The sequence below is a fragment of the Thermomonospora echinospora genome, from assembly GCF_900108175.1.
In the GTDB taxonomy this organism is placed as follows: Bacteria; Actinomycetota; Actinomycetes; order Streptosporangiales; family Streptosporangiaceae; genus Thermomonospora; species Thermomonospora echinospora.
The window spans coordinates 1-114273 of the sequence record NZ_FNVO01000016.1 but is presented as its reverse complement, the minus strand read 5'-3'; the positions used below and the strand labels follow the sequence as shown (position 1 = coordinate 114273).

Below are 114273 nucleotides of genomic sequence, written 5' to 3'. Positions count from 1 at the left end.
GGGCGCGGTCGTCGGTTACGACGGGATCGACGGTGTCGCGGGCGCGTGGTACGGCAAGGGCCCGGGCCTGGACCGCTGCGGAGACGCGCTCAAGCACGCGAACGCGATGGGCGCGGGCCCGAACGGCGGGGCCGTCATGTTCTGCGGCGACGACCCGGCGGCCAAGTCGTCCACGCTGGCCTGCGACAGCCAGTACACCTTCGAGGACGCGTGCGTGCCCGTGCTGGTCCCCGGCGACCAGCAGGACGTGCTCGATCTCGGTGTGCACGCGTTCCGGATGTCGCGGTACGCGGGGACCTGGGTCGGGATGAAGGTCGTCACGGCGGTCGCCGACGGCATCGGCACCGTCGACCTCGATCCCGGCAGGCACGCTCCGGCCGACCCCGAGGACGTCGTCATCGACGGCAGGCCGTGGCGCCACCGGCCGCTGGCGGCGATCGGCCCGCACGCCGTGCCCGGCCAGGAGGCGCTGGTGACCGAGCACCGGCTGCGCGCCGCCCGCGCCTACGCGCGGCACAACGGGCTCGACCGCGTGGCGGGCGCCGCGCCCGGGGCACGGCTCGGCGTGGTCTGCGCGGGCAAGACCTACTTCGACCTGCTCCAGGCGTTCACCGACCTCGGGACGTCCCCGGAGCGGGCCGGTGTGCGGATCCTCCGGCTCGGCATGACCTATCCGCTGGTCGAGGAGACGGTCCTGGAGTTCGCCGCGTCCGTCGCCGAGCTCGTCGTCATCGAGGAGAAGCGCCCGTTCGTCGAGACGCAGCTGCGGAGCCTCCTGCACGAGGCCGCGAGCCCGGTCCCGGTGCGCGGCAAGCGCGACCGGTCCGGCCGGGCCCTGGTGTCCTCGGTGGGCGAGCTGGACTCGTCCGCGGTGGCCGCGGTGCTCACCCGTCTGCTGCCCGAGCCGGCCCGCCCCGCCCGGACCTCGCGGCGGTCCCGGCTGCCGCTGCTTCCCGTGGCGTCGCGGGCCCCGGGCTACTGCAGCGGCTGCCCGCACAACCGCTCCACCGTCGTCCCCGACGGCGCACTGGTCGGCGGGGGCGTCGGCTGCCACGGGATCATGTACTTCGAGGCGCGGCACCAGGGCGTGCGGAGCCTGCCGCCGACGCCGATGGGCGCCGAAGGCGTCCCCTGGCTCGGCCTGGCGCCGTTCGTCGCCGAGCCGCACGTCATCCAGAACCTCGGCGACGGCACGCTCAGCCACTCCGGAACGCTGGCGATCCGGGCGAGCGTCGCGGCGGGCGCCGATATCACCTTCAAGATCCTCTACAACGCGGCCGTGGCCATGACGGGCGGCCAGGACGTCACCGGGCTGCTGGACGTCCCGGCAATGACACGGGCGCTGGAGGCCGAGGGCGTTAAGAAGATCGTCGTGTGCGCCGAGGACCCCCGGCGCTACGGCCGCCGCGCGCGGTGGGCCGGGGGAGTGGAGGTGCTGGGCCGCGACCGCCTGGCGGAGGTGCAGCAGCGGCTCCGCGGCGTGCCCGGCGTCACGGTCGTCATCTACGACCAGCGGTGCGCGGCCGAGGCTCGCCGGCTGCGCAGGCGCGGCCTGCTGCCCGAGCCGCCGCGGCGGGTCGTCATCAACGAGGCCGTGTGCGAGGGATGCGGGGACTGCGGCGTCAAGAGCAACTGCCTGTCGGTGCTGCCGGTCGAGACGGAGTTCGGCGGCAAGCGGCAGATCCACGACCCGTCGTGCAACCGCGACTACACCTGCCTGGAGGGCGACTGCCCATCGTTCGTGACCGTGACGCCGAAGCGTCGCGGCCGGCGCAGGGCACGGGCCCGGGCCCAGACGCGGCCGGTGCCGCCGGCGGGCTCGCCGCCGGATCCGGTGCCGTCCCGGCTCGACGGCCGATACGGCGTCTACTTCACGGGCATCGGCGGCACCGGTGTCGTCACCGCCAACCGGATCATCGCCGCGGCCGCCGAGGCCGCGGGTCTCGTGGTCGGCGGCGTGGACCAGACGGGGCTGTCGCAGAAGGCCGGGGCGGTCGTGTCGCATCTGCGCCTGGCCGCCGACCGCGGCGCGCTGGGCGCGGCGACCGTCGGCACCGGCGGAGCCGACCTGTACCTGTCCGGCGACATCCTGCAGGCCGCCGCTGCGGATCATCTGGCGAAGGTCCGGCCCGGCCGCACGATCGCCGTCGTCGACGACCGCCTTACGCCCACCGCGGCCATGCTGCAGAGCGACCTCCCGCCCCCCGACGTTGCGAGCCTCCGCAAGGAGATCACCGAGCGCGTGGGCCGAGAGCGCGTCGTCTTCATCGACTCCCGGCGCATCGCCGAGGCCGTCTTCGCCGACCACCTGCTGGCGAACGTGGTGCTGCTCGGCGCGGCGTTCCAGCTCGGCGGACTGCCCGTTCCGCTCGCCGCGATCGACCAGGCGATGCGGGACGGGAGGGCAGCCGAGGCGGGCGTCGAGGCGTTCGCCTGGGGCCGCTGGGCGGCGCACGATCCGGCGGCCGTCGAGGCGGCCCTCGACGCGGCTGACGCCGGCGGGTCTGCGACCGGCTTCGACCCGTCCTCTGAAGCGCTGGCCACGGCCGCCGCGCTGGTCGGCGACCGTGGACTGCCCGCCGAACTGCGTGAGCTCGTCGGGCGGCGGGCCGCGCAGGCCGTCGACTACCAGGACACGGCACGCGCCCGCCGGTTCCTCGACCTCGTGGAACACGCGGCGGCCCGCGACGGCGCCGACCGCGGATGGGAGCTCACCCGGGCGGTGGCCGAGGCCTGGTTCAAGCTCCTGACCTACAAGGACGAGTACGAGGTGGCTCGCCTGCACCTCAGGGTCGACTACGACCGGGTGGCGCGCGACCTCGGGATCGACGGGCCGTACAAGGTGACGTTCCATCTTCACCCGCCCACCCTGCGCCGGCTCGGGCTGAGGCGGAAGCTGCCGCTGGCCCGGCCGTACGAGCTGGCGTTCCACGTGCTCCGCCGCATGAGACGCCTGCGGGGCACGCCCCTGGACCCGTTCGGCTGGGACCGCGACCGCCGCACCGAACGGGCCCTCATCGCAGAGTACGAGCGGCTGGTCCGCGACGTCCTCACCCGCGACCTGCCGTACGACGACCTCGTGCGCGTGGCCTCCTCCCCGATGTCGATCAAGGGCTACGGCCCGGTCAAGGAGGCGGCCGTGTCGGCCTGGCGGGAGCGGGTCGCCGAGCTTATGGGACCGCGCGCGTGATCCGGCGGATCCGCTTCGCCACCCGGCGGGACGACGTCCCACCCGGAGCCTTCGCGGACGCCTGGCCGGGCGCGGTCGCCGCCGCCGCCCAGGCGCCCCCCGGTGTCCGGCCGGTCCGGCTGGCGGCGTGCACGACCCTGCCCGAGTTCACCAGCCCCGAACCGAGGCACGACGGGATCGGCATCGAGTGGTTCACCAGCGCGGGGCATCTGCGGCGGTTCCTGACCTGGCTCGGCACCTCCGAGGGCCGGGCGGTGCCGGACTCCTTCGGCCGGGTCGCCGCGCCGGGCACGAGCCCGGTGGTCGTCGGGACGGAGGCGGTGCTGCGCGGTGCCGAGTGGCTCGACGCGCGGTGGCGGGACGGGGGAGTGAAGCTCAAGCACATGGCCATCGCGGTGCGGGCTGCGGGCCTGACCCCGGCCGAGTTCTCCGAACGGTGGCGCGGCCACGCGGGCCGGGTCCGTCGTTCGGGGGGCGGGGAGGCGGTCCCGATCCCTGCCGAGGCCCGCGGTCTGGCCTACGTGCAGAGCCACCCGTGTCCCCGGACGGCCGGAGAGTGGGCCTACGACGCGCTGAACGAGGTCTACTTCGAAGATCCGGGGGGCCTGCGGACGCGCGTCGAGTGGTTCCGTGAGAATGTCCGGGATGGGGCCGATGGAGACCTCTTCGGCCGGTCGTGGTTCCTCGCCGCCCGCGAACAGGTCGTCCCGGTCCCGTAACCACAACCAGGAGGTGGTCGATGCCGAAGGGCGTCATGGTCATCCAGACCAGCCCGTCCGACCCGTCGCGGGAGGACGAGTTCAACGAGTGGTACAGCAACACCCACCTGCCCGAGGTCTGCGAGGTGCCGGGCATCGTCGCAGCGCGCCGTTACCGGGTCCTCGACGACACCGACCCGGCACGGCACTCCTACCTGGCGATCTACGAACTCGAAGCCGACGACCTCACCGCCACCCTCAAGGAACTGCGCGCCCGCACCGCCTCCGGCCAGATCGGGCTGAGTGACACCCTGCGGCTCGACCCGCCGCCGTCGATCGCGATCTACGAGCTCCTCGAGTAGCCCGTCAGGCTCACAGCCCCGGAGGCAGCCCGATGCTCCGGGGCTCCAGGAAGCTGCGCAGCCCCTCGGGCCCGAGCTCGCGGCCCAGGCCGGACTCCTTGAACCCGCCGAACGGGACGTGCGGGAACGGCGGGTGGACGCCGTTGATCGCGACGCTCCCGGTGCGCAGCCGCCGGGCGACCCGCAGCCCCCGCGCCGGGTCGCCCGCCCACACTCCGCCGGCCAGGCCGTACGGCGAGTCGTTGGCGATGCGGACGGCGTCGTCCTCGCCGTCGTAGGGGATGAGGCACAGCACCGGCCCGAAGATCTCCTCCCGGGCCACGCGCATGGAGTTGTCCACATCGGCGAGGATCGTCGGCTCGACATACCAGCCCCTGGGCAGGTGCGCGGGACGGCCGCCGCCGGCCGCGACCCGGGCGCCCGCATCCCTGGCCAGGGCGATGTAGCCCTCGACCCGCTCGCGCTGGCGCTCGGCGACGAGCGGCCCCACCACGGTCGCCGGGTCGTGGGGGTCGCCCACCGGCACGGCGGCCGCCGCCGCGGCGGCGGCCTCCACCGCCTCGGCGTACCGAAAGCGGGGCAGCAGGACCCTGGTGTGGGCGCCGCACACCTGCCCCGACAGGTGCATGGCCCCGCCGACGATCGCCGGGACGACCGCGGCCACGTCGGCGTCGTCGAGGACGACGGCCGCCGACTTGCCGCCGAGCTCCAGGGACACCCGCGTGATCCGCTCGCCGCACAGGCTCATGATCCGCTTGCCGGCCGCCGTGGACCCGGTGAACGCGACCTTGTCGGTGCCGGGGTGCCTCACCAGGTGCTCGCCGACCTGGCGGCCGCCCGGGACCAGGTTGACCACGCCGTGCGGGACGCCCGCCTCGGCCAGGGCCTCGGCGAGGACGTATCCGCTGAGCGGAGCCTCCGGCGGCGGCTTGACCACCACGCTGCAGCCGGCGGCCAGCGCCGGGGCGGTCTTCCAGGCGGCCAGCGTGACCGGGGCGTTCCACGGGACGATCACCGCCGCCACCCCGACCGGCTCCTCGGTCACCAGGCCCGCGCGGTCACCGGCGGCCACCTCGCGCTCGAACGCGTACCCGCGGGCGAGCCCGGCGTAGTAGTCGAACAGCGGGGCGACCATCCCGGTTTGGGACCGGGGCGCCTGGCTGATCGCGCAGCCCATCTCGTCGACGGTGACCGCCGCGATCTCGGCCTCGCGCCCGCGCAGCACGGTGGCGGCCCGGGCGAGGACGTCGGCGCGCTCGGCCGGCGTCATGCGCGGCCAGGGTCCCTCGTCGAACGCCGTGCGCGCCGCGGTGACCGCACGGTCGACGTCGGCCGCGGTGGCGACCGGCACCTCGCCGACGACCTCCTCGGTGGAGGGCGAGACGACATCGAGCAGGTCGCCGCCCGCCGGTGCCGTCCAGGCGCCCCCGATGAAGAACTCCCGCCGGTGCATCAGCCGGTCGTCCACGTCGCCTCCCGCGCTCGGAGATCGGAACCTGGCAGTGTGAGTGAACACCCGCTATCCTAAGCCAAAAGTAGGTGAGTGCTCACTTGTTATCGGAGAGTCCATGGACCTGCTGCTGCGCGGGGCTTCGCTGATCGACGGCACGGGCGGCCCAGCCCGCCCGGCCGACGTCGCCGTCACGGGCGACCGCATCACCGCGGTGCGCGCCCCCGGCGACCTCGCGCCCCGGCCGGGCGCCGAGGTCGCCGACCTGGACGGCCTGACGCTGGCCCCCGGCTTCATCGACGTCCACACCCACTACGACGCGCAGATCCTGTGGGACTCCGACCTCACCCCGTCGAGCTGGCACGGCGTGACCAGCGTCGTGATGGGCAACTGCGGGTTCGGCGTCGCGCCCACGCGCCCGGAGCACCGCGAGACCGTCATCCGCACGCTGGAGAACGTCGAGGGCATGTCGATGGAGGCGCTGGAGGCCGGCATCGACTGGTGCTTTGAGACCTTTCCCGAGTACCTGGCCGCCCTCGACCGCAGACCCAAGCGCCTCAACGTCGGCGCCTTCCTCGGACACACCCCGCTGCGGCTGTTCGTGACCGGAGGCGAGGAACGCCCGGCCACCGCGGATGAGATCGAGGCCATGCGGGGCGTCGTGCGCGAGGCCGTGGAGGCCGGCGCCATTGGGTTCTCCACCTCGCGGCAGCCCGCCCACCAGGGGGCGTTCGGGCGCCCGGTGCCGAGCCGGTTCGCCGAGGTCGAAGAGGTGTACGCGATCGCCGAGGTGCTCGGCGGGCTCGGCCGGGGCGTCATGCAGGTGTCGATCGGCCCGGGGCTGTTCGTGGACCAGTTCTCCGACCTCGCCGTCCGCTACGGCGTTCCCGTCACCTGGACCGCGTTGATGGCGCGCGCGGACCGGCCCGGCGCCGCGCAGCGCACGGTCGAGCGCGGCGCGGCACTCCCCGGCGAGGTCTACCCGCAGATCGCCTGCCGGCCGATCGTCATGCAGATCGGCCTGGCCGACCCCGTCCCGCTCGCCGAGATCGACGAGTGGAAGGAGGCGCTGGCCCTGCCGCGCGCCGACCGGGCCGGCCTCTACCGGGACGAGACGTGGCGGGAACGGGCGCGTGCGACGACGCTCAAGGCCTGGAGCCACCGCTGGCCGAAGACCAGCGTCGAGGAGACCGGCGTCCACCACGATGCGGTCGGGATCCCCTTGGACCGGCTGGCCGCCGAGCGCGGCACGACGCCCTTCGACCTGATGCTCGACCTGGCGTTGCGCGACGACATGGCCACCCGCTTCCGGATCGTCCTGGACAACGACGGCGACGAGGAGGTCGGCCGGCTACTGGCCGACAAGCGCACCCTGCTCGGCCTGTCCGACGCCGGGGCGCACGCCACCCAGCTGTGCGACGCCTGCTACTCGACCCACCTGCTCGGGCACTGGGTGCGCGAGCGGCATGCGATCACGCTGGAGGACGCCGTTTGGCGGCTGACCGGCCATCCTCACCAGGCGTTCCGCATCAGGGACCGCGGCCTGGTCAAGGAGGGCTTTTACGCCGACCTCGTCGCCTTCGACCCCGCGACCGTCGGCACCACCCCCGTCGAACGGGTCCACGACCAGCCCGGCGGCGCCGACCGTCTCGTCGTGCGCAGCACCGGCATCGCCCACATGTGGGTCAACGGCGTGGCCACCCGCGTCGACGGCGCGGAGGTCCCCGGCGCCGCCCCCGGACGGCTCCTGCGCGGTTGAGCCGGTCCGCTCCCGGCACCACCCCGGCCCCGGCCCTGCGGCCGGGAGTCTCCATCCGGTCCACACGCCATGAGGTCGTTGCACCAGGACCGGGCCCCCTGCTCAAGAGGGAAAGTGATGGACGCAGTAGAGCCGGCAGTTCCGATCACCGACGAATGGATCGAGCGGCATTTCGACCATCTCTCGCCGGAGCTGGCCCGTGAGTTCCACCCGACGCTGGCCCGTGCCCGTTCGCGCTGCCCCGTCGCCCACAGTGACCGGTACGGCGGGTTCTGGGTCGCCACCAGGTACGAGGACGTGCTGCGCGTCGCGCAGGACTGGAGGACGTTCAGCTCCGAGCTGGGCATCACGGTGCCGGCGGGCGGACCGACGATGAAGATCATCCCGGTCACCGTCGACCCGCCGCTGCAACGGATCTACAAGCGGCTGATCAACGCCCACTTCACCCCGGCGAGGATCGGCCCGTGGGAGGAGCCCACCCGCGCGCTGGTGAACCGCCTCATCGACGGCTTCGTCGAACGGGGCGAGTGCGACTTCATGCGGGACTTCGCCCGGCCGTTCCCGGGCCTGGCGTTCTTCGACCTGGCCCTGCACGCGCCCGCCGACGACCTGGAAGAGGTCAACCACTACGCCACAATGGCCTCGCTGCCGCAGGTGGCGGAGTCGCGGGACTGCCTGATGAAGCTCGCCGCGTGGATCGGCGGGTTCGTCGAGCGACGGCGGGCGGAGGGGCCGCGCGGCGACGTGGTGGACGCGGTCCTCGACGCCGAGATCGAGGGGCGGCCCATTACCCGCGAGGAGGTCATCGGGACCGTCCAACTGCTGGTGCTCGGCGGCCTGGAGACCACTGCCGGCGTGCTGGGCGCGGCGATGCTGCGCTTCTGCGCGAACCCGGAGATCCCCGCACTGCTCAGGGCCCGGCCGGAGCTGATCCCGGACGCCGTCGAGGAACTGCTGCGGCTCGACGGCTCGTTCGTCTGCATCGGCCGGACCGCCCGGCACGACACCGAGCTCGGCGGCCACCGGATCAAGAAGGGCGAGCAGGTCATCATCTACTGGGCGTCGGCCAACCGCGACGGAGCCGAGTTCCCCGATCCCGACACCTTCGACCTCGACCGTCCCACGAACCGCCATGTCGCCTTCGGCGCGGGGCCCCACCGTTGCGTCGGCTCCAACCTCGCCCGGATGAACCTGCGCATCGCCCTCGACGAGATCGTGCACCGGCTCGATGACATCCGGCTCCGGCCGGGTGCCGACATCGACTTCCACTCCACCTTCAACCGAGCTCCGCTCTCCGTGCCGATCACGTTCACCGCCGGTGCGCGCTTGTAGGAGGGAGCCCGGCGGGAGGGTGTCCGGCCGGCGGTGGGGCTGAACTGCCGCAGAGCCGGACGCGCCCAACGCCCCGGTAGTGACCTCGCTGACGCAAAGGCGGCTGGCGCACCTGCCGCCCGGTACCCGGCCGCCTCCCTCGGTGGCGGTCTATGACCAGCCGCTGCGGCGCCGGCGGGCGAACTGGTCGAGGCCTCCGACGACAAGCAACTGAGCAAGACCATCGCCCGCTACGGCCGCGTCGACCTGCTCTGCATCAACGAACTCGGCTACATGGAACTGGACCGCCACGGCGCCGAGCTGCTGTTCCAGGTCCTGACCGAACGTGAGGAGAAGGCCAGCGCCGCCATCGCCTCCAATGAGTCCTTCGGCTGGACCGAGACGTTCATCGACCCGCGGCTCTGCGCCGCCATCGTTGACCGGCTCACCTTTGGCGGCGCCATCATCGAGACCGGCATCGACTCCTACCGCCTCGCCCAAAGCCGTGCACGCGCCGAGCAGCACACCACCGCCTGATCCTGCACCCTCGCCGGCTATTCGGCGGTCAGTTCCATGAGCTGATCGGCGGCGGTGGTGTTGCCCTTCTCAGCCAAGCGTCGCAGCTCCTCCAGACGGCCGTGTTCGGTGGCCAGTTCGATCAGTTGGTCGGCCGCGGTGGTGTTGCCCTGGTCGGCCAGGTACCGCAGCTGCTCCAGGTCGCCGTGTTCGGCGGCGAGTTCGATCAGCTCGTCGACCGCGTCCTGGTCACCGTTGTCGGCGCGTTCCCGCAGAGCGGACAGATCACAGTCGGTCATAGTGGACAACCTCCAATGCGTCGGCTCCCTGGGCCAGGCCGCCCGGGGATCTGAGGTGTTCCGCAGGACGCCTGTCCGCTACCCGTCAGCAGAGGGCAGCCTCCCCGAGGCTCGAAGCTCATCGCGATGGGCATGCCACTCCTCCAGCAGCGCGGGCAGTCGCTCGCTGAGGAACTCGGCCAGCGCGACCATCTCCTCCAGTGGAGCGCGACGTTCCGGCGGAGCATCGGCGAGCAACGCCAGCCCCTCCCGAAACAGCACCGCATGCTCCTGGTGAACGGCGGAGTCGAAGTTCTGCGGCTGCTGGCTGGCCGGATCCAAGCTCACCCGGTCCACCCGCTCACCGGCCGGCCGCGTCCGCCGCGCCATCCGATAGCTCTCCAGCAGCTTGACCGCACCGGTGATGGCGCTGCGGCTGGCCAGCAGCGCCTCGGCCAGCTCATCGATCGTCTGCTGCGGCGGATCGCAGACGAACAGGAACCCCAGAAGACGTCCGGCCATCGGCGGGAAGCCGTACTGGCGTGCATAGAACCGGCCGACATGGTCGGCGAAGAGCAACTGGGCATCACGCGACACGTAGCCAAAGATAGCAGGCATAGCTGAGATAACACAAATATGTGTCATCTCAGGTTGGCGAACGTATTCCTGGGCAGCGTCGGGCGCTTCCAGAACTCACCTACATTCCAGGCCCCGTTGATCACCAAGTGTTGCCAGGACTGACCGACAAACGTTGCCGCTTCTCACCAACGAAGCCACGCGGATGCTCCCCGAGACGCCGATGTCCTGCGGATGCTCCCCGAGACGGCGATGTCCTGCGGATGCGTCCCGAGACGGCGATGTCCTGCGGATGCGTCCCGAGACGCCGCTGCCCTCCCGCCTGGGGAGACAGGCGGGAGGGCAGCAGTGTGTCCGGGGAGCCGGTCAGGCGCGGACCGGGGGCTCCAGGTTGTAGAGCTTGGTCGCGGTGTGCTGGAGCACCTTGCCGATCGTCTCCTCGGGCAGGCCGCCCAGGGACAGCTCCATGACCTCGCGCGGGCTGGGGGACTCCGAGGCGGGGCCGGGGGACAGGCTGGTGGCGTGCGGGAAGTCGGTCTCGAACATGAGGTTGTCGGCGAGCTGGTCGATCACCGAGCGCACTGACTGCCGCTCGAACCAGAACATGCCGTAGATCTGCCGGCGCATGTACTCGCTCGGCAGCAGGCGGTCGGGGTACTCCTTGTGGGCGCCGACGTTGAGCCACTGCCAGTCCATGGTCTCGCCGAAGAACGGCAGCCAGCCGGCGCCGTTCTCGACCGAGACGAACTTCAGGTCCGGGTACCGGTGGCAGACGCCGCTGAGCACGACCTCGGCGATGTTCTGGGCGTTGCCCAGCAGGACCAGCGAGCTCTCCCGGGTGAAGTCGATCTTCTTGGACTGGTCGACGGCCCCCTTGAGGTCCTCGTCGGTGGCCAGGAAGCCCACGTGGAAGTTCATGCTGAGGCCCATCTCCTGGGCCTGGCCCAGCAGCGGCTCCCAGTGGTCGTCGATCAGGCGGGGGAGCCCGACCTTGTCGTAGCGGGCCGCGAACAGCACGCCCTTGTGGCCCATCTCGTGGCACCGCCTCATCTCGGCGACCGACTCGTCGATGTCCCAGAACGGCAGCATCGTCATCGCGACGAGCCGCCGCGGGTCGGCCGAGCAGAACTCGGTGATCCAGTCGTTGTAGGCCCGCACGCACTCGGTCGCCAGCTCGCGCGGCATCTGGTTGAGGAACCGGTGGCTGTGGAAGCCGACGATGTTGGGATACAGGACCTGGTAGTAGACCCCCACCTGGTCCAGGTAGGTCAGGCGCTCCTTGGGGTCGACGGCGGCCGGTAGCGCCTCCGACAGCCGCCTGGGATGTGAGGGCGGGAACTCCGGCCAGCCCGCCTGGGCGAAGGCCCCCACGCCGTACAGCTTGCGGTCGCCGATGTACCAGACGTCCTCCTGCCGTCGTTCGTGGAACCTGACGTGCGGCACGAGGTCGCCCCACTTCGACGTCGAGACGCGCGAGGTCCACAGGTCGGCCGGTTCGATGATGTGGGAGTCGACGTCGGCGACCGCGTACCGCTCGCAGAGGGCGGTCCCGGCCGTGTCCTGGTCAGCCATGCACGTGACTCCTTCGGCGTCCGCTACTAGAAAGTGTGCGCTCACTTACTCTAGGCTCGGTACCCGTCCGGCGCAACGGCCCGCTCGCCCTACTCGCCGGGGTCAGGGACGGCGCGCAGGTGCGGGGCCATCATCAGCGGCGTCACGCTGAGCACGCCGGACTCCACCGGCAGGGTGACGCCCGTGATCCACCGGGCCTCGTCGCCGGCCAGGAACGCCGCCGCCCAGCCGACGTCCCAGCCGTCGCCGGGGGTCCCGAGCAGGCCGGCCTCGCTGCGCAGGGTGTTCATGAACTCGGCGCGCGGCCCGGGCTGCGAGACCGACACGACCATCGGCGTGGTGATGTGCCCCGGCGCCACCGCGTTGACCCGGATGCCCTGCCGGCCGTGCGAGTACGCCATGTCGACGGTCATGGCGATCAGACCGCCCTTCGCCGCCGAGTAGGCGACCGTGCCGTCGCCGCGCAGGGCCGAGATCGACGCGATGTTGACGATCGAGCCGGCCCCCTTGGCGGCCATCACCGGCACCGTGTACTTGGCGGCCAGGAACGCGGTGCGCAGGTTGATGGCGAAGGCCCGGTCCCAGTCCTCCTCGGTGGTGTCCACGACGGTCCCCAGCGAGGCCCGGCCGATGTTGTTGATCAGGATGTCGACCGTCCCGAACGCCTCGACGGCCGCGCCGACCATCGCCTCGCAGTCGGCCGCGCGGGTGACGTCGGCCGCGAAGACCTCGGCCGTGCCGCCCTCGGCCTCGATCATCGCGCGCGTCTGCGCGGCGCGCTCGGGATGGAGGTCGACGAGCAGGACGCGCGCGCCCTCCCGGGCCAGCACGACCGCGGTCGCCTTCCCCGTCCCGATCCCCGGGCCGGGCGTCGAGCCCGCCCCCGTCACGATCGCCACCTTGCCCTCGACCCGGCCGGCCCGTTCCACCATGCGGCGTCCCTCTCTCCTCGCGTACGTTCCGGTGCCTCAGTTCCAGCGCGTCAGCAGTGCCGCGCCCGCTTCGAGGCCCCCGACGTTGGTCACCGCGGCGACCTCGGCGCCCCGGACCTGCCGGGCGCCGGCCTCGCCGCGGAGCTGGCGCACCGCCTCGGCGGTGTGGCCGAAGGCGGCGTGCAGACGGCCGCCGGACAGCTGGCCGCCCCAGGTGTTGAGCGGCAGCTCGCCGTCGAGGGCGATACGCTCGCCGCCCTCGACGAACGCGCCGGCCTCGCCGGTCCCGCAGAAGCCCATGGCCTCCAGCCACCAGACGGCCTCGATCGTGAAGCCGTCGTAGAGCTGGGCGACGTCGACGTCGCCGGGGCGCAGGCCGGTGCGCGCCCACATCGCCCGCGCGGCGCCGTGGCCGACCCGGCCCATGTCCTCCCACTGCTCCCAGGACGGGCGGCCCTCGACGACCCCGGCCATCGCCTCGATCCGGACCGGGGCCCGCAGCGCGGGCGCGGTCCCGGCGGCCGAGACCACGATCGCGGTGGCGCCGTCGGCGGGGACGTCGCAGTCGTACAGGCACATCGGCGTCGAGATCATCCGCGCCGCTAGGTAGTCGTCGACGGTCAGCGCCGACCGGTAGACCGCGTCCGGGTTGAGCGCGGCGTGCGCCCGCTGCGTCACCGGTATCCACGCCAGCTGCTCGCGGGTGACCCCGTACTCGTGCATGTACCGGGCGGCGTAGGGGGCCACCTGGCAGACGGGCGACAACATGCCGATGGGCAGCAGCCAGGCGAGCGGGCCCTCCGCGACCGGCTTGCCCGCGCCGTACGCCGGGCGGCCGCCGGCGGCGCGGGCGGCGCTGCCCTCCTTCACGGTCCGCCAGACGACGACGTGCCGGGCCTGCCCGGTGGCCACCGCCATGGCCGGGCCGTAGAACGGCAGGGCCATCCCCTCGATGATCCCCTGCCGCCAGGTCGTGGTGATCCGCAGTGCATCCTGCACCTCGTAGAGGTTGCCGTTGGCGTAGCCGGGCAGGTTGGCGGCGCCGCCGCCGGGGAACATGGCCAGGCCGTCGATGTCGTCGAGGGTCAGGCCCGCGTCCTCGACGGCGGCGAGGACGGCGTCGAGGGTGAGCTGGAGGCCGGACCGCTCGACCCGGCGGCCGATCGCGGACTGGCCGACGCCGGAGATGACGGCCCGGCGTTCGAGCAGGTCGGTCCCCAAGGGTTCCTCCGGTCGGTCAGGGCGCGGCGACGAAGCTGGGGATGGCGAAGCCCCCGGGACCGGGCTCGAACCCGATGTCCACGGTCATGCCGATGGCCGCCTCCTCGGGAGGGCAGCCCCGCAGCCGGCCGGCCACCCGCACGCCCGGGTGGCCGGGGAACTCGACGAGCACGATGGCGTACGGCACCTGGAGGCCGGGGAGCCAGCGCTGGTGGTTCACGGTCAGGCTGTAGACGGTGCCGCGGCCGGTGATCTCGGCGTGGACCATCGTCCGGCCCCGGCAGGAACGGCAGATCCCGCGCGGCGGGAACGACTCGGCGCCACAGGACGCGCACTGCTCCACGACCAGGCGGCCCTCCCGCGCCGCCGCCCAGAACGGTCCGGTCTCCTCGGTGACGGCGGGAGGAATCCCTGGCGTCGCGTCCATCCGCACCTCGTAACTAAGAGAGTGTTCGCTTACTATACCTGCGGAGCACTCCGGAGACCCGAGCGAAGGAGACGCAGTGCCAGGCGATCGCATCATCTTCGGGGCGGCGGCGATCCCCGAGCCGGACCGGGACTGGCTGGCCGCGGTGGAGCGGCTGCCCGTGGAGTCGATCTGGCAGGGCGGCCACGTGCTGCCGCCGGGCCCGACCGGCGAGGCGATCACCCGGCTCGCCCTGATGACCGCCTGGACCGAGCGGGTGCGGGTGGGCGCGGCTGTCCTGCTGCTCCCGCTCTACCCCCCGGTCGTCGTGGCCAAGCAGCTGGCCGACCTGGACTCCCGTTCGGGTGGCCGCCTCACCGTGGGCGTGGGTGTGGGCGGCGAGTTCCGCCACGAGTTCGACGCGGTCGGCGTCCCGCTCGCCGAGCGAGGTCCCCGCACCGACGAGGCGATGTGGATCCTGCGCACCCTCTGGGGCGGCGGCCCGGCCAGCCACCACGGCGCGTTCTTCAGCTTCGAGGACGTGGAGCTGCGCCCGGTGTGCCCGCCGGCGGAGCCCGGCCCCCGGATGCGCCCCGGCGGCCCCCCGCTGGTCGTGTCCGGGCGCAGGGAGCGCGCCATGCGCCGCGCCGCCCACCTCGGCGACGGCTGGCTGCCCTACCTGGTGTCGCCGGAGGCCTACGCCCGATCGGTCCGCACCATCGAGGAGGAGGCGGGGGCCGCGGGCCGGGACCTGGCCGGCTTCGAATGGATGATGTACCTGTACTGCTCCATCCGCCGGGACGGCGATCGCGCCCGCGACGACGTCGCCCGCTTCCTCGGCTCGGCCTACGGCGACAAGCCGCGCGACATGCTGGACCGCATCGCCCCGGCGGGCACCCCCGACCAGGTGGCGGCACGGCTGCAGGCCTACGTCGACGCAGGCGTCCGCCATTTCGTCATCTCGCCCGCGGCGCACGACGACACCCTGGAGGTCGTCCGGCTCGCCGCCGAAGAGGTCCTGCCGCGCCTGTCCGTCCCGGCTTCGGTGGGGTGAGCCGTGAACGCCTCCCTGCCCGATCCGCCGTGCGGCGGCCTGTCCGTGGTGGAGGTCGCGGCCGGGACCAGCGAGCTCGGCCTCGGCCTGGCCGGGGGCGTGCCGGGCATGCTGCTCGGCGACCTCGGGGCCGACGTCGTACGGGTGGTGGGCGCGCGGCCGGTGCCGCTGGACGCGGACGTGCCGTGGGGCCGGGCCTGGCACCGGGACAAGCGGATCGTCGCGACCGACGACCGGGACGAGATCTGCGAGCTGCTGCGCGGGGCGGACGTCGCTCTGGTCTACGGGCCGGAGGAGCTCGTGGAGCGGCGCGGGCTGGGCCACCGCGAGCTGGCGGAGACCAATCCGGGGCTGGTTTACGCGCGGTGCCGGCCCAGCCGGACGGCCAAGGGGACCATCGCCGACTACGGGCTGCTCGTGGAGGCCGCGGCGGGGTTCTGCACCCAGCTCGCGGGCCACCGGCCCGGCCCGATTTTCGTGGATGTCCGGGCGCCCGGCGTCGGCACCGCGTCGCTGCTCACCGTCTCCGTGCTCGGGCTGCTGCGCCGCCGCGCGCTGACCGGAGCGGGCGGGTGGGCCGAGACCTGCCTGTACGACGGGATGCTCGCCACGCTCGGCTGCATGATCGGCCGGTCCGAACGGGCCGCCCCCGAGATCGAGGGCTACTGGGAGAAGGGCTCGACGTTCCCCAACTTCCTGTACCGCTGCGCCGATGGCGAGCTGATCCAGGTGTGGTTCGGCGGCAAGGGCATGTACGCCTCGCTGATCGAGGTCCTCGGCGATGAGCCGAGCGACGAGGGCTACTACACCGACCAGATGACCGGGCGGCTCGGTGTCCGCGCCAAGCGGTGGGTGTCGCTGTTCGCCAGGCGGCCGCGCGACGCGTGGATCCGCGAGCTGCGCGCGGCGGAGGTGGCGTGCGAGCCGGTCCTCGGCCCCGGCGAGGCCCTCGCCGACCCGCACCTCACCGAGATCGGCCTGGCCGTCCCGCGCACCGACGCCGGTCACCGCGACGTCGTCCTCGGCTCGCCCATCTCGGTGACCCCGCTCCCCGGCGCGCCGCCGCCCGGGAGGTCGTCGGGGAAGCCGGCCGGACGCGGGCCGGGGCTGCTGTCGGGGGTGAAGGTCGCCGACTTCTCGGCGTTCGTGGCCGGGCCGCTCGCCGCGGAGGTCCTCGCGGACCTGGGGGCGGACGTCGTCAAGGTGGAGCCGCCCGAGGGGGAGGCGATGCGGGCCGCCGCGTACGCCGTGGCGGCGTGTCAGCGGGGCAAGCGCAGCCTCGCCCTCGACATCGGCGCGCCGGAGGCGCGGCGGGCCGTCGAGCGGCTGCTCGGGTGGGCCGACGTCGTGGTGCACAACTTCCGCGTCGGGGTGGCCGAGCGGCTGGGCATCGGGCCCGCCGCGGTCGCCGAGCTGAACCCGGGCGCGGTGTACTGCCATGCCAGCGCCTTCGGGCCCGCCGGCCGCCGCGCGCGCCTGCCTGGCAACGACGCCCTGATGCAGGCGGTCACCGGTGTCGAGCGGGCGATCGGCGGCGTGGGCAACGACCCGATCGCGGCCACCTGGATCCCGGTCGACATGGCCGGCGGCTGGATCGCCGCCGCCGGGATCCTGGCCGGGCTGTACGCCCGGGCCGCGGGCGGCCAGGGCCGGCACGTGGTGACGAGCCTGCTCGGCGCCGGGATGCTGACGCACGGCGGAGTCTTCGAGCGCGACGGCGAGCTGGTCCGCGGCCCCGAGCTGGACGCCCGGCAGACCGGCTACGGGCCCGGATACCGCATCTACGAGGGCGGCGACGGCGCCTGGTTCGCGCTGGTCGTCCCGGACCGCGAAGCGTGGCTGCGGTTGGCCGCCGAGGTCCCCTCGCTGCCGCGGACGTACGCGCCGTTGCGCGGGGGAGCGGCCGGCCCCGCGGCCCGCGAGGCGGAGCGCGTCCTGGAGGCGGCCTTCGCCGCCGCGCCCGCCGCCGCGTGGGTGCGGCGGCTGCACGCCGCCGGGCTGCTCGCCGAGCTCATCGAGCCGCTGGATCGGGACGGCTTCCGCCGCGCCATCCTGGACGACCCGGTGAACCGTCGGACCGGCCGCGTCGTGACGTACCGGACCGCGGACTGGGGCCGCTTCGAGCAGATCGGCCCGCTGCTGCGGTGCGGGCCCGCCGCCGAGGGCGGCCCGCGGCTGATGATCCCGCGTGTCGGCGAGCACACCGTGGAGGTCCTGGCCGAGCTGGGCCTCGACGCCGAGGAGATCGACGCGCTGCTGGCCGCCAAGGTCGCACGCCGGCTGGACGAGGAGGAGGCATGAGCGCCGAGGACACCGCGGCGCCGGACGCCGCCGCGCTGGTGCGCGAGATGGGCCGCCGCTTCCTGGCGGGCGACGTCGACGGCGCGTTCGCGCTGCTGCATCCGGACTTCCGCATCCAGCAGCCCGCGTCGCTGCCGCACGGCGGCTGGCACCACGGCCGCGCCGGCATGGCCCGGATGGGTGAGGCGTTCGCCCGCCACTGGGACCGCACGATCGACGAGCCCCGCGTGCTGGCCTGCGGCGAGCGGGCTGTCCAGATCACCACCCAGACCTGGACGGCCAAGGCCACCGGCCGCTCCGCGACGGTCGAGGTCGTCGAGCTGTTCTCCGCGGCCGGCGGCCTCATCGGCGAGATCCGCGTCTTCCAGCAGGACACCCACGCCCTGCTGGCCACCCTGCCGTGACCTCCACCCGCCTTGACATGGGGAGAGACACGGTGCGAGCCTGATAACAGAGCGTTCACTTACTTATGGGGCGCCGTGAGCCGTCCGGAGGATGTGCGGGGATGGAGTACCAGCTGATCGATGCCGACGGGCACTACTACGAGCCCGACGACTGCTTCACCCGGCACATCGAGCCGCGGTTCCGAGACCAGACGGTACGGGTCGAGCGGGGCGCCGACGGGCTCGGACGGATCTTCCTGCGGGACCGGCGGACGTTCATGAGCGTGATGCCGGGGGACTACGCCTCGGCGCCGGGCGCGCTGGAGGGGCTGTTCGCGGGCGGGGTCGCCGACGGGTTCACCCACCGGGAGGTGATCAACGCCAGGGACCACCCGGCGTTCACCGAGCGCGACGCCCGCCTGGCGCTGATGGACGAGCAGGGCCTGCAGGCCACCATCATGCTCCCCACCCTGGGCGTCGCGGTCGAGAACGACATGCGCGACGACGCCGAGCTGACGTACGCCAGCTTGCGGGCGTTCAACCGCTGGCTGGAGGAGGACTGGGGATACGGGGCCGACGGCCGGATCTTCGCCGTTCCCATGCTCTCGCTGCTGGACGTCGGCCCCGCTATGGCGGAGCTGCACCGGGTGCTCGACGCCGGTGCGCGGCTGGTCCACCTGTGCCCGGGGCCGACCGGGGGGCGCTCGCCCGCCCACCCGATGTTCGACCCGTTCTGGGACACCGTGTCCGAGGCCGGGATCCCGGTCGTGTTCCATGTGTCCAACAGCGGATACCAGCACTTCTACGGGACGCGGTGGTCGGAGGACCCCGGCAACCCCTCGCACCGGCAGTCTCCGTTGCAGTGGGCGCTGTGCAACACCGAGCGGCCGCTCGTCGACACGCTCACCGCGCTCACGCTGCACAACCTCTTCGGCCGGCATCCTAAGGTGCGGATCCTGTCGATCGAGAACGGGTCCAGCTGGATCGGACACCTGTTCAAGACCGTCGACAAGGCCGCGGCGCTGGGCCGGCGCGGCCCCATGCTCGGCGGGCCCCTCCCGCCCCGCCCCAGCGAGGCGCTCGCCGAGCACCTGTGGGTCTGCCCGTTCCCCGAGGACGACGTGCATGAGCTCATCGAGGCCATCGGCCCGGGCCACGTGCTGTTCGGCTCGGACTACCCGCACCCCGAGGGGCTGCGCGAGCCGCGCGACTACATCCCCCGGCTGGCCGGCTGTGATGCGGCGGTCACGCGCAAGGTGCTGCGCGGGAACACCGCCGGGCTGCTCGGGCTGCCCGACCACGCCCCGGCGATGGGGTGAGGCGGCCGTGCGCGTGGCCATCGCCTACGAGGCGGGGCGGCCTCCCGTCGTGGAGGACCTCCCCGTGCCGGACATCGGCCCCCGGGACGTCCTGGTGCGGATCGCCGCGAGCGGCATCTGCCACACCGACCTCAACGTACTCGAAGGCAGGTCGGCGCTCCCGCTCCCGATCGCGCTCGGCCACGAGGGCTGTGGGACCGTCGAGGAGGTCGGCCCACAGGTGCGCCGGGTCAGGCCGGGAGACCGCGTGCTCGCGTCGGTCGTGCCCGCCTGCGGAACGTGCTGGCAGTGCGTCAACGGGATGTCCCAGCAGTGCGAGCTCAACCCGCTGGTGAAGGCCGCTGTCCGGTTCGAGCTCGCCGACGGCCGGCGGGCCGCCGCGGTCTGCGGCTGCGGCACGTTCGCCGAGGCCATGGTGGTGCACGAGGCGTCGGTCGTCCCGGTGCGGACCGATCTGGCCGACGAGCAGCTCGCCCTGCTCGGCTGCGGCGTCACCACGGGGCTGGGCGCCGCGCTCAACACCGCCGCCGTCACCCCGGGCTCCAGCGTCGCGGTCGTCGGCTGCGGCGGCGTGGGGCAGTCGGTGGTCCAGGGCGCCCGCATCGCCGGCGCCGCAATGATCATCGCCGTCGATCCGATGCCGGGACGGCGGGAGGCCGGCCGGCGGGCGGGCGCCACGCACACCGTCGACCCGGCGGCGGGCGACCCGGTGGTGCAGGTCAGGGAGCTGACCGGCGGCCGCGGGGCCGACTACGCCTTCGAGGCGGTGGGCCGCCCCGAGCTCATGGTCGCCGCGTTCGACATGGCGCGCGCTCACGGCACGGTGACCCTCGTCGGCATGCCCCCGCCCGGCTCGGCCCTGACGCTGCCCGCCATGCAGGCGGTCTTCTCGGGCAAGCGCCTGGCCGGCTCGGTGCTCGGCGGCGCGCAGATCCTGCGCGACTTCCCGAGGTTCATCCGCCTCGCCGAGTCCGGCCGGCTCGACCTCGGCTCGATGGTCTCCCGGCGCATCAAGCTCGACGAGGTCGCCCACGGACTCGACCTCGTGGCCCGCGCCGAGGGCGTCCGCACCGTCATCGTCTGAGGGACGCCGGCGAGAGGTCCGCGTGCCCGATCCCGGCCCGCCCGCAGCGCTACGGTCGCTCCGGCGGCCGGGTGAGCGTGGTGACGGGGTCCCGGGTCTCGGCGGGACGCTCGCCCGGGGCCGTCCCGATGTCCGGATGTCCTCAGTGGCCCCGGCGGACGCTCTCGGAGGGGCGGGACCGGGTCCTGGCCGGCGTCGAGTGACCGACGGACGCCTCGGCGAGGGCGGTGGCGGCCGTCCCCCGGCCGAGTGAGGCCACACCCAGGAGCAGGTGCTTACAGCTGACCGGGCCCTCGTCCTCGGCCGCCAGCTCGTAGGCGGTGGCCAGGGCCTTGCGGGTGTACGGGGTCCAGGCGATGCGCTTGGCCGCCTGGGAGGCGCCCATGGTCAGGGAACCCTGGATCCGCTGCCGCAGCGAGTCGGCGGAGACGCCGAGGGAGGCCAGGAGACGTACCGCGCTGTTGTTCTCGGCGAGCAGCCCGCACAGCACGTGCTCGGTGCCGATGAAGTTGTTGCGGTGCTGCACGGCCGTCTCCTTCATATGGGCCACCGCCGTGCAGATCTCCTCGGCGAACTCCCCGGGCTCGTACGTCCGGTGGGGCGCCAGGTAGCGCTGCTGGGCGGCCTGGCGGGTGACGCCCAGCGCCGTCCCGATCTGGGTCCACGAGTGGCCGTGGAGACGGCAGTGCTCGACATAGCTCTCGACGAGGTCATCGGCCAGCCCGCGCAGCTGCTCGGCCGTCGCGGCCGCGGCCTTGAGACGGGCGATGCGGTCGGGCTGCTCCTGCCCCGCCTCCTGCTGCCCCGCCTCCTGGCACGCATGATCACAGGCGCGCTCGATCCCGGCGATGAGCGCATCAAGATCAGGGAGAACCATGAGGTAAGTCTCGTTCGCCAAAACCGGAATGTCAATATCCACTTGCCATCCAGAATGTCAATGCCGCCTTGCCTCTTGAAATGTCAATATGACCTTGGCATTTGGGGTGTCAATGACCCCTTGGCAATTTATCGGCGGATCTCACCGGGGATCGGCGGACGCCCATTGCGCTCGGCCGAAGCGAACGTTACCTTACCCGCAAGTTCTCGTCACGGCGGGAAATTCCCGCTTAACGACGAAGCCGCCGGGAGTCGTATGTCGCCGCACGGGGCGCGCTATAAGAGCGCCACATCAATCAGCCTCGCCGAGGGCTGGAGTCTGGAACGGCTCACCCCGCCGAGCCGGCTGTTCGGTGCCAATGGCCTGCGCACCGGTCCGGACGGCCGCGTTTATGTGGCGCAGGTGGCCGGCAGCCAGATCAGCGCGCTGGACGTGGACACCGGCGAGCTGGAGACCGTCAGCGCGCAGGGCGCCGACATCGTCGCGCCCGACGACGTGGCCTTCGACGCCCGGGGCGACCTCTACGCCACCGAGTACTACGACGGGCGGGTGAGCGTGCGCGACCCCGGCGGCCGCACGCGGGTGCTGCGCGACGATGTGCCGGGCGCCAACGGCATCACCTTCCACCAGGGCCGGCTGTTCATCGACGAGTGCCGGATCGGGGGCCGCCTGCTGGAACTCGACCTGAACGGCGGCGCGCCCCGGGTGCTGCTGGAGAACCTGCCGATGCCCAACGCCATGGAGGCCGGGCCGGACGGCAAGCTGTACTACCCGCTGCTGGGCACCAACGACATCTGGCGGATCGACCCCGACGGCGGCGAGCCCGAGCGGGTGGCCGGGGACCTCGGCGTCCCGGACGCGGTGAAGTTCGACGCCGCGGGCCACATCATCTCCACCCAGGTGGGCACCGGCGAGGTCCTGCGGATCGACCCCCGCAACGGCGAGCGCACCGTGCTGGCCACCATCGCCCCCGGCCTGGACAACCTGACGTTCGTGGGGGACCGCCTGTTCGTCTCCGGCTTCACCGGGCAGATCACCGAGATCCTCGGCGGCGGCCAGACCCGGGCGGTGCTGCCGGGCGGCCTGACCTGGCCGCTGGACCTCACCGTGGGCGGCGACGGCACCCTGTACGTCTCCGACGGCACGTACTTCTACGCCCTGGCGCCCGGCGGCCGGCTGCGGACGTTGGGGATGCTCTTCAGCCCCGGCTGGCCGGGCTACATCCGGGGGGTGACCGCCGCCGGCGAGGGCGAGTTCATCGTCACCACCTCCAACGGCCAGATCGCGCGGTGGCGGCCCGCGAGCGGTGAACACGACGTCCTGGCCGGCGAGACCGCGCCGTTCGACCAGCTCTACGGAGTGGCGGTCGCGCCCGGCGGCGCAGTGGTGGCCGCCGAGTTCGGCGCCGGCCGCGTGGTGTCCGTGCGCAACGGCGAGGTGACGACCCTGGCCGCCGGGCTGGACCGGCCGATGGGCGTGGCGTTCAGCGCGGACGGCACCTGCCTGGTCTCCGAGTCCGGCGCCGGACGCGTCGTCTCGGTCACCGGCTCGGGCGTCGACACCGTGGTGGACGGCCTGCGGACGCCGCAGGGCATCCTGGTCCGCGGCGGGCGGCTGCTGATCGTGGACGCCGGCGCCAAGGCGCTGGTCGACGTCGGCTTGGGCGGCGGGGAGCGGACCACGATCGCCCGCGACCTGCCGGTGGGCCCCCCGCTCGGGGTGGAGCCCAAGCCTCTCAAGGGCCTGCCGCCGTTCTCCGGGCCGCAGGGCCTGTTCGCCGGGATCGCCGCCGGACCGGACGGCACGCTCTACGTCTCCGCCGACGCCGACGGCAGCGTCATCGCGCTCCGCAGGGAAAGGTGAGCCAGGTCATGAGCCAGGACTTCCTCGGGCTGGACGGCCGCGTCGTCATCGTCTCCGGCGCGGGCGGCGGCGGCATCGGCACCGCGGTGACGCGCATGGCCGCCCGTGCCGGGGCGACCGTGATCGCGGTGAGCCGCTCCCAGGACAACCTCGACGAGCACGTCCGGCCGCTGGCGGCGGAGGGCCTGCCGGTGGTGCCGGTCGCGGCCGACGCCGCCACCGACGACGGCATCGCCACCGTCATGAAGCAGGTCGGGCGGACCGACGGCGACCTGCACGGGCTCGTCAACGTCGCCGGCGGCGCCGCCCCCGCGACCTGGATGCCCTCGACCCGGGTGACCCGGAAGGACTGGCGCGCGCTGTTCGCCCAGAACCTGGAGACGATGTTCTTCATGAGCCAGGCGGTCGCCGCACAGCTGCGGTCGCAGGCCCGCCCGGGGTCGATCGTCTCGATCTCCTCGATCAGCGGCATGAACACGGCGCCGTTCCACATCGCCTACGGCACGGCCAAGGCGGCGCTGGTGGCGGCGACCCGCACCATGGCGGTCGAGCTGGCCCTGGACGGCATCCGGGTGAACGCCGTCGCGCCCGGCGTCACCGTGACCCCGGCCTCGGGCACCTACGTCGAGGAGGACTTCGAACGCGACTGCCGCGCCATCGCCATGGGGCGGCGCGGCCGCCCCGAGGAACAGGCCGGAGCGATTCTCTTCCTGTTGTCGGACCTGTCCACCTACATCACGGGACAGACCATTCTGGTGGACGGCGGACTCAACCTCAAATGGAGCCATCTGGCCGCCGACAACACCACTCTCTTCCTCAAGGACGAGTCGTTTCGCGCCGCCATCACGCGCTGGTGAACGCGCCTGTACCGACCATTTCCCGACGCGGGCTGGAGAATGTCATGAGCGAAACCGTCGAGAACGTCCGGGCAACGGCGGCGGCCGAAGCGCTGTCGGAACCGCTCACGATCCCCGTGGCGGCGTACCTCTCCGAGGAGTACGCCCGGGCGGAGCGGGACAAGCTGTGGAGAAAGGTGTGGCAGCAGGTCGGCCGGGTGGAGGAGATCCCCGCGGTCGGCGACTTCCTCACCTACGAGATCCTCGACGACTCGCTCCTCATCGTGCGCACCGCACCGGACCGGATCCGCGCGTACTACAACGTCTGCTCGCACCGGGGCCGCCGGCTCGTCGACACCCCGTCCGGCGCGCGGGACGCCCGCGGCCGTGGCAGGCGGTTCGTCTGCGGTTTCCACGGGTGGCAGTACGACCTGGAAGGCCACTGCACCCACGTGCCCGAGCGTGCGGACTGGCAGGGCTGCCTGACCGACGAGAGGACCGGGCTGAAGCAGGTCCAGGTCGACACCTGGGGCGGCTGGATCTTCATCAACATGGACCCGGAGTGTGAGCCGCTGCGGGACTACCTGGAGCCCGCGGCCACCCTGCTCGCCCCCTTCCAACTCGAGAGGTTCCGCTACCGCTGGCGCCGCTGGCTGGTCTTCGACTGCAACTGGAAGGTCGCCCTGGAGGCGTTCAACGAGACCTACCACGTGCCCTACACCCACCCGGAGTTCATCCCCTTCGGCAGTTTCCTCGGGTGGTCCAGGGTCCAGGGCAGGCACAGCAACATCGGTTTCGAGGCGCCCAAGGGCCTGGAGGAGAACCAGGGCAAGCTGCGGATCGGCGGCGGTGTCGACGCCCGCGTGTCGACGGCCGAGATGCAGAACTTCATCTGGGAGAACGCCAACACCAACACCACCGAGACGCTGGTGGAGGTCGCCAACCGGCTGGTCACCGAGCTGCCGGAGGGCACGCCCCCGGACCAGGTGGCGAAGTACTGGCTGGAGACCGCCCGGCGCGAGGACGCCGAGCGCGGCGTGATCTGGCCGACCGTCGCTCCGGAGGCCGTCGCCGAGAGCGGCACCGCCTGGCAGATCTTCCCCAACTTCCAGATCGGTCACGGGCAGAACAACATGCTGTGCTACAGCGCTCGGCCCTACGGCTACGACCCGGACAAGTGCGTCTTCGAGGTCGCCGTCTACCAGCTCTACCCGCCCGGCGAGGAGCCGGAGACCGAGTGGGTGCACACCCCGCAGGACGACCCGGACTGGCGCACCGTCCTACCGCAGGACTTCTCCAACATGGCGGCGGTCCAGCAGGGCATGAAGACGCGGGGCTTTTCGGGCCCGAAGCCCAATCCCTACCGCGAGCGCGCCACCGTGAACCTGCACCACAACCTGGCCAAGTACATGGGCACCGGCGAGCCGCGCAAGCTCACCTGAGTCCCGTTCGTCTGGAGGAGGCCTCCAGACCTCCAGAGACGGGCCGGGTGATCCCCTCTCCGCAGCGTTCCGCCGCTGCCACCCGGCCCGCGAAAAGCGGGTCAGGTGACAGCAGAACTCCACTGCGGTCACCTGACCCGCGGCCCGCCCGCCCCGCCGGAGAACCACGAACCACCCGAGCGACCGCCCCGAGCCGAGGACCCGCATGCAGAAATGCGAACCGACACAGACGCCTGAGATCGACCACGCGGCCCTCAAGGCGAAGTATCTGGCCGAGCGCGACAAGCGCCTCCGCCCCGAGGGGCAGAGCCAGTACCTGGTGACCGAAGGCGAGTTCGAGGACTACTACGACGTCGATCCGTACACGCCCTTCGTGCCCCGGGCACCGATCTCGGAGGACATCGAGGTGGCCGTCCTCGGTGGCGGTTTCGCGGGTCTCATCGCCGCGGCCCGGATCAGGCAGGCCGGCGTCACCGACTGCCGGATCATCGAGCTGGGCGGTGACTTCGGCGGCGTCTGGTACTGGAACCGCTACCCCGGCATCCAGGTCGACACCGACAGCTACTGCTACCTCCCGCTGCTCGAAGAAGTCGACTACATGCCGACGGAGAAGTACGCCTCCGGTCAGGAGTGCTACGAGCACGCCCAGCGCATCGGCAGGCATTTCGGTCTCTACGAGAACGCGATCTTCAGCACCAAGATCGAGTCACTGGCATGGGACGAGGAGATCCAGCGCTGGCGGATCGGCACCAACCGGGACGACGACCTCCGTGCCCGCTTCGTCGTCATGTGCCAGGGACCGTTCAACCGGCCGAAGCTCCCCGGCATCCCCGGCATCACGGAGTTCCGGGGACACATGTTCCACTCGGCGCGCTGGGACTACGAGTACACCGGCGGCGACATGAGCGGCGGGATGGACGAGCTCGCCGACAAGCGGGTCGCGATCATCGGCACGGGCGCGACCGGTATCGGGGTGATCCCGCACCTGGCCCGCTCCGCCCGGCACCTGTACGTCTTCCAGCGGACCCCGTCGTACATCGACGAGCGCGGCAACGAGCCGACCGATCCCGAATGGGTGAAGACGCTGAAGCCGGGCTGGCAGAAGGAGCGGCAGCGCAACTTCCACACGGCGGCGTTCGAGGCCTTCGCCCCGGGCCAGCCCGACCTCGTGTGCGACGGCTGGACCGAGGTCAGTCGCAACCTGGCCGCCCACCTGGACGCCACCGACGGCTGGGCCGCGCTGACCGACCCGCAGAAGTTCGCAGAACTCCGGGAGACCCAGGACTACCGGGCGATGCAGCGGCTGCGCGACCGCATCGACGCCGTCATCGAGGACAAGGCGACGGCCGAGGCGTTGAAGCCCTACTACCGCTTCCTGTGCAAGCGTCCGGGCTTCAGCGACGACTATCTGCCGACCTTCAACCGCCCGAACGTCACCCTCGTCGACGTGTCGGACACCAAGGGCGTCGAACGCATCACCGAGAAGGGCCTCATCGCCCACGGCGTGGAACACGAGGTCGACTGCATCATCTTCGCCAGCGGCTTCGAGATCACCACCGATCTGGACCGCCGCCTGGGCATCCAGCCGTTCTCCGGCCGCGACGGCCTGTCGCTGTACGACCACTGGGCCGAGGGCTACCGCACCCTGCACGGCATCACCAGCCACGGTTTCCCCAACCTGCTGTGGACGGGGTTCCTCCAGGGGGGCGTGACCGCGAGCACGACGGCGATGTTCGAGCAGCAGGCCTTCCACATCGCCTACATCATCCAGGAGGCCCTGGCACGCGGCGCCTCGACCGTGGAGCCCACCGCGCAGGCCCAGGACCAGTGGGTCAGGACCGTCAAGGAGACCGCGGTCGACAACAGCAACTTCGAACGGGAATGCACGCCCGGCTACTACAACAACGAGGGCGAGAAGAAGCGCCGGTCGCACCTGGGTGAGCCCTACTGGCCCGGCTTCTACGCCTTGGAAGACCTTCTGCAGGCGTGGCGCGACACCGGCGAGCTGGAGGGCCTCGTCCTGGGCAAGTGACGAGCCCCCCCCGCCCCGTGACGAACGTCGTGAGAGGACCATCCCATGCCTGAACTCAGATTCGACGACCGTGTGGCCGTGATCACCGGCGCCGGTCGCGGGCTGGGGCGCGCCTACGCCCTGCTGCTCGCCTCGCGGGGGGCCAAGGTCGTTGTCAACGACCCGGGCGTCAGCCTGCGCGGGGACGGCGTCGACACCGGCCCCGCGGAAGAGGTGGTCAAGGAGGTCGCGGCGGCCGGGGGCGAGGCCATCGCCTGCACCGGGTCCGTGGCGACGGCCGAGGGCGGCCGGGCGGTCATCGAGTCGGCGCTCGACCACTACGGCCGGATCGACGTCCTGGTGCACAACGCCGGAATCCACCGTCCGGCGGCGTTGGCGGAGATGACCTACGAGGACTTCGACGCCGTCCTCGACGTGCACCTGCGGGGCGCCTTCCACGTCGTCCGGCCCGCGTTCCCCTCGATGTGCGAGGCGGGGTACGGCCGCATCGTGCTGACCTCGTCGATCGGCGGCCTGTACGGCAACCACAAGGTCGCCAACTACGCCGCGGCCAAGGCGGGCGTGCTCGGGCTGTCCAACGTGGTCGCCCTTGAGGGGGCCGAGCACGGCGTGAAGTGCAATGTCATCGTTCCCGCCGCCGTGACGAGAATGGCCGAGGGGATCGACACCTCGGCCTACCCGCCCATGGGCCCGGACCTGGCCGCCCCGGCCGTGGGCTGGCTCGCGCACGAGTCCTGCTCCATCACCGGCGAGATGCTGGTGTCGATCGCCGGTCGGGTGGCGCGGGCCTTCATCGCCGAGACCCCGGGCGTGTACCGGCCGTCCTGGTCGATCGAGCAGGTCGGCGAGGAGATCGCCGCCATCCGCGACACCGGCGACCCCTGGGTCCTGCCGGTCGTCCCCTCGGCCCACGTCGACCACATCCGCAACAGCTTCGCGATGGCGGCCCAGGGCGGCCGGGACTAGAACGGGAGTGGAACACCACTATGGCGATCAAGGTCTATGAGCGCATCCTGCAGCTCTTCGAGGCCGAGGGCATCGATACGATCTTCGGTATCCCCGATCCGAACTTCGTGCACCTGTTCCATCTCGCCGAGGAACGCGGCTGGAACGTGGTGGCCCCGCACCACGAGGCGTCCGCCGGCTTCATGGCGGAGGCGGTGTCGCGGATGACCGGCAGACCCGCGGTGTGCATCGGCACGCTGGGCCCGGGTCTGGCCAACCTGGCCCCCGCCATGATGTGCGCCAAGGTGGAGAACTCGCCGGTCGTCTTCCTGGGCGGGCAGCGCGCGCGCATCACCGAGCAGCGGGTCCGCCGCGGCCGCATCCAGTTCGTCAGGCAGTCCCCCCTGCTCGAACCCTCGGTCAAGTACGCCGCCAGCATCGAGTACGCCGATCAGACCGACGAGATCCTCCGCGAGGGCCTGCGCAAGGCCATGACGGGAACCCCGGGTCCGGTCTACATCGAGTACCCGTCGCACGTGATCCTGGAAGAGCTCGACGTGCCGCCGGCGGCGCCGCCCTCGGCCTATCGGCTGGTCGGCCAGACGGCCGGCGCGGACAGGATCGCCGAGGCGGCGCGGTTGATCCGCGCGGCCGAGCGGCCGATCCTGCTGGTCGGCCACGGCGTGCACACGTCCCGGGCGGGGGAGCCGGTCAGGGCGCTCGCCGACCTGATGGCCTGCCCCGTCATCCAGACGTCGGGCGGCACCTCCTACATCAAGGGACTGGAGGACCGCACCTTCCCCTACGGCTTCTCGCCGTCGGCGATCGACGCGGTGGTGCGGTCCGACCTGTGCCTGGCCATCGGCACCGAACTCGGCGAGCCGGTCCACTACGGACGGGGACGGCACTGGGTCGCGAACGAGGAGAACCGCACGTGGATCCTCATCGAGCAGGACCCCGAGGCGATCGGCGTGAACCGGCCGATCGACGTGCCGCTGGTGGGCGACCTGCGGGCCATCGTCCCGCAGCTCGTCGAGGCCCTCGGGGACTCGCCGCGCACCCCGTCCCCGGAACTCGACGGCTGGATCAGGCAGGACGCCGACCGGCTGGCGGAACTGGCGGAGACGGCCCCCGCCGGCATGTCGCCCGTGCATCCCGCACGCCTGATCGTCGAGGCGACCAAGGTCTTTCCGGCGGACGGCATCATGGTGCGCGACGGCGGCGCCACCACCATCTTCGGCTGGACCTACTCGCAGGCCAAGCCGCATGACGTGCTCTGGAACCAGAACTTCGGCCATCTGGGCACGGGGCTTCCCTACGCCGTCGGAGCCTCGGTGGCCGAAGGCCGGAAGCGACCCCTGATGCTGATCACCGGGGACTCGTCGTTCCAGTTCCACATCGCGGAGTTGGAGACGGCCGCGCGCCTGAACCTGCCCCTGGTCTGCGTCGTGGCCGTCGACTACGCCTGGGGCCTGGAGGTGGGCGTCTACAAGCGCACCTTCGGCCAGGGGTCGCGGGAGACCGGGACGCGCTGGAGCACGAACACCCGCCTGGACAAGGTCGCCGAGGGCTTCGGCTGCCACGGCGAGTACGTCGAACGCGACGAGGACATCGCGCCCGCCATCAAGCGCGCCTACGCCAGCGGCAGGGTGGGGGTCGTTCACGTGGCGGTCGACCCGAAGGCCAATTCGGAGGAGATGCCGAGCTACGACGAGTTCCGGACATGGTACGCGGAAGGAACGCAGTGACCTGCCGGCCGACCCGCTCCGCCGGACCATTCGCGGCACATCGAAAAGAAGGATGGACGAGTCATGCGTGAATACCTGAAGTTCTACATCGGCGGCCAGTGGGTCGACCCGGCGGAGCAGCGGACCTTCGACGTCGTGAACCCGGCGACCGAGGAGGTGTGCGGCACGGTGGCCGTCGGCTCGGCCGCCGATGTGGACCGGGCGGTCGCGGCCGCCCGCGAGGCATTCGCCACCTGGTCGGTGACCGGCCGGGAGGACCGGCTCGAGGTGCTGCGGAACATCCTCGGGGAGTACCAGAAGCGCGCCGGCGACCTCGCCGCGGCGCTGACCGAGGAGATGGGCGCGCCGGCCGCGCTCGCGGGCGGCTTCCAGGTGGGGCTCGGGGCCGGACATCTGACCACGGCGATCGAGGTGCTGGAGAACTTCGCCTTCGAGGAGCGGCGCGGCGCCACGCTGGTCGTCAAGGAGCCGATCGGCGTCTGCGGGCTGATCACCCCATGGAACTGGCCGATGAGCCTGATCGCCGTGAAGGTCTTCCCCGCCCTGGCGACCGGCTGCACCATGGTGCTCAAGCCGTCGGAGAGGTCGCCCTTCACCGGGCAGATCTTCGCCGAGATCCTGGCCGCCGCGGGTGTTCCCGCCGGTGTGTTCAACCTCCTCCAGGGCGACGGCCCGAGCGTGGGCGTGCCGCTGTCCCGCCACCCCGGCGTCGACATGATCTCCTTCACCGGCTCGACCCGCGCCGGCATCGAGATCGCCAGGAACGCCGCGCCCAGTGTCAAGCGGGTGACCCAGGAACTGGGCGGCAAGAGCCCGAACATCATCCTCGACGACGAGACCTTCGCCGAGAACGTCCGCGGCGGTGTCGGTGAGATGATGGGCAACTCCGGCCAGACCTGTAGCGCGCCCTCGCGGATGCTGGTGCCCAGCGCCCGCATGGAGGAGGCCATCGCCATCGCCGAGGAGGCCGCCGCCCAGGTCACCGTGGGCGACCCCACCGGTGACGTGGTGATGGGCCCGGTGGTGTCGGAGTCCCAGTTCGAGAAGGTCCAGGCGCTGATCCAAAAGGGCATCGACGAGGGCGCCACCCTGGTGGCCGGCGGCCCCGGGCGCCCGGAGGGACTGGAGAGGGGCTACTACGTCAAGCCCACCGTTTTCGCCAACGTCACCAACGACATGACCATCGCCCGCGAGGAGATCTTCGGGCCGGTCGTCACGATCCTCGGCTACCGCGACATCGACCACGCCGTCGAGATCGCCAACGACACCGAGTACGGCCTGGCCGGCTATGTGGCGGGCGCCGACCTCGAACAGGCCCGCGCCGTCGCCCGCCGGATCCGGGCGGGATGGGTCGTGATCAACGGCGGGTTCGACTTCAACTGCCCGTTCGGCGGCTACAAGAAGAGCGGCAACGGACGGGAGTGGGGCGAGTTCGGCTTTGACGACTACCTGGAGGTCAAGGGCATCCCCGGCTACGCGCCCGACGAGGCCGCCTCGTGAGGCGATCGGTCCCACCGGCGACAGGGGAGCCGAAACGGACACGGGGTCCGGTGGAAGGAGGGGGCGGCCGATGGCCGTGATCGCCATGAGGAGACTCGGCGAGACCGTCGGGGCGGAGGTCCTGGACGTCGACGCCGACCGCCTGCTGAACGACGACGGCCTGCCGGCGGCGTGCATGCGGGGGCTTGAGGAGCACGGCGTGCTGCTGTTTCGCGGGCTGCGCATCGACGACCACGCGCAGGTGGCGTTCTGCCGGAAGCTGGGCGAGCTGGCCAGGTTCCCCAACTATCCGATCCCGGAGGTCATGGAGATCAGCTTCGACCCGGACAACCCGAACGCGGAGTACTTCGCCAGCAACGACCACTGGCACATCGACGGCGCCCTGGACGAGGTCCCGGCGAAGGCGTCGGCGATGAGCGCGCACGTGGTCGCCGACGAGGGCGGTGAGACCGAGTTCGCCAGCACCTACGCGGCCTATGACGCCCTCTCCGGAGAGGAGAGGGCACGCTATGCCGAGCTTCGGGTGGTCCACACGTTCGAGGCGATCCAACGCCGGACCTACCAGGATCCGGCGCCGGAGCAGCTGGCGGAGTGGGCGTCGCGGGCGGTGCGGGAGCATCCGCTGGTGTGGGAGCACCGGTCGGGACGGCGTTCCCTGGTGTTCGGGGCGACCGCGTCGCACATCGTCGGGATGGACGTCGAGGAGGGGCGGGCGCTGCTGACGGACCTCGAACGGCGGGCCACCACGCCGGATCGGGTGTTCCGGCACACCTGGTCGGTGGGCGACATGGTGATCTGGGACAACCGGGGCCTGGTCCACCGGGCGTGCCCCTTCGACCGGCGGCAGCCGCGCCGGATGCACCGCACCACTCTCGTCGGGGACGAGCCGATCCGATGAGCGTCCGCACGGCCGTCGTCACCGGCGGCGCCTCGGGCATCGGCGCCGCCATCGGACGGAGCCTGGCGGCCGACGGCGCCCTGGTGGCGATCTTCGACCTCGACGGCGACGCGGCCGGGGCCATGGCCGCCTCGATCGAGGAGACCGGCGGCAAGGCCGTCGGCCTGCCCGTCGACGTGACCGACCGCGCGGCCGTCGACGCCGGGGTCGAGGAGGTGCGGGCCCGGCTGGGCCGGCCGACGATCCTGGTGAACAGCGCCGGGCTGAGCGTCGACGGCCCGTTCCTCGACATCACCGCCGAGACCTGGAGCCGCGCGCTGGCCGTCAACCTCACGGGCACGTTCGACTGCTGCCAGGCGGTGCTCCCGGGCATGGTCGAGGAGGGCTGGGGCCGCATCGTCACCATCTCCTCGTCGAGCGTCCACAGCGGCGCGTCCGGAATGGCCGCCTACGTGGCGGCGAAGTCGGGCGTGGTCGGTCTCACCAAGGTGCTGGCGCTGGAGTTCGGCCGGCACGGGATCACGGTCAACACGATTCCGCCCGGCTTCATCGACACGCCCATGCTGCGCCGCACCGTGCAGCGGGGCTTCGTCGACGTCGGGCAGCAGACGGCGCGGACCCCGGTCGGCCGGATCGGCCGGCCCGAGGACGTCGCCGCCGCCTGCGCGTTCCTGGTCAGCGAGGAGGCCGGCTATGTCACCGGGCAGGTCATCGGCGTCAACGGCGGGCGCAACACCTGACGGGGCGGTGGCCGTTCAGCGTCCCTTCCACCGGGGGGGACGCTTTTCGGCGAACGCCCGGGGTCCTTCCTGGGCGTCCTCGCTGTGGTAGCAGCGTTCGGAGGCGTGCCTGGCGGCCTGCAGCGCCGCCGAACGCCCCATCTCGGTGGAGAGCATCACCGTTTCCCTGGCGGCCCGCACCGAGAGGGGAGCGCCGTCGAGGATCTCCCCGGCCAGTTCGAGCGCGGTCTCCAGCAGCTCGCCGGGGTCGGCGAGACGGTTGACGAGGCCGATCTCGTAGGCCCGCCGGGCGGTGATCGGCCTGCCGGTGAGCAGGATCTCCATCATGATCCGCTGCGGGATCATGTGGATCAGCGGCGCGGCCCACGGCGAGCTCCTGCCCACCTTCACCTCGGTCACCGCGAACGTCGCGCCGGTGCTGGCCACGCACAGGTCACAGGCCTGGGCGAGCATCCAGCCGCCGGCGAACGCGACTCCGTTGACCGCCGCGATGGTGGGCTTGGACAGCTCGACGGTGTCGTAGGGGAGGGGGAACATGTCGCGGGGCGGCACCCGCATGCCGGTCTCCACCATCTCCTTGAGGTCGCCGCCGGCGCAGAACGCCTTCTCGCCCGCGCCCGTGAGGACGGCGACGCGCAACGCCGGGTCCCGCTCGAAGCGGTCCCAGGCGGCGTACAGGCCTTCGCGCACCTCCCTGGTCAGGCAGTTGCGGGTCTCCGGCCGGTTCAGGGTGATGACGGCGATGCCGTCGTCGCGGGCGGCGAACAGCACGGCGTCGCTCACTAGAAGCCCCTCCGCTGGATGGTGTGGGCCGCCCGCTCCAGGTCCTCCCGGAAGCCGGGATGGGCGACGGCGATCAGCCGGCGGGCGCGCTCGGCCAGGGTCCGGCCCCGCAACTCGGCCGCGCCGAACTCGGTGACGATCACGTCCACGTCGCTGCGCGCGGTGGTGACCGGCCCGGACAGGGCGGCGGTGATCCGGCTGACCGTGCCGCCCTTGGCGGTGGCGGGCAGGGCGATGACGGCGTGCCCGCCCGGCGAGCGCGCGCCGGCCCGGACGAAGTCCACCTGGCCGCCGGTGCCGCCGAGGTAGGCCGGGCCGCTCTGCTCGGCGTTCACCTGGCCGGTCAGGTCGACCTCCAGCGCCGAGTTGATGGTCACCAGCCCGTCCAGTTGCGCGAGCACGGCCGCGTCGTGGGTGTAGGACGTGGCGCACATGCGGATCCGCGGGTTGCGGTGGGCGAACTCGTACAGGCGCCGGGTGCCGATCAGGGCGCCGTTGATCGACACCCCCCGGTCGATGCGCTTGCGGGCGTTGGTGACGGCGCCCGCCTCGATCAGGTCGACCAGGCCGTCGCCCAGCATTCCGGAGTGCACGCCGAGGTCCCGGCGGTCCCGCAGCAGACGCAGCAGGGCGTCGGGAACGGCGCCGACCCCGGTCTGCAGGACCGCGCCGTCCTCGATGTAGGCGGCGGCGTGCCGGGCGATGGCCTCGTCGGTCTCGGTGATCCGCGCCGGCGGCACCTGCACTGGCGGGCGGGAGACGGGCACGGCGTAGTCGATCCGGGCCGCGGGCAGCAGTTCGCCGTGGGTGTAGGGGACCTGCTCGTTGACCTCGGCGATGACGACGCGGGCCCTGGCGACGGCGGCCTGCACGTAGTCGCTGATCAGGCCGAGGCTGTGGTCACCGTTCGCGTCGGCCGGGCTGACCTGGACGAGGGCGACGTCGCATCCGATGATCCCGGCCTCGATCATCGGGCCGACCTGGCTGACGTGGCAGGGGATCACGCTGAGCCGGTGCGCCCTGGTCAGCGAGCGCAACGCCCCGATCGCCCCCATGCTGGACAGCGCGCAGGCGTCCGTCGCCGCCGGGGTGAACAGCCCGGAGAAGCTCGTGGCGATGAAGGCCGACAGCCCGCCGATGGTGCCACCCTGCTCGATCAGCGCCTCGACCAGCGTGGTCGGCTCGCCGCACGCCTGGCCGATGACGATGCGGTCGCCGGGGCGCAGGAACCGGCCGAGGTCCACCTCGCCGGCCGTGGCGACGACCGTCATGGGCGCCGCCCCGACGCCAGCAGCGCCTGCGCGCGGGCGAGGTGGGGGCGGTCGAGCATGACGCCCTTGTGGCCGATGGCGCCGGCGCCGGGATGGGCGGCGAACAGGTCGACGATCTTCTGGGCCGCGGCCAGTTCCTCCTCGGTGGGCGTGAAGGCGGCGTTGATCACCTCGACCTGGTCGGGATGGATGGCCAGCATCCCCCGGTAGCCGTCGCGGCGCACCTTCTCGGCCCGCCGGCGCAGCCCCTCCAGATCGCGGAAGTCGCCGTGGATGGTCTCGACGGCCGCCACGCCGGCGGCGGCGGCGCCCAGCAGGCACAGGCTCCGGGCCAGCTCGTAGGTGAATCCGTAGCTCCCGTCGGGCCCGCGGTTCTCGCCGGCGCCCACGGCGTCGGCGAGGTCCTCCGCGCCCCAGCTCATCGCGACCATCCGCGGTGCCCCCTGGTACGAGCCGGTGGTGAACATGCCCTCGGCCGTCTCGGTCACCAGGACGATGACCTGCGTCGTCCCCCGCTCGATGCCCGCCGCGACCTCCAACGCGGACAGGTAGTGGCCGAGCACGTCCACGTCCTGGCGGCCGCGCGACTTGGGCAGCATGATCCCCCCGGGCCGGGCCGGGATCACCGCCGCCAGGTCGGCCAGGGCATGGGGGCCGTCCAGCGGGTTGATCCGCACCCACAGGCGGCCCCGGTCGGCCGGTGGCCGGGACGCCAGGAAGGCCGCGACCATCTTCCGGGCCCTGGGCTTCTCGTCGGGGGCCACCGCGTCCTCCAGGTCGAGGAGGACGATGTCGGCCGTTCCGTTGGCGGCCTTGCTCATCTTCCGTTCGCTGTCGCCGGGGGCGAACAGCCAGGAACGCGCGCCGGGGACTGCTCCGGTGCCGGTCATCGCTTCTGTGGCCTCTCGGTTCGGTGTCGTTGCGGCGTCAGTAGGACTTGGGCAGATCGAGCACCTTCTCGGCCAGGAAGTTCAGGATCATGTGGGGGCTCACCGGCGCGGTGCGCGGGATGAGGACCTCCCGTAGGTAGCGTTCGACGTGGTACTCCTGGGCATAGCCCATGCCGCCCAGGGTCAGCATCGCGGTGTGGCAGGCCTCGAATCCGGCCTCGGCGGCCAGGTACTTGCCGGCGTTCGCCTCGACCCCGCAGTCCAGGCCCTGGTCGAACATCGTGGCCGCCTTCATGACCATCAGGTTGGCGGCCTCCAGTTGGGCCCAGCACTTGGCCAGCGGGTGCTGGAGGCCCTGGTTCATGCCGATGGGCCGGCCGAAGACGACGCGCTCCCTGGCGTAGCGGGCGGCGCGCCTGATCGCCGCGCGTCCGAGCCCGACGGCCTCGGCGCCGAGCAGGATGCGCTCGGGATTGAGACCATGCAGGATGATCTTGAAGCCCTCGCCCTCGGCCCCGATCCGGTCCTGTTCGGGGATCCACAGGTCGGAGATGAACAGGATGTTGGAGTCGACCGCGTGCCGGCCCATCTTGGCGATCCTGCGGACCTCGATCCGGGAACGGTCGAGGTCGGTGAAGAACAGCGACAGCCCCTCGGTCCTGCGCTCGACCTCCTCCAGGGGCGTGGTGCGGGCGAGCAGCATCATCTTGTCCGCCACCTGGGCAACGGAGATCCAGATCTTCTCCCCGTTGACCAGGTAGCCGCCGTCGCGCCGTTCCGCCCGGGTCCTGAGCCTGGTCGTGTCCAGGCCGGCGTCGGGCTCGGTCACCGCGAAGCAGAGGAGGTGCTCGCCGTCGAGCACCGACGGGATCATGCGCCGCCGCTGCTCCTCGGTGCCGAACAGCACCACTGGCTGCATGCTGAACACCGGGCCGTGGATGCTGGAGGCGGCCGTCATCCCGCCGCCCGACTCGGCGACGGCCTGCATCATGATCGCTGCTTCGGTGATGCCCAGGCCCGCGCCGCCGACCGCCTCGGGCATGGCGACGCCGAGCCAGCCGGAGTCGGCCATCGTCTTGTGGAAGTCGTGCGGGAAGACGCCTTCGCGGTCGCGCTCGAGCCAGTACTCGTCGGAGAACCGGGAGCAGTGGTCGAGGACCGCGTCGCGGATGCTCTGCTGGTCTTCGGTGAGGGAGAAATCCACGGTCTCAGTCCTTAGGGGGCGTGTGCTGCCGGAGGAACCTCGGGCCGGTCAGGGTCGGCCATGCCGGGCCTGGACTGGGCGCCGCCGGCGGGGCCGTCAGGCGACGTCATCCGGCTGCGCGTCGCCCGGACGAGCGTCGTGCGCTCCTGCGACCCCGCCGATCTCGTCCATCACTTCCCGGGTATGGGCGCCGAGCCTGGGGGCCGGGCCGGCGACACGACCGGGGGTCCGGGAGAACCAGGCCGGCGGGCCGGGAAACCGCACCGGGCCGTTGGGGGTGTCCACCGTCTCGAAGAACCCCGCCTCGTTCAGATGCGGATTGTCGAACAGCTCGTCGAGCGTGCGGACCGGCGCGGCGGGAATGTCCAAAGATCGGAGCAGATCGAGCCAGTCCCGCGTCGTGCGCTCCAGGAAGGTCTCTCCCAGCAGGGCGTAGACGGTGTCGATCTGGCGCGCCCGCTGCTGGAGGGTGGCGAAGCGCTCGCCGGCCCACGCCGGCCGCACGGCGCCGACGAACGCCGACCACTGCTTGTCGTTGTACACCAGCGCGGAGATGTGACCGTCCTTGGTGCGGTAGGGCCTCCGGTTGGGCGTCACCGCGCGGGGGTAGGCGGCGGGGCCCAGGGGAGGGCTGAACATCGCGCCGTTGGCATGTTCGACCAGCATGAACGCCGCCATGGTCTCGAACATGCCGACCTCGACCTCCTGGCCCTCGCCGGTCCGCTCGCGGTGGAACAGCGCCATCATGGTGGCGTACAGGGCCGTCAGCCCGGCCACCTTGTCCGCCAGGATGGTGCCGACGTAGCTCGCCTCACCGGTCAGCCGTTCCTGTACGGACGGCAGGCCGCATTCCGCCTGGATGGTGTCGTCGTAGGCGGTGAGGTCGGCGTCCGGGCCGCGGCGGCCGTAGCCGTAGCAGTTGGTGTAGACGATCGACGGATTGACGGCGGCCACCTCTGGGTAGCCGAACCCGAGTCCGGCGATCGCCTTGGCGCGCATCGAGTGGATGAACACGTCGCTACGCCCGATGAGCGCACGCAGCCTGTCCTTGGCCTCGTCGCGGCGCAGGTCGAGCAGCACGCTGCGCTTGCCGCGGTTCACGTTGACGAAGACGCCGCCCATGCCCGGCTCCGGGCCGACCGAGATGTGGCGGGTGTTGTCGCCGGCGGGAGGCTCGACCTTGATCACGTCCGCTCCCATGTCGGCCATGATCTGGGTGCAGTAGGGGCCCATCACCATCGCCGTCAGATCGACGACGCGCACTCCGGACAGGGGACCCGTGTGCTTCATGCGCCTGGCACCACCATCTCCTGCTGAGCCTTCCCGCCGTCTCCTTCGTCCCGGTACGAGCCGTACCCGGGGGCGCGGACGGCCTCCAGGAGACGGCATCAGTGAGACTAAAGGATGAATCCTTGTAAGGATAGTGATATCAAGATGGCGTGAGCGACACCGACGCCGGGGGCGTACCGCAGCGCACGAGCCGAGGATTCCGGGACACGACCCTCCCCGGCGCGATCGCCGGGGTGCTGGACGCCGCGCTCGCGGCGCGCCCGCACGCCACGGCGGTCGAGACCGCCTCCGGTGCCTGGTCGTACGCCGAGCTCGACGACCGGGCCCGGCGGGCGGCCGGTGCGCTGTGGTCGCTCGGCGTGCGCCCCGGCGACCGCGTCGCGGCCTGCCTGCCCAACGACCTGGACATCGTCGCGGCCTTCCACGGCGCGCAGCGGATCGGAGCCGTCTGGGCGGGGATCGGCGAGGCGCTCACGGCGGTCGAGCAGCAGGAGCTGCACGACCTCTGTGAACCGGCGGTGGTGCTGGCCGGGCCGCGCTGCCGGCTGGACTCGCCGGGCCGCGTCGACCCCGATCGGTGGGCGGAGCTCACGGCCCGCGGCGAGGCGGCCCCCCGGGTCGAGCCGGCCCTCGACGCCCCAGCCGGGATCGCGTTCACCAGCGGGACGTCGGGGCGCCCCAAGGCGGTCGTGCACAGCCAGCGCAACCTGCTCCTGCCGGGCGCGGTCCTCGTCGCCACCCGGGGATGGGGACCCGGGCTGCGCAAGGGCGACAGCTTCCCGCTGACGATCCTCAACCTCATGGTCCTGTCCACCCTGCTCACCGCGCAGGCCGGCGGGTGCTCCGTCGTGATGGACCGGCGCGACGTCGACGGGGTCGCCGACTGGATCTCCGCGCGGCGCGTCACGGTGTGGAACGGTGCTCCCGCGCAGCTCTACGACCTCGCCGGACGCTCGGACCTCGACCTGGGCTCACTTCAGGAGGTGTGGAGCGGGGGCGGCGACACCCCGGACGCGCTGCGGCGGGCGTTCGCCGAGGCGCACCGGCTGGTTCCCCGGGCCACGTACGGCCTGACCGAGGCGCCGACCGTCGTGTCGATCGACCCGCCGGGGCAGGAGTGGCGCCCGGGCATGAGCGGGCGGCTGCTGCCGCACTACGACGTCGCGGCCTACGACGACGAGGGCCGCCGGCTGCCGGCCGGTGAGCTGGGCGAGCTGCGGCTGGGCGGGGCCGCCGCCGGACCGTGGGCGGGTGCGTGGACGCCGATGCTGGGGTTCTGGGAACGGGGCGGAGTCCGTCCGCCGGAGCCCGGCCCGGTCCCCACCGGTGACGTGGGCACCGTCGACGGCGACGGGTGGGTGACGGTGCTGGACCGCAAGAAGCTGGTCATCGTCCGCGGCGGGGCGAACGTCTACCCGCTCCAGGTGGAACGGGTCATCGAGGCGCACCCGGACGTCGCCGCGGCCGCCGTGTGCGGGGTGCCCGACGACCGTCTCGGGCAACGGGTGGCCGCCGTGGTCCAGAGCGCCGGCCCCCCGCTCGACTTCCGGGCGCTCGCCGAGTTCTGCCGGCGGGAGCTGTCGCCGTACAAGGTTCCGGAGATCTGGTCCCAGGTCGACGCCCTGCCGAGGAACGCCATGGGCAAGGTGCAGCGCACCCGGCTGAGCGGGCTCGTCGGCCCGTTCCCGGGTCCCGGAACGGCCTGAGGAACGGACCCCCATCACTGTTAGCCTTGCAATCATGGAACTTGCTGGGGGCGAGCACACCAAGATCGGGCAGCTGCGCATGGCGGAGCTGGTCGCCTCCGCGCTGCGTGAGCGGATCCTCGCCGGCGGCATCGTCGACGGCTCGACGCTCCCCAAGCAGGACCAGCTCGTCGAGGAGTTCGGGGTCAGCTACCCCTCGGTGCGGGAGGCGCTGCGGATCCTGGAGACCGAGGGCTTCATCACCGTGCGGCGCGGCAACCGCGGCGGCGCCACGGTGCACGCTCCCGACATCGGCACCGCCGGCTACGCCCTCGGCCTGACGCTGCAGGCGATGCAGGTCAAAGTCCCCGACCTCGGCGCGGCCCTGGCCACCCTGGAGCCGCTGTGCGCGGCGCACTGCGCGCAGCGTACGGACCGCGGGCGCGCCGTGGTGCCGCCGCTGCGGGAGCTGCTCGCCGAGGGCGACGACTGCCTCGACGACGGCGCGGCGTTCACCCGCGCCTCGCGCAAGTTCCACGACACCCTCGTCGGGTTCGAGCCCAACGCCACGCTGCGCGTCGTCGTCATGAGCCTCACCTCGCTGTGGTCGGTCCAGGAGGAGACCTGGGCGGACGTCCAGATGTCGCGCGGCGCCTACCCCTCGCGCTCCGACTGCGCCGCCGCCCAGCGGGCGCACGAACGTCTCGTGACGAGCATCGAGCAGGGCGACGCCGACGAGGCCGCGCGGATCGCGCAGGAGCATCTCACGGCGGCCCAGCGCTGGGTGTGCCGCACGCTCAAGGACAGGGTGATCGACGCCGCCTCCAGCCGGAGCCGGATGCGGTTCCGCCGCGGCTGAGGGGCCTTCGCGTCCGGTCCGTGCGCCTGACGACCCTCATGCTCTTCATGACATGCTGGCGGAAGTCATCAATCATTGTAAGTTTAACGAGATAAGAACGGGATGCGCGCAGGCCGGTCCGTGGCCACGTTCTGCGGCGGAAGAGAGACCCGCGTGGCACTGGACCGCGATGCCGCCGCACGGATGTTCGACCTCGACGGCCGGGTGGCGATCGTGACCGGCGCCTCGTCGGGTCTGGGGGCCTCGGTGGCCCGTGCCCTGGCCTCGGCCGGCGCCCGGGTGGCCGTCGTGGCCCGCCGCCGGGACCGGCTGACCGAGCTCGCCGGGCGGATCGGCGGCCTCGCCGTCGCCTGCGACCTGTCCGACCTCGACCGGGTCGGTGCCCTCGTGCCGGCGGTGGCCGAGGGCCTGGAGCCGCCGGAGATCCTCGTCAACGCCGCGGGGAACATGTTCACGACCGAGCGCGCCGAGAGCGAGCCGCTCGACGCCGTCCGCCGGACCATGGACCTCAACCTGCTGGCCCCGTTCCTGCTCGCCCAGGCCGTCTTCCCCCACATGCGCGCCGTCGGCCGGGGCGCGATCGTCAACGTCTCGTCCATCAGCGGCCGGGTCGGCATCCCCGGGATCCCGCAGGCGTCCTACGCGGCGAGCAAGGCGGGGCTGTCCGGGCTGACCGCTGAACTCGCGGTGCAGTGGGCGCGGCACTCGATCCGGGTGAACACGGTGGCCCCCGGCTTCTTCCGCAGCGAGATCACCAGTCCGCTCTACGAGAGCGAGCGCGCTTTGGAGTACCTGCGCCGCAACACCCCGCTGCCGACGGAGGGGACCGCGGACGACATTGTCGGCGCCGTCCTGTGGCTCGTCGGCGACGCCGGGCGTTACGTCACCGGGCAGACGGTCGTCGTGGACGGCGGCTGGACCGCCCGCTGACGCGGCGGCTCCCGGACCCGCGTGGAGTCCGGGGCCCACCCTTACCCGGTCTTAGCATTGTAATACTTACAATGATTGTCTAGCGTCGCCTCATGGACTTCACGATGGGCGCGGCCGCCACGAAGCTCCGCGACGAGCTGCGCCGGCTGGTGGCCGAGCACGTCCCGCCCGACTACCTCGGGGCCTTCACCGACGATCCGGCGGATCTGGAGACCGCGCAGAAGTTCTGCCGGCTGCTCGCCGAGCGCGGCCTGCTCTGCCTGGCCTGGCCGCGGGAGTACGGCGGACGGGACGCCTCGCCGTGGGAGCAGACCGTCGTCCGCGAGGAGATGTGGGCGCACCACGAGCCGCGCGGCGCGCAGTACATGGGCGTCAACTGGGTCGGGCCGACCATCATGCGGCACGGCACCGACGGGCAGCGGCGGCGGCACCTGCCGCCGATCGCGCGCGGCGAGGTGATCTGGTGCCAGGGCTTCAGCGAGCCCGACGCCGGCTCGGACCTGGCGTCGCTGCGCACGGTGGCCCGGCGGGACGGCGACGGCTGGCTGATCTCGGGCCAGAAGGTCTGGACGTCCTACGCCACCATGGCGCAGTGGTGCTTCCTGCTGGCCCGCACCTCCCGGCGCGAGCGCAGGCAGCAGGGGCTGACGATCTTCCTCGTGCCGATGGACGCCCCCGGCGTCGAGGTCCGGCCGATCGACTGCCTGATGGGCCCGCACCACCTCAACGAGGTGTTCTTCGACGACGTGCGGGTCACCGAGGCCGACGTGCTCGGCACGGTCGACGAGGGCTGGAAGGTCGTACAGGAGGTGCTGTCGTTCGAGCGGGTGGGCATCGCCCGCTACGCGCGCTGCGAGCGCCTGCTGCAGGCCGCGCCGCGGGTGCTGGGCGACGGCTGGGAGGACCTGCCCGCCGAGTTGCGGGTCCGGTGGGCGCGGATGCTGACGCACTGCCGGCGCGCCCGGCTGCTCGCCTACCGCGTGATCGCGCTGCAGAGCCGGGGTCAGGTGCGGCCGAACGACGCCGCGGCCTACCGGATCGCGGTGACCAGGCTCGACCAGGACAGCGCGGAGGTGCTCATGGACATCGCGGCGCTGGCGCCGCAGGACGATGCGCAGACCCGCTGGTTCCGCCTGGAGGTGGAGGACCACTGGCGGTACTCGCACGCCTCGACGGTCGCCTCCGGGAGCATCGACGTCCAGCGGATCCTGCTGGCCCGGGCACTGCTGGCGGCATCGTGAACATCGAGCTGAGCGAAGCGGCCGCCGAGTACGGGCGGCAGGCGCTGCGGGCGCTGCGGGCGGCCGGCGGAGACCGGCTCGTCCAGCTCGCCGAACGGGAGCCCGGGCGCCGGGAGGACCTGGTGGCGCCGGTCCTGCGCGAGCTGGGCGCATGGGACCTCGACCCGCGCGGCGACGCCGACGACCTGGAGGCCGCGGCGGCCCTGTGCCGCAGCGCAGGCTACTGGGCGGTCGCCTATCCGGTGGCCGAACGCCTCGCCCGTCCCGCCGACCTGGACGTCGACGGGCTCGTGGTCGTCGCCGACTCCGCCCCCAAGGGCGCGGTGGCGGGGCTCGGCCTCCGCTGGGTGGCGGTGACGCTGGACGGCCGGCGCGGCGACGCGGTCGCCAGGACGCCGAACGTCCCGCCGCGCACCTCGGCGTTCGTCACCGATCTCGACGTCCGGCCGCTCGACGAGGCCGGTGCGGGGGACGTGGCGCTGGGCCTGGTCCTGCCGTGCTGGACGCTGCTGGGGATGCTCGACCGCGCGATCGAGCTCACCCGCTCCCACGTGCTCGCCCGGCACCAGTTCGGCGGTCCGCTGGCCGAGCGGCAGGGCGTCCAGTTCCAGTTGACCGACGCCGAGGTGGAGCGCAGCGGTGCCGAGGCGCTCGCCAAGTACGCGCTGTGGAGCGTTCAGGCCGGGCTCGCCGAGGCACTCGACGACGCGCTCGCGCTCCGGCTGGCGGCGCTGGAGGCGGCCGAGACGGTGTTCCGCACCGCGCACCTGCTGCACGGCGCCATCGGCTTCTGCGACGAGACGACCCTGTCGTGGGTGTCGCGGTACAGCCAGCCGGTGCGGCGGCTGCCGCTGGGCCTGTCGGCGACCCGGGACCGGCTGACCCGGCAGATCGGGCGGCGCGGCCTGACCGGCCTGTTCCCGGGGGCGACGTCGTGAGGTACGACGACCTTCCCGGTGAGCTGTCCGTCGAGAGTGACGGCCCGGTCCGCACCGTCGTCATCAACCGGCCGGCGGAGCTGAACGCCGTTGACCGCCCGCTGCACTGGGCGCTCGCCAACGTCTGGCAGCGCCTGGCCCGGGACACCGAGGCCAGGGCGGTGATCCTCACCGGCGCGGGCCGCGCGTTCAGCGCGGGCGGCGACCTGGGCTGGATCACCTCGTTCCTGGACGACCCGGTCGCCCGCGACGAGAGCCTCCGCGAGGGCGCGCAGATCATCGAGGAGATGCTCCGCTTCCCCCTGCCGGTGGTCGCCGCCGTCAACGGCCCGGCGGTCGGCCTCGGCTGCAGCGTCGCGCTGCTGTGCGACGTCGTCCTGATCTCCGAGACCGCGTACCTGGCCGACCCGCACGTCGCCGTCGGCCTGGTGGCCGGTGACGGCGGCGCCGCGTTCTGGCCGCTGCTCACCCCGATCCTCCGCTCCCGCGAGTACCTGTACACCGGCGACCGCATCCCCGCGGCCAAGGCCGTCGAGCTGGGGCTCGCCACCCGCACCACCGCTCCCGGGGACCTGCTGCCCGAGGCCCGCCGCCTCGCCGCCCGGTTCGCCGCACAGCCGGTCGAGGCGCTCCGCGCCACCAAACGGGTCGTCAACATGCACCTGTCCCAGGCGCTGGCCGGCCCACTGCAGGCCGGCTTCGCCGCCGAGGCCGCCACCATGCGCTCACCCGAGCACCGCGCCCGGCTGCTCGCCCTCAAGGCGAAGGCGGGATCATGACGCGCGCCGATCTGGACCCGTTCCGCGCGCACGTCCGTCACCGGTGCCGGATGCGCGTTCGCCAGGATCGGCGTCGTGTACTGACCGGCTTCGGGCGGGTGGCCGGACATCGCGTCCGGCTGCTCGTTCTGCCGGGGAGGGCGGGGACATGACGCGCGCCGATCTGGACGAGTTCCGGGAACGGGTGCGCGACTGGTGCCGGGCGCACGTTCCGAAGGACTGGCGGCGGGAGCAGACGGGGGTCTCGGACGAGGAGTTCGTGAGCTTCCAGCAGGAGTGGTTCCAGGAGCTGCGGCGGGCGGGGTTCGCCGTGCCGCACTGGCCGGCGGAGTGGGGCGGCGGGATGCCGGTCGCCGAGCAGGTCGTGCTCTACCAGGAGCTGGCCGCCCACGACGCGCCCCGGCTGGTGCTGGCCTTCGTCGCGATCCACCACGCGGCCTCCACGCTGCTGGCGGCGGGCACCGACGCGCAGCGCCGCAGGCACCTGCCGGCGATCCTCGACGGCGAGATCTGGGTGCAGGGATTCTCCGAGCCCGGCGCCGGATCGGACCTGGCCGCGCTCAGCACGTCCGCACGCCGGGAGGGCGACGCCTACGTCGTCAACGGCCAGAAACTGTGGGCCAGCGGCGCCGCGCACGCCGACTGGTGCCTGCTGCTGGCCCGCACCGACCCCAGCGCGCCGAAGCGGCGCGGCATCTCCTACTTCCTGATGGACATGCGCACGCCCGGCATCGACGTGCGTGCGGTCCGGCAGGCGACGGGCGAGTCGCACTTCTGCGAGATCTTCCTGGACGACGTCGTCATCCCCGCCGAGCACCTGGTCGGGCCGGAGAACGAGGGCTGGCGGGTGGCGCAGCGGACGCTGGGCGCCGAACGCGGCATGACCATGCTGGAGCTGGCCGAGCGGCTGGGCAACGGCGGGTTCCGATGGCTGGTGGAGCTGTGCGCGCGGCCCGGGCCGGGCGGGGCGCGTCCGCTCGACGATCCGCTGGTGGCGGACCGGCTCGCGGCGCTGGAGACCGAGCTCACCGGGCTGCGCGCGCTATGCGCGCGGCTCGTCGCCGACGAGGACCCGGGCCCGGCGGACGCCTCGATCGTGAAGCTGTACTACAGCGAGCTGCTGCAGCGGATGACGGACTTCGGCGCCGAGGTCGCGGGGCTGGCCGCCCACACCGCGCTGCGCAAGCCCCTGTCGAGCGGGTGGGAGTCAGGGGCCTGGGTCCTGGACTTCATCGGCTCGTGGGAGTGGACAATCCCGGGCGGGACCAGCGAGATTCAGCGCTCCATCATCGGCGAGCGCGGCCTCGGCCTGCCCCGCGAACCGAGGGGAAGCTGATGCCCGCCGAGAGCCCCGGTCTGTCCGAGCTCCACGACGAGCTGCGCGCGGTGGCCCGCGACCTGCTCGGGAAGGCCGATGCCGAGGCCGCGGCCGACTGGCGGTCGATCGCCGGGGCCGGATGGCCGGGCCTTGAGGTGCCGGGCGCCTTCGACGGCGCGGACGCCACGTTCGCCGAGGTCGCCGTCATCCTCCAAGAGATGGGCCGTGCGGCGGCGCGTGGCCCCTACGCGGCCGTGGCGGTCCTCGGGGTGGGGGTGCTCAACCTGCTGGAGTCCGGCCCGGACCGGGACCGGCTGCTCCGCGACACCGCCGCGGGCGACGCCGTCCCTGTCGCTGTGCTGGAGGGCGAGGCTATGGGGGAGACGTCGTTCCGCATCGCGCGGACCGCGCGCGGACCACTGCTGCACGGCACGGCCGACTTCGTGCTGGACGCGCCCGCCGCCGACCGGCTCCTCGTGCCGGCCCTCGATCCGGACGGGACGCCCGTCATCGTCGGCGTCGATCCGCGGGCGGCCGGGCTGAGCGTCGAGCGGCGGCCGGTCCTCGACGCCACCCGCGGCTTCGGCCGTGTCGCCGTCACCGACGTCAGCGTGCCCCCGGAGTCGGTGTGGCGGTTCCGCGGCGACCCGCAGGAGGCCGTGCGGCGCCTGCGCGACCGGGCCGCCGTCGCCATGGCCTGCGACAGCCTCGGGCTGAGCAAGGCCATGCTGGAGGCCACCGTGGCCTACGCCGGGGTACGGGAGCAGTTCGGACGCAAGATCGGTTCCTTCCAGGCCGTCAAGCACGCGTGCGCCGACATGCTCGTCCAGGTGTCGGTGGCCCGGGAACTCGTCGCGGCGGCCGTGCGGGGCCAGGCCGGCGACGAGCCGGGGGCCGCCGTCGCGGCGTCGATGGCCAAGTCCTACGCCTGCGCGGCCGCGGTCGAGGTCGCGGGCAAGGCGATGCAGCTCCACGGAGGCATGGGCTACACGTGGGAGAGCGGCGTCCACGTCTACCTCAAGCGCGCCGCGCTCAACCGTTCGCTGTTCGGCTCGCCGGCGCTGCACCGCAGGCGGCTGGCTGAACGGTATTCGCCCCTGGCGCGGGAACGGCTCGATGCCTATGGTGGTAGTGAGCGTTCGCTTTCTTAGCCCCGGCTCGCCCGGCCGGAGCGGTTGGGAGTCCCCCATGTCGTTCACCTGGTTCATCTCGGTCGATGACCACCTCATCGAGCCGTCCCGGCTGTGGCAGGAACGGCTGCCCGCGCGATGGCGGGACACCGGACCCCGGATCGTGCGGGACGGCGACTCGGAGTTCTGGGTTTACGAGGACCGGCAGATCGTCACCACCGGCCTCAACGCGGTGGCGGGCAAGCGGCGCGAGGAGTTCTCACCCGAGCCGATCACCTACGACGAGATGCGGCCCGGCTGCTACGACCCCGCCGCCCGGGTGGCCGACATGAACCAGGGCCGGGTGCTGGCATCGATGCTCTTCCCGTCCTTCCCCCGCTACTGCGGCCAGGTCTTCCACGAGGCCAGGGACAAGGAGCTCGCGCTGCTGTGCGTGCGCGCCTGGAACGACTTCATCCTCGAGGAGTTCGCGCAGGCCCACCCGGGCCGGTTCATCCCGATGATGATCATTCCGCTGTGGGACCCGGTGGCCGCGGCCGCGGAGATCGAGCGGACCGCCGCCCGCGGCGCCAAGTCGATCGCCTTCTCCGAGAATCCGGCCAAGCTCGGGCTGCCGTCGATCCACACCGGGCACTGGGACCCGGTCTGGCGGGCCTGCGACGAGACCGGCCTGGTCGTATCGATGCACGTGGGCTCCTCCTCCAACCTGCTGCGCACCTCCGACGACATGCCGACGCTGGCGTTCATGGCCTACTCGGCGGCGGTCAACCAGGCCGGCACGCTGCTGGACTGGCTGTTCAGCGGCAACTTCGCCAGGTTCGCCAACCTGAAGATCGCCCTGTCGGAGGGCTCGATCGGCTGGATCCCCTACTTCCTGGAGCGGGCCGAGCAAGTCGTCGACAAGCAGAAGTACTGGGCCTCCCGCTTCGACATCGACATGAACGCCGCGCACGACCGCGGCGAGGTCAAGAGCGCGGCCCGCTTCGATCTGGACACCGACATCCGCCGGCTGTTCAGGGACCACGTCTACGGGACCTTTATCGAGGACCACGCTGGCCTACGGCTGCTGGACGTCATCGGCGAGGACAACGTGATGCTCGAGTGCGACTACCCCCACTCGGACTCCACCTGGCCCGACACGATCGAGATGGCCGGCAAGTGGCTGGGGCACCTGCCCGAGGACGTGCAGCACAAGATCACCATGGGCAACGCGGCACGGGTCTACGACTTCACGCCGGCCGATCCGGCCACCATCGAGGTCTCCTGACCCTGGGATCTCCCGGCCCGCCTTCTTGCCTTCGGAAGGCGGGCCGGGACCTCCTTCGCGTCAGCGCACCGTGATGGCGCGCTCGGGACAGTTGTCCGCGGCCCGGCGCGCCGCCTCCCGGTGCTCGGCCGGGACCTCGCCGACCAGGACCGTGCCGTGGCCCTCCTCATCGAGGCCGAACACCTCCGGGGCGATCTCCCAGCAGCGCGCGTGGCCCTGGCAGCGGTCCGGATCAACGGTTGCCTTCATCGGTCGTCCTCCTTGTCGGGGGCGGGTCGAGGCGACTCAGAACGTGGCCGACAGGGCCCACGGGCCCTCCGGGAAGGGCCGGCCGAGCAACTCCATGCTGTAGGCGATCCGGCCGGTGACGGTGCCGGGATCGGCGCCGCACAGCAGGAGCGCCGCGTCGGCCATGGCGCCGTCGTCCTCCACCGGGGCGTTGTCGGGAGTGTGCGGTGAGACCACGGCCACGCCGGGGGTCATCACCAGACCGGACGTGCCGAGCGCGTTGACGCTCACGCCGGTGCCGTGGACCTCGGCGGCCAGGCCGGTCGTGAGGCGGTCGAGCGCCGCCTTGCACATCCCGTACGGCACGCAGCCGTCGGCCGCCCAGTCCGGGTACGGCGGCCCCAGGGGATGGCGGGCCTGCTTGGAGGTGATGTTGACGATCCAGCCGCGCCCGCGCTCGATCATGCCGGGGACCGCGAGCTGGCAGAGCCGGAACGGCGTGTGCACCATCATCTGGAACATCAGCGCGTAGCGGCGGGGGCGGACCTCGAGCGCGGGCCCGTAGAAGTTGACGCCCGCGTTGTTCACCAGGGTGTCCACCGGGCCGAGCGCCTCCTCGGCCCGCGCCACCAGGGTCTCGACCTCCTCCGGTGAGGTGAGGTCGGCGGGGAGCGCCGCGACGACGCCACCCCTGGCCCTGATGCGGCCGGCGACCTCTTGCAAAGACCCCGGCAGCGCGGACGTTCCCGGTGCGACCGTCCGCGCCACCAGGGCCACCGCCGCGCCCTCGGCCGCCAGGCGTTCGGCGATGCGCTGCCCGATGCCGCGGCTCGCGCCGGTGACGAGCGCCACGCGGCCGTTCATCGATCCCAAGACCACTCCCGGGGTGAGTCGGAGGCCGGGCGACCGCCCAGCAAAGTAAGTGCCTACTCCCTTATCTTCCCAGTGCGTGGACGTTATTGTAAGTGAGCAATCGCTCTTTTGCCTCGATCCTGCCGAAGGGACCCCGGCCATGCACGACATCGTGATCCGCAACGGCGAGGTGGCCGACGGGACGGGCGCGGCCCCGCGGCGGGCCGACGTCGCCGTCGACGGCGACCGGATCGCCGCGGTCGGTGCGGTCACCGGCCGGGGCCGGCGCGAGATCGACGCCACGGGACGGCTGGTGACCCCGGGGTTCATCGACGTCCACACCCATCTCGACGCCCAGCTGTTCTGGGACCCGGCGGCCACGCCCTCCTGCCACCATGGCGTCACCACGGTCGTGATGGGCAACTGCGGCGTCACCTTCGCCCCGGTCCGCCCCGGGCAGGAGGGGTACCTCGCGGCGATGATGGAGTCGGTCGAGGACATCCCCGCCGACACGATCATGGCCGGCCTCGACTGGGGCTGGGAGACCTACGGCGACTATCTCAAGTCCCTGGGCCGCCGGGAGCTCGGCGTGAACGCGGGCGGGCTGATCGGCCACTGCGCGCTGCGCCACTACGTGATGGGGGAGCGGAGCCTGGCGGAGGACCCCGCCACGGACGAGGACGTCGCGGCCATGGCCGCCCTCGTGGGCGAGGCCGTCGACGCCGGCGCGCTGGGCTTCTCGACGTCCCGCACGTTTCTGCACACTGTGCCCGACGGACGTCCGGTGCCCGGCACCCACGCCCGGCCGGCCGAGCTGGACGCCATCGCCGGCGCCCTGGCCGCCCGGGGCCGCGGGACCTTCCAGGTGGTGCCGCGCATCGGCGAGCGCGACGGCGCCGAGCGCCGCAACTCCGTCGCCGAGATGGCCTGGATGGAGGAGGTGAGCCGTGCCTCCGGCCGTCCGCTGGCCTTCTCCATCATGCAGAGCGACCGCCGTCCCGGCCTGTGGTCGTGGGTCATGGAGCAGACCGCCGCGGCCCGCGCACGCGGCGCCGACCTGCGCCCGATGACGGCGGTGCGGGGCAGCGCCATCGTCTACGGCCTGGTCGGCCGGACGCCTTATGACACCCTGCCCGGCTGGGCCGAGCTGGTGGGACGGCCGTTGGCCGAGCGGCTGGCGGCCCTGTCGGACGAGGCGACGCGCGCCCGGCTGATCGAGGAGGCCGAGCGGCCGTCCACCCTGTCGGGGCCGCTGGCCCCCAAGGACCCCGCCAAGATCTACCTCATGCCGCCCGGCTCCGCCGACTACGACGTGTCGGCCGGCAATAGCCTGGCCGCCGAGGCGGCCCGGCGTGGCGTCGGACCGGCCGAGGCCTTCATTGGGTACTGCCTGCAGACCGGGGGGCTCGGGCTGCTCTACTACCCGGTCCTCAACCAGGACCTCGGCGCCGTAGCCCAAATGATCACGAACCCGGACGTCGTGATCGGCGTGGCCGACGCCGGCGCGCACGTGGCCCTGACGATGGACGCCGGCAACTCCACCTACTTCCTGCGGCACTGGGTCCGCGACCAGGGCCTGCTGGACGTCGGCCGCGCCATCAGGAAGCTCACCCTGGAGGCCGCCGACCTGTGGGGGATCCCCGGCCGCGGCGTCCTGGCCCCGGGCGCGTTCGCCGACGTCAACATCCTCGACCTGGACGGCCTCCACCTGCACACGCCCGAGATGGTGGCGGACTTCCCCCTGGGCGCGCAGCGCTTTACCCAGCGCGCCCGGGGCTACGACTACACCATCGTCAACGGCCGGATCCTCGTCGAGCACGACGAGCTGACCGAGGCCCGGCCGGGCCGCGTGGTCACCCCCGTCTGAGACGGCTCACCCGCCGAACGGCGGCAGGGCCTCCTCGGCCCAGTCCTGGAGGATCGGGGCGAGCAGCGGCCAGCGCACGAACAGGCCGGGAGCCTGCCCACAGGTGCGGGCCGCCTGCCGCTCGGGCCACTCGGCGTCCCCCCACGGTGGCTCGACGAGCTGGGCGTTCGGGAGCGTTCGCGCGATCCGCTCCGACGTCTCGCGCCGGTGGTGGATGTCGCGCGTGCCGCTGCGGAACACCAGGGCCGGGACGTCGAGCGCGCGGGCGGCCGCGTTCGGCAGGCCGGGGACCAGTTCGGCGTCCGAGGGGGAGTAGGCCGCCAGCCAGCGTTCCATCGTCGCGATGAACTCCCGCGGATCCTGGTCGAGGAGGCGCTGCTCGTTGGCGGGGTTGCGGGCGAGGACCTCGGCCCATTCGGGCAGTGCGGCGACCTCGGCCATGCCGCCGTCCCAGGCCGCCCGGATCGAGCCGCCGCAGTAGTGCAGGCCGACGGACATCAGGCCGAAGACGCCGCCGCTGATCCACCACAGGGCGAGCCCGGCCGCGACGTCGCGGTGGCGGGCCGCGGTCAGCAGCGACACCCGGGAGCCCCCCGACCCGCCCGCGAGCACGGCCGGGGCCATGCCAAGCCGCCGCAGCAGTCCCGCCAGGACGTCCGCCTGCATCGCCGACTCCGAGGTCCCCGCGAAGCACACGTCGGACTCGCCGGTGTTGGGTCGGTCCCAGATCAGCACCCGGTTGCCGCGTTCTGCCAGCGCCTCGGCGAACTCCCGCAGGCCCGGGGCGTGCCTGCCGTCCCGGCCGCCGGGGGTGAGCACCCAGGGCCGACCCCGGCCGATCACGTCATAGCCGACCCGCAGGCCGTGCACGCTTGCCGTCGCCATGCCCCGAAGTTACTATCCCTAATGATGTTAGGGAATGCTCACTTACTAGGAGAGGCGGCGGCATGAGCCGGCAGGCGGTGATCGTCTCGGGGGCGCGGACGGCGGTCGGGACGGCGTTCCGGGGTTCGCTGGTCGACGTCGACGCGCTGGAGCTCGGCACGAAGGCGGTCGCCGAGGCGGTGCGGCGCTCGGGCATCCCGCCAGAGCTCTTCGACGACGTGGTGATGGGCGAGTCCCTCTACGGCGGTGGCGCCATCGGCCGCTACGCGGCGATCGAGGCGGGGCTGGTCAACGCCCCCGGCATCGCGCACAACCGGCACTGCGCCTCGGGGCTGTCCACCCTGCAGACCGCCGCGGCGTCGGTCATCGCCGGCATGGACCGCGTCGTCGTCGCCGGCGGCGTGCAGTCCAGCTCGACGATGCCCAGGACCGGCCGGCGCATCCCCGGCACCGACGACTGGGAGGAGGACTGGCTCGCGCCCAGCCACCGCGAGACGCCCGACGCCCCCATCCGCGACATGACCGTCACGGTCGGCTGGAACACCGCGGCCAAGGCCGGTCTCACCAGGGCGGAGATGGACGCCTGGGCGTACCGTTCGCACCGGCGGGCCGTCGCCGGGATCGACGACGGCAGCTTCGCGGAGGAGATCTTCCCGATCGAGGTGACCCGCCGCGACGGCACGGCCTGCACGTTCGCCGTCGACGAGCATCCCAAGCGGAACTCCACCCTGGACAAGCTCGCCTCGCTCAAGCCGCTGCATCCCGAGATCGAGGGTTTCAGCATCACTGCCGGCAACTCCGCCGGGGTGAACGACGGGGCCGCCGCGGTCGTCGTCACCGACCGGTCCTTCGCCGAGGAGGCCGGGCTGCGGCCGCTGGCCGTCGTCCGGTCGTGGGCCTCGGTCGGCGTGCCGCCCGCCGACACCGGTCTGGCGCCGCAGCGGGCCGTCCCGAAGGCGCTCGACCGCGCCGGGCTGTCGGTCGCGGACATCTCCCTGTGGGAGATCAACGAGGCGTTCGCCTCGGTGAGCGTCGCCGCGACCCGGGCGCTCGGGCTCGACGAGGACCGGGTGAACGTCCTGGGCAGCGGCTGCAGCCTGGGCCATCCGGTCGCGATGACCGGCACCCGGATGGTACTCACCCTCATCCACGAACTGCGCCGCCGCGGCGGAGGCTTCGCGGTGGCCGCGATGTGCGCGGGCGGCGGCATGGGCACGGCCGTGGTCCTGGAGGTGCCCGCCCCCTGACCTCGCCACCAGAGCGGCGTACGGCGTCAGCGGACGCCGAGGACCGTGGGCAGGCGCGGCTGCGGCCGCCTGCGTCACTGCCGGCGGCGGGCGGCCTCCAGAGGTGGGAAGAAGCCCTTCACGGTGCCCTCGCTGATCAGGGTCACCGCGCGGTGGCGGTCGAACCCCTTGCCGTGGTGGCTCTCCAGTGCGAGGACGAGCGCGATGCCCATCACCGCGCGGGCCGAGATGTCCGGCGATTCGAACGGGTAGCCGTAGCGGTCCTCGACCTCGCGCCAGGCCTCGGCCAGCCGGTCCATGGCGACCGTGAAGTCCTCCTGGTAGAAGCGGCGGGCCACCTGGGGGTCCCCGAACAGCACCAGGCCCAGCAGCGGGAGGATCTCCTCCAGCGTCGAGATGAGCTGCCGGTACAGGCCGGTCATCGTGCGCAGCTGGCGTTCGGGGGTGAGCGGCTGCTCCCGGTCGACGGCCGCGGTCGCGGCGACGAGATCGTCCACGGCCTGCTTGAGTGGCTCCACGACGGCCTCGTAGAACAGCTGGTCCTTGCTCTCGAAGTGCCGGTAGATCACGCCTTCGCTGATGCCGCTGTGCTCGGCGATCACTTTGATCGTCGTGCCGTTCATGTCGCCGGTCTCAGTGAACGCGCGCCGCGCGGCGGCCAGGATCGAGCTCTTGCGCGCCTCGGCGGTGAGCCGCCGGCGCGGCCGCGGCGCCTCCTCGGCGGGCCGCGCGGACGAAGCGGCCGGCTTGGTCATGAGCGTCTCCCGGCGACCGGACCCCGGCAGGAGCTAAGTGGGCACATACTTTCATACTAGACGGTGGGGAACCCCTCCCACGCCATGTCATCGCGGGTGTCTCCAGGGGGCGAGGACGGCCGCCACCGCACCGGGATCGGTCTTGGCGGCGGGCTCGCCGATGAGGCGGGCGCCCCGTTGGAGGCCGTTGGAGGTTGGAGCAGGAGCCCGGCGTGGGCCGCCGTCCTCCGCAGCGTACCGCCGGTGCGGTGATCGCGTCCGGCGCGAAGCCGGACGTGCTGCCGGGGGAGGGGAACGGAGTGGCGCGTCCACGCCATGGTGGGCGGACTGGCCCGGACGATCCCGCGGCCGCCCGGACGGTCGGCCGCTAACCGGCGATCTTCGCCCGCGCCGTGCGGGCGGCGACGAACTCGGCGAGCCGCTGATCGCCGCAGGCCCGCTCGAAGTCGTGGCGGCTCTTCTTGCCGTCATCGCCTGCGATGCTCATGGAGTCTCCACCGGGATCGCCCCCTCCGGGCAGGACCTGACGGCGTTCATCACGTTGGACTCCTGCCGGCGGGCATGGCGTTGATGTGGGCGCCCTCCTCGGCGATCCTGGCCGTGGCCGTGGCCGTGGCCGTGGCCGTGGCCGTGGCCGTGGCCGTGGCCCTGACCGCGTGCCGCGCCGGTGAGGACGGCGACCTTTCCCGCGACGCGCCTCATCGGGGGCGGCTCCCTCCCGGCGGGGGTGGGGCCGGCCTTCGGAAAGAACGCTCTTGATGAGCGACCGCTCACTTATTTAGTGTGGTTCCTGCCCCCGGGCGAGGAGGGCGGATGGAAGCACGGGACAGGCGGGCCGCGTCCGGCCTCGCCGGGCTGAGGTGCGGTGGCCCGGCCGAGCCGGGCCTCTGCACGGGTCCGCGCCTTCGTGACCGGCCGGCCGGGCCGATCGGCCGGTGCTCAGCCCAGGGGCGGCCACGGCGCCCGGACGGCCGCCGACGGCGCCCAGGACCCGATGAAGGCCGCCGCGGCCGGAACGATTCTTGCGCGCAGCTCGGCGGCGTCCTGCCGGATGTGCAGGTTGACGTTCATGCCGGAGTGGGCGGCCCGGGCCGCGAAGGCCAGCGAGTCGTCGAGCAGCGGATCGGTGCCCGCGGTCTGCACCTGCACCGGAGGAAGCCCGTGCAGGTTGCCCAGGAGCGGGCTCAGCAGCGGGTCGGTCCGTGGAGCGCCGCACGCGTACTCCGCGACGCGCCGCCGCAGCTCCGCTACGTCGAAGGCCGGGTTGGCGGCCGCGTTGAACAACAGGCTCTGCGCCTCCAGACGCAGGTCGAGCAGCGCCGAGACCAGGACCGCGCACTCGGGGAGCCGGGCCCCCTCGTCGCGCAACTGGAGCAGCAGCGCCGTGGCGAGCCCGGCGCCCGCCAGCGTGCCCACCACGATGACCGGACCCGCCGCGCGGCAGTGCTCGTAGGCGGCCCGGACATCCGCCAACGCAACGGGGAAGCGGGGCCGGTAACGGGCGCAGACCACCTCGGCCCCGGTCCTGACCGCGAGATGGCCGGCGAGGTCGAGCCCCGGTTCCGGCTCACCGGACAGGTGCCGGTCCCCGTGCAGGTGGAGGAGGACGATCCCCGACCCCTCCGGCGGCCGGACGGTCAGCCCCACCGCGTGCGCGTCCACGTGCAACTCACTCGCCACAGCGCACTCCCCACATCTGAAAGTGTGATTCTCGATAGAGGAGAATAGCATATTCGCAGTCTGATGTGCCCCTCCGGTAAAGGAGTTCCCCATGCCGCCGCGTGAGCCGTCGTCGGTCTTTCCGCCGTGGAAAAGGCGATCGAGAAACTCGGCCGGGTCGCGCAGAACGGCGCGCACGTGATTTCGGTGATCCCGGAGCCGGTGCCCGGATTCCGGGTTCGGTGTTTCCTCGTCCCGCCGGTCGCCGCATGAGGTGGGACACCATCCCCGAGATGGTGCTCTCCGCCGCCGATCGTTTCGGCGACGCCGAGGCGATCGTGGACGGGCCCGTCCGGCTCGGCTTCGCCGAACTGGCGGCCCGCGTCCGGAGCGCGGCCGGCGCGTTCGCGGCCGCGGGGGTCGGCAGAGGGGACCGGGTGGCGCTGTGCGCCCCGAACTCCGTCGAGTGGATCGTCGCGGCCTTCGGGCTGCTGACCGCCGGCGGAGTCCTGGTCCCGGTCGGCACCCGCTTGCGGGCGGAGGAGATCGCCGACGTCGTCGTGCGCAGCCGCACGAAGATGATGCTCGTCCGGCAGGGGTTCCTCGGCAGGCGGTACGGCGCGCCGTCCGGCGTCCCGGTGATCGACCTGACGGAGGGCTTCCTGGACGGCGGCGCGCCGTTCGAACGCACGGTGCGCGGTACGGACGTGGCCGACATCGTCTTCACGTCCGGGACGACCGGGCGGCCCAAGGGCGTGATGATGAACCACACTCAGACGCTGCGCAAGTACTCCGGCTGGGGCGACCTGGCCGGACTGCGGGAGGGCGACCGCTATCTGGTCGTCAGCCCGTTCTCCCACACGTTCGGCTATAAGGCCGGCTGCATTGCGGCACTGCTCAAGGGCGCCACGATCATCCCGGTGCCGGTCTTCGACACCGGCCGCGTCCTCGAAATGGTGGAACGCGAGCGGGTGACGATGCTGCCCGGACCACCCACCGTCTACCACGCGCTGCTGTCCGCCCCGGGCGACCGGTTCACCCGGGGCGGGCACGACGTGTCGTCGCTGCGGACGGCCGCCACCGGGGCCGCCGACATCCCCGTCGAGCTGATCCGCCGGATCGCGAGCGAGTTGCCGTTCGCCTCGGTGATGACGGCCTACGGGCTCACCGAGGCGGGGACCGTCACCTGCTCCCGCCCCGGCGACTCGTTCGAGGACATCGCCACGACGGTCGGCACCCCGTGCGAGGGCATGCAGGTGCGCATCGCCGACGACGGGGAGGTCCTGGTCCGTGGTTACTCGGTCATGCAGGGCTATCTGGACGACCCGGAGGCGACGGCCCAGGCGATCGACGCCGACGGCTGGCTGCACACCGGTGACCTCGGGTCGATGGACGAGCGGGGGCGCCTGCGGATCGTCGGCCGTAAGAAGGACATGTTCATCGTGGGCGGCTTCAACGCCTATCCGGCCGAGATCGAGGGCTTCCTGATGGAGCACCCGGCCGTCGTCCAGGCCGCCGTGATCGGCGTCCCGGACGAGCGGCTCGGTGAGGTGGGCAAGGCGTTCGTGGTGCGGCAGGGGCCGGTGTCGGTGGAGGAGCTGATCGCCTGGAGCCGTACGCGGATGGCCGGCTACAAGGTGCCCCGCCATGTGGAGTTCCTGGAGGAGCTGCCGCTTAACGCCACCGGAAAGGTGATGAAGGACCGCCTGCGTGGGGACTGGCCGCCGGCCTCCACCGAGTGAGGCCATCGCTCTCACCACGGACACCCAGGGGGTGGTGCGATCGCCGATGGCTTCTCCGAGGTCCAGTGCCCGAACGCGTGCTTGGGCCTTCGCAGAGCCGAGGAGCCCACCCGCTTCAAGACCGCCGCCGTCCGGCACTCGGACTGTTATGTGAGTGCTCACGAACTTGTGTTGATTCTTGCCGGTGGACCAGCTAGTTTCGCCTTCATCGAAGGAAGTGAGTGAGTACTCGCAAAGTTCTCTTCGGCGCGAAAGCCCTTCCCGCCCACCTCTGACCCAGCCGCCGAGGCTGCGACCCACCACCGGCCGATCGGGGACTGCACTGAGGAGGAACCCGCCCGTGAAACCCCAGAGAACTCTCGCCGCCCTGGTGGCGGTCGCCCTGCTGGCCACCGCGTGCGGCCGCGGTGGCTCCGGCGGTGAGGAGGAGGCACCGGCCGCGTCGGCCGCGGCCGCCGACTTCGGCGACCTCAAGGGCGTGTGCGGACCCGGCAAGCCGGCCGGTTCGCCCGCGCAGGGCGTCACCGCCACCGAGATCAACGTCGGCGTCTTCACCGACCAGGGCTTCGACAAGCGTCCCGACTACACCACCGCCGCGAAGGTGTTCACGTCCTGGTGCAACGAGGCGGGCGGCGTCAACGGCCGCAGGGTGGTCGCCAACACCCGCGACTCCAGGCTGATGGAGGTCCGCCAGCGGATGCTCGAATCCTGCCGGGAGGACTTCTTCATCGTCGGCGGCGCCTCCGCGCTCGACGGCATGGGCGTCAGGGACCGGCTGAACTGCCTGCTGCCGGAGTTCCCCGCCACCACGACCCAGGCCGAGAACAACGGCTCCGACCTGCAGATCTCACAGTGGGGCGGCTCGTCCTACAGCCGCTACACCGGCTACTTCACCTGGCTGCTCAAGGAGGCCTACCCCGGCTCGGCGAAGGCCGTCGGCAGCCTCGTGGGCGACTCCCCGGTGACCAAGGTCCTCGCCGAGCAGGTCAAGGAGACCCTCGAAGGGGTCGGCGGGAGGTTCGCCTACAGCGACCTCTACCCGGTCTCCGGCCTGGCGGACTGGACGCCGTACGCCCAGGCGATCAAGAGCAGGAACGTCAGGGGCCTGGTGTTCTACGGCAACCTCACCGAGCTGGCCAAGCTGGAACTGGCCCTGACGAACATCGGCTACCGGCTCGACTGGATCGACGCCAACGCCTACTCCTACGGCCCGGCGTTCCTCAAGCTCGCCGGCAGGGCGATCGGCTTCCAGAACAACCTGGCCGACCTCGGCGGGATCCACCCGCTGGAGAACGCCGCCGCCAACCCCGCGACCCGCCGGCTCATCGACCTGTTCGAGAAGTACGCGCCCGGAGCTCAGGTGACGCTGGGGACGATCCGTTCCTTCTCGGCGTTCCTGCTGTTCGCCAAGGCCGCCGCCGCCTGCGGGAACGACCTCACCCGCAGGTGCGTCTTCGAGGCCGGGCGCAGGGAGACGGCCTGGACCGCCGGCGGCCTCCAGGCCCCCGTCGACCTGAGCAAGCCCGACGCCCCGCTCGACTGCTTCAACGTCGAGCGGGCGACACCGCAGGGCTGGCGGCCCGCCGACTTCCGGCCCAACAAGGGCGCCTTCCGCTGCGGCGCCCCGGCGTACAGGCTGACCAGGTCGTACATCAAGCCGGTCACCCTCGCCGACGTCGGCAAGACCATGGCCGACCTGAAATAGCGGAGCCCGCCTTCGGGGCCGGACCCTGTCATGTCACGGACCTGCGCGATCCCGCCGCCGCGCTCAAGGAGCGGCGGCGGGATCGCGGGCCGGGCGGCAGGGGGTGAAAGGCCGGTCCGCCCGGATGCCGGTCGGCCCGTCCGCCCCCCCGCGCCGGCCGGGGCGGCCGCGGGTGTTTCGAGGACAGTTGAAGAACATTTGTGAAAGGCCCGTGCGCGGGACCTTCGCGGAATCATGTTCTTCTTTGGTTCCTGAATTGATGCCGTACCGCCGGACGACTACCGTTTGCGACGAGTGCGTCGATGCCGACATGGGCATATGAGCATATGCGCGAGGGGGAGAAGTCTCATGGCCACGCGAATCCTGGTGACCGGCGGCGCGGGCTTCATCGGCTCGCATTATGTGCGGTCCCTGCTGAAGGCACGCGATGACGTGTCGGTCACGGTTCTCGACAAGCTCACCTATGCAGGAAACCGTGCCAACCTGGGTCCGGTACGCGGCGAGCGGCGTTTTCGTTTCGTCCGGGGCGACATCTGCGATCCAGACGTCGTGGACGCCCTCGTCCGCGAGGCCGACCAGGTGGTGCACTTCGCCGCCGAGTCGCACGTCGACCGCTCGATCTATGACGCGGACCGTTTTCTGCGCACGAACATCCTGGGCACGCAGGTTCTGCTGGAGGCGGCGTTGCGGCACGAGTTGGAGCGTTTCGTGCACATCTCCACCGACGAGGTCTACGGCTCCCTGGAACGCGGCTCCTGGTCCGAAGCGGAGCCGGTGCGGCCCAACTCCCCCTATGCCGCATCCAAGGCGTCCAGCGACCTGATCGCGCTGTCCTACCACGCCACGCACGGGCTCGACGTGCGGGTGACGCGCTGCTGCAACAACTACGGCCCGTACCAGTTCCCCGAGAAGGTCATCCCGCTTTTCGTGACCAACCTGCTGACGGGCCGGAAGGCGCCCCTCTACGGGGACGGTTCCAACGTGCGCGAATGGCTGCACACCGACGACCACGTGCGCGCGGTCGAACTGGTCCGGACCAGGGGGGCGGCGGGGGAGATCTACAACATCGGCAGCGACACCGAGCTCACCAACCGGGAACTGACGGCCGTCCTGCTGGAAGGGTGCGGCGCCGGCTGGGACATGGTGGAAATGGTCGCGGACCGGCCAGGGCACGATCTGCGCTACTCGGTGGACTGGGCCAAGGCCCGTACCCAGCTGGGTTACTCTCCCCGCCGGGATTTCGCCGCGGGGATCGCCGAGACCATCGAATGGTACCGGCGCAACCGTGACTGGTGGGAGCCATTGAAGCGCGCAGCGTGATCTTCGCTGTTCGAGGATGCCGTGCCCCGATTAAGGTGCGCCCTTAACGGTCCGGTCACAAGACCGATTCGTGCCCCTGGGTGAGAGGGCCGGATTGGTTGCAATACTGTCCCTGAGCTTGACTCCTGACGCGCCTCGCCGTCGAGCGGTGAGTGAGGCGTGCGGCACGGGCGGTGAAAGGGGGCGGAGCTGACCAGCCGTGATCTCAGGGGCCGTACCGACCGCATGCAACAGACCAGGTCCTGTCCGTCCTGCTGGATCGCGCCCTCCCGCCATCACGTGGGCCACCCAGAAGGGACATCGATGAGTTCGACCGGACCGGTGCGCCACCCTCAATCCATATCCGCGGAGCGCGCCCAGGCATCCACCCATTCCCCGGTGAACGGCGCGGCCGTCCGCCACCCGCATGCCCAGAGCCGGCTTGGAGACTGGACGCCCGAGCACACGCCGGGCGTGGCCGAGGCCGTGGCTCCCCTCAGCCTGGGCGGAGGCGATCCGCTCCCGGGCGGCCGGACCGTCCGGCTGCTGGTGGTGTCCGGCTGCTCGGCCACCGAACAGGTGGTGCAGGACATGCGCTGGCACGGTTTCGACGCGCACGCCGCCCAGAGCGGGGCCACGACCCTGGAGGAGTACGCGGGCTACGACGTGATCCTCCTGGACATCGAGCTGCCCGACATCGACGGCCTGGCGGTGTGCCGCGCCATCCGCAGCGCCAGTGACGTCCCCATCGTGGGGTTCGTCTCCGAGTCCTCGGAACTGGACCGGGTGCTGTGCCTGGAGGCCGGCTGCGACGACTGCATCGAGAAGCCCTACCGCTCGCGTGAGCTGGTGGCGCGCATCAACGCCATCCTGCGCCGGGTGCACGGCGGCCCGGCCCGGGAGGACCCGGCCGAGGAGCCCCGCAGGCTGCGCCACGGCCCGCTGCTGATCGATCCGGTCGCCCGTGAGGTGCGCGTGGACGGGCGGCCGGTCGACATGACGCGCAAGGAGTTCGACCTGCTGTATCTGCTGGCCGCCGACCCGGAGAAGGTGTTCACCAGGGAGGAGCTGATGATCCGGGTCTGGGAGCACCCCGACGGCGCGGAGATCAGCCCCCGGGCCAGCAGGACGATCGACACGCACGTCAGCAGCCTGCGCAGCAAGCTGGGCGGCGGGGGATGGATCATCGCCATCCGGGGCGTCGGATTCCGCTTCCGCGGGCCCGGCTCCGCGGACTGAGCCCCGGCGGTCGACGAGGACGGCCGGGGAGAACGACCGACGAGAAAAGGCGGGCGGCCGGCCGAGGACATCCCCGGACGGCCGCCCGCCGTCACCCGAACCGCCGCCCCGCCGTCACCCGAACCGCCATCGGGTCTGCGCGAACTCCCCCTTGGCGAAGCCGAACGCCACCTTCGGCGCCATCGAGTAGGCCCACGCCTTCCCGGCCGTGCCGACGAGGACGTCGTCGCCGACCGTGAAATGCCACTGCTCGGGGTACTTGGCCCGATAGGCGGCGGCGACACGCGCCAGCTCGTCGGTACGGGTCACCCGGGTCGCCTCCGCCTCGACCACGATGTCGAGGCCCCGGTGCAGGTGGTTGCACCCCGTCATCAGGATGCAGCGCGGGTCGAGTTCCAGATTGCGGACCTTGCGTTCCCCGGGGGTCGAGCAGAAGTACAGGCGGTCGTCGTGCCACACCGCCACCAGAGGGGTCGTGTGCGGGCTCCCGTCCGGGCGGAGGGTGGTCAGCCAGTACAGCTCCGCCTCCGCCAGGAGCCTGCGCGCCTCGGACCAGGGCGCGGCCGAGGCGTCCGGCACGCTGAACCTGGGATCCAACTCGACATCGAAGGGTTCCTTGCCCATCGGGCCCATCGGTATCTCCTCCCGACTCATGGCGATCGTGCGCCGCGCCGCCGCCGGGCCGCTCATGCCGGCCGCTCCAGCGACGACAGCGCCAGCTCGAAGATCTCCTCGTCCCGCCGCTCCCCGCGGACCAGGGCCGGGTACGCCGCGATGATGCGCTCGGCCTCCGTCACCTGGTCGTAGCGATCGCACAGCCGGTCCAGCGCCCGCTCCTGCCATCGGTACCGCTCCACGACCTCGTGGTAGGGGACGCGCGTGAACGCGACCATCTGGTACAGCGGCACGAAGCAGGCCGGGTGGCGGCGGTGCAGTTTGCGTTCCAGGTCCCTGCGGGCGTGGTAGCGCTCCTGCCCGACCCCGGAGCTGAGATCCTCCAGGTTCGCCAGGGACAGCTCGGTGATCGCGTGGCCGGCGGGCACGCGCAGTTCGCTGAACTCGGCGATCGCCGGGCGGACGGCCGCGCGCGGATCACCGGTCGTGCGCCGGTGCCGGTCGTACAGCGAGCACAGCACTGCGACGTCCTCGAAGCTGCAGTTGATGCCCTGCCCGTAGAACGGTACGAGCGTGTGCGCGGCGTCGCCGAGCAGCACGGCGCGCTCGTGGTGGTATGGGGCGCACCTGACGAGTTTCAGTTGTGCGGGCCGCACGTCGTGCACCTCCTCGGCCAGCCGCGGCAGCGCGGGGGCGATGTCGGGGAAGTCCCGCGCGAACAGCCCCCGCACCGCCTCCCGATCCCGCAGCCCCCGGAACCGCAGGTTTGCGCCGGCCCGCTCCAGCGGCATGAACAGCGTCGTGGTGAAGGTGCCGTCCAGATTCGGCTGGGCCTGCAGGAAGTAGTCACCGCGCGGCCACAGGTGCATCCCGGGGCGGCGGCCGTCGATCCTGCGCGGGTCACCGAGCCGCCAGCGCATCGCCCGCTCGTCGTGGACGTCGGTCCCTATCTCGACATGCCCGTGCGGGATGTACTCCTGGGAGATGCGCATGCGGGCGCCGGACTTGGACAGCTCGTGCCGTACCAGGCTGTTGGCGCCGTCGCAGCCGGCCAGCAGGTCGCCGCGGGCACGGGACACGCCGCCCGCGGAGGTGACGAACGTCGCCTCCGCGCGCCTGGCGTCGGCGGCGACGCAGGTGTGCCCGTAGTGCACGCGCGCACCCTCCGCGACGGCCTGTTCGAGCAGGATCCGGTGCAGCGCCGAACGCGGGATCGACAGCAGGTGGTGGTGCTGTTCGACACCGTACGGCTGGTACGTCACCGAGCCGTCCCGCCGGTGGACGATCCGCTGCGGCAGTTTCACCCCCGCCGCGTAGATCGCCTCCCGCTGCCGCCGTCCCAGGCAGCTCAGGCCGCGGTAGGTGAGGGTCAGGTTGAACGAGCGTCCCCTCACCTCGGGGCCCTGGCCGGGAGGGCCGTTCCGCTCGTAGAGGTCGACGTCGAAACCCCGGCGGCGCAGTTCGGCCGCCAGCAGGCATCCCATGGGCCCGGCTCCGACGATGATCGCCCGGAGCGGGCGGTTGGCTTCAGGCACGTTGTGGTCCTTTCGCGTCACCGTGCGGCGGAGGCCGGTGAGCCCGGCGCGGCGGGCAGCTCACCGGCCGCACGGAAGTGGCGGATCATCGAGGCGACCCACGCCGCGTCGGCCTCGGGGAAGTCCATGCCGACCGAGCGCAGTACGTCGCCGGTGGCCGTGTTGGCGTACACGTGGTCGCCCAGTTCCATCGCGCCCTCCCTGAACAGGGGGACCAGGGCGGCGAGCGAGCGCCCGTCGTCCCCGCCGTCGGCGGCGAGCGCGTCCAGCCAGGCGTCGGCCGGCACCGTCCGCAGCGCGTACCCCTGGCCGCGGATCACCTCGAACACCGTGCTCCAGTCCAGGCCCCGCGGGTGGAACACGTGCAGGGTCCGGTTCTCGGCCCGCGGCGTGCGCGACAGGCCGGTCACCATGTCGGCGACGACGTCGGCGGGCAGCAGGTCCACCGGGCGCCCGGGGTCGTCGGGAGCCAGGCCGAGCCGGACGAAGCTCTTGAGCTGCAGCCAGAAGAAGTCGTCGGCACGGCAGGCGCCGGTGACCGAGTCCCCGCCGACGCGGCCGATCCGGTAGACCGTCACCGGCACGCCGCGTTCCCGGGCCGCCAGGGCCAGCCGTTCGGCGACCCACTTGCTCTGCGCGTAGCCGATGCCCAGCCCGCGCGGCTCGTCCGGGACGCTGTCCTCGGTGATGACGCCCGCCGCCCGCCGTGGCGAGAACACCGCGAGCGTGGAGGTGTAGTGGAGCGGTTTCAGCACCCGTTCGGCGCAGAACTCCACGATCCGCACGAAGCCGTCCACGTTGGCGGGCTTCACCGACGCGTACGGCGCGGCGAAGTTGATGTGCGCGGCGGTGTGGTGGACGGCGTCGATCCGCCCGGCCAGGGCGGCGTACCGCCGCGCGTCCATGCCGAATCGCTCCCGGGTCAGGTCGCCGGGCACCACATGGACGCGGGACAGGTCCAGGTGGTCGGCCAGCAGGTAGCGGCGCGCGTTCGCCATGATCCGCTCCCGGGCCTGCCGTTCGTCCTCGGCCCGCACCAGGCAGTGCACGACGCAGCCGGCCGCCAGCAGCGAGCGCAGCAGGTAGCCGCCGAGGAACCCGGTCGCTCCGGTGAGCAGCACGTGGCGGACGCCGTCGGCCGGCGCGGCGCGCTCCACGCCCGCCGTGGTGATGCGCGCGGGCAGGCGCGCGTCGCCGCGCAGCACGGAGGCCAGGTCGTCGTCGGTCCGCCCGGCCCCGCCGTCCGTCCGGGCCCGCTGGACGCAGTCCGCCATGCCCGCCACGGTCGGCGTGCTGAGCAGCGTGCGCAGCGGGACGTCGATCCCGAACTCCTCCCGGAGCGCCTGCGACAGGCCGACGGCCAGCACCGAGTGGCCGCCGAGCGCGAAGAAGTCGTCGTCGAGCCCGATGTCGCCGTGCCCCAGCAGGCCAGCCCAGATGTCGCGGATACGGCGCTGCGTCGGGGACGATGCGGCCGTGCCGGGCGCGGAGGACGGCGCGGAGCCGCCCCCGGGCTCGGGCGGGTCCGGCAGGGCCCGGCGGTCGATCTTGCCGGACGGCGTCGTCGGTAGCGCGTCCAGATGCACGAAACGCCAGGGGACCATGTAGTCGGGCAGCACCGCGCCCAGCCGGCGCCGCAGCTCGGCCTCGGGTACGCGGCGGGCCGCGACCAGGTAGGCCACCAGCCGCCGGTCCCCGGGGCCGCACTCCACCGCGACCACCGCCGAGGCGTCCACGAAGCCCAGGTCGTTGAGGGCGGCCTCGATCTCGGCCGGTTCAATGCGGTAGCCGCGTATCTTGACCTGGTCGTCGGCGCGCCCCAGGTAGGTGAAGACCCCGTCGGCGCTCTGGCGGACCAGGTCGCCGGTCCGGTACAGGCGAGCGCCGGGAGCCCGGTCGAACGGGTCGGCGGCGAACCGGGCGCGCGTCTGCTCGGGCAGCCCGTTGTAGCCGGGTGACAGGATCGGCCCGCCGACGTACAGCTCGCCGGACACCCCGGGTGGAACGGGCCGTCCCCGCTCGTCCAGGACCAGCAACCGTACGTTGGGCACCGTACGGCCGATCGGCGGGGCCTCCGGCCAGCTCCACGGGTCGTCCGGGAGCCGGTGCGCCGTGCACAGGTGGCTCTCCGAGGGGCCGTAGATGTTCAGCAGCGCGGCGTCGGTGCAGGCGGCGAACATCTCCCGTAGCTGCGGCGTGACCACCAGCTGCTCCCCGGTCGTGTAGACCTCGACCAGGTGACGCAGCGGCGTCCGGTCCCGGGCGACGATCGTCGCGATCTGGTGCAGCGCGATGTAGGGCAGGTACAGGCGCGCGATGCGCCGCTCGTCGACGAACGCCACGAGCCGGTGCAGGTCGGTGCGCAGCTCGGCGTCGGCCGGCACCAGCGTCCCGCCGGCGCACAGCGTGCCGAAGATCTCCTGGGCCGAGACGTCGAAGGACAGCGACATGTACTGCAGCGTCCGCGCGTCGGCGTGCGGGCCGGAGAGGTCGCGCTGGCGGTGCACCAGGTTGGCGATGGTGACGTCGTTGATGACCACCCCCTTGGGCCGGCCCGTGGACCCCGAGGTGTAGATGAGGTAGATCTCGTCGCCGGGCGACTTGCCGGTGGACAGGTCGTCGCCCGGCAGGGACCGGGCGGCGGGCAGTTCCGCGTCCAGGTCGAAGACCGCGGCGCCCGGCGGGACGCGGCAGGCCGGAGCGCCCCGCGTGACGACCAGCCCGGCCCGCGAGTCGGCGAGCATGAACTCGATCCGGTCGCGCGGGTAGGCGGGATCCACGGGAACGTAGCAGGCCCCGGTCTTCAGCACCGCCAGCAGGCCGACGATCGTCTCCAGGCCGCGGTCCAGGAAGAGGGCGACGCGGGTCCCCACGCCGGCACCGCGCGCTCGCAGCGCCCTGGCCAGCCGGTTGGCCTGCTCGTTCAGCTCCCGGTAGGTCAGGGTGCGGTCCGCGAACTCCACCGCGACGCGGTCGGGGGTACGGCGGACCTGCCGCTCGAACAGGGCGGCGACCGTCTCCCGCACCGCCTTGTCGTCGCGCTCGGTACGCCAGGCGGCGAGCAGGTCCCGCTCCTCCGTCTCGGTGAGCAGCGGCAGGTCGGCGACGGCGGCGTCGGGGTCGGGGTCGGGGTCGGCGAGCATGCCCCGCAACAGCGTGCCGAACCGCCGCGCGAAGGCCCGCACGGTCTGGGGCCGGAACAGGGCGGTGTCGTACTCGAAACAGGCGTCCAGCCGATCCTCGTGCTCCTCCAGGATGAGCACCAGGTCGTACTTGGCGGCCCCGCCGAGGTGCCGCCAGGCGTCCACGTCCAGGCCCAGGCGCCGGTACCGCGCCCCGCCCTTGGGGATCAGCGTGACCATGGTCTGGAAGATCGGCGCGTGGCCGGTGCTGCGCCCCGGGTTCACGGCCTCGACGACCTTCTCGAACGCCGGGGCCCGGTGCCGCATCGAGGTGACGACCTCGTCCTTCACCTGGGCGAGCAGCTCCCGCACCGTCAGGTCACCGGACACCCGGTGCCGCAGCACCACCGTGTTGACCAGGTGCCCGATCAACGACTGGGCCTCGGCGCGGTCGCGCAGCGAGGCGGGCACGCCGACCAGCAGGTCCTGCTGGCCGGTGTGCCGGTGCAGGAAGACCGCGTAGGCGGCCAGCAGCAGCATCAACGGCGTGACGCCCTCCTGCCGCGCCCGGGCCCGCAGGTCACGGGCGGTCTCGGCGGTCAGGGGGACGGGCTCGTCCGCGCCCTGGAAGGACTGCACCGGCGGCCGGGGCGCGTCCAGCGGCAGCGCCAGCAGCGGCGGTGCCCCGGCGAGCTTGTCCTTCCAGTAGGCGAGCGACTTGTCGTAGGCCGGGCCGCTGAGCCGTTCACCGTGCCAGTCCTGGAAGTCGCGGAACTGCCGGGCGGGCGATCCGGCCCCGGGCGGGCGGCCCGCGGCCAGGTCCTGGTAGGCCGTCAGCCACTCGGTCAGGAAGATGTCCCAGGACAGCCCGTCGAACACGGCGTGGTGGACGTTGACCAGCAGCCGGGTCTCGTCGCGCCCGGTGTCCACGCACAGCGCCCTGAGCAGCGGCCCCTCGCCCAGGTCGAACCGGGTGCCCGCCAGCTCGCGTTCGAGCCGGGCCAGATCGGCGTCGTCGCGGGCGCGCACGGCCTGCCACCACGTGCGGGGCTCGGCGTGGATGTGCTGCATGACGGTGTCCCCGGCCAGCGCGAACGTGGTGCGCAGGCTCTCGTGCCGGGCGACGACGTGGCGCAGCGCGCGCCGCAGCAGGGCCGCGTCCAGCCGCGAGCGGACCGTCAGCGAGATCGGCGAGTTGTAGACCGTCGCATCGGTGGCGTACTGGTCGACGAACCAGATCCCGGCCTGGCTGTCGGAGGCCGGGCGGCGGATCGTCTCCGCGGCGGGAGCCGCGGGCTCCGCAGCGGCCGCGCGGTCGGCGACCAGATGGTCGTTCATTAGCGGGCTCCTCTCGATCGGGCCGGTGTGGGCGGTCGCGCGGCGCGGGGGCCGGGACCGTTCAGCGGCCCGGCGCGGCCGTCGCGCCGTCGCGCACCGCCTCGATGTGGCGGGCCAGCGCCTCGGGGCTGTCGTGCTGGAAGACGTCCTCGGCCTGGACGGCGGCGCCGAGCGCCCGCTGCAGGCCGGCCGCGAGCTGGATGAAGTGGAGCGAGGTGCCGCCCGCGGCCAGGAACGAGTCGGTGACGCCGAAGTCGGTGACGCCGGCGATGTCGCGGAAGAGCCCGGCGACGACCGAGGCCAGCGGATCGGCGACGGCCGCCGTGCCCGCCGTGTCCGCCGTCGCGGCCGGTGCCGGTCCGGCGTCGCGGTCCGGCTCCCGTAGTGCCCTGCGGTCGAGCTTGCCGTTGACGTTCACTGGCAGCTCGGCCAGGTGGTGGAAACGGACCGGGTGCATGTAGTCGGGCAGCCGGTCCCGCAGCCCGGCCAGCAGGTCGCCGACGGCCAGCGGCGCGCCGGTGCGGGTGGTGTAGAAGGCCACCAGCTCCCGGGCGTTGTCGGCGGCGTCGACCGCGGTGACCGCGGCCTGGTCCACCGCCTCGATCCGCTTGATCGCCAGCTCGACCTCCCGGGTCTCCACCCGGTGGCCCCGGATCTTGACCATCTGGTCGGTGCGGCCCACCAGGACGATCTCCCCGGCGGGGGTCTGCCGCGCCAGGTCGCCGGTGCGCAGCAGCAGCGCCCCGGGCCGCTCGGGGTCGGCGGCGAACTTGCGCGCGGCCGGCTCGGACCGGTCGAGGTAGCCCTGGGCCACTCCCGCGCCGCCCAGGCACATCTCACCCACCTCGCCGACCGGCCTGGGCCGCAGGTCCTCGCCCAGCACCCGCATCGTCACCCCCGGCAGCGGCCGGCCCACCGGGACGGCGCCGCCCTGGTCGAGCTCCTCGGGGGTGACCCGGTGCACCGCCGTCAGCGCCGAGTTCTCGGTGCAGCCGAACGCGTTGTAGACGGTGGCGTCGGTGGCCGCCAGCGCCTTGGCCAGGTGCGGCGGGGAGGGGAACTCGCCGCTCACGATGATCACGCGAACCCGGCGCAGCGCGTCGCAGTGGCCGGTCACCAGCAGGTTGAACAGGCCGCACGGCAGGTTGAGGAAGGTGATCCCGCGATCGACGATCGTGCGGGCCAGCTCGGGCAGGGCGGGCAGCCCCGGCGGGGGGACCACCAGCCGGGCGCCGTGCAGCAGGCTCAGCCAGATGTCGGTCGTGGACGCGGCGAAGGAGACGGCCGCCAGCTGGAGGAAGGCGTCCCCGGGCTCGACGGTGACCTCGCCGGTGTGCTGGGCGACGCGGGAGATGCCGCGGTGCGCGATCCGCACTCCCTTGGGCCGTCCGGTCGATCCCGAGGTGAACAGGATGAAGGCGGTGCTCTCCGGGTCCACCTCCAGGGCGAGGTTCTCCTCCTCCAGCCCGGCGCTCTCCTCGATGAGAGCGGCGGCCTCCAGTGCGGGGACCGTCGTCTCCAGGTCGTCGTCCCTGTCCCGGACGACCAGCGAGGCCGCGGCCTCCTCCAGGACGGCCTGGCGGACGGCCACGGGGTGTGACGGGTTGAGCGGCACCACGCACGCCCCGGCCTTGAGCAGCGCGAGCAGCACGACGTACAGCTCGGGGGAGCGGACCATGTGCAGGGCGACGCGGGTCTGCGCGTCGACTCCGTGCTGCCGCAGACGGCGGGCCACGCGGTTGGCCCTCGCGTTCAGCTCCCGGTAGCCGAGGACGGTGTCCCCGTACTCCAGGGCGGTCCGGTCGCCCGCCTCCCTGACCGCCTCCTCGAAGGCGGCGGGCAGGCTCAGGACTCCTTCCAGATCATGCTGGATGGGCATGCTTTCCTCCTTGAACGGCCTTGGGCGGTCTTGAACGGCCTTGGGCGGCGCCGTCCGGGTGACGGCCCCGGGTGTACGGACAGGCGGGCTTGGGTGAGGAACGGGCATACGCGACAGGCCCCCGGAGTCACTCCAGGGGCCTGTCGGTCCGGCGGGGCGTTACGCGTCCGAGAGCCGGCTCTTGGCGGGCAGCGATCGGCGCAGGTACTCGGCGGTGTGCGTGTCCGCCGAGCGCGCCATCTCCTCGGGCGTCCCGGCGAACACGATCTCACCGCCGTGCTCGCCCGCGTCCGGGCCGATGTCGATGACCCAGTCGGCGTGCTTGACCACGTCCAGGTCGTGTTCGATCACCACGACGGTGTTGCCGTCGTCGACGAGCCGGTCCAGCAGGCCCAGCAGGTTGCGCACGTCGGCCATGTGCAGCCCGGTGGTGGGCTCGTCGAAGACGTACACGCTGCCCCGCTCGTGCAGCCGGTGGGCCAGCTTGATGCGCTGCCGTTCCCCGCCGGACAGCATCGACAGCGGACGGCCGAGGGTCAGGTAGCCCAGCCCCACCTCCTGCAACGGGACCAGCCGCCGGCAGATGGCGCGGTCGGTGAAGTAGTCCAGCGCCTCCTCCACGGTCAGGTCGAGGACCTCGACCACGTTCTTGCCGTCGAGCTTGTAGCCCAGCACCTCGTCCCGGTAGCGGCGGCCCTCGCACACCTCGCAGACGGTGGTGACGGGGTCCATGAACGCCAGGTCCATGGTCACGGTGCCGCGCCCCTGGCACTCTGGGCATGCGCCCTTGGAGTTGAAGCTGAACAGGCCCGCGTCCACGCCGTGCTCCTGGGCGAACAGCTTGCGGACCGGATCCCAGATGCCGGTGTAGGTGGCGGGCGTGGAACGCGGCGAGATCCCGACGGCCGACTGGTCGAGGATGATGGCCTCGGGATGCTCGGCGGCGAACACCCGCGAGATGAGCGTGCTCTTGCCCGATCCGGCCACCCCGGTGATCGCGGTGAGCACTCCGGTGGGGATGTCGACGGTGACGTCCTTGAGGTTGTGCAGCGTGGCCTTCCGCACGGTCAGCGCGCCCGTCGGCGACCGGAACGCGGCCTTGACGTCGGGCGGCTCGCGGTAGTGCCGTCCGGTGCGGGTGTCGCTGCGCTTCAGCTGCCCGATCGTGCCCTCGAAGACGATGGCGCCGCCGTGGACGCCCGACCCGGGGCCGATGTCCACCACGTGGTCGGCGATGGCGATGACGTCCCGGTCGTGCTCGACGATCAGCACCGTGTTGCCCTTGTCCCGCAACGCGATCAGCAGCTGGTTGAGCCGGTCGACGTCGCGCGCGTGCAGGCCGACGCTGGGCTCGTCGAAGATGTAGGTCACCCCGGTCAGGCTGCTGCCGAGGTGGCGCACCGTCTTCAGCCGCTGGCCCTCGCCGCCCGACAGGGTCCGGGTGGGCCGGTCCAGGGTCAGGTAGCCCAGCCCCACCGCCTCGATGCGGCGCAGCGCCGCCAGCGCCGAGGGGACGACGGCCGAGGCGGCCGGGCCCTCGACCCGGCACAGCTCCTCGATGAGGTCGCCGATCTCCATCGCGCAGTAGTCGGCGATGTTGCGGCCGCGGATGCGGGAGTCCAGCGCCGCCCGGTTGAGCCGGGCCCCTTCGCACTCCGGGCAGGTCCGCTCCGACACGACCTTCTCGACGTGCTTGCGGTCACGGTCCTTCAGCGACTCCAGCCCGGGCTTGACGTAGCGCCGGGTGAACCTGTCCACCAGGCCCTCGTAGTCGTTGATGGCCACCTTGCCGAGGTCGTCGGGGCGCTTGGTCTGGAACCCGCTCCCGTACAGCAGCAGGTCCAGCTCCTTGTCGGTGTACTCGCCGATGGGCTTGTCGGCGTCGAAGAGACGCTCGCCGTACTCGTCCACGTCCTGCTTGGGGTCGTACCGGCTGACCTCGGCGTAGCGCTTCCAGTAGTTGGTCCCCGGGGCGAACGCCGGGTGGCGGATGGCGCCCTCGTTCAGCGACTTGTCCTCGTCCAGCAGTTTGCCGACGTCGAGTTGCAGAGTGCTGCCGAGGCCCTCACAGGCCGGGCACATGCCCTGCGGGTCGTTGAACGAGTACATGTGCGAGAACCCGGCGCTGGGCTCGCCGTACCGGGAGAACAGCACCCGCAGGATGGGGTGGACCTCGGTCATCGTCCCCACCGTCGAACGCGAGCCGCCGCCGACCGGCTTCTGGTCGACGATGATGGCCGGCGTGAGGTTCTCGATGAAGTCGAACTTCGGGCGCTCGTAGCGGGGCAGCCGGTTGCGGACGAACCAGGGGAACACCTCGTTGAGCTGACGTTGGGACTCCACGGCGATGGTGTCGAAGACGATCGAGGACTTGCCCGATCCGGACACCCCGGTGACGACCGTGACCCTGCCCAGGGGGATGCGCACGGTCAGGCCCTTGAGGTTGTTCTCCCGGGCCCCGGACACCACCATGTACCCGCTGTTGTTGTTACTGGCGGTGGTCACTTTCCTCCTTCCTCCTCCCGACGTTGTCTTTTCACTCCTACCCCCTCCGCGCGGGCGATGCCGGTCCTTCACCGGTGTCCGGGCCGGGCCCCGTCGTCACCGGCCCGCGGCGACGGCCCGGAGGGGCCCGGTGACGTCGGCCGGATCCTCCAGGTCCCGGACGTCGGCCAGCGAGACGCGTCCGCCGCGCGTGAACAGGGCCGTGGCCAGGCCGGGAAGCCCGGCGGCCAGTTCGGCGTCGATGCCCTCGAACCATTCCAGGCTGGCCTGGGCCACCTGCTGCATCCGTTCGGCCACGGGGCGCCGCGCGGCCTCGTAGGCCGCCAGGGCGGCGGGAAGGCCGGAGTGCTCCCGCAGGGCGGTGGTCAGGGCGACGGCGTCCCCCATGGCCAGCGCGGTACCGGACCCGATGGAGTAGTGGGTGGTGTGCGCGGCGTCGCCCAGCAGCACCACGTTCCCGTCCCACCAGGTCCGATTGCGCACCACGGCGAAGCGGCTCCAGCGCGACCGTCCGGCGGTCAGGGACGCGCCCCCCAGGTGCTCGCCGAACAACCGGGCGATCCGGTCGACGGCGGGCGCCTGGACCGACTCCTGGGCCGGCGCTGCGTCCGCCCGTGCCTCCACCAGGAAGGTGCTGCGGCCGTCCGCGTAGGGGTAGGCGTGCGCGACCACCGGCCCTCCCGCCGTTTCGGCGATCATGAAGCTCATCCCGTCGAACGCCCGGTCGGCGCCGAGCCACGCGTAGCGCAGCGCGCACGGCCGCAGCGTGGTGCCGAACCGGCCGGCCCGCCCGGTGCGGGTCGCCGAGTGCGCCCCGTCCGCCGCGACGACGAGGTCGCACTCGGCCGCGAGCCGTTCCAGCGGCGGCGCGGGACGGCCGTGCAGCACCGTGACGCCCGACCGCAGGCACCACCGCCGCAGCACCGCCAGCAGCGAGACGCGGGCGATGGCGGCGAAGCCGAGACCGGCGGTGGTGAACGCCTCGCCCCGGTGGTGGACGCTCATCCGGTTCCAGCGGACCAGCCACGGCTCCAGCGCGGCACGGGTCCGCGGGTCGGCCCGGCCGATCACCTCCAGCGCCGGATCGGAGAAGATTACGCCGAAGCCGTAGGTGCGGTCGGCGGCGTCGCGTTCCCAGACCACCACCTCGTGCCGGGGATCGAGTCGTTTGGCCAGCACGGCGGTGTACAGGCCGCCGGGCCCGCCGCCGATGATCCCGATGCGCACGGGTCCTCCTCAGCCGATCAGTTCGTGGACGCGGCCGACGGTCTCGGCGGCCGTCGGCAGGCCGGCGATCTCCGCGGCGACCTCCGCGGCGGCCCGCCGGCGGGTGGCGTCGCGCAGCACCTCGGCGACCGCCTCGGCCACGGTGTCGGCGGTCAGGGCGTCCATGTCGAGGGTGCGCCCGGCGCCGCGCGCCGTCATCGTCTGGGCGTTGGTGACGTTGACCGTCCCGGGCAGCGGGACCGCCACCTGCGGCGCGCCCGCCGCGAAGGAGGACAGCACGGTGCCCGAGCCGCCGTGGTGGACGATCGCGTCGCAGGAGGCCAGCAGCCGTTCCAGCGGCATCCAGTCCACCAGCCGCACGTGCCCGGGCAGCGGGTCGGGCAACGCGGACAACTCGGCGCCCGCCGTCAGCACGACCAGTTCGACGCCGAGGCCGGCCGTGCCGCGCACGATCTCCCGGTAGACGGCGCCGTCCTGCGACATCGCCGCCAGGGAGCCGCAGGTGGCCACCACCCGGGGCCGCTCACCGCGCCTCATCGCCCACAGCGGCAGCAGGCCGCCCCCGTTGTAGGCGCCGTAGCGCATGGGCAGCGTGTGCTGCGGCCTGCCGCCCCTGGGCGCGACCTCGGTGAAGTTGGTCAGCGAGGGCGGCAGCACGTCGATCTCGACCTCCGCCTCCCGGACGGAGTCCACCCCGGCCTTGCGGGCGTGGGGCTCCAGGTAGTCCAGGGCCGGGCTGAACGTCGGCAGCGGGGTGCCGTAGCCGTGCAGCACCGCCGGCACGCCGGCGATCCGCGCCGCGACCAGGGCGGCGGCGTGGATGCCGGGATAGACGACGGCGTCGGCTCCCCAGGTGCCGATCGTCTCCACCAGGTCGTCCAGCATGCGCGCGCCGATCTCGCCGAACACCTCGCCGTGCAGGGCGTACATCTCCTGCTCCGAGCGGCCCACGCCCAGCCGCTCCTGGTTCAGGCGGCGCACCAGGTCCTCGTAGGGGGTCACGGGGTCGTTGCCCGCGCCGGCCTCGGTGGCGACCAGTCCCGCGGAGGTCGCGGTGCGCAGCGCGGGACCGCAGGTGGCCACCAGTACCTGGTGGCCGGCCGCCTGCGCGGCGTGCGCGAACGGGATCAGCGGCATCAGATGGGAGGGCGCGGACATCGTCGTCAACAGGAAGCGCATGTCATCCCCTTGTCTGTGAGGCGGGCGCCGCCGTATAGCGCCGCAGCCGTTCGTCGGGGTCGAGAAGGGCGTCCACCGCGAGGACCGGTGGGCGCCGTCCCCCCGCGGTGCTGTGCTCGACCAGGTCGATCAGATAGGTGCCGTGCTCAACCAGGTCGATCAGATAGGTGCCGTAGTCGGTGTCGGCCTGCTCGCGGGCCAGCCGCAGGCACTGGTCGGGGCCGATGTAGCCCATCCGGTAGGCGATCTCCTCCAGGCAGGCGATGCGCACGCCCTGACGCTGTTCGAGCATCTGGACGTACTGGCCGGCCTCCAGCAGCGAGTCGTGCGTGCCGGTGTCCAGCCAGACGAAACCGCGTCCCAGCTCCACCAGGCGGGCCCGGCGCCGGTCCAGGTACGCCCGGTTGACGTCGGTGATCTCCAGTTCGCCCCGGGCCGACGGCGTCAGGCCCCGGGCGATGTCCACCACGTCGTTGTCGTACATGTACAGGCCGGTGACGGCCAGGTTGGACCGCGGGTCGGCGGGCTTCTCCCGCAGCGCCACCAGGCGGCCCCGGTCGTCGATCTCGGCGATGCCGTACCGCTCCGGGTCCCGGACGGGGTAGCCGAACAGGGTGCAGCCGTCCAGCAGTTCGGCGTTGGACTGCAGCACCCGCGAGAACCCGGGGCCGTGGAAGAGGTTGTCGCCCAGCACCAGCGCGACCGAGTCGTCGCCGATGTGGCCGGCCCCGATGAGCAGCGCCTCGGCGATGCCGCCGGGGTGGGGCTGCTCGGCGTAGCTCAGCTGGACGCCGAGCCGCGAGCCGTCGCCCAGCAGGCCGCGGAACAGCCCGAGGTGGCGGGGCGAGGAGACGATCAGGATGTCCCGGATGCCGGCCAGCATCAGCACCGACAGCGGGTAGTAGATCATCGGCTTGTTGTAGACGGGCAGGATCTGCTTGGACAGCACGCCGGTGAGCGGCCGCAGGCGGGTGCCGCTGCCGCCGGCCAGGACGATGCCCTTCATGATCCACCTCCTTCGTCGGGTTCCGGTCCGCCGGGCCCGGACACCGGCCGCTCGTTCAGGAGCTTGTCCAGGAGCAGACACTCGTGGTAGTCGGGCAGCAGGCCGCGGTCACGGGCCTCGGCCAGGGTGGGCGCGCCGCTGTCCCGCTCGGACATGAGCGGCTCGACGTCCACGGGGATCGGCAGCCCCAGCGCGGGGTCCAGCACGTCCACCGACCTCTCGTGCTCCGGCACGTAGGTCTGCGACAGCAGGTACGTCAGCACGGTGTTGTCGGTCAGGGCGACGAAGGCGTGGCCGACGCCGACCGGGTAGTGGACGGCGCGGAAGTCCCGGGCGTCCAGCACCACCGTGTCCCACCGGCCGAAGGTCGGGGAGCCCACCCGCAGGTCCACGACGAGGTCCAGCGCCCGGCCCGCCGAACAGTGGATGTACTTGGCCGACCCTGGCGGCGTGGCGGTGTAGTGGACGCCCCGGACCACGTTCTGGTGGGACCGGCTGTGACTGATCTGCCCCACCGGGAACAGCGGGCCGTCGTGAACGGACTCGAACGCCTCCCGGTGGAACACCGACACGAACACGCCCCGGTCGTCACCGATCACCTCGGGGGTGAACTCCAGCGCGCCCGTCACGGCGAGCCGTCGTGCTCTCATGTTCCTCTCCTCCCGTGCAGCCCCATCCGCCGCAGCACCTCCCGGCCCAGCGGAGTCCCGGGCACGCCCAGGTCCAGAGGCAGCTCGAAGTGGTCGCGGCCCGGCGCCACCAGGTCGGCCGCGCGCTGTCCCGCCGCCCGTAGCGCCATCACCATGAGGGCGTGCTGGCGGGCGTACGCGCGGGTCTCCGCCTCGCCCCGCGCCACGAGCACCTCTCCGGCGCGCAGCGGCAGCCACCGCACCGGGCTGAGGTCGGCCGCGGCGCCGTCGTCCAGGCCGAGCGCGTCGTTGACGTAGCAGCGCCGGATCGGCTCCAGGTCGTAGACGCCGCTGAGCAGGTACGCCCCGGCGACCTCGGCCGGAGGCCGCGGGTCCGCCAGGACACGGACCTCCGCGATCGCCATCGCCGCCAGGTGCGCCCCGGCCGAACTGCCCGCGACGTGGACCGCGTCCGCACACCCGCCGAACTCGGCCGCGTGCTCCCGGACCCAGTGCAGGCCGCGGCGTACCGAGGCCACCATCTCGCCGAGGCGGCGGCGCGGTGCCAGCCCGTACCCCAGCGCGACGTAACCCGCCCCCGCCTCGACCATCGCGGGCGCCGCGAAGCAGGCATCCTCCTTGCTCGACTCCTGCCAGTGCCCGCCGTGCACGAACACCAGCAGCGGCGCGTCCGGCCGGGGCGGCGGGAACAGGTGCAGCCGCTCGTCGGGGGACGGCCCGTAGGGAATGTCGGGCCGGCAGTCGAGCCCGCGGCGGGCCTCGGCGCTGTCGGCGGCGTACCGGGCCAGGGTCGCGGCGGCGTCCCGCGCGCACAGGCTCGGGGAGTACTCGCGGTCCAGTTCTTCGCGGACCGCCATGTCCGGTGGTGAGACGCTCATGTGGCCCCCCGCAGTCCCTCGATGACGCCGTGGGGGGTCCACCCCGCGCCGGTGATGCGGTGCAGGTCGGTGAATCCGGCGTCGCGCAGCCACTCCTCGTGCTCGCACCACCGGTAGATGGTGCTGTCGCGGAACGGGAGGGTGGCGAAGTATACGTTGTCCAGCGCCGCGTACAGCGGCCCCGAGCCGTCGTCGTCGCAGAACGCGTTGAACACCAGGACACGGCCGCCGGGCTCCACCGCGTCGTGGGCCTTGCGCAGCAGCCGCCGGTTCTGCTCGGGCGACCAGATCACCAGCTGGTGGGCGAACAGCACGCAGTCGTGGCCGCGCGGGTAGTCGTCATCGAAGATGTCGGCGGCGTGGGTGCCGACCCGCCCGGCCAGGCCCGCCGCGTCGATGTTGCGGCGGGCGACCTCCAGCGCCCCCGGCCGGTCGAGCACGGTGATCTCCAGATGCGGGTGCGCCCGGGCCAGAGCCAGGGCGTTGACGGCGTCCCCACCGCCGACGTCCAGGACGCGGCCGGTCTTGGCGTAGTCCACCTCCTCGACCAGGACCGGGTTGGACAGCCGCGACCAGGAGTTCATACAGCGGTAGAACAGCTCCTCCAGGCCGGGCACGTTCGACAGCCGCGAGTACAGGTCGCGGCTGTCGCCCGGGAAGCGGCGGATGCCCACGTTCTCCCCGGTGCGCAGCGACTCGGCGTAGTCGGCGGCCGGCGCGTAGGACACCCGGGCCTGGAACTCCACGATGTCGCGCAGCACCGGCCAGGTGCCGTCGGCGAAGGCGGTCTCGACGGCGGGGCCGTTGCGGTACCGGCCGTCCTCGACGAGGGTGAGACGCAGGGCGGTGGTGCCTAGCAGCAGGATGTCGGCGGCGCGGCGGCCCAGCCCGAGGGCGTCGGCCACCGCCGCGGCCGCCAGCGGGCCCTGCTCGGCCAACAGGTCGAACAGGCCGAGCTCGCAGCCCGCGTTGAGCTGCTGGAACGCGTTGTGTCCGAACAGGATGGGGACCAGGTCCGCCCCGGCGGGCGGTCGCTGGTCGGGGCGGTCGGCCATGGCTCCTCCGGCAATGGTCGGCGGACGGGTCGGATCTCAGGCGGCGCGCGTTTCGCCCGACACGATCAGCGGCCTGGGCACCGGGATGACGAACCGGCCGCCGCGCCCGAGGTAGCCGGCCTCCTTGGCGAGGATCTCCTCGGCGTAGTTCCAGGCCAGCAGCAGGTAAAGGTCCGGCGGGTCCTGCGCCGCCCGTTTGGGCGAGCACACCGGGACGTGCACGCCGGGCATCACCTTGCCCTGCTTGAGCGGGGTCGTGTCGCTGCAGAACTCCAGCTCGCCGCCGTCCAGGCCGCAGACGTTCAGCAGCGTCACCCCCTTGGCGGAGGCGCCGTACCCGGCCACCCGCCTGCCCTCGGCGACCTGGCCGCGGATGAGGTCGCGCAGCTCCCGCCGGGTCGTCTCCACGCGTTCGGCGAAGCGGCGGTAGGCGTCGTCGCCGAAGAGGCCGGCGGCCTCCTCCCGGTCGCACAGCTCCCGCACCGAGGGCCGGGGCCGCCACGGACCCGACTCCAGCCCGGCGAAGACCAGGATCGAGCCGCCGTGCACCGGCAGCCGCTCGACGTCGAGGACGCGCAGGCCGTGCCGCTCGTACAGGGTGACCAGCGTCCGCACCAGGAAGTACGACAGGTGCTCGTGGTAGATGGTGTCGAACTCCAGGTCGTCGACCATGTCGAGGGCCCACGGCACCTCGATGGCGAACACGCCGCCGGGAGCCAGCAGCTCGCGCACGCCGGTGAGCACCCCGGCCACGTCGTCGATGTGCGCGAAGACGTGCCGCCCGAGCACCAGGTCGGCGCGCCCGTGGTCGCGGGCGACGGCGCGCGCGGTGTCGGCGTCGAAGAACTCCGGCAGCGTCCGCACGCCGTGCCGCTCGGCCACTTCCACCAGGTTGCGGGCCGGATCGACGCCGAGCACTCGCAGCCCCGCCTCCTGGAAGGCGCGCAGCTGGACGCCGGTGTTGCTGCCCAGCTCCACGACGAAGCCGCCGGCCGGCAGGTCGAACCGCGTCCGGCACACGTCGGCGACGTAGCGCATGTGATCGTTGATGGTGTCGGACGCGGGGGTGGCGTAGGCGTAGGTCCGGTAGAGGATCTCGGGGTCGACCACGTGGGTGAGGCTCATGAGCCGGCAGGACCGGCAGGAGATCACCGCGAGGGGGTAGCGGTCCTCCTCGTACGCCGGTGCCGGCTCCAGGAACGCGTTGGCCGGCGGCACCGATCCGAAGGAGACCACGTCCTGCCAGTCGACGCCTCCGCACACTCGGCACGCGGTGACCTGCCGTGCGCTGTCCAGGGTGTTCACCGCATCTCCTTCCTGTCGTCGTGTCCCGGGGCCGGCCGGCGGGCCGGCCTGGGCTGGAACGAGGTGAGCGCGTCCACCACGCGGTCCACCTGGGAGTCGGTCATGTCGGCGTAGAGCGGCAGGCGGATCAGGCGATCGGCGACCCACTCGGTGACCGGGCAGCTGCCGGGGGCGGTGCGGCCGTAGCGCAGCCCTGCCGGAGAGGAGTGCAGCGGCTGGAAGTGGGGGGTGGCCTTGACGCCGTGTTCGGCCAGATGCGCCAGCAGGGCCTGCTGGCTGTCAGGCCCCGGCAGGACCAGGTAGTAGATGTGCGCGGGCTGTTCGCACCCGGGCGGCACGGTCGGCCGGACGACGCCGGTGCGGCCCGCCCAGCCGGCGAGCCGCTCGTGGTAGGCGGCCCAGATCTCGCGCCGGCGCCGCTGGATGCGGGGCAGCTCCTCCAGTTGGGCGGTCAGGAAGGCCGCCAGCGGCTCCGACAGCAGGTAGCTGGAGCCCAGGTCGACCCAGCGGTACTTGTCGACCTCGCCGCGGAAGTACTGGTAGCGGTTGGTGCCCCGGTCGCGGATCAGCACCGTCCGCTCGTACAGCGCCGGGTCGTTGACGAAGAGGGCGCCGCCCTTGCTGCACTGGATGTTCTTGGTGGCGTGGAAGCTGTGCGCCGCCATGATCCCGAACGTGCCGAGGGCGCGGCCGCGGTAGGCGCCGGCCAGGCCGTGCGCGTTGTCCTCGACGATCGGCAGGCCGTGCCGGCCGGCGATCGCCGTGATCTCGTCCATGGCGCAGGCGACCCCGGCGTAGTGCATCACCAGGATCGCCCGGGTGCGCTCGGAGACGGCCTCTTCGAGCCGCCGCTCGTCCAGGTTGAGGGTGTCGGGGCGGCAGTCCACGAAGACCGGCACGGCCCCGCGCAGCGCGAACGCGCTGGCCGTCGGCGCGAAGGTCCACGAGGGGACGATGACCTCGTCTCCCGGCTGTAGGTCCAGCGCCAGGGCGGCGATCTCCAGGGCGTGCGTGCAGGACGGGGTGAGCAGTGCGTGCGGGGTCCCGGTCAGCCGCCGGAGCAGGGCGACGGCCCGCTCGGTGAACGTGCCGTCGCTGTCCAGCTGACCGGTCTCGAACGCTTCCCGCAGGTAGGTCTCCTCACGTCCGGTGAGGTGCGGGATGTAGAAGGGGACGTACGTGCCGGTAGCGGCGGTGTGGGACGCAGTGACGGTCATGAGCGTCCCTCCGTGTCCCGGGCGCCCGGGTCGGCGGCGCGCCACAGCTCCAGGAGCGTGAAGTCGATGCGCACCATCCCGCCGCCGTCGGCGTAGCGCTGGTAGAGCCGGTCCGGCCCGAGCTCGGCGGCGGGGACCGGGAAGGTCTCCTGCCGGTGGGTGCGGCACCGCAGCCCGGCCGCGTCGGCGATCTTCTCCAGGTGGACGCGGTCGCCCATCGCCTCGCTGAAGCCGAGGAAGAGCCGTCCCCCCTCGGCCAGCCGGTCCGGCGCCTCGGCCAGGAACCTGCGGTGCATCTGGTAGCCGGGGTCGAAGAAGTGGTACTCCAGGAACGAGCCGAGCACCCGCTCCGGCGGCGCCTCGATGAACGGGGAGTTCCAGAAGATCATGTCGAAGCGCTCGTCCGGGCCGAGTGCGCCGAACAGGTCGCTCTCCAGCGCACGCACCCGGTCGCGGACCCCGTGCCGCCGCGCGTTCAGCTCCGTGGTTCGCACAGCGGCGGGGTTGATGTCCAGGGCCGTGACGGCGGGGCACCCGCGCAGGGCGGCGGTGACCGCGGCGATGCCGCAGCCGCAGCCCATCTCCAGGAAGGTGCGGGCGGAGTCAACGGGCAGCCAGGCGGCGAACAGCCCGGTGGCCTGGTTGTACTGGCCGCCGACGACGCCGTCGAGCTGCTCCCACTCGCGGTCCATGAGGGTGAACGTGCCCTCCTGGCCGGGGGCCTGGCTGACCAGGGCGTAGGCTTCCTGCGCCATCGCATAGCCGAGTTCGTTCATCGTGTGATCCTTGGGGGTGGCCGTCGCGCCGGGGCGACGGCGGGACAGTGGACGCCGAGCCGGACGTTCGCAGCGCGGTCACAGCAGGGTGCGCATGGTCCACAGCTCGGGGAAGAAGCGGTGCTCGTTGATCTCGCGGAGCCAGGCGGCCCCGTCGGTGCCCCCGCTGCCGCGTTTGCCGCCGAGCATGCGCTCGACGACCAGCAGGTGCGCCGCCCGCCAGTGGGAGAACTGGTAGGCGACCTCCAGCAGGTGCTCGGCGAGCCGGTAGGCCGCCGGATGCGCGGCCGGATCGCGGTAGACCTGTGCCCACACCTGCTCGATCCGCTCGTCGGCCCGGTGCGTGCGGGTGACGTCCCGGTCCAGCGCGTCGGCGGGCACCGGCAGGCCCTCCCGCCGCAGGAAGCGCAGCGCCTCGTCATAGAGGCTGGGGCTGTCCAGCTCCGCGCGCAGCTCCGGGTACAGCCGCAGATCCTCCGGCCGGGTCAGGGCGGGATTCTTGTTGCCCAGCGCGAATTCGAGCCTGCGGTACATGAACGACTGGGTGCCCGAGGCCTCGCCCAGGACGTCGCGGAACGTCAGGAACTCGTCCACGGGCATCCCGTTCATGCTCTCCCAACAGGAGATCAGCACGCGCTGGGTGCGCGTGGCCCGGGACAGCGCCCCGCAGGCGTCACCGGCACGGTCGGCGCGCAGCTGCGCCCGCGCCTGGTCCACCTCCAGGTGGACCATCCGGAACAGCAGCTCCTTCACCTGGCTCAACAGGATGAAGGACAGCTCGAAGGGCGAGCCGGTACGCGGGTCCTGCAGGTCGTGCAGCTCGTCCATGCGCGCGTAGCCGACGTACGGCGAGCGGTGGGCCGCCGCGCACGGGCCCGCGGCACTGGAGTGAACGGTCGTGTCGGTCATGTGACCACCTCCCGGCGCCGGAATCGCGGAGAGCGGTACTCGTCGGTGGCCGCCACCTCGCGCAGGGCCGTCACCGCGTCGTGGACGTCGCCGAACGACACGTACAGCCCGTTGACGCAGAACCGCAGCAGGTCGCCGCGCACGTCACCGAGAACGCCACGGTCCTTCAGCGCGGCCATCACCGCCGCCGCCTCGGGGTGGCGCAGCGCGAGGTGCCCGCCGCGCCGCCGGGGGTCGCGGGGCGTCACCACCTCGAAACCCAGGCCGTCGAGCAGCCGGTCGGCGCAGCCGAGGAAGAAGTCCCCCAGCCGCACGGTCTTGGCGCGGACCGCCTCGATCCCCGCCCGTTCCAACGGTTCCAACGCGGCCTCCAAAGCCAGCAGGGACAGCACAGGGGGCGTGCCGATGCGCGCCCGGGCCACACCCGGCGCGGGCTCGAAGACACCGGCCATGTCGAACGGCCGGGCATGGCCGTGCCAGCCGGTCAGCGGCAGGTCGAGACGGTCCTGGTGGCGCGCGGCGACGTAACCGTAGGCGGGCGACCCGGGGCCACCGGACAGGTACTTGTAGGTGCAGCCGACCGCCAGGTCCACGCCGTCGTCGTCCACCCACAGCGGGACGGCGCCGGCGCCGTGGCTGAGGTCCCACAAGGCGACCGCGCCGGCCTCGTGCGCCACCCGCGTGACGGCGGGCACGTCCCACAGCTCGCCCGTCCGGTAGTCGGCGGCGGGGCAGAAGACCACCGCGACCTCGTCGCGGTGGCGGTCCACGGCGTCCGGCAGGTCGCCCATCGGGACCTCGACCACCTCCAGGCCCAGCAGCCGGGCGGCCGAGGCGGTCAGGTACCGGTCGGTGGGGAAGTTGCCGGCGTCGGCGACGACCACGCGCCGGTCCGGGCGCAGCCGCGCCGCCGCCACGACGGCGTTGAAGATCTGCACCGAGGTCGAGTCCCCGGCCATGGTCTGCCCCGGCGCCGCGCCGATGAGGCGGCCGATCCGGTCGCCGACGCGTGCCGGTGCATGCCACCAGTCCTCGTTCCAGGCCCTCGTCAGCCGCTCGCCCCACTGCCGTACGGCCTCGGCCACGGCGCCGGGGACGGCCGCCGGCAAGGGCCCCAGCGAATTGCCGTTGAGCGGGACGACCCCCGCCGGAAGGTTGAACTCCTTGCGGAAGGGGGCGAGCTCGTCGACGGTGTCCAACCGGTCGGCCATTTCGCGACTCGGTTCCATTTTCACCTCACGGAGCGTGCCCTTCGGCACAGTCGTCCGAACAGTAATAGAAGTTATCTTCGCCGCTGATCAGGTGTCAACGGGTGCGATATCAGAAGAGTTACAAGAGAAAAGCAGATCACCTTCAAAGACGTCAGAACATTTGCCGGACCGGCGCAGATGCCGCCAAACTTCGGCGGAGTCTCCTTGTCTCGCCCCGCCGCCGTCGACTGCAATGGACGGTGTATCGACCGCGAAATCGAAATGGAGTGGAGACGGCGATGGCGACCATGTCACCGATCCTGGACGGCGTAACGTGCGAGGGGGCGGGCTGCGCGGCCCGGGCGCACCGCTCCGGACGGCGGACGGCGCCGCCACGGGTGCGGCTGTGCCCGCGCTGCCGGGACGCCCTCGACGCGGAGCTGCGCCGCCTTCCCGGTCTCTACGCCGAATGCGAGAACAGGCTCGGCCCCTCCGGCTCGCCGGTGGTGCGCAGGCCGTCGGGCCGCGTCCGCGGGGAGACGCCGTTCAACGCCGCCGCCGCCGAGTGCCGGTCGCAAATCCTGGGCGTCCTGGCCTCCTGGGCGGGGCTGACGGCCGAGGCCCGGCGGGTGACGGCGCCCCGCCGGGCGGTCCCCCGGCTGAGCGCGTTCCTGCGCCGCCACCTCGACTGGCTGGCACGCCATCCCGCGGTGGGCGACCTGTCCGTGGAGACGGCCCGGCTGGTGCGCACGGCGGAGCGGGTGACCGGAGCCGACCCGGTCCGCCGGGTGCACGTCGGCTCATGCGTCGAGACCGGGTGCCGTGGCACCCTCACCGCCTACGTGACGCCCGACCGGCGCCGCCCGCCCCGGATCACCTGTGACGCCGAGCCGGAGCACTCCTGGGCGGGTGGGGAATGGCTGAACCTCGGCCGCCGCATCGCCGAGACCGCCCCTTCCCCGCCTTCGGGCCGGGAGCCTCGGCCCCGGCGCTGGCTCAGCCCGGCCGATATCTGCTGCCTGTGGAACATCCCGCGCGGGAGCGTCTACCGGCTGGCGAGCGAGCGGCGGTGGCGGCGGCGCAAGGTGGACGGCCGCACCTACTATGCCGAGCCCGACGTCCGGCTGACCCTGCGCGATCGCTGAGGGCGACCGTTGAGAGCTACGACGAGCCGTCACGGGCGGGGCGCCCGTGACGGCTCACCGGCTCATTTCGGGGTGACTTTCCGGGTGACCCGGCTCATTTCCGGGTGACCAGGCAGAACTCGTTGCCCTCCGGGTCCCGCCAGATCTGGAACGACATGTCGGGACGGTCCTGCCGCCCGCCGGCGGGCGACCCGCCCAGTTCCCGGGCCCTGGCGCCGGCGGCGTCCACGTCGGGAACGTAGAGGTCCAGGTGGAGCCGGTTCTTGCCGCTCTTGGCCTCGGGGACCTTCTGGAACGACAGCACGGGTCCCTCCGCGCCCAGCGGCTCCAGGTCCAGCCAGGTGTCCTTGCGGTAGGTCACCTTCATGCCGAGTAGGCCGCCCCAGAACGTCGCCATGGCGCCGAGGTCGGCGCAGTCGATCGCCAGGTTGCCCACCCGCGGTGTGGCGTGCATCGATCGTCTCCTCTCGTGACCGGTGTCGGAACGTCAGCGCGCGACCGCGTACGCCTGGGCCCCGCGGGGGCTGGCGGCGGCCAGCACGGAACCGTCGGGGGCCAGGCCGGTCGCGCATACTTTGCCGAGCGAGTACGGCTCGGCGAACTCCACCTCGTGGCCGCGGTCGCGCAGCCGCCGTACCTCCGCCTCGTCCCAGCCGCCGCGCTCCATCACCAGGACGCGCGGGCGGCGGCCGTACGGGGTGAACGAGGAGGGGACGTGGTCGGTGTGGAACGCCGGGGCCTCGACCGCCTGCTGCGGGCTCAGCCCGAAGTCGACATGACCGATGAACGCGTTGAGCGTCCACTGGTCCTGCTGGTCGCCGCCCGGCGTGCCGAACGCCAGGTAGGGACGGCCGTCGCGGAGGACCAGGCTGGGGCTGAGGGTGGTGCGCGGCCGTTTGCCGGGGGCCAGCGCGTTGTTGTGCTCGGTGTCCAGCCAGGCCATCTGGCCGCGTGTGCCGAGCGGGAAGCCCAGGCCGGGCACTACCGGCGAGCTCTTCAGCCAGCCGCCGCTGGGCGTGGCCGCGACCATGTTGCCCTCGCGGTCGACGGCGGTGACGAAGCAGGTGTCACCGTTGGCCTCGGTGAGCCGGACGACCATGGGGATGCCGTTGTCGAGCTGCTCCAGCCAGCCGTGCGCCCGGCGCCCGGCCCGCGGCCCGGTGATCCGGGGGAGCCGGGGCGGCCTGCCGTCGGGGGAGCCGGGCCGCAGCTCGGCGGCGGCCCCGTCGCCGATCAGCGCCCGTCGTTCGGCGGCGTACCCGGTGTCGAGCAGGCCCTTGAGCGGCACCTGCGCGTACTCCGGATCGCCGTACCAGGCCTCCCGGTCGGCGAAGGCGAGCTTGGCGGCCTCCACGACGGTGTGCACGTGGTCGGCGCTGCCGAAGCCCATGGCGGCCAGGTCGAAGCCCTCCAGCAGCGCCAGCTGCTGGAGGAAGACCGGGCCCTGCGACCACGGGCCGGGCTTGTGCACCAGGTGACCGCGGTAGTCGAACGTCACCGGCTCCTCGATGCCGGGGCGCCAGGCCGCCAGGTCGTCGCCGGTCAGCAGCCCGCGGTGGTGGCGGCCGGTGGCGTCGATCATCTCGGCGCGGGTGCTGAACGCGTCGACGGCCTCGGCGACGAAGCCCTCATAGAAGGCCCGCAGGGCGCCCTCGATCTGGGCGTCGCGATCGGGGCCCGCCGCCTGCGCCTCCGCCACGATGCGCCGGAAGGTGTCGGCCAGGACGGGATTGCGCACGCGGTCGCCCGGCGCGGGCGCCGACCCGTTGCGCAGGTAGGTGCGGCCCGACTCGGCCCACTCCTCGCGGAACAGCGGGGCCATCGCCTCGATCATGGCGGCCGCCTTGGGCAGCAGCGGATACCCGTCGTCGGCGTAGCCGATCGCCGGCGCCAGGACCTCGGCCGGGCGCAGCCGTCCGTGCCGTTGCAGCAGCCGCATCCACGCGCCGAACGCCCCGGGGACGCACGCGGCCAGCAGCCCTGAGCCGGGGACGAAGTCCAGGCCGAGGTCGCGGAACGCGGTGACGGTGGCGGCGCGGGGCATGGGCCCCTGCCCGCAGATGACCTCCACCCGCCGGTCGCGTGCGCTGTGGACCAGGATCGGGACGTCCCCGCCGGGACCGTTCAGGTGCGGCTCCACCACCTGGATGACGAACGCGGCCGCGACGGCGGCGTCGAAGGCGTTGCCGCCGTGCTCGAACATCGCCGTGCCGGCCGCGGAGGCCAGCCAGTGCGTGGACGCGACGGCATCTCGCGTGCCGTGCAGTTCAGGGCGAAAGAGCATGGACTCCTCCCGGTGTGGGCTCGGGGCGTCCCGCGGTCTCGGCGGGCGCCGCCAGGGCGATCTCACCGCGCAGCGTGGGGACGACCCGGCCGGTGAGGGCAGCGGTCAGCGTGCCGCCGGCGTCGCGGCGGGCCCGGCAGGCGAGCGTGGCGGGACGTCCCCGCTCGCGTCCCTGGTCGATGCCGAACCGCAGCTCGCGGCCGTCCGCGCCGGCCAGCCCCTCGGCGGCCAGCCAGGCGGCCAGGCCCAGCGCCGCCGAGGCGCAGGCCGGGTCCTCGGGGATGCCGTATCCGGGGGCGAACAGCCGGGCGCGCGCCGTCCGGCCGCGCCCGTCCCAGCAGAAGACGAACACGTCGGACAGCCCGGCCCCGCGCATCGCCGCCGGGTCCGACCTGGCCCGTTCGACCGCCCCGGCCTGGACGGGCAGGAAGTGGAACAGCGGGCCGAAACCCGCCGTGCGGGCCGCGCCGCCGTCGACATCGGCGGGTTCCAGGCCCACGGCGTCCAGGAGCGGGCCCGGGTCGAGCTCCTCGCCGGGCAGCGGGTCCGCGGCCGTCATGGTCGCGCTCTCGCCGTCGGACCACAGCCGCAGCAGCCGGTCCCCGCACTGCTGGACGACCGGGCCCGGCCGGAGCAGTCCCAGGCGCACCAGCGTCGCGGCGGTGCCCACGGCAGAGTGGCCGCCGTAGGGGGACTCGGCGGACGGGGTGAACACCCGGACCCGATGCGTGGCCTCTGGTGAGGTGGGCGGCAGCACGAAGACGGTCTCGTCGGTGTTCAGCTCCCGGGCGATCCGCTCCATCTGCCCGGTCGTCAGGCCCTCCGCCGCGGGGACGACGCCCAGGGCGCTGCCGCCGAACGGCCGGTCGGTGAACATGTCGACGACTTCGTACGCGATCACTTTGTCTCCTCGGCCGCGGGTCCGCCGCCCAGCACGGTCTCGGCGACCTCCTCCAGCACCTCCACGCGCCCCTGGTAGGGGAAGTCGGGGCGGGGCCAGTGGACGACGAGGTCGGTGATGCCGAGTTCGCCGTACAGGCCGGCCGCGTCGCGGTAGGTCTCGGCGCTTTCGAGCACCCCGCCCACCGACACGTCGGTGACCAGCAGCCGCCGCAGGGTCGCCGGGTCGCGCCCCACGGCCTCGCACGCCCGGTCCACCTCGGCCATCTGGTCCTTGACGACGGGCAGCACCTGCGCGTAGGGCTGGAGCTCGAACAAGTTGGGCGCACCGGTCGTCACCCAGGTGTCGGCGAGGCGCGCGGCCAGCGCCATCCCCCGGGGACCGGCCGCCGCGACGGCCAGCGGGATGCGCGGCGACTGGACGCAGCCGGGCTCCGTGCGGACCTCCAGCGCGGTGTAGAAGTCGCCGTGGAACGTGGTCTGCGGGTCGCGTAGCAGCCGGTCGAGGAGCTCTGTGAACTCGGCGAACCGCGCCCCGCGTTCCCGGGCCGTCAGGGGACGGTCGCCCCGGATCCGGGAGTCGAAGCCCTCGGCCCCGGCGCCCACCCCGCACACCAGCCGGCCCGCCGAGACGTCGTCCAGGGTCACCAGCTCCTTGGCGAAGTTCACCGGATGGCGGAAGTTGGGGCTGGCCACCAGCATGCCGAGCCGGATCCGGGAGGTGACCGCCGCCGCGGCGGTGAGGGTGGGCATGGTCGCGTACCAGGGCCGGTCGCTGAACCAGCGCCACATCAGGTGGTCGTAGGTCCAGGCGTGGTCGAAGCCCAGCCGCTCGGCCGCCGTCCAGACCTCCCGGGCCCGCGGCCATGGGTGCTCGGGCAGGATCATCACTCCGTGACGCATCGGCTCGCCCCTTCCTCGGTCGACGGCTCCGCCTCGGCGGTCCCGGCCGCCAGGTCGCCGACCCGGGCCAGGATGGAGAAGAGGTCGCGCTCGCAGGCGAGCACCTCGGGCCGCCGCAGCTCCGCGGGCCGGTCGGGGTCCTCGTGCGGATGCAGGCCGTTGACGGCCACGTCCAGGGACACCGCCCGCAGCCGGTGCAGCAGTTGCCCGGCCACCGCACGCCCGGCCACCGGACCGCGCAGGGTGACGAAGTAGTTGTCGTAGATGACGTCGGTCTTCTCGGACCTGCGGACCGGCGCGGCCTTCATCGACTCCTGCAGCAGCGACCGGCCGCTGGGCACGAGCCGGGCGGCGACGCCGTCGTGGATCAGGTTGTTGAGCTCGACCGCCGCGCGCAGCCCTGCGGCCTCGGGGGTGCTCGTCCACGGCAGGTCGCGTCCCCGGAACAGGGGGCGGACCGCGGTGAAGTCCGGCGCCCACGTCCCGCTGAACCCCGGATGCTGCAGGAACATGCTGGGCCGGATGAGGCCTTCGTAGACCTCGCGCGGGCAGGAGCCGGTGTAGAGCAGCATGGCGCAGTACCCGCGGGTGTAGGTCTCCAGCCCCGCCGTCTCCGCCGCACCGCCCCGGCCGCCCATCAACCGCCCCATCAGGTGCCACAGCACGAAGGTCGCCTGGTGGCCGGTGATCCACCGGAACCAGTAGAGGCGGTCGGAGGACTCGGCCGGCGCGCCGAGCCCCGCCCGACCGCGCGGGTCGGCGAGGGCGCGCAGCCGCCTGCGGTCGGCGTCCAGGTCGCGGTGGGGGACCCCCATCACGCGCGTCCCGGTGCGTGGCGGGGACGCCGGGGCCGACGGGTCGGGGAGCACCAGTGGTTCCAGGCTGTAGGGGACGTCACCGAAGTCCCAGTCCCCAACCGCCCTGGCCGGTCTAGTCTCTGTTCTGGTCGTCATCGATGCCGTCCGGAATGAAGGTGAACTCGAACTCGAGCCCGTTGACGTCGTAGGCGTAGAAGCTCTGCACGCCCTGGTCGTCGGTGACTATCTCGGTGGGCCGCTCGGAGAACGCGAAGGTGTGGCGTCCCGAGTCGTACAGCTCGTTCCAGTGCCGGCGCATCTCCCGTAGCGCCCGCGGGGAGTCCACGGACATGCACAGGTGCTGGAACTGCGCGGTGTCGGGGTGGGCGGGCTCGGTGCCGCGCCCCGCACGTTCGAACAGATGGAATCGGGTGCCGCCCACCCGTACCTCGACCAGGCGGCGGATGCCCGGCAGTCGCCGGCTCGTCAGTTCCGAGAACCGGTCGAGCGACCAGGTCTGCTCGGCTCCGAGAAAGTCGCGGTACCAGGCCAGGCAGTTTTCCAGGTCGGCGGTCTGCACCCCCACGTGATGGTGGGCGGGGACCACCGTGCTCTTCCTCGAAGACGCCGGCTCTCCTGTCGTCGCAGTGGGCACTGGACCTCCAATTGACCCTCCCCGTGATGCGGCGGGCCCGCCGGCGGGCGGAAACGGACGACCCGCCCTCGACGAGGCCGTCGAGGGCGGGCCGGTGCTCGCGTGAGCTCGTGTGAGAAGAAGCGCGGGAGAAAACGCCGCGGTGAACCCTGCCGCAGGGAAGGACGCAGACATAAATATGCGAACGATATGAAACCGTATCTTCGCCGCACTTGAGAAAGCAACGGCAGCGATTTCAGATCATTTGCCCGTCTGTTCAAGAGGATCTCAAAGGAAACGTCACACCGCCGGTGACCGGGCCGACCGGGCCCGGACATGACGAGGCCCCCGGCCGGGCGGATTCCCGTGGCGGGGATCCGTCCGGCCGGGGGCCTCACCTGACGTGGGACGGCCGGGCCGCCGGGAGGCTCAGGAGACCTTGCCGACCTTGCCGGCGTCGACGGCGCCGGCGGGCGTGCCGGTGCCCTGGTGGCCGATCGCCAGGCCGCTGGCCGGGTCGAAGAAGTGCAGCCGGTGGGTGTCGACGGCCAGTTCGATCCGCTGGCCGGGCCGCACCGCCGAGCGGGCGTTGACCCGAGCGGTCCACAGCGCCTTGTTCTCGTTGAGCGGGAGGGTCACGTCCTCCTCGCCGTCGGTGTCGTCGGCGGCCAGGTCGGCGGTGTCCTTGTGCTCGACGGGCGGGGCGTCCACGGTGAAGATCACGTTGATCTCGCTGCCCAGCTCCTCGGTGACCCCGGCGGTCACGCCGAACGGCGCCCAGTCGGGCTTGGCGTGCGCGGCGTCCTCGAAGTCCGAGGGGCGCACCCCGAGGATGACCTTGCGGCCCAGGTAGCCGTCCAGACCGGGCTTGTCGCGGAACACCCCGTCGGGCACCGGCAGCTTGATCCCGGCGAACACGGCGCAGGCGCCGTCCCCATCGCCGCGCACCAGGTCGGCGGTGACGAAGTTCATCGCCGGCGACCCGATGAACCCGGCCACGAACAGGTTGACCGGGTGGTCGAACAGCCGCTGCGGGGTGTCGACCTGCTGCAGCCTGCCCTCGCGCAGCACGCAGACGCGGTTGCCGAGCGTCATGGCTTCGATCTGGTCGTGGGTGACGTAGACGGTGGTGACGCCGAGCCGCTCGTGCAGCTGATTGAGCGAGGCGCGCATGGAGACCCGCAGCTTGGCGTCGAGGTTGGACAGCGGCTCGTCCATCAGGAACGCCTGCGGCTCGCGGACGATCGCCCGGCCCATCGCCACTCGCTGCCGCTGGCCGCCCGACAGCGCCGCCGGCTTGCGCTCCAGGAACTGCTCCAGGCCGAGCATCTTGGCGGCCTCGTGGACCCGCTTGTTGCGCTCCTCCTTGGGCATGCCGCGCAGCTTGAGCCCGAACGCCAGGTTCTGCGCGACGGTCATGTGCGGGTAGAGGGCGTAGTTCTGGAAGACCATGGCGATGTCGCGGTCCTTGGGGGCCAGGTCGTTGACGACCCGGTCGCCGATGGTGATGGTGCCGGCGCTGATGTCCTCCAGCCCGGCGATCATCCGCAGCGCGGTGGACTTGCCACAGCCCGACGGCCCCACCAGCACCATGAACTCGCCGTCGCGGATCTCCAGGTCCAGTGAGTCGACGGCCTTGACGCCGCCCGAGTACACCTTGTCGACGCCGTCCAACCTGATCTGCGCCATCGCCACCTCCGGTGAATACGTTTCCACCGAACCTCATCAGGTGACCCCGGCCGTGTCAAGAGCGGGCCGGGCCGATCGCCTCGATCCCTTACTGCATAGCGGCTGATGAGGACCGGAGGACCGGGAGGGCGCACCCTCGGGAGGCTCCCTGGACCGCCACCAGGATGGAAACGATTCCATACAGCGGCGACATGGGAGGATGGGGCGGGCCGGTGAGGTGGGAGGCGAGCGCCGATGGTGTCTGCGAGCGGCCGGTGAGCCGCGCGGCGACGATCAAGGACGTCGCCCGCCGGGCCGAGGTCGGGGTGGCCACCGTGTCCCGGGTGCTGTCGGGCTCGGGCCCGGTCAGCCCGGCCACCCGCGAGCGGGTGCTGCGCGCCGTCCGGGAGCTGGAGTACCGTCCCAGCGCCCTGGGCCGCAGCCTCAAGACCCAGCGCACCGGCAGCATTGGCCTGGTCGTCGGCGAGATCACCGATCCGTTCTGCGCCGAGCTGGCGGCCGGGGTGCTGGCCTGCGCCCGCACCCTGGGTGAGCACGTGCTGCTGGACGCCGCGCACGACGACCCGGCCCGGGAGGCCGAGATCGTGGACCGGCTGGTGGAGCAGCGGGTGGATGGCATCATCGCGATCCCCACCGGGCACGGCGATCGATGGCGGGCCGCAATGCGGGCCGGGGTCGCGGTGGTGTTCGCCGACCGCGCACCGGCGGAGCTGCCGGAGATCCCCTCGGTGCTGGCCGACGACGCGGCCGGGGTGCGCTCGGCGGTGGAGTACCTGGCCGGGCTGGGACACCGGCGCATCGGCTTCCTCGGCACCACCGCCCCCGGGGCCGCGCCCGGCACGGACGCCGGCGTGCGGGAGGCGACGTTCCGCACGGCGCTGGCCGAACGCGGGCTGGCCCCCGAGGAGGACCTGGTGGTGCGGGCCCGGCCCAGCCGCGACAGTGCGTTCGCCGCCGCGGCCGGGCTGCTGCAGCGCCGCCCGGACCTGACCGCGGTGCTGGCGGCCACCCACCTGCTCGGCGAGGCGGCCGTGCTGGTGGCGCGGGAGCTGGACCTGCGCATCCCCGCGGACGTGTCGATCGTGATGGTCGACGACGTGCCCTGGGCGGAGCTGTGCGACCCGCCGCTGACGGCGGTGGCCCGGCCCGGCCGGGACATGGGCTACCGGGCCTGTGAGGTGCTGCTGCGCGACCCGGCGCGGCGGGAGCGGGGCCGCCCGGTGGTGCTGCCGACCGAGCTGGTGATTCGCGGCAGTTGCGGACCCCGGACGGGAATGCCCGGCGGTGCCGCGCGATCGGCCCGGACACGCTAAATTTCCTCCGTGGAGGAGATGGACCGTCAGATCATGGCGCTGCTGGCCCGTGACGGCCGGATGAGCTTCACCGATCTGGCCAAGGAGACCGGGCTGAGCGTGTCGGCGGTGCACCAGCGGGTGCGGCGGCTGCAGAAACGCGGCGTGATCAAGGGGTTCGCCGCCCGGCTGGACGCCGAGCAGATCGGTCTGCCGATGACCGCCTTCGTGTCGATCAAGCCGATCGACCCGGCGGCGCCCGACGACGCCCCCGAGCGGCTGGCGCACCTGCCGGCGATCGAGGCGTGCCACTCGGTGGCCGGGGAGGAGAGCTACATCCTCAAGGTCCGGGTGGCCACCCCGAACGAGCTGGAGGACCTGCTGCAGAAGATCCGGGCGGCCGCCAACGTCTCCACCAGAACCACCGTCGTGCTCAGCACCCCCTACGAGGACCGCCCGCCGCAGCTGTGAGCCGCCCGCGGCCCGGCGGTGCACGCCCCTTTCGCGGGCGGGCCGCCGCTCATGCCGCCCGGTGACGGGTATGCCGACGGCGACCGGGTGAACCCGTGCTGAGGAGGCGGCATGTGGTGGCTGACGGGGGAGTGGGCCTCCCTGGGAGCGGTGGTGGGCAAGGCCGCGCTGATCTACCTGGCCGCGCTGCTGGTGCTGCGGCTGAGCCAGCGCCGGACCCTGGCGGAGTGGACGATCCCCGACTTCGTGACCGCGGTCGCGGTGGGCGCGGTCGTCGGCCGGACCGCGATCGCCTCGACGCAGTCGTTCGTCACCGGTGTGGTCGCCCTGGTGACGTTCGTCGTCCTGCACCGGGTGATCAACCTGGCCCGGTTCAAGCCGGTGTTCGGCAGGCTGCTGGAGCATCAGGTCCGGGTGCTGGTCGCCCACGGGCGGATCCGGGAGGACCAGCTGAGGCTGTGCGGGCTGACCACCGGCGACCTGTTCGCGCACCTGCGGCAGCGCGGAGTGTTCGAGCTGTCCGGCATCCGGTACGTCCTCTACGAGACCACGGGCGGCCTCACGGTGGTCCCCGAGGAGGACGACGCCGGGCCCGTCCCCGAACTGGTGCGGGCCGGGCTGCGGGAGAGCCGCGACTTCCCGGAGCGGACGCCGGACCGGCGCCGGGGCTGAACGCCCGGCGGACGGGAGGACGGCCGGTTCACCCGGCCGGGCGCAGCGCCTCCAGGGCCTCTTCGGCGCGGTCCAGGGACGCGGCCGGGTCGGTGTCGGGGCCGGTCAGCTCGGGGTCGAAGTTGAGGTCGACGAACACCTCCGTGACGCCCTCGGCGGCCAGGCGGGCGAAGTCCTCCCCGATCTCCTCGTACGAGCCGGTCAGCGGCGCCCGGTCCGGCCGTCCGGCGGGCCGCACCCGCACCGCGCCCCGGCACACGAACCGCAGCGCGTCCGGGTCCCGTCCGGCCTGCGCGGCGGCGTCGCGGACGATGCCGATCTGCGCGCCGATCGTGGACAGGTCGGCGGTGCTGGAGCTGACCCAGCCGTCCGCCAGCCGCCCGGCGCGGCGCAGCGCGGGCGGGGCGCCGCCGCCCAGCAGGATCGGCGGCCCGGGCCGCTGCATCGGCTTGGGCTCCATCCGCACCGGCGGGATCCGGTAGAACTCGCCGTCGTAGGAGGCGACCTCCTGGGCCCACAGCGCGCGCAGCGCCGCCAGGAACTCCTCGGCCCGCGCGCCTCGGCGCTCCATGGGGACGCCGGAGGCGGCGAACTCCACCGGCATCCAGCCCAGCCCCAGCCCCAGGTCCAGCCGTCCGCCGCTGACCTGGTCGAGGGTGGCGGCCTGCTTGGCCAGCAGCGGAGGGGAGAAGAAGGGCATGTTGACCACGGCGACGCCGAGCCGGATACGGCTGGTCAGCCCCGCCAGGTAGGCCAGCGTGACCAGCGGGTCGCCGACCTTGTGGTAGCGCCGGCTGCGTGCGTCCTCCACCTCGCCGGCGGGGTTGAGCAGCCGCTGGAGCGTCCACAGCGAGTGGTAGCCGAGCTCCTCGGCGCGCCGCGCGATCCGCAGCTGGCCGGCGGGCGTCGCCCAGGGGCCCGACACCGGGACCGCGCAACCGATCAGCATTGTTCCTCCTCGCTCGCCACCAGGAGAACCTTACAGCGTCAAGGAGGCGGGTCGTCGGCCGGTCGCCCAGTGGCGCCGATCACCCCGGCCACCGGACTGATCATCGCTACGCTGGGCAGAGGAGCGCGGAGGTGGTCATGCGGGTTTCCGGAGAGCTGGCCCAGGCGGTCAAGCCGAAGCTGCGCGGATGGCTGCATCTGGGGACGTTCCCGCTCGCGGTGGTGGCGGGACTGCTGCTGGTGGCGCTGGGGCCGACGCTGTCGGCCCGGCTGTGCGCGGCGGTGTACGCGATGACCTCGGCGGTGCTGTTCGGGGTGTCGGCGGCCTACCACCGCGGGCGGTGGTCGCAGCGGGTGGCCGAACGGCTGCGGCGGTTCGACCACGCCAACATCTACCTGATCATCGCCGGCACCTACACCCCGTTCGCCTACCTGATCCTGGAGGGCGGGGCACGGGTGGTGGTGCTGTCGGTGGTGTGGGGCGGCGCCGTGGCCGGGGTGCTGTTCCGGGTGCTGTGGGTCGGTGCGCCCCGCTGGCTGTACACCGCCCTGTACATCGGGCTGGGCTGGGTGGCGGCGTTCTTCGTGCCGCAGTTCCTGGAGGGCACCGGGGTGCTGGTGGCGGTGCTGGTGATCCTGGGCGGTGTCCTGTACAGCGCCGGCGGCCTGGTGTACGGGCTGCGCCGCCCCGATCCCTCGCCGCGCTGGTTCGGGTTCCACGAGGTCTTCCACGCGCTGACGGTGGCGGCCTACGTGCTGCAGTACATTGCCGTGTCGGTGGTCGTCTACCGCGCCGGCACCCTGTAGCGGCCGGCCCGGGCCGCCGGGTGGTCAGGGGGCGGCGACGATGAAGCTGGAGTTGCCGAACCCGACCTCGTCGCCGGGCCGCACCGGGGCCGGGCCGGTCAGCCGCCAGCCGTTGACCCGGGTGCCGTTCATCGAGCCCAGGTCCGCCAGCATCCAGCCGTGCTCGTCGTGGTACAGCTCGGCGTGGAAGCGCGAGACGGTCAGGTCGGCCAGCACGAAGTGGCAGCCCGGCGCGCGGCCGACGACGATCCGGCCGGTCCCGGCCGACGGCAGCCGGAACCGCGGCAGCCGGGGCGCCCGCCAGGCGGCCTCGATCCGCGCGGTCGCCGCGGAGACCGAGGAGACCAGCCCGGTGAGCCGTTCCACCATCCCGTGGCGCGGCGGCAGGTCGTGGACGATGTCGTCCAGCTCGGCGCGGCTGCGGGCGGCGAGCACCTGGTCGACGCGGCGCTCGAAGGTGTCGTGCGACATCCGGCCCTCGGCGACGCGGTCGCTGAGCACCCGCAGCACCCGGTCGCGTTCACCGTCGGACGCCCGTACCGGGTACGACGAGGCCTGACCGTCCATGACTGCGAGTATCCAGATCCCCTTGGCGGCTGTCCAGATGAAGCCCTGCGGCGGCGGCGCCCCCGTTCCGGGACGCCTTCGCCGTTGGTTGGGACGCTCGCGGACGCCCGGATGTTCGGCCCGCCGGCGGGTGATTTCGCCGCCGGGCCGAGGCGGCGCGTCGGGACCGGGCGGGAGCCTGCGGCCCCGACGCGGGGACGCGGGTCAGCGGGAGAGCAGGTCCCGGGCGATGTGGGTGATCTGGATCTCGTCGGTGCCGGCGTAGATCTGGAAGGACTTGGCGTCGCGGGCCAGCTGCTCCACGCGGAACTCGCTCATGTAGCCGTTGCCGCCGAACAACTGGACGGCCTCGCCCGCGACCTCGGCGGCGGCCTGCGCGGCGTACAGCTTCATCGCCGAGGCCTCCGCCAGGGTCGGGGTGCGGCCGGCGCGCTGCATCTCGATGTGACGGAAGACGAGGTTCTGCACGTTGAGGCGGGCGACCTCCATCTTGGCGAGCTTGAGCTGGATGAGCTGGTAGTCGCCGATGGGCTTGTCCCACAGCACGCGGGTCTTGGCGTAGTCGACCGACAGCCGCAGGCACTCCTCGATGACGCCGAGGGCCATGGCGGCGACGCCGGCGCGCTCGGTGACGAAGTTCTGCTTGGCCGACGCCTTGCCGTCGCCGCCTCCGCCGGTCAGCAGCCGGTCGGCGCCGGCGCGCACGTCGGTCAGGAACAGCTCGCCGGTGGGGGAGGAGTGCAGGCCCATCTTCCGCAACGGCCTGCTCTGCTCCAGGCCGGGCATGCCCCGGTCCAGCACGAAGGTGAGGATCTCGCGGTCGCGGGGGTCGCGGCCGTCATCGAGCTTGCAGTAGAAGACGATCGTGTCGGCGTGCGGGCCGTTGGTGATGAAGGTCTTGCTGCCGTTGATGACGTACTCGTCGCCGACCTTGCGGGCGGTGGCCCGCATGCCGCCGAACGCGTCGCTGCCCGAGCCGGGCTCGGTGATCGCCCAGGCGCCGACCTTGTCGAAGGTGAGCAGGTCCAGCGCCCAGCGTTCGCGCTGCTCGGGGGTGCCGCGCTTCATGATGGTGCCGGCGGCCAGGCCGAGGCTGACGCCCATGGCGGTGACCAGGCCGGGGGAGACCTTGCACAGCTCGACGATCGGCAGGATCGACATCGACGGGTTGCCGCCCGAACCGCCCGAGCCGTCCGAGCGGCCGGAGCCTTCCCCGGCCGCCCGCTTCTTGAACGACGAGCGGGCCATCTCGTCCATGCCGAACGTGCGGAACAGGTTGCGGATCAGGTCGTAGGGCGGCAGTTCCCCGGAGTCGAGCGCGTCGAGGTGGGGGCGCACCTCGGCGTCGATCCAGCCGCGGATCGCGTCCCGGATCATCAGGTCTTCGTCGGACCACTCGAGCATGCTCGTCCTCTCCTTACACCGCACACGGTTGCCGGAGGCCATCCAAGCAGACCCTGCAAGCGGGTGCTTACCAGGGTGCCCCGGCGTCCGGGCGGGTCAGCGGGAGAAGGAGACGACGTCGGCGTGCACGCCGCCGTGCTCGGTGAGCCGTCCCCCGGCGGGGCTGTCGTAGACGACCAGCAGCGTCGGGCCGGGGCCGTGGGTCTCGTCGAGGACGGCGATGCCCTCGGCGTGGTCCTCACCCTCGCCGTGCGGTAGGTCCCCGACCCGCTCCAGTTCGCGGGCGTGGACGATGTCGGCGGCGGTTGTCTTGGCGGCGCCCCGCCAGCGCAGCACGCGGACCGGGCCGCTCAGCGACATGGTCGGCCCGGCGAGGATGAGCAGGTCGTCGCCGTCCGGGCACAGGTCGCGGACGCCCAGCCCGCCCAGGTCCAGGAAGTGGACGCGGTAGCGGGCCCTGCCGTCCAGCCGGCGCAGCCGCAGCCGGTGCGGGTCGGCGGGGTCGGTCTCGGGGTGGATCTCCACCAGCACGGCCCAGCCGCGCAGCACCGGGCCGCGGAACCCGATGTACAGGCGCTCGCCGTCGGGGGACGGGACGGAGGCGATGCCCTCGATGTCGACGCCGTTGTCCTTGCTGGGGATGGGCAGGAACGGCGCCAGGTGGGGGTCGTCGGCGAGCAGGTCGGTGAGGGAGTCGCCGCGCCCGCCCAGCACCGCGGCGGTGCGGTCGCCGTCGGTGGCGACGGCCTCGGGCAGGCCGTCGGGCCCGGGGACCAGCGGGATCCGCACCAGGATGTGGCGGTTTTCCTCGCGGACCACGGTGGCCAGCCGCCTGCGCGCCTTGGCGTCGCCGTGCTCGGGCTTGACCCGCTTGCGCTTGAGGCTGTGCGAGCCGACCGCCCACAGCCAGCCGTTGGCGCGGGCCAGGCCCTCGATGTCGGCCTCCTCGTCGCGGCCGGCGGGCAACTCGACCAGGTCGGCCAGCGCGACGGTCCGCTGGTCGCCGTAGCCGGTGACCCGTCCGGCCTCGTCGACCTCGGCGGTGAGCCGTTCGATGGTGGCGGTCTCGTCCCCCGCCACCCACAGGCAGCGGCCGTCCTGGCGGACGGCCGACAGGTTGGTGTGCGTCTCGGCGGCCTGGCTCTCTTCGGCGAAGCGCAACTCCACCCGGCGTTCCACGATCATCCGCAGATGATCCCACAGGGCCGATTCCCGGTTGGAACGGGCCAAGTATATGATCTACAATGTAAAGGTCACGGGCCGGATGCGTCCCACTCCACGTACAGAGCCTGCGGCTTGCGAAAGACCAGTCCCCGAGGGGCGGACGACCGGGCCGGGTCCAGGCGCAGGCCCGGGAGCCGGTCGAGCAGGGCGCGCAGCGCGGTGCGGGCCTCCAGCCGGGCTAGGGGAGCGCCGAAGCAGAAGTGCGGCCCGTGCGCGAACGCCAGATGGTCAGCGGCGTTGGCGCGGCGCACGTCATACCGGTCCGGCTCGGGGAAGACGGCCGGGTCGCGGTTGGCGCCGGTCAGCGAGACCCGCACCAGGTCGCCGGCGCGGATCGGCGCACCGGCCAGCTCGACGTCGGCGGTGGCGTAGCGGTCCACGACGGCCGCCGCGGGCTCCAGCCGCAGCGACTCCTCGACGGCGCCGTCCAGCAGTCCCGGATCGGCGCGGACGAGGGCGAGCTGCGCGGGGTGGGCGAGCAACTGCTGCACCGCGTTGACGATCATGCCTTCGGTGGTGTCGATGCCGCCGAACATCAGCACGGCGGCGTTGGCGACGACCTCCTCGGTGGTCGGCTCCCACGGCCCGGCGGCGATCTCGGCGAGCAGGGAGCCGTCCGGCGCGGCGATCGCCGCCCGCACGGCGGCGCGCAGTTGCTCGCGGGCGGCGGCCGCCTCGCCGGGACGTCCGGCGGTGATGTCGGAGACGGCGGTGACGAACGTCTCGTACCAGGCGCGGACGACGGCGGGATCGGCGTCGGGAAGCCCGAGCACCTCGGCGACCACCGCGACGGCCAGCGGCCCGGCGAACTCGCCGCGCAGCTCGGCGCGGCCGGCGGGGAGCAGCGCGGTGACGAGGCGGTCCACCTCGTCCTGGACGAACGCGGTGAACCGCTCGCGGGTGCGGGCGGGCCGGAAGGGGCGGGAGAACGGGTCGCGGTGCCGGTGGTGGGCGGGCCCGTCCAGGGACAGCATGCTGGGGCCGATCACCTGGGCGGTGGAGAAGCGGGGGTCGTCCACGGTGAAGGTGACGGCGTCGCGCATGACCCGCAGGGCCAGGTCCCGGCGGGTGACCAGCCAGCCGCCGAGCGCCGGCAGCCAGGAGACGGGCTCGGCGGCGCGCAGCCGGGCCAGCGCGGGATGGGGATCGTCCTGCAGTTCCTCGATGGTGACGGTGGCGCCGAGGGGAAAACCGGGGGTGTGGCCGTGTTGCATTCCAGCAGCCTAGGGAGGCGGCGGCCCCAGTGCTCAGGCGGGCCGGGCGTGCCGGCGCCACCAGTCCCGCCCGGCGGGCGGGAGCGTGTGGATCGGGTCGTAGTACTCGTAGCGGCGGGTGAGGGCCTGCGGGTCGGTGGCCTCCAGGGCGGTGCGGTAGTTCTTCGTCCAGTAGGAGATGCCATGTTCGCGGTCGTAGCCGGCGAGTTGGTGGACCCAGCGCTTGCCGACGTAGGGAACGTCGCAGACGATGCGCGGGGTGGCAAAGCCCGGCAGGTAACCCATGATCGCGTGTTGCAGGTCCTGGGCCTGCCAGACGGCCAGCCGCCAGTGCTCGCTGCCGGGGATCATGTCGCACAGGTACAGGTAGTAGGGCATGATCTGGGCCTCGTCCAGCAGCGCGAACGACAGGTCCAGCAGGGCGTGCGGGCTGTCGTTGACGCCGCGCAGCAGCACCCCCTGGTTGCGGACGTCGCGGACGCCGGTGTCGAGCATGGCGCGGGTGGCGCGGGCGACCAGAGGGGTCACCGAGCGGGCGGCGTTGACGTGGGTGTGGATCGCGATCTGAACGCCGCGGCGGCGGGCCTTGGCGGCCAGCCGTTCCATCCCGGCGCGGACCTGGTCCTGCAGCCAGTGCTGGGGCAGGCCCATGAGGGCCTTGGAGGCCAGGCGGATGTCGCGCACGGACCCGATGTCCAGCAGCCGGTCGACGAAGGACTCCAGCCGCGGCCAGGGCAGGTTGGCCACGTCGCCGCCGGAGACGACGACGTCGCGGACGCCGGGGGTGCGGCGCAGGTAGTCGAGCATGGCCTCGTGCCGGTCGGCGGGCTTGAGGGCGAACCGGTGCTTGGTGACCGCCGGGGTCGAGGTGCCGACCAGGTCCATGCGGGTGCAGTGGCCGCAGTACTGGGGGCAGGTCGGCAGCACTTCGGCCAGGACCTTGGTGGGGTAGCGGTGGGTCAGGCCCTCCACCGCCCACATCTCGGCCTCGTGCAGGGAGTCGCGGGCGGCGCGGGGGTGGGACGGCCAGTCGGCGTCGCGGTCGCTGAACACCGGGATCATGTAGCGGCGTACGGGGTCGGCGTAGAAGGCGTCGGTGTCACGGATGTCCATGGTGTTGAGCATCTGCGGGGTGACCAGCATGGACATGGTGGCGCGGGTGTCCTGGTCGCGGCGCAGGTCGGCGTAGAACCGCTCGTCGAGGAGATCGCCGAGGACCTGGTGCAGCCCGCGGACGTTCTTGACGCAGTGGGCGCGCTGCCACTGGGCCGACTCCCATTCGGCGCGGGTGACGTCGCGCCAGCCGGGCAGGCGCCGCCAGTCGGGTTCGGTGAGGGGCCGGCGCCGGTAGGTGTAGGGCTGGGCGGAGCCGGGGCGGGGGCCGGTGTGCCCGGTGGTCGCGGTGGTCATAGGGGTGGTCATGGCGGGCCCCTCGATCTTTCGGCGGGCGATCGGTCAGTCCACATAAAATCCGGTATGTACTCGACAGTAAGAGAAGAATTTCGCGTAAACCAGCGATACCCAGGATGTTCTCAAGCCAATCCCGGAAGGCTAGGGTTGGCTGATGAGCGAAGCGGACCAGGTGCGGACGGACCGGGCGCGGGCGGGGGGCTCTGCGATCGGCCTGCACCGGGTGCTGGACCCGCCCGGGGTGCTGCCGCAGGCCGCGCGGCGCCTGGACCCCGACCCGGCGATCGGCCCGGACGAGGTGCGGGTCCGCGTCGAGCGCCTCAACCTGGACGCCGCGTCCTACCGGCAGCTGCACGAGGCGCACGGCGGTGATCCCGACGCGATCCGCGCCCGGGTGCTGCAGATCGTCCGGGAGCGCGGCAAGATGCACAACCCGGTGACCGGGTCGGGCGGGATGCTGGTCGGCGTGGTCGAGGAGGCCGGACCCGGATCCCCGCTGGGCCTGGCCCCCGGAGACCGGATCGCCACGCTGGTCTCGCTCACCCTCACCCCGCTGGCGATCACCGACGGGCTGGCCCGCTGGGACGGGCGCGGCGAGCAGGTCCCCGCCGACGGGCACGCGATCCTGTTCGCCCGCTCCATCGCCGCGGTGCTGCCCGAGGACCTGCCGGTGCCGCTGTCGCTGGCGGTCCTGGACGTGTGCGGCGCGCCCGCCCTCACCGAGCGCGTCGTCGGCCGGCACGCCGCCGAGACCGCTGCCCGAGCGGACTCGCGTGCGGATTGGCGAGCGGATTCACGTACGGAGGCCGGGCCGGTGGTGGCGGTGCTGGGCGGCGCGGGCAAGAGCGGGTCGCTGTCACTGGCGGCGGCGCGGCGCGCGGGCGCCCGTCACCTGATCGGCGTGGTGCCGGACCGAGCCGAGGAGACGCGGCTGGCCCGGTCGGGGCTGGCCGACCGGGTGGTGGTGGCCGACGCCCGCGACCCGGTGGCGGTGGAGGCCGCGGTACGGGCCGCCGGGGGACCGGCCGACGTGACGGTGGTGTGCGTGGACGTGCCGGGCTGCGAGCACGGCGCGATCCTGGCGACCGCGCCCGGCGGCACCGTGGTGTTCTTCTCGATGGCGACCTCGTTCCCGGCGGCGGCGCTGGGCGCCGAGGGCCTGGCCGCCGACGTCACGATGCTCATCGGCAACGGCTACGTGCCCGGGCACGCGCGCACGGCGCTGGACCTGGTGCGCGGGTCGCCGGCGCTTCGCGAGCTGTTCACCGCCAGATTGCGGCATCTTCGGCGAGAATGATCCGTCTCGGCCACAATGACCTGGCACGTCCCGGGCGGCGCGGGGCACGACGAGTGGGAGGAACGGATCATCGTGAGCATCATCGAGTCCCTGCGGCGGCGTGAACCCGGGCAGCGGCAGGGGCAGATCGTCGACGTGCTGGTGGAGGCGTTCGCGGAGTTGATGGAGCGCAGTCCGGCCGAGTTCCGCCGGCGGTTCCGCAAGATGGCCTCCGACCCGTTCGCCTTCTACCGTGGCAGCGCCTGCCTGTACTACGCCGACATCGTCGACGACGACGACCCATGGGCCGACGAGCGCACCAGCCGGGTGTGGATCCAGGGCGACCTGCACGCCCAGAACTTCGGCACCTACATGAACGACGACGGGGTGTTCGTCTTCGACGTCAACGACTTCGACGAGGCCTATGTCGGGCACTTCACCTGGGACATCAAGCGGCTGGTGGCGAGCGTGGCGCTACTGGCGTGGACCAAGGCGATCTCCGACGCCGACATCCGGCGGATGATCGAGACCTACGTGCGCGCCTACGTCGACCAGGTCCGCCACTTCCACACCCACCACGGCGACAGCGGCTGGGCGTTGACCCTGGACACCGCCGAGGGCTACGTGCGGGAGGTGCTGATCGCGGCGCTGGCCTCCACCCGCATCGCCCTGCTGGAGGGCAAGACGCTGGTGGAGCAGCACGAGCGGCGCTTCAAGTCCGGGCCGGGGGTGCGGCGGCTGGACGAGGCCGAGCGGGCCTCGGTGGAGAAGGCGTTCGAGGACTACCTGGACACGATCCCGCAGGAGAAGCGGTTCAGCAGCATCACCTACCGGATCAAGGACATCATCGGCAGCTCCGGGTTCGGCATCGGCTCGGCGGGGCTGGCGGCCTACAACATCCTGGTGGAGGGCCGCAGCCAGGCCCTGGAGAACGACGTGATCCTGTCGATGAAGCAGGGCAACGTCGCCGCCCCGAGCCGGGTGGTCGACGACCCGCGGATCCGCGCGTTCTTCAGGCACCACGGCCACCGCACCGCGGTGTCACGGCGGGCGCTGCAGGCCAACACCGACCCCTGGCTGGGCCACACCGAGATCGACGGGGTCGGCTACGTGGTGCAGGAGCTGTCGCCGTACGAGGAGGACCTGGACTGGTCGGGGCTGACCGAGCCGGCGGAGATGCTGCCGGTGCTGGCGGACCTGGGCCGCGCCACCGCCAAGATCCACTGCGTGTCCGACAGCGACTCCGACCACGAACTGGTCGGCTTCCAGGTTGAGGACGCCATCATGGAGGTGATCGGCCGCACCGGCGAGGACGCCTTCGTGGAGGCCATGGTCGACTTCGGCACCGGCTACGCCGCCATCGTCCGCGACGACCACCGCCTCTTCGTCGACGCCTTTCGTTCTCGTCAAGGCCCTTTGGGAATACTCTGGAGCGCGTGACACGGCGAGGGCCTCGCGCACGCCGCGATACAGGCCGGAACCCCACTGGTCGCCGCGATCTACAGCCGTGTCAGCGACGACACGCGTGGCGACCAGCGGTCCGTCGAGGACCAAGACGAAGAGAACCTGGAAGCCTGCGACAGCAACGGCTGGAAGGTCCCCGCAGGCGGCCGGTACAGCGACAACGACATCTCCGCGTCGCGGTTCTCACGCAAGGAGCGCCCCGACTGGGACCGGCTGCTCGGCGACCTCGCCGCCAGCCGGTATCACGTGCTGGTGATATGGGAGACCGCCCGCGGCGACCGCAAACTCGCCCGGTGGATCGAGTTCCTCGACCTGTGCCGGGACCTGGGCATTCTGATTCACGTCACGTCCCATCAGCACACCTATGACGTGCGTAAACGCCGGGACTACAAGACGTTGGCGGAGGAGGGGCTCGACAGCGCCGATGATTCGGAGCTGACGTCGGAGCGGCTGCTGCGCGACAAGCGGAAGGCGGCAAAGAGGGGCCTGCCACACGGCCGTCACCTGTACGGGTACAAGCGGATCTACGAGATCGGGGAGGACAACCGCCGCCGGCTGGTGGGCGTGGTTCCCGACGAGGAGGTCCGTACTGCGGTCGGCCGGGGTGGGACGGTCACCGAGTACACCCACGCCGGGGTCTGTGCTGCGGTTGCCGGGACGTCGTCGTTTCAGGGGCTTCTGGTATGCCGGCGATCGGGGTGGCCTGATGGTCGGCGTGGCCGGGCATTCGAGCGATGATCTGCGCCGGGTCGTTACTCATCCGACTTCGTTGGAATGTCGTCGAGGCCGAGCCGGTACCAGTTGTCGTCGGTGAGGAAGTGCAGGTCGGGTCCTCGGCCGATGACCTGGGTATCTGCGGGCAAGGGCTGTCCGTCCGGTAGGACGACCCGGTACTCGCCGGTGACGCGGAGGGCCTCGTCGCCGAGGTCACCGACGGCCAGCCGGTTGCGGTCCGCCCCGTAGCCGCCGTACAGGGCGAGGCGGGAGCCGCCGACCGCGAGGGCCTTGGCACCGTGGATGTCGTTACGCCAGCCGGTGAGGGCGCCGTCCTGGATACGGACGATGGGGAAGTCGGTGTAGTAGCAGGTCCAGGCGGTGTCACCGTCGATGTTGAGTGCGTAGCAGTCGCTGATCGCCCCCCATCGCCCGCTCTGGGGGAACCGCCAGTTCGGCTGCAGGCTCGGGGAGAACCGTGCCAGGCCACAGGCCCCCAGCGCCGGTGGTCCAGGCCCGTCCCAGCCGTAGTTGCCGTAGACGCCTTCGTCGAAGTACCCCACCCAGATGTGACCGGTCCGGGTGGCGAAGACGTGCTCGATGCCGTCGCCCAGCGTCTCCTCGGCAAGGACGTTCCCGTCGGCGTCGTAGACGACCGCGTTGCGGTCGGCGCCTTCCGGACGCCACTCGGCCCTGGCCCCCACCACCAGAATCCGGCCTGTACCCGCTGTCGTTTCCGTCCAAGACGGCCCCGTGTCTGCGATCTAGCATGAACCCGGCAGTTCGCCCGATCATGAGGAGAAAGCGCTATGCGTGCCCTGGTCTACACCGGTTTCATGTCGCTCGACGGCGTTGTGGACTCACCCGGCGGAGGGCCGGGGGAGGAGCACCGCAGCGGCGGCTGGGTGGTCAAGGACCTCGAGTTCGTCCCAGAAGCCTGGTCGCTGAAGGGCGAGGAGCTCGCCGACACGACGGCGCTGATGTTCGGCCGCCGCAGCTACGAGGCGTTCGCGCCGGTCTGGCCCGGCTCGCAGGACCACGCCGACTACAAGGAACTGCCCAAGTACGTGGTGTCGGCCACGCTGCCTGACGACGCCCTTGTCGACGGGTGGGGGCCGACGACGATCCTGCGCTCGACCGAGGACGTCGCCGCGCTCAAGGAGGGCAAGGGCGGCGCGATCTTCATCCACGGGAGCGCGGAACTGGCCCGGCGGCTGTCGGACGCGGGCCTGATCGACCAGTACAACCTGCTCGTCTTTCCCGTACTGCTCGGTGCCGGGAAGAGCCTGTTCGGGCGGGCCGACCGCGACAAGCAGATGCTGACGCTCCGGGAGTCGGAGAGCTACCCAAACGGGATCCTGAAGCTGATCTACGACGTCAAGCGCTGATCCAGGGCGAGACCGATCGCGCCGCCGGCGCCCTCACGCAACTGCCCCGCGGTCCGTCCGACGTAGGTGCGCAGCGCCCGGGCCAAGTGCGGCTCGTCGAAGTAGCCGAGCTTGGCGACGACGGCGGCGGCCGGGTCACCGGCCGCCAGCAACCCCGCCGCCGTGCGGGCCCGCTCGATCTGCCGGATGGCGCCCCGTGTCAGCCCGGTCCCGGCGCGGAACCGGCGTTCGACCGTGCGCTCCGAGGCATCCGGGCGGTGACCCCGCAGCACCTCGGCGACGAGTGGGTCACCGACCACGATCCCGGCCCGGACGAGACGCTCGACCAGGGCCTCGGCGTCGTCGGGGCCGGGAGTCTCCCAGCGCGCGCCGTCCAGCCGGAACGTCCGGCGCGTGGTGTCGGGGAGTTCGACGCCCGCGTCGACCAGCGCAGGCGTGGGCACGGCCCGCAACGAAGTGCCCACCGCGAAATCGATGCCCGTGAAGGCCGCGCCCTCCGGCACCGGCGCCGTGCCGGTGCGGGTCTGGGGACCGGTGATGCTCGTGTATGCCCGGCCGTCCTGCTTCCAGAACACCAGGCCCCAGCGCACCCCTGCCACGGACGTCATCTCCGTGACCTGCTCGCTCGTGCAGGTCCAGACGGTGTCAACCCACGGCGAGTCGGACTGGCGCGTCCCGAAGCGCAGTTCCACGGGCGAAGAATACGCCGTGTCGGGCAGCACGCCGCGCCGGACGAATCAGCGCCATCCGGGTCGCGGCGGACGAGCGCGCCGCCTCCGGCCCCGCCTGCCCTCGCGGTCAATCCCTGTAGGGCTCGAAAATGTGGATCGGCACTTGACCTGCAGCGTTTTGTCGCGCCCACAGTGGCTACCCGGGCAGGATCGCCGGTCTGCCCGGCTTCATTCGGCACCAGAGAGCCTGTCCGACAGCTCATCCTGCCCGGAGGACTCAGCTTGTTCTTTAAGTGAGAACCAGGACACATGCCATGAGCGAGCCTAGAGGTGACATATCCGCTTGTAGCGGGTTGTGTCTGTTCGAGTACGACATGTCACTTTGATGCGAGACGGCCACCTGCTCATCGTCGTGACTTGTGAGGGTCCGGCGAGGAGAAAGGGTGGCCGTCGTGCGGTCCACCAGGGCATGCGGGGAGGCCGATCGTGGGGTGTTGTCGGGGTTCCGGGTCGGCTTCCACGGGTGTCGGTGACGACGGCAACGACGGTCATCGTCGTCGCGGCCTCTGCGGCTTCCAGACTTGGTCGTCGGTTCAGCCGGCGAAGGGTTCGGTGTCGGCCCATTTCCAGGAGGCTTGTCCGGCGTCGACCTCCTGGGCCATCAGCGCGAGGAGCGGTTGGGGTCGGATCGCGGGTGGTAGGTCGATGGCGACGTGGCGGCCTCTCCACTCGCTGAGCAGGCCCGCCGTGGCGATCTCTGTTTTGACTCGGGCGGTGCGGTGCGTGAGCTGGGCGTGGTCGGTGGTGGGTGTCCAGAGCATGCGGAGCGCGCGGTGCCCGGACGGCTCGACCAGCCCGGTGACCCATCTGCCGTCGTCGGAGAGCCGGACGCGATCGTGTAGGGCCAGTCCATGGACGCAGAACGGGATGCAGGCCAGGGCGTAGGTGCCGTTGCCCTGGTCGAGCAGCCACAGCTGTTCGACCTGGTCCGCCATGCCGTAGGGCGCGAGGTCCGCCTGGGCGATCTGGTTCTGTTCCGCCCGTCCGACCGGGTCTTGGTGAGTGACGAAGACCGGTTGCCGCTCGTACGCCGGTTCACGCGATGCCATGAGACCTTCCTCAGTCTGCTGCTTGCTCAGTCCTCGATCGGGACGAGGGCGCTGTCGGCGTTGAACGTGTAGCGCGTCCGCTTGTGGGTGCGGAGGAACTCCTCGAGGGTGGTTCGCTTGGCGGTCACCCGCCCAGGTAGAGGGCGGCCAGGCGGGGCAGACGGCGGTGCATCTGGTCGGCGTCGTCGAAGTCGAAGTCTTCCCCCAGGTCGGGTGGGGTGTCCTGGATGCCGTGTGAGGTGCGGTAGCGGTCCCAGGTGTCGTGGAAGTCGTCGCTGTTCCCGCCGGTGACCTGTGTGTAGGCCTGGCCGGCCGCGTGGGCGGCCTGTTCGTAGAACACCGGGTGGCGGCGGGGCTCGGTTGCGGTCTGGAGGACGTCCGGGTGGTCGGCGAGGTTGTCGGGGGACTGTGCCGCCCGCGCGTACCAGTGGCGGCCCAGGGCGATCAGGCCCGCGCGGAAGTCGGTGAAGCCGTCATCGGAACAGCCGCCGCCGATGAGGTGGGCGGTGGCCCATACGTCCCAGCGGTAGACGGCACCGTCCAGCTCGTCGAAACGTTCCTCGAACTCCAGGATGGTCTCCGCCGTGCATGTGGCCAGGCGGTCTGTCAGCGCTTCGTGGAACGGCGCGGCGTCCGCACGCGCGGCCTCCACGATGGCCCAGAACTCTTCGGCGTCCACGGCGGGCCGGTGTGCCATCGGGCACCGACACCTGCGCGCAGGCCCGCCTCATCGCGAGACGGTCAGGGGTGCGGTGATCTGCAGTTGTTCGTCTAGAACGGTGACCAGCCGGTCGGCCGACGCCGGTGTGTGGATTTGTGCCCAGCGGGCGACCAGGGACAGGAACCCGCCGAGGTCGTGCTGTACGGCCGCAAGCAGGCCTGGCAGCTGTCCGGTCGGGAACTGGATGGTGGCCTCGGGGGGCGGATCGGGTGCGCGGTCCTTGTCCGGCCACAGGCGCAGGAGCCCGTCCTGGTGCCGGAGGCCGGGGGTGGGGTTGTGGCCGAGCCAGGGCTCACTGGGCAGGTCCAGCCAATCCCGCCAGGATTCGAGCCCATAGCAGCAGCCGGGAGGCACGACGATGTCGTTGTCACGAAAGCGCAGGCCGCCCGGTGCGATCACGTCATCGGCCCGCGCCAGGTGCCGCAGCAGGCCCGCCCCGTCGGTGTCGGCGATCTCCTCCTCGGCGAAGTAGGCGCTGCCGACGGCGATGACGGCCATCACCGTCCCGACCTCGGCGGCCGTCATCCGCCCTGACAGAGGCAGGAGACCATCGGCCACCGGGCCGGCGACCGGCCAGGCGGTGAACTCCTCCTTCCCGTAGGTCTCCACGACGGCTTCCACGATCACCATGATCGAAGTCTCATCCCCGCGGTGAGCGGCCGGCCACCGAATTTCCGGCAGTCCCGAGCATGGCGGGTGCGGCAGCGTGGGTGGTGGTCGATCTGGCAGGTGGTGCACTTTCGCGGTAGTTTCCGCAGCTGCTCGCCGATTTGATCACTTCTCGCGGGGCAGGAGAAATGCAGCCGAGACTGCTGACACTCGAGATGAACACTCCAGTGCCGGACGGTGGTGCGGGTTTCCGGGCGATCTGCCAGTCCTGGCTGGAGGAGGGCCTGCGGACGGTGGGTGGTGACTTCCTGGAGCAGTTGGAGTCCGGGCCGCCGCTTCCCAGACTGGGTACGTGGCGGCACGAGGGCGAAGTGTCCGATGGGCCGCCGGGTTCGACGTGGGCGCTGTTGAGCGTGACGCGGCTGAGCGCACGGGGCTCCCGGCGCTCGATGGTCAGGGTCTGGTCTCCCCAGGGCGTGGAGTGGCTCTACCGGAGTCTGGAGAAAGTACCGCTCGAGGCTCAGATCGATGTCTCCGTCCTCAACCGGTACGGCACGCCCGGTGACCGGGGCGTCAGGGTCACCGTGGAGCGTCCGTTCGAGGTTCCGGACTGGCTGGTGCTGACGATCCGCCGGTATCTGGGGCTGGGCGCCGGCCCGGGTATCGTGCGGCGGTTCGGGGACCGGATGTACGAGATGCTGGAGAGCCAGGCGTCCCGGACCGACGCCACCTTCGGCTATATCGCCGATGACGCCGAATCGATCATGGGGCTGACCCCGCTGGAGGACTCCCTCTGGCTCGACCTGTAGGACACCCTTCCGCAAACCCCGTCCACGCTGCGCGGTTATAGCTGGACGACCCTTTGTCCCGCCGGGGTCGTAGAACGGCTCGGCGGCGCTTCCGTGATGTGCCGGTCGGAGTCCTTCCAGTCCTGCAGAGGGTTGCCGGACGGTGCCGTGCTGGTACGTGCCACCGAACATCTCGATCAGTATCGGGGAGACGCCGTCAGAAGGAACTTCGAGGCGCTCGCCCCGGCGTTGCCGGTGGGCATGCCGCGGGCCGGCGAGGTGGCCGGGCGGCGGCTGGTCGAGGCCGATGCCGCCGACTTCCAGGAGGGATGATCCGCACGCGTTCATCCGGTTCCCCGACCACCGGGCGATCTTGTCGGTGCTGTACCGCTGCAAACTGATCGCAGCAGAACGCATCAAGGACTGGCCCATGCGCAGCGGCCGGTCTTGCTCGTGGAGGATCACGGCGACAGCCGTTGGCCGCCGAACCGGCTGTGCTCAGGCGGGTACGGAGAACGCGACGTAGAGGGGGGTCCCGATCAGGACGCCGCTGCTGGTGTGCAGGCATCGCGCAACAGCGGTCAGCGGTTCCCAGCCGGATCCGAAACCCTTGACCACGCTGGCGTAGCTCTTCTCCAGTTCGTAGGGATGGAAGCGTTCGGTGATCCGCTTCAGAAGGTCTTCCTCGCCGCCCGCACCGCCGTCACCCTTGTGGTCGAGAGCCGCAAGATGTTCCAGCAGGTCCCGGATTCCGCGCAGGCCGGACGCGGAATATCCCCAGGGGCCGCCGACGAGATGCTGGGCAGGGCGGTCGAGCAGGTACTCGGCGGAGCCGCCGAGCGCGAAACGGACCCCGGAGGTCTCGCCGATGAACAGTGCGCCGCCGATGTCCCGGCCCGGCACTCCGTAGATCATCGGTGTGTCGTGGAGTCGGAACCATTGCCCGGCTTTGAGCTCTGGGTCGGTGGCGTCTTTGAGCCCGTGCTCGCGTTCCAGCAGGGCTTCGACCTGGGGGACGAGCGCGATGACGTCTTCGGCCCGGCTCTCGGTGCTGGCTGCGATCCTGTTGGAGGAGAACCTCGACCTGGGGCTCGGGGCGTTTTCCATCCGGTCCCAGATCTCCGGGTGCAGTGCCCGTCCGATGCGGCCGACCTTGCGCGCGGACACGTACAGGTAGTCCCGCACCTGCGAGCGGCGATTCGCCGCGGTGGTCGGTGGCCGCAGGGCGGCCGTGATGTTGTCCTTCAGCGTCAGGTAGGCGCGGTGGGAGGCCGAGTCCGGCCGGATGATGGAGAAGTGGTCGCCGGGCAGGACGCCCGTGTGGGGGAAGACCCCGCGTGCCGACGCCGGGGTCACCACGTTGTCCTCTTCACCGGCATAAGCCCGCACCGGCACCGGGCACTGGTCCGAGGCGACCTTGCCAGCGTGGATCACGCGGTTGATGACCACCCGCTGCGTTTCGGCGACGGCCTCATCCAGGGGGCGAAGCTGCCGCTCTTGGGGATGCCGCCAGCCCGGCACCGACCGCCGCAGCGTCAGGAAGATCTCCGATCCGGAGTTGGGACAGGCGAACATCACCACCCGCCGGATCCGAGCCAGTTCGTGCCCGCGCGCCCCCATGACCATCCGGGCCAGGTAACGCTGGACGATCAGGCCGCCCTGGCTGTGCGAGACCAGGATCACCTGTGCATGCTCCAGAGTTTCCAGGAAGGTCTGCAGACTGTCGGCCAGCGTGGTGAAGTCGGGGATCCGCTTCAACGGGTTGAGGCGAAACTTCGGTGAGGGATATTCGAAATCGAACAGCTCCAAGCCGGCGAGGTCCGGGTCGGTCTCGACCAGGTAGCGGAACGCACCCCAGGTGCGGGCTGAGGAGAACAATCCGTGTACGAACACAACCGCGACCTGCTGCATCCACGCCTCCGGCCACCTCGGTCGATCATCCCTCGCACCGGGACTCGCCGAAGACCGTCATAAAGATCATCAGTCGCCCGGGACTTCCCTGCTGTTCTATCGTGTCGTCCCTGACCTGTCGCGCCGAATCCGGTAGATGGCGCAAGCCCTGCCCCGGGCGCGCCAAGCATGCAAGACCGGCCCGCCGCGCGAGTGGTGGTCGGCCCCGGCTGTTGGTGCCGCGTTCGCAGCTCCGGACGGCTCGGTGGAACCCTGAGTCGCTGTACGTTGGCAAAACGAACAACTTCAACGGGCGGCTGCAGGTTCACCTTGACAGTGGGCGTCTCCGCAGTCGTGAAGATGCAACGTGCACTCATGTCTGTGGTACGGATGACGGCCTCTTCATCGCTGAGCACCTCCGTATGGAGGAAATGCGAAGCCAGGGAGTGAGGTTTTCTCAGCGGAAGTGAACGGGCGTACTGGAAGGAAGCAGGCGCAGGGGACGTTGCGGGGCGTTGTGCTGTTGCCCTCTGGAAGCCG

The 114273-nt window shown here is 72.2% G+C and carries 100 protein-coding genes (1 of these 100 only partly in view); 47 read left to right on the top strand and 53 right to left on the bottom strand.

Annotated elements, in window-relative coordinates; all coding sequences use genetic code 11:
- The 3 genes in view from C4U03_RS28815 to C4U03_RS28805 are tightly spaced (at most 20 nt apart) and all read left to right on the top strand, a layout consistent with a single transcriptional unit that may run on beyond the window.
- Positions 1-3190, top strand: the 3' portion of a protein-coding gene (locus C4U03_RS28815) for an indolepyruvate ferredoxin oxidoreductase family protein (protein WP_103942074.1). The gene continues 254 nt to the left of window position 1, outside the view; the window shows 3190 of its 3444 coding nt (coding positions 255-3444); the start codon falls outside the window, past its left edge; it ends in the stop codon at positions 3188-3190.
- A complete protein-coding gene (locus tag C4U03_RS28810) occupies positions 3187-3909 on the top strand; it encodes an EthD domain-containing protein (protein WP_200827543.1) in 723 nt (240 codons plus the stop codon). The genes C4U03_RS28815 and C4U03_RS28810 overlap by 4 nt, the downstream gene beginning before the upstream one ends.
- 20 nt (positions 3910-3929) lie before the next feature.
- Positions 3930-4250, top strand: coding sequence for a DUF4286 family protein (locus tag C4U03_RS28805; RefSeq protein ID WP_103942072.1), 321 nt, complete (start codon positions 3930-3932; stop codon positions 4248-4250).
- Between the two features lie 10 nt (positions 4251-4260).
- Here C4U03_RS28805 and C4U03_RS28800 read toward each other — a convergent pair whose 3' ends face one another.
- Entirely contained in the window at positions 4261-5718 is a 1458-nt protein-coding gene (locus tag C4U03_RS28800; protein WP_103942070.1) for an aldehyde dehydrogenase, read from the bottom strand.
- 100 nt (positions 5719-5818) lie between these two features.
- Here C4U03_RS28800 and C4U03_RS28795 point away from each other — a divergent pair, with 100 nt between their 5' ends.
- The 3 genes from C4U03_RS28795 to C4U03_RS28785 all read left to right on the top strand — a co-directional run bounded on the left by C4U03_RS28795 (position 5819) and on the right by C4U03_RS28785 (position 9307).
- Positions 5819-7459: an N-acyl-D-amino-acid deacylase family protein gene (locus C4U03_RS28795; protein ID WP_103942068.1), complete on the top strand. Its 1641-nt coding sequence runs from the start codon at positions 5819-5821 to the stop codon at positions 7457-7459.
- A 117-nt stretch (positions 7460-7576) separates the two neighbouring features.
- The gene (locus tag C4U03_RS28790) at positions 7577-8791 is read left to right on the top strand and encodes a cytochrome P450 (RefSeq protein ID WP_103942066.1); all 1215 of its coding nucleotides are present in this window, start codon (positions 7577-7579) and stop codon (positions 8789-8791) included.
- 183 nt (positions 8792-8974) lie between these two features.
- A complete protein-coding gene (locus C4U03_RS28785; protein ID WP_407701461.1) occupies positions 8975-9307 on the top strand; it encodes an ATP-binding protein in 333 nt (110 codons plus the stop codon).
- Positions 9308-9324: 17 nt separating this feature from the next.
- Here C4U03_RS28785 and C4U03_RS28780 read toward each other — a convergent pair whose 3' ends face one another.
- The 6 genes from C4U03_RS28780 to C4U03_RS28755 form a co-directional block, all read right to left on the bottom strand.
- Positions 9325-9585 (bottom strand): hypothetical protein, encoded by a 261-nt coding sequence (locus C4U03_RS28780; protein ID WP_103942064.1) that lies wholly within the window; start codon positions 9583-9585, stop codon positions 9325-9327.
- A gap of 78 nt (positions 9586-9663) precedes the next feature.
- The gene (locus tag C4U03_RS28775; RefSeq protein ID WP_103942171.1) at positions 9664-10161 is read right to left on the bottom strand and encodes a GbsR/MarR family transcriptional regulator; all 498 of its coding nucleotides are present in this window, start codon (positions 10159-10161) and stop codon (positions 9664-9666) included.
- Positions 10162-10506: 345 nt separating this feature from the next.
- A complete protein-coding gene (locus C4U03_RS28770; protein WP_103942061.1) occupies positions 10507-11712 on the bottom strand; it encodes an amidohydrolase family protein in 1206 nt (401 codons plus the stop codon).
- An 89-nt stretch (positions 11713-11801) separates the two neighbouring features.
- Positions 11802-12644 (bottom strand): SDR family NAD(P)-dependent oxidoreductase, encoded by an 843-nt coding sequence (locus tag C4U03_RS28765; protein ID WP_103942059.1) that lies wholly within the window; start codon positions 12642-12644, stop codon positions 11802-11804.
- 36 nt (positions 12645-12680) lie between these two features.
- Positions 12681-13865: a thiolase family protein gene (locus tag C4U03_RS28760; protein WP_103942057.1), complete on the bottom strand. Its 1185-nt coding sequence runs from the start codon at positions 13863-13865 to the stop codon at positions 12681-12683.
- Between the two features lie 16 nt (positions 13866-13881).
- Positions 13882-14292: a Zn-ribbon domain-containing OB-fold protein gene (locus C4U03_RS28755; protein ID WP_103942055.1), complete on the bottom strand. Its 411-nt coding sequence runs from the start codon at positions 14290-14292 to the stop codon at positions 13882-13884.
- Between the two features lie 76 nt (positions 14293-14368).
- Between C4U03_RS28755 and C4U03_RS28750 the strand changes: the two genes are divergently transcribed.
- The 5 genes from C4U03_RS28750 to C4U03_RS28730 all read left to right on the top strand — a co-directional run bounded on the left by C4U03_RS28750 (position 14369) and on the right by C4U03_RS28730 (position 20412).
- Positions 14369-15325 carry an LLM class flavin-dependent oxidoreductase gene (locus tag C4U03_RS28750; RefSeq protein ID WP_103942054.1) on the top strand — a complete coding sequence of 319 codons (957 nt, stop codon included), beginning with the start codon at positions 14369-14371 and terminating at the stop codon, positions 15323-15325.
- Positions 15326-15328: 3 nt separating this feature from the next.
- The gene (locus C4U03_RS28745; protein ID WP_103942052.1) at positions 15329-17626 is read left to right on the top strand and encodes a CaiB/BaiF CoA-transferase family protein; all 2298 of its coding nucleotides are present in this window, start codon (positions 15329-15331) and stop codon (positions 17624-17626) included.
- Positions 17623-18030 carry a nuclear transport factor 2 family protein gene (locus C4U03_RS28740; RefSeq protein WP_103942050.1) on the top strand — a complete coding sequence of 136 codons (408 nt, stop codon included), beginning with the start codon at positions 17623-17625 and terminating at the stop codon, positions 18028-18030. The genes C4U03_RS28745 and C4U03_RS28740 overlap by 4 nt, the downstream gene beginning before the upstream one ends.
- A 101-nt stretch (positions 18031-18131) precedes the next feature.
- A complete protein-coding gene (locus tag C4U03_RS28735) occupies positions 18132-19328 on the top strand; it encodes an amidohydrolase family protein (protein ID WP_103942048.1) in 1197 nt (398 codons plus the stop codon).
- A 7-nt stretch (positions 19329-19335) separates the two neighbouring features.
- On the top strand, positions 19336-20412 hold the full coding sequence (locus C4U03_RS28730) for a Zn-dependent alcohol dehydrogenase (RefSeq protein ID WP_103942046.1): 1077 nt from the start codon (positions 19336-19338) through the stop codon (positions 20410-20412).
- A gap of 142 nt (positions 20413-20554) precedes the next feature.
- On the opposite strand, the gene C4U03_RS28725 is transcribed toward C4U03_RS28730, so the two are convergent.
- Positions 20555-21289, bottom strand: coding sequence for a Clp protease N-terminal domain-containing protein (locus C4U03_RS28725; protein WP_200827542.1), 735 nt, complete (start codon positions 21287-21289; stop codon positions 20555-20557).
- 255 nt (positions 21290-21544) lie between these two features.
- On the opposite strand from C4U03_RS28725, the gene C4U03_RS28720 reads away from it, so the two are divergent.
- The 9 genes from C4U03_RS28720 to C4U03_RS28680 all read left to right on the top strand — a co-directional run bounded on the left by C4U03_RS28720 (position 21545) and on the right by C4U03_RS28680 (position 33293).
- On the top strand, positions 21545-23152 hold the full coding sequence (locus C4U03_RS28720) for an SMP-30/gluconolactonase/LRE family protein (protein ID WP_103942044.1): 1608 nt from the start codon (positions 21545-21547) through the stop codon (positions 23150-23152).
- A gap of 8 nt (positions 23153-23160) precedes the next feature.
- Entirely contained in the window at positions 23161-24009 is an 849-nt protein-coding gene (locus C4U03_RS28715) for an SDR family NAD(P)-dependent oxidoreductase (protein ID WP_103942042.1), read from the top strand.
- Positions 24010-24053: 44 nt separating this feature from the next.
- Positions 24054-25430 carry an aromatic ring-hydroxylating oxygenase subunit alpha gene (locus C4U03_RS28710; protein ID WP_103942040.1) on the top strand — a complete coding sequence of 459 codons (1377 nt, stop codon included), beginning with the start codon at positions 24054-24056 and terminating at the stop codon, positions 25428-25430.
- Positions 25431-25635: 205 nt separating this feature from the next.
- Positions 25636-27462 (top strand): flavin-containing monooxygenase, encoded by a 1827-nt coding sequence (locus C4U03_RS28705; protein ID WP_103942038.1) that lies wholly within the window; start codon positions 25636-25638, stop codon positions 27460-27462.
- A gap of 45 nt (positions 27463-27507) precedes the next feature.
- A complete protein-coding gene (locus tag C4U03_RS28700; protein ID WP_103942035.1) occupies positions 27508-28428 on the top strand; it encodes an SDR family NAD(P)-dependent oxidoreductase in 921 nt (306 codons plus the stop codon).
- Between the two features lie 20 nt (positions 28429-28448).
- Complete coding sequence (locus tag C4U03_RS28695; RefSeq protein WP_103942033.1) at positions 28449-30155, top strand: thiamine pyrophosphate-binding protein; 1707 nt, start codon at positions 28449-28451, stop codon at positions 30153-30155.
- A gap of 63 nt (positions 30156-30218) precedes the next feature.
- Entirely contained in the window at positions 30219-31655 is a 1437-nt protein-coding gene (locus C4U03_RS28690; RefSeq protein ID WP_103942031.1) for an aldehyde dehydrogenase family protein, read from the top strand.
- Between the two features lie 70 nt (positions 31656-31725).
- Positions 31726-32553 carry a TauD/TfdA dioxygenase family protein gene (locus tag C4U03_RS28685; protein WP_103942029.1) on the top strand — a complete coding sequence of 276 codons (828 nt, stop codon included), beginning with the start codon at positions 31726-31728 and terminating at the stop codon, positions 32551-32553.
- Positions 32550-33293: an SDR family NAD(P)-dependent oxidoreductase gene (locus C4U03_RS28680; protein ID WP_103942027.1), complete on the top strand. Its 744-nt coding sequence runs from the start codon at positions 32550-32552 to the stop codon at positions 33291-33293. Before C4U03_RS28685 ends, C4U03_RS28680 begins: the two co-directional genes overlap by 4 nt.
- Positions 33294-33308: 15 nt before the next feature.
- Here the strand turns inward: C4U03_RS28680 and C4U03_RS28675 are convergent, their stop codons facing one another.
- The 5 genes from C4U03_RS28675 to C4U03_RS28655 form a co-directional block, all read right to left on the bottom strand.
- Positions 33309-34076: an enoyl-CoA hydratase/isomerase family protein gene (locus C4U03_RS28675; RefSeq protein WP_103942025.1), complete on the bottom strand. Its 768-nt coding sequence runs from the start codon at positions 34074-34076 to the stop codon at positions 33309-33311.
- On the bottom strand, positions 34076-35347 hold the full coding sequence (locus tag C4U03_RS28670) for an acetyl-CoA hydrolase/transferase family protein (protein ID WP_103942023.1): 1272 nt from the start codon (positions 35345-35347) through the stop codon (positions 34076-34078). The genes C4U03_RS28675 and C4U03_RS28670 overlap by 1 nt, the downstream gene beginning before the upstream one ends.
- Positions 35344-36237, bottom strand: coding sequence for an HpcH/HpaI aldolase/citrate lyase family protein (locus C4U03_RS28665; protein ID WP_103942021.1), 894 nt, complete (start codon positions 36235-36237; stop codon positions 35344-35346). The genes C4U03_RS28670 and C4U03_RS28665 overlap by 4 nt, the downstream gene beginning before the upstream one ends.
- A gap of 37 nt (positions 36238-36274) precedes the next feature.
- Positions 36275-37441 carry an acyl-CoA dehydrogenase family protein gene (locus C4U03_RS28660; RefSeq protein ID WP_103942019.1) on the bottom strand — a complete coding sequence of 389 codons (1167 nt, stop codon included), beginning with the start codon at positions 37439-37441 and terminating at the stop codon, positions 36275-36277.
- A 96-nt stretch (positions 37442-37537) separates the two neighbouring features.
- Positions 37538-38731: a CaiB/BaiF CoA transferase family protein gene (locus C4U03_RS28655; protein ID WP_103942017.1), complete on the bottom strand. Its 1194-nt coding sequence runs from the start codon at positions 38729-38731 to the stop codon at positions 37538-37540.
- Positions 38732-38880: 149 nt separating this feature from the next.
- On the opposite strand from C4U03_RS28655, the gene C4U03_RS28650 reads away from it, so the two are divergent.
- From C4U03_RS28650 to C4U03_RS28610, 9 genes are all read left to right on the top strand, one after another.
- The gene (locus C4U03_RS28650) at positions 38881-40437 is read left to right on the top strand and encodes a class I adenylate-forming enzyme family protein (RefSeq protein WP_200827541.1); all 1557 of its coding nucleotides are present in this window, start codon (positions 38881-38883) and stop codon (positions 40435-40437) included.
- 34 nt (positions 40438-40471) lie between these two features.
- Entirely contained in the window at positions 40472-41275 is an 804-nt protein-coding gene (locus tag C4U03_RS28645) for a FadR/GntR family transcriptional regulator (protein WP_103942015.1), read from the top strand.
- Between the two features lie 153 nt (positions 41276-41428).
- The gene (locus tag C4U03_RS28640) at positions 41429-42205 is read left to right on the top strand and encodes an SDR family NAD(P)-dependent oxidoreductase (protein WP_200827540.1); all 777 of its coding nucleotides are present in this window, start codon (positions 41429-41431) and stop codon (positions 42203-42205) included.
- A gap of 92 nt (positions 42206-42297) precedes the next feature.
- Complete coding sequence (locus C4U03_RS28635) at positions 42298-43446, top strand: acyl-CoA dehydrogenase family protein (RefSeq protein ID WP_103942013.1); 1149 nt, start codon at positions 42298-42300, stop codon at positions 43444-43446.
- A complete protein-coding gene (locus C4U03_RS28630; RefSeq protein ID WP_103942011.1) occupies positions 43443-44384 on the top strand; it encodes an acyl-CoA dehydrogenase family protein in 942 nt (313 codons plus the stop codon). The genes C4U03_RS28635 and C4U03_RS28630 overlap by 4 nt, the downstream gene beginning before the upstream one ends.
- Entirely contained in the window at positions 44381-45163 is a 783-nt protein-coding gene (locus C4U03_RS28625; RefSeq protein WP_103942008.1) for an enoyl-CoA hydratase/isomerase family protein, read from the top strand. Before C4U03_RS28630 ends, C4U03_RS28625 begins: the two co-directional genes overlap by 4 nt.
- A 148-nt stretch (positions 45164-45311) precedes the next feature.
- The gene (locus C4U03_RS28620; protein ID WP_103942007.1) at positions 45312-46499 is read left to right on the top strand and encodes an acyl-CoA dehydrogenase family protein; all 1188 of its coding nucleotides are present in this window, start codon (positions 45312-45314) and stop codon (positions 46497-46499) included.
- On the top strand, positions 46499-47632 hold the full coding sequence (locus C4U03_RS28615) for an acyl-CoA dehydrogenase family protein (protein ID WP_103942005.1): 1134 nt from the start codon (positions 46499-46501) through the stop codon (positions 47630-47632). Before C4U03_RS28620 ends, C4U03_RS28615 begins: the two co-directional genes overlap by 1 nt.
- Positions 47633-47669: 37 nt before the next feature.
- Complete coding sequence (locus C4U03_RS28610) at positions 47670-48878, top strand: amidohydrolase family protein (RefSeq protein WP_103942003.1); 1209 nt, start codon at positions 47670-47672, stop codon at positions 48876-48878.
- A 60-nt stretch (positions 48879-48938) separates the two neighbouring features.
- Here the strand turns inward: C4U03_RS28610 and C4U03_RS28605 are convergent, their stop codons facing one another.
- Both C4U03_RS28605 and C4U03_RS28600 read right to left on the bottom strand, forming a co-directional pair.
- Positions 48939-49127 carry a ferredoxin gene (locus tag C4U03_RS28605; RefSeq protein WP_103942001.1) on the bottom strand — a complete coding sequence of 63 codons (189 nt, stop codon included), beginning with the start codon at positions 49125-49127 and terminating at the stop codon, positions 48939-48941.
- Between the two features lie 36 nt (positions 49128-49163).
- The gene (locus C4U03_RS28600; RefSeq protein ID WP_200827539.1) at positions 49164-49970 is read right to left on the bottom strand and encodes an SDR family NAD(P)-dependent oxidoreductase; all 807 of its coding nucleotides are present in this window, start codon (positions 49968-49970) and stop codon (positions 49164-49166) included.
- Between the two features lie 148 nt (positions 49971-50118).
- On the opposite strand from C4U03_RS28600, the gene C4U03_RS28595 reads away from it, so the two are divergent.
- A complete protein-coding gene (locus tag C4U03_RS28595; protein WP_103941998.1) occupies positions 50119-51825 on the top strand; it encodes an N-acyl-D-amino-acid deacylase family protein in 1707 nt (568 codons plus the stop codon).
- A 6-nt stretch (positions 51826-51831) separates the two neighbouring features.
- On the opposite strand, the gene C4U03_RS28590 is transcribed toward C4U03_RS28595, so the two are convergent.
- Complete coding sequence (locus tag C4U03_RS28590; RefSeq protein ID WP_103941996.1) at positions 51832-52710, bottom strand: alpha/beta fold hydrolase; 879 nt, start codon at positions 52708-52710, stop codon at positions 51832-51834.
- Positions 52711-52772: 62 nt separating this feature from the next.
- Here C4U03_RS28590 and C4U03_RS28585 point away from each other — a divergent pair, with 62 nt between their 5' ends.
- On the top strand, positions 52773-53957 hold the full coding sequence (locus C4U03_RS28585) for a thiolase family protein (protein WP_103941995.1): 1185 nt from the start codon (positions 52773-52775) through the stop codon (positions 53955-53957).
- Between the two features lie 74 nt (positions 53958-54031).
- On the opposite strand, the gene C4U03_RS28580 is transcribed toward C4U03_RS28585, so the two are convergent.
- Both C4U03_RS28580 and C4U03_RS28570 read right to left on the bottom strand, forming a co-directional pair.
- On the bottom strand, positions 54032-54712 hold the full coding sequence (locus C4U03_RS28580; RefSeq protein ID WP_103941993.1) for a TetR/AcrR family transcriptional regulator: 681 nt from the start codon (positions 54710-54712) through the stop codon (positions 54032-54034).
- 939 nt (positions 54713-55651) lie between these two features.
- Positions 55652-56392: an alpha/beta hydrolase fold domain-containing protein gene (locus C4U03_RS28570; RefSeq protein ID WP_200827538.1), complete on the bottom strand. Its 741-nt coding sequence runs from the start codon at positions 56390-56392 to the stop codon at positions 55652-55654.
- Between the two features lie 126 nt (positions 56393-56518).
- Between C4U03_RS28570 and C4U03_RS42635 the strand changes: the two genes are divergently transcribed.
- The 5 genes from C4U03_RS42635 to C4U03_RS28550 all read left to right on the top strand — a co-directional run bounded on the left by C4U03_RS42635 (position 56519) and on the right by C4U03_RS28550 (position 62356).
- A complete protein-coding gene (locus C4U03_RS42635) occupies positions 56519-56644 on the top strand; it encodes a hypothetical protein (RefSeq protein ID WP_268817548.1) in 126 nt (41 codons plus the stop codon).
- The gene (locus C4U03_RS28565) at positions 56641-58113 is read left to right on the top strand and encodes a FadD3 family acyl-CoA ligase (protein ID WP_103941988.1); all 1473 of its coding nucleotides are present in this window, start codon (positions 56641-56643) and stop codon (positions 58111-58113) included. Before C4U03_RS42635 ends, C4U03_RS28565 begins: the two co-directional genes overlap by 4 nt.
- A 340-nt stretch (positions 58114-58453) precedes the next feature.
- Positions 58454-59818: an ABC transporter substrate-binding protein gene (locus tag C4U03_RS28560; protein WP_103941986.1), complete on the top strand. Its 1365-nt coding sequence runs from the start codon at positions 58454-58456 to the stop codon at positions 59816-59818.
- Positions 59819-60166: 348 nt separating this feature from the next.
- Positions 60167-61138, top strand: coding sequence for a dTDP-glucose 4,6-dehydratase (rfbB, locus tag C4U03_RS28555; RefSeq protein WP_103941984.1), 972 nt, complete (start codon positions 60167-60169; stop codon positions 61136-61138).
- A gap of 378 nt (positions 61139-61516) precedes the next feature.
- The gene (locus tag C4U03_RS28550; protein WP_235018225.1) at positions 61517-62356 is read left to right on the top strand and encodes a response regulator transcription factor; all 840 of its coding nucleotides are present in this window, start codon (positions 61517-61519) and stop codon (positions 62354-62356) included.
- 114 nt (positions 62357-62470) lie between these two features.
- Here C4U03_RS28550 and C4U03_RS28545 read toward each other — a convergent pair whose 3' ends face one another.
- The 16 genes from C4U03_RS28545 to C4U03_RS28470 all read right to left on the bottom strand — a co-directional run bounded on the left by C4U03_RS28545 (position 62471) and on the right by C4U03_RS28470 (position 84763).
- On the bottom strand, positions 62471-62989 hold the full coding sequence (locus C4U03_RS28545; RefSeq protein WP_235018224.1) for a pyridoxamine 5'-phosphate oxidase family protein: 519 nt from the start codon (positions 62987-62989) through the stop codon (positions 62471-62473).
- Positions 62990-63042: 53 nt separating this feature from the next.
- Complete coding sequence (locus tag C4U03_RS28540) at positions 63043-64506, bottom strand: FAD-dependent oxidoreductase (RefSeq protein WP_103941982.1); 1464 nt, start codon at positions 64504-64506, stop codon at positions 63043-63045.
- A gap of 17 nt (positions 64507-64523) precedes the next feature.
- Positions 64524-68966, bottom strand: a complete 4443-nt coding sequence (locus C4U03_RS28535) for a non-ribosomal peptide synthetase family protein (protein WP_103941980.1) — start codon at positions 68964-68966, stop codon at positions 64524-64526.
- Positions 68967-69027: 61 nt separating this feature from the next.
- On the bottom strand, positions 69028-70845 hold the full coding sequence (locus tag C4U03_RS28530) for a non-ribosomal peptide synthetase (RefSeq protein WP_160147131.1): 1818 nt from the start codon (positions 70843-70845) through the stop codon (positions 69028-69030).
- 159 nt (positions 70846-71004) lie between these two features.
- The gene (locus C4U03_RS28525; RefSeq protein ID WP_327373848.1) at positions 71005-73350 is read right to left on the bottom strand and encodes an excinuclease ABC subunit UvrA; all 2346 of its coding nucleotides are present in this window, start codon (positions 73348-73350) and stop codon (positions 71005-71007) included.
- Positions 73351-73446: 96 nt separating this feature from the next.
- The gene (locus C4U03_RS28520; RefSeq protein WP_103941976.1) at positions 73447-74577 is read right to left on the bottom strand and encodes an FAD-dependent monooxygenase; all 1131 of its coding nucleotides are present in this window, start codon (positions 74575-74577) and stop codon (positions 73447-73449) included.
- 9 nt (positions 74578-74586) lie between these two features.
- A complete protein-coding gene (locus tag C4U03_RS28515) occupies positions 74587-75756 on the bottom strand; it encodes a nucleotide disphospho-sugar-binding domain-containing protein (protein ID WP_103941974.1) in 1170 nt (389 codons plus the stop codon).
- Position 75757: 1 nt separating this feature from the next.
- Complete coding sequence (rfbA, locus tag C4U03_RS28510) at positions 75758-76762, bottom strand: glucose-1-phosphate thymidylyltransferase RfbA (RefSeq protein ID WP_103941972.1); 1005 nt, start codon at positions 76760-76762, stop codon at positions 75758-75760.
- Positions 76759-77412 carry a dTDP-4-dehydrorhamnose 3,5-epimerase family protein gene (locus C4U03_RS28505; protein WP_103941971.1) on the bottom strand — a complete coding sequence of 218 codons (654 nt, stop codon included), beginning with the start codon at positions 77410-77412 and terminating at the stop codon, positions 76759-76761. Before C4U03_RS28505 ends, rfbA begins: the two co-directional genes overlap by 4 nt.
- Positions 77409-78290 carry an alpha/beta hydrolase gene (locus C4U03_RS28500; protein WP_200827537.1) on the bottom strand — a complete coding sequence of 294 codons (882 nt, stop codon included), beginning with the start codon at positions 78288-78290 and terminating at the stop codon, positions 77409-77411. Before C4U03_RS28500 ends, C4U03_RS28505 begins: the two co-directional genes overlap by 4 nt.
- Positions 78287-79345 (bottom strand): methyltransferase, encoded by a 1059-nt coding sequence (locus tag C4U03_RS28495; RefSeq protein ID WP_103941967.1) that lies wholly within the window; start codon positions 79343-79345, stop codon positions 78287-78289. The genes C4U03_RS28500 and C4U03_RS28495 overlap by 4 nt, the downstream gene beginning before the upstream one ends.
- Before the next feature lie 36 nt (positions 79346-79381).
- Positions 79382-80650, bottom strand: coding sequence for a class I SAM-dependent methyltransferase (locus tag C4U03_RS28490; protein WP_103941964.1), 1269 nt, complete (start codon positions 80648-80650; stop codon positions 79382-79384).
- The gene (gene rffA / locus C4U03_RS28485) at positions 80647-81867 is read right to left on the bottom strand and encodes a dTDP-4-amino-4,6-dideoxygalactose transaminase (RefSeq protein WP_103941962.1); all 1221 of its coding nucleotides are present in this window, start codon (positions 81865-81867) and stop codon (positions 80647-80649) included. The genes C4U03_RS28490 and rffA overlap by 4 nt, the downstream gene beginning before the upstream one ends.
- Positions 81864-82643 (bottom strand): methyltransferase, encoded by a 780-nt coding sequence (locus C4U03_RS28480; protein WP_103941960.1) that lies wholly within the window; start codon positions 82641-82643, stop codon positions 81864-81866. Before C4U03_RS28480 ends, rffA begins: the two co-directional genes overlap by 4 nt.
- A 78-nt stretch (positions 82644-82721) precedes the next feature.
- Positions 82722-83552: a tryptophan 2,3-dioxygenase gene (locus C4U03_RS28475; protein WP_103941958.1), complete on the bottom strand. Its 831-nt coding sequence runs from the start codon at positions 83550-83552 to the stop codon at positions 82722-82724.
- Entirely contained in the window at positions 83549-84763 is a 1215-nt protein-coding gene (locus tag C4U03_RS28470; protein ID WP_235018223.1) for a kynureninase, read from the bottom strand. The genes C4U03_RS28475 and C4U03_RS28470 overlap by 4 nt, the downstream gene beginning before the upstream one ends.
- Before the next feature lie 278 nt (positions 84764-85041).
- Here C4U03_RS28470 and C4U03_RS41335 point away from each other — a divergent pair, with 278 nt between their 5' ends.
- Positions 85042-85887, top strand: a complete 846-nt coding sequence (locus tag C4U03_RS41335; RefSeq protein WP_200827536.1) for a hypothetical protein — start codon at positions 85042-85044, stop codon at positions 85885-85887.
- Between the two features lie 94 nt (positions 85888-85981).
- Here C4U03_RS41335 and C4U03_RS28460 read toward each other — a convergent pair whose 3' ends face one another.
- The 7 genes from C4U03_RS28460 to C4U03_RS28430 all read right to left on the bottom strand — a co-directional run bounded on the left by C4U03_RS28460 (position 85982) and on the right by C4U03_RS28430 (position 93094).
- Entirely contained in the window at positions 85982-86341 is a 360-nt protein-coding gene (locus C4U03_RS28460) for a VOC family protein (protein WP_103941955.1), read from the bottom strand.
- Positions 86342-86374: 33 nt separating this feature from the next.
- Positions 86375-88171 (bottom strand): gamma-glutamyltransferase family protein, encoded by a 1797-nt coding sequence (locus C4U03_RS28455; protein ID WP_103941953.1) that lies wholly within the window; start codon positions 88169-88171, stop codon positions 86375-86377.
- Positions 88155-89072, bottom strand: coding sequence for a PhzF family phenazine biosynthesis protein (locus tag C4U03_RS28450; protein WP_200827535.1), 918 nt, complete (start codon positions 89070-89072; stop codon positions 88155-88157). Before C4U03_RS28450 ends, C4U03_RS28455 begins: the two co-directional genes overlap by 17 nt.
- Positions 89069-89974 (bottom strand): LLM class flavin-dependent oxidoreductase, encoded by a 906-nt coding sequence (locus tag C4U03_RS28445; protein WP_103941951.1) that lies wholly within the window; start codon positions 89972-89974, stop codon positions 89069-89071. The genes C4U03_RS28450 and C4U03_RS28445 overlap by 4 nt, the downstream gene beginning before the upstream one ends.
- Positions 89959-90927, bottom strand: a complete 969-nt coding sequence (locus C4U03_RS28440) for a hypothetical protein (protein ID WP_146087564.1) — start codon at positions 90925-90927, stop codon at positions 89959-89961. Before C4U03_RS28440 ends, C4U03_RS28445 begins: the two co-directional genes overlap by 16 nt.
- Positions 90905-91378 (bottom strand): VOC family protein, encoded by a 474-nt coding sequence (locus C4U03_RS28435; protein WP_200827534.1) that lies wholly within the window; start codon positions 91376-91378, stop codon positions 90905-90907. The genes C4U03_RS28440 and C4U03_RS28435 overlap by 23 nt, the downstream gene beginning before the upstream one ends.
- Before the next feature lie 456 nt (positions 91379-91834).
- Positions 91835-93094: an ABC transporter ATP-binding protein gene (locus tag C4U03_RS28430; protein WP_103941946.1), complete on the bottom strand. Its 1260-nt coding sequence runs from the start codon at positions 93092-93094 to the stop codon at positions 91835-91837.
- Positions 93095-93285: 191 nt separating this feature from the next.
- Between C4U03_RS28430 and C4U03_RS28425 the strand changes: the two genes are divergently transcribed.
- The 3 genes from C4U03_RS28425 (at position 93286) to C4U03_RS28415 (ending at position 95529) form a co-directional block, all read left to right on the top strand.
- Positions 93286-94407, top strand: a complete 1122-nt coding sequence (locus tag C4U03_RS28425) for a LacI family DNA-binding transcriptional regulator (protein WP_327373837.1) — start codon at positions 93286-93288, stop codon at positions 94405-94407.
- A gap of 18 nt (positions 94408-94425) precedes the next feature.
- Entirely contained in the window at positions 94426-94857 is a 432-nt protein-coding gene (locus C4U03_RS28420) for an Lrp/AsnC family transcriptional regulator (protein WP_103941944.1), read from the top strand.
- Positions 94858-94968: 111 nt separating this feature from the next.
- Positions 94969-95529 (top strand): DUF421 domain-containing protein, encoded by a 561-nt coding sequence (locus tag C4U03_RS28415; RefSeq protein ID WP_103941942.1) that lies wholly within the window; start codon positions 94969-94971, stop codon positions 95527-95529.
- Positions 95530-95557: 28 nt separating this feature from the next.
- Here the strand turns inward: C4U03_RS28415 and C4U03_RS28410 are convergent, their stop codons facing one another.
- Positions 95558-96478, bottom strand: a complete 921-nt coding sequence (locus C4U03_RS28410; RefSeq protein WP_103941940.1) for a TIGR03619 family F420-dependent LLM class oxidoreductase — start codon at positions 96476-96478, stop codon at positions 95558-95560.
- Positions 96479-96615: 137 nt separating this feature from the next.
- Between C4U03_RS28410 and trhA the strand changes: the two genes are divergently transcribed.
- Positions 96616-97284 (top strand): PAQR family membrane homeostasis protein TrhA, encoded by a 669-nt coding sequence (gene trhA, locus C4U03_RS28405; RefSeq protein WP_103942153.1) that lies wholly within the window; start codon positions 96616-96618, stop codon positions 97282-97284.
- 24 nt (positions 97285-97308) lie between these two features.
- Here the strand turns inward: trhA and C4U03_RS28400 are convergent, their stop codons facing one another.
- The 5 genes from C4U03_RS28400 to C4U03_RS28380 all read right to left on the bottom strand — a co-directional run bounded on the left by C4U03_RS28400 (position 97309) and on the right by C4U03_RS28380 (position 103115).
- On the bottom strand, positions 97309-97851 hold the full coding sequence (locus tag C4U03_RS28400; protein ID WP_103941937.1) for a DUF1707 and FHA domain-containing protein: 543 nt from the start codon (positions 97849-97851) through the stop codon (positions 97309-97311).
- A gap of 204 nt (positions 97852-98055) precedes the next feature.
- The gene (locus C4U03_RS28395) at positions 98056-99255 is read right to left on the bottom strand and encodes an acyl-CoA dehydrogenase family protein (RefSeq protein ID WP_103941935.1); all 1200 of its coding nucleotides are present in this window, start codon (positions 99253-99255) and stop codon (positions 98056-98058) included.
- A 96-nt stretch (positions 99256-99351) separates the two neighbouring features.
- The gene (locus tag C4U03_RS28390) at positions 99352-100440 is read right to left on the bottom strand and encodes a DUF3616 domain-containing protein (RefSeq protein WP_103941933.1); all 1089 of its coding nucleotides are present in this window, start codon (positions 100438-100440) and stop codon (positions 99352-99354) included.
- 68 nt (positions 100441-100508) lie between these two features.
- Positions 100509-101693, bottom strand: coding sequence for a cytochrome P450 (locus C4U03_RS28385; RefSeq protein ID WP_103941931.1), 1185 nt, complete (start codon positions 101691-101693; stop codon positions 100509-100511).
- Positions 101694-101726: 33 nt separating this feature from the next.
- Positions 101727-103115 (bottom strand): KamA family radical SAM protein, encoded by a 1389-nt coding sequence (locus tag C4U03_RS28380; RefSeq protein ID WP_235018222.1) that lies wholly within the window; start codon positions 103113-103115, stop codon positions 101727-101729.
- Between the two features lie 142 nt (positions 103116-103257).
- On the opposite strand from C4U03_RS28380, the gene kdd reads away from it, so the two are divergent.
- Genes kdd through C4U03_RS28365 form a run of 3 tightly spaced genes read left to right on the top strand, consistent with a single transcriptional unit; the run spans position 103258 to position 106581 of the window.
- Positions 103258-104400: an L-erythro-3,5-diaminohexanoate dehydrogenase gene (kdd, locus tag C4U03_RS28375; protein WP_103941927.1), complete on the top strand. Its 1143-nt coding sequence runs from the start codon at positions 103258-103260 to the stop codon at positions 104398-104400.
- Between the two features lie 15 nt (positions 104401-104415).
- Positions 104416-105819, top strand: a complete 1404-nt coding sequence (locus C4U03_RS28370) for a DUF2252 domain-containing protein (RefSeq protein ID WP_103941925.1) — start codon at positions 104416-104418, stop codon at positions 105817-105819.
- 27 nt (positions 105820-105846) lie between these two features.
- Positions 105847-106581: a recombinase family protein gene (locus C4U03_RS28365; protein ID WP_103941923.1), complete on the top strand. Its 735-nt coding sequence runs from the start codon at positions 105847-105849 to the stop codon at positions 106579-106581.
- A gap of 14 nt (positions 106582-106595) precedes the next feature.
- Here C4U03_RS28365 and C4U03_RS28360 read toward each other — a convergent pair whose 3' ends face one another.
- Positions 106596-107264 carry a hypothetical protein gene (locus C4U03_RS28360; protein ID WP_103941921.1) on the bottom strand — a complete coding sequence of 223 codons (669 nt, stop codon included), beginning with the start codon at positions 107262-107264 and terminating at the stop codon, positions 106596-106598.
- A gap of 102 nt (positions 107265-107366) precedes the next feature.
- Here C4U03_RS28360 and C4U03_RS28355 point away from each other — a divergent pair, with 102 nt between their 5' ends.
- Positions 107367-107945, top strand: a complete 579-nt coding sequence (locus C4U03_RS28355) for a dihydrofolate reductase family protein (protein WP_103941919.1) — start codon at positions 107367-107369, stop codon at positions 107943-107945.
- Here C4U03_RS28355 and C4U03_RS28350 read toward each other — a convergent pair.
- From C4U03_RS28350 to C4U03_RS28335, 4 genes are all read right to left on the bottom strand, one after another.
- Positions 107927-108637, bottom strand: coding sequence for a helix-turn-helix domain-containing protein (locus C4U03_RS28350; RefSeq protein ID WP_103942151.1), 711 nt, complete (start codon positions 108635-108637; stop codon positions 107927-107929). The genes C4U03_RS28355 and C4U03_RS28350 overlap by 19 nt on opposite strands.
- A 572-nt stretch (positions 108638-109209) precedes the next feature.
- Positions 109210-109725 carry a DUF4265 domain-containing protein gene (locus C4U03_RS28345; RefSeq protein ID WP_103941917.1) on the bottom strand — a complete coding sequence of 172 codons (516 nt, stop codon included), beginning with the start codon at positions 109723-109725 and terminating at the stop codon, positions 109210-109212.
- 124 nt (positions 109726-109849) lie between these two features.
- Positions 109850-110422, bottom strand: a complete 573-nt coding sequence (locus C4U03_RS28340) for a DUF4240 domain-containing protein (RefSeq protein WP_200827532.1) — start codon at positions 110420-110422, stop codon at positions 109850-109852.
- A 30-nt stretch (positions 110423-110452) separates the two neighbouring features.
- Positions 110453-111076 (bottom strand): hypothetical protein, encoded by a 624-nt coding sequence (locus C4U03_RS28335; protein ID WP_103941915.1) that lies wholly within the window; start codon positions 111074-111076, stop codon positions 110453-110455.
- Positions 111077-111270: 194 nt separating this feature from the next.
- Between C4U03_RS28335 and C4U03_RS28330 the strand changes: the two genes are divergently transcribed.
- On the top strand, positions 111271-111864 hold the full coding sequence (locus tag C4U03_RS28330) for a hypothetical protein (RefSeq protein ID WP_146087562.1): 594 nt from the start codon (positions 111271-111273) through the stop codon (positions 111862-111864).
- Between the two features lie 147 nt (positions 111865-112011).
- On the top strand, positions 112012-112176 hold the full coding sequence (locus tag C4U03_RS40685; protein WP_160147130.1) for a hypothetical protein: 165 nt from the start codon (positions 112012-112014) through the stop codon (positions 112174-112176).
- A gap of 165 nt (positions 112177-112341) precedes the next feature.
- Here the strand turns inward: C4U03_RS40685 and C4U03_RS28320 are convergent, their stop codons facing one another.
- Entirely contained in the window at positions 112342-113754 is a 1413-nt protein-coding gene (locus C4U03_RS28320) for an SAVMC3_10250 family protein (protein ID WP_103941909.1), read from the bottom strand.
- Between the last annotated feature and the right edge of the window lie 519 nt (positions 113755-114273).

What these genes read in the sequence shown, in the direction of transcription:
- C4U03_RS28805 (WP_103942072.1), top strand. Translation starts at nt 3,930, where the DNA reads ATGCCGAAGGGCGTCATGGTCATCCAGACCAGCCCGTCCGACCCGTCG.
- C4U03_RS28795 (WP_103942068.1), top strand. Translation starts at nt 5,819, where the DNA reads ATGGACCTGCTGCTGCGCGGGGCTTCGCTGATCGACGGCACGGGCGGC.
- C4U03_RS28790 (WP_103942066.1), top strand. Translation starts at nt 7,577, where the DNA reads ATGGACGCAGTAGAGCCGGCAGTTCCGATCACCGACGAATGGATCGAG.
- C4U03_RS28780 (WP_103942064.1), bottom strand. Translation starts at nt 9,585, where the DNA reads ATGACCGACTGTGATCTGTCCGCTCTGCGGGAACGCGCCGACAACGGT.
- C4U03_RS28770 (WP_103942061.1), bottom strand. Translation starts at nt 11,712, where the DNA reads ATGGCTGACCAGGACACGGCCGGGACCGCCCTCTGCGAGCGGTACGCG.
- C4U03_RS28765 (WP_103942059.1), bottom strand. Translation starts at nt 12,644, where the DNA reads ATGGTGGAACGGGCCGGCCGGGTCGAGGGCAAGGTGGCGATCGTGACG.
- C4U03_RS28755 (WP_103942055.1), bottom strand. Translation starts at nt 14,292, where the DNA reads ATGGACGCGACGCCAGGGATTCCTCCCGCCGTCACCGAGGAGACCGGA.
- C4U03_RS28740 (WP_103942050.1), top strand. Translation starts at nt 17,623, where the DNA reads ATGAGCGCCGAGGACACCGCGGCGCCGGACGCCGCCGCGCTGGTGCGC.
- C4U03_RS28735 (WP_103942048.1), top strand. Translation starts at nt 18,132, where the DNA reads ATGGAGTACCAGCTGATCGATGCCGACGGGCACTACTACGAGCCCGAC.
- C4U03_RS28725 (WP_200827542.1), bottom strand. Translation starts at nt 21,289, where the DNA reads ATGGTTCTCCCTGATCTTGATGCGCTCATCGCCGGGATCGAGCGCGCC.
- C4U03_RS28720 (WP_103942044.1), top strand. Translation starts at nt 21,545, where the DNA reads ATGTCGCCGCACGGGGCGCGCTATAAGAGCGCCACATCAATCAGCCTC.
- C4U03_RS28715 (WP_103942042.1), top strand. Translation starts at nt 23,161, where the DNA reads ATGAGCCAGGACTTCCTCGGGCTGGACGGCCGCGTCGTCATCGTCTCC.
- C4U03_RS28710 (WP_103942040.1), top strand. Translation starts at nt 24,054, where the DNA reads ATGAGCGAAACCGTCGAGAACGTCCGGGCAACGGCGGCGGCCGAAGCG.
- C4U03_RS28705 (WP_103942038.1), top strand. Translation starts at nt 25,636, where the DNA reads ATGCAGAAATGCGAACCGACACAGACGCCTGAGATCGACCACGCGGCC.
- C4U03_RS28700 (WP_103942035.1), top strand. Translation starts at nt 27,508, where the DNA reads ATGCCTGAACTCAGATTCGACGACCGTGTGGCCGTGATCACCGGCGCC.
- C4U03_RS28695 (WP_103942033.1), top strand. Translation starts at nt 28,449, where the DNA reads ATGGCGATCAAGGTCTATGAGCGCATCCTGCAGCTCTTCGAGGCCGAG.
- C4U03_RS28690 (WP_103942031.1), top strand. Translation starts at nt 30,219, where the DNA reads ATGCGTGAATACCTGAAGTTCTACATCGGCGGCCAGTGGGTCGACCCG.
- C4U03_RS28685 (WP_103942029.1), top strand. Translation starts at nt 31,726, where the DNA reads ATGGCCGTGATCGCCATGAGGAGACTCGGCGAGACCGTCGGGGCGGAG.
- C4U03_RS28680 (WP_103942027.1), top strand. Translation starts at nt 32,550, where the DNA reads ATGAGCGTCCGCACGGCCGTCGTCACCGGCGGCGCCTCGGGCATCGGC.
- C4U03_RS28670 (WP_103942023.1), bottom strand. Translation starts at nt 35,347, where the DNA reads ATGACGGTCGTCGCCACGGCCGGCGAGGTGGACCTCGGCCGGTTCCTG.
- C4U03_RS28665 (WP_103942021.1), bottom strand. Translation starts at nt 36,237, where the DNA reads ATGACCGGCACCGGAGCAGTCCCCGGCGCGCGTTCCTGGCTGTTCGCC.
- C4U03_RS28655 (WP_103942017.1), bottom strand. Translation starts at nt 38,731, where the DNA reads ATGAAGCACACGGGTCCCCTGTCCGGAGTGCGCGTCGTCGATCTGACG.
- C4U03_RS28645 (WP_103942015.1), top strand. Translation starts at nt 40,472, where the DNA reads ATGGAACTTGCTGGGGGCGAGCACACCAAGATCGGGCAGCTGCGCATG.
- C4U03_RS28635 (WP_103942013.1), top strand. Translation starts at nt 42,298, where the DNA reads ATGGACTTCACGATGGGCGCGGCCGCCACGAAGCTCCGCGACGAGCTG.
- C4U03_RS28620 (WP_103942007.1), top strand. Translation starts at nt 45,312, where the DNA reads ATGACGCGCGCCGATCTGGACGAGTTCCGGGAACGGGTGCGCGACTGG.
- C4U03_RS28615 (WP_103942005.1), top strand. Translation starts at nt 46,499, where the DNA reads ATGCCCGCCGAGAGCCCCGGTCTGTCCGAGCTCCACGACGAGCTGCGC.
- C4U03_RS28610 (WP_103942003.1), top strand. Translation starts at nt 47,670, where the DNA reads ATGTCGTTCACCTGGTTCATCTCGGTCGATGACCACCTCATCGAGCCG.
- C4U03_RS28605 (WP_103942001.1), bottom strand. Translation starts at nt 49,127, where the DNA reads ATGAAGGCAACCGTTGATCCGGACCGCTGCCAGGGCCACGCGCGCTGC.
- C4U03_RS28600 (WP_200827539.1), bottom strand. Translation starts at nt 49,970, where the DNA reads ATGAACGGCCGCGTGGCGCTCGTCACCGGCGCGAGCCGCGGCATCGGG.
- C4U03_RS28595 (WP_103941998.1), top strand. Translation starts at nt 50,119, where the DNA reads ATGCACGACATCGTGATCCGCAACGGCGAGGTGGCCGACGGGACGGGC.
- C4U03_RS28590 (WP_103941996.1), bottom strand. Translation starts at nt 52,710, where the DNA reads ATGGCGACGGCAAGCGTGCACGGCCTGCGGGTCGGCTATGACGTGATC.
- C4U03_RS28585 (WP_103941995.1), top strand. Translation starts at nt 52,773, where the DNA reads ATGAGCCGGCAGGCGGTGATCGTCTCGGGGGCGCGGACGGCGGTCGGG.
- C4U03_RS28580 (WP_103941993.1), bottom strand. Translation starts at nt 54,712, where the DNA reads ATGACCAAGCCGGCCGCTTCGTCCGCGCGGCCCGCCGAGGAGGCGCCG.
- C4U03_RS28565 (WP_103941988.1), top strand. Translation starts at nt 56,641, where the DNA reads ATGAGGTGGGACACCATCCCCGAGATGGTGCTCTCCGCCGCCGATCGT.
- rfbB (WP_103941984.1), top strand. Translation starts at nt 60,167, where the DNA reads ATGGCCACGCGAATCCTGGTGACCGGCGGCGCGGGCTTCATCGGCTCG.
- C4U03_RS28545 (WP_235018224.1), bottom strand. Translation starts at nt 62,989, where the DNA reads ATGGGCCCGATGGGCAAGGAACCCTTCGATGTCGAGTTGGATCCCAGG.
- C4U03_RS28535 (WP_103941980.1), bottom strand. Translation starts at nt 68,966, where the DNA reads ATGAACGACCATCTGGTCGCCGACCGCGCGGCCGCTGCGGAGCCCGCG.
- C4U03_RS28530 (WP_160147131.1), bottom strand. Translation starts at nt 70,845, where the DNA reads ATGCCCATCCAGCATGATCTGGAAGGAGTCCTGAGCCTGCCCGCCGCC.
- C4U03_RS28515 (WP_103941974.1), bottom strand. Translation starts at nt 75,756, where the DNA reads ATGCGCTTCCTGTTGACGACGATGTCCGCGCCCTCCCATCTGATGCCG.
- rfbA (WP_103941972.1), bottom strand. Translation starts at nt 76,762, where the DNA reads ATGAAGGGCATCGTCCTGGCCGGCGGCAGCGGCACCCGCCTGCGGCCG.
- C4U03_RS28505 (WP_103941971.1), bottom strand. Translation starts at nt 77,412, where the DNA reads ATGAGAGCACGACGGCTCGCCGTGACGGGCGCGCTGGAGTTCACCCCC.
- C4U03_RS28500 (WP_200827537.1), bottom strand. Translation starts at nt 78,290, where the DNA reads ATGAGCGTCTCACCACCGGACATGGCGGTCCGCGAAGAACTGGACCGC.
- C4U03_RS28495 (WP_103941967.1), bottom strand. Translation starts at nt 79,345, where the DNA reads ATGGCCGACCGCCCCGACCAGCGACCGCCCGCCGGGGCGGACCTGGTC.
- rffA (WP_103941962.1), bottom strand. Translation starts at nt 81,867, where the DNA reads ATGACCGTCACTGCGTCCCACACCGCCGCTACCGGCACGTACGTCCCC.
- C4U03_RS28480 (WP_103941960.1), bottom strand. Translation starts at nt 82,643, where the DNA reads ATGAACGAACTCGGCTATGCGATGGCGCAGGAAGCCTACGCCCTGGTC.
- C4U03_RS28475 (WP_103941958.1), bottom strand. Translation starts at nt 83,552, where the DNA reads ATGACCGACACGACCGTTCACTCCAGTGCCGCGGGCCCGTGCGCGGCG.
- C4U03_RS28470 (WP_235018223.1), bottom strand. Translation starts at nt 84,763, where the DNA reads ATGGCCGACCGGTTGGACACCGTCGACGAGCTCGCCCCCTTCCGCAAG.
- C4U03_RS41335 (WP_200827536.1), top strand. Translation starts at nt 85,042, where the DNA reads ATGGCGACCATGTCACCGATCCTGGACGGCGTAACGTGCGAGGGGGCG.
- C4U03_RS28460 (WP_103941955.1), bottom strand. Translation starts at nt 86,341, where the DNA reads ATGCACGCCACACCGCGGGTGGGCAACCTGGCGATCGACTGCGCCGAC.
- C4U03_RS28455 (WP_103941953.1), bottom strand. Translation starts at nt 88,171, where the DNA reads ATGCTCTTTCGCCCTGAACTGCACGGCACGCGAGATGCCGTCGCGTCC.
- C4U03_RS28445 (WP_103941951.1), bottom strand. Translation starts at nt 89,974, where the DNA reads ATGCGTCACGGAGTGATGATCCTGCCCGAGCACCCATGGCCGCGGGCC.
- C4U03_RS28440 (WP_146087564.1), bottom strand. Translation starts at nt 90,927, where the DNA reads ATGACGACCAGAACAGAGACTAGACCGGCCAGGGCGGTTGGGGACTGG.
- C4U03_RS28430 (WP_103941946.1), bottom strand. Translation starts at nt 93,094, where the DNA reads ATGGCGCAGATCAGGTTGGACGGCGTCGACAAGGTGTACTCGGGCGGC.
- C4U03_RS28425 (WP_327373837.1), top strand. Translation starts at nt 93,286, where the DNA reads ATGGGAGGATGGGGCGGGCCGGTGAGGTGGGAGGCGAGCGCCGATGGT.
- C4U03_RS28420 (WP_103941944.1), top strand. Translation starts at nt 94,426, where the DNA reads ATGGACCGTCAGATCATGGCGCTGCTGGCCCGTGACGGCCGGATGAGC.
- C4U03_RS28415 (WP_103941942.1), top strand. Translation starts at nt 94,969, where the DNA reads ATGTGGTGGCTGACGGGGGAGTGGGCCTCCCTGGGAGCGGTGGTGGGC.
- C4U03_RS28410 (WP_103941940.1), bottom strand. Translation starts at nt 96,478, where the DNA reads ATGCTGATCGGTTGCGCGGTCCCGGTGTCGGGCCCCTGGGCGACGCCC.
- trhA (WP_103942153.1), top strand. Translation starts at nt 96,616, where the DNA reads ATGCGGGTTTCCGGAGAGCTGGCCCAGGCGGTCAAGCCGAAGCTGCGC.
- C4U03_RS28400 (WP_103941937.1), bottom strand. Translation starts at nt 97,851, where the DNA reads ATGGACGGTCAGGCCTCGTCGTACCCGGTACGGGCGTCCGACGGTGAA.
- C4U03_RS28395 (WP_103941935.1), bottom strand. Translation starts at nt 99,255, where the DNA reads ATGCTCGAGTGGTCCGACGAAGACCTGATGATCCGGGACGCGATCCGC.
- C4U03_RS28390 (WP_103941933.1), bottom strand. Translation starts at nt 100,440, where the DNA reads ATGATCGTGGAACGCCGGGTGGAGTTGCGCTTCGCCGAAGAGAGCCAG.
- C4U03_RS28385 (WP_103941931.1), bottom strand. Translation starts at nt 101,693, where the DNA reads ATGCAACACGGCCACACCCCCGGTTTTCCCCTCGGCGCCACCGTCACC.
- C4U03_RS28380 (WP_235018222.1), bottom strand. Translation starts at nt 103,115, where the DNA reads ATGACCACCCCTATGACCACCGCGACCACCGGGCACACCGGCCCCCGC.
- kdd (WP_103941927.1), top strand. Translation starts at nt 103,258, where the DNA reads ATGAGCGAAGCGGACCAGGTGCGGACGGACCGGGCGCGGGCGGGGGGC.
- C4U03_RS28370 (WP_103941925.1), top strand. Translation starts at nt 104,416, where the DNA reads ATGACCTGGCACGTCCCGGGCGGCGCGGGGCACGACGAGTGGGAGGAA.
- C4U03_RS28355 (WP_103941919.1), top strand. Translation starts at nt 107,367, where the DNA reads ATGCGTGCCCTGGTCTACACCGGTTTCATGTCGCTCGACGGCGTTGTG.
- C4U03_RS28345 (WP_103941917.1), bottom strand. Translation starts at nt 109,725, where the DNA reads ATGGCATCGCGTGAACCGGCGTACGAGCGGCAACCGGTCTTCGTCACT.
- C4U03_RS28340 (WP_200827532.1), bottom strand. Translation starts at nt 110,422, where the DNA reads ATGGCACACCGGCCCGCCGTGGACGCCGAAGAGTTCTGGGCCATCGTG.
- C4U03_RS28335 (WP_103941915.1), bottom strand. Translation starts at nt 111,076, where the DNA reads ATGGTGATCGTGGAAGCCGTCGTGGAGACCTACGGGAAGGAGGAGTTC.
- C4U03_RS28330 (WP_146087562.1), top strand. Translation starts at nt 111,271, where the DNA reads ATGAACACTCCAGTGCCGGACGGTGGTGCGGGTTTCCGGGCGATCTGC.
- C4U03_RS28320 (WP_103941909.1), bottom strand. Translation starts at nt 113,754, where the DNA reads ATGCAGCAGGTCGCGGTTGTGTTCGTACACGGATTGTTCTCCTCAGCC.